This is a genomic window from Micromonospora sp. WMMD1155 (genome assembly GCF_029581275.1).
Taxonomy (GTDB): domain Bacteria; phylum Actinomycetota; class Actinomycetes; order Mycobacteriales; family Micromonosporaceae; genus Micromonospora.
Genome location: NZ_CP120742.1, coordinates 3075344 through 3189434, shown reverse-complemented (window position 1 = coordinate 3189434; position 114091 = coordinate 3075344). Strand labels below are relative to the sequence as shown.

General features: G+C 71.8%; 102 protein-coding genes, 1 tRNA gene and 1 pseudogene (2 of these 104 cut by a window edge). 40 read left to right on the top strand and 64 right to left on the bottom strand.

What is annotated here, in order from left to right; translation table 11 throughout:
* From O7617_RS14505 to O7617_RS14480, 6 genes are all read left to right on the top strand, one after another.
* Positions 1-193 carry the final stretch of an RRQRL motif-containing zinc-binding protein gene (locus O7617_RS14505; RefSeq protein ID WP_282264135.1) on the top strand. The gene continues 212 nt to the left of window position 1, outside the view, so the window shows 193 of its 405 coding nt (coding positions 213-405); its start codon lies beyond the left edge, outside the window; its stop codon occupies positions 191-193.
* Positions 194-263: 70 nt separating this feature from the next.
* A complete protein-coding gene (locus O7617_RS14500; RefSeq protein WP_282264134.1) occupies positions 264-983 on the top strand; it encodes a hypothetical protein in 720 nt (239 codons plus the stop codon).
* Positions 980-1249 (top strand): hypothetical protein, encoded by a 270-nt coding sequence (locus O7617_RS14495; protein WP_282264133.1) that lies wholly within the window; start codon positions 980-982, stop codon positions 1247-1249. The genes O7617_RS14500 and O7617_RS14495 overlap by 4 nt, the downstream gene beginning before the upstream one ends.
* Entirely contained in the window at positions 1249-3048 is a 1800-nt protein-coding gene (locus O7617_RS14490; RefSeq protein ID WP_282264132.1) for a replication initiator, read from the top strand. The genes O7617_RS14495 and O7617_RS14490 overlap by 1 nt, the downstream gene beginning before the upstream one ends.
* Before the next feature lie 31 nt (positions 3049-3079).
* A complete protein-coding gene (locus tag O7617_RS14485; protein ID WP_282264131.1) occupies positions 3080-3277 on the top strand; it encodes a helix-turn-helix domain-containing protein in 198 nt (65 codons plus the stop codon).
* On the top strand, positions 3277-4518 hold the full coding sequence (locus tag O7617_RS14480; RefSeq protein ID WP_282264129.1) for a site-specific integrase: 1242 nt from the start codon (positions 3277-3279) through the stop codon (positions 4516-4518). Before O7617_RS14485 ends, O7617_RS14480 begins: the two co-directional genes overlap by 1 nt.
* 73 nt (positions 4519-4591) lie before the next feature.
* Here O7617_RS14480 and O7617_RS14475 read toward each other — a convergent pair.
* Positions 4592-4668, bottom strand: a tRNA-Thr gene (locus O7617_RS14475).
* A 351-nt stretch (positions 4669-5019) separates the two neighbouring features.
* Here O7617_RS14475 and ugpC point away from each other — a divergent pair.
* Positions 5020-6111 (top strand): sn-glycerol-3-phosphate ABC transporter ATP-binding protein UgpC, encoded by a 1092-nt coding sequence (ugpC, locus tag O7617_RS14470; RefSeq protein WP_282264127.1) that lies wholly within the window; start codon positions 5020-5022, stop codon positions 6109-6111.
* Positions 6112-6289: 178 nt separating this feature from the next.
* Here ugpC and rlmB read toward each other — a convergent pair whose 3' ends face one another.
* Positions 6290-7420: a 23S rRNA (guanosine(2251)-2'-O)-methyltransferase RlmB gene (gene rlmB / locus O7617_RS14465; protein ID WP_282264125.1), complete on the bottom strand. Its 1131-nt coding sequence runs from the start codon at positions 7418-7420 to the stop codon at positions 6290-6292.
* Entirely contained in the window at positions 7420-8835 is a 1416-nt protein-coding gene (cysS, locus tag O7617_RS14460) for a cysteine--tRNA ligase (protein WP_282264124.1), read from the bottom strand. The genes rlmB and cysS overlap by 1 nt, the downstream gene beginning before the upstream one ends.
* 522 nt (positions 8836-9357) lie before the next feature.
* On the opposite strand from cysS, the gene O7617_RS14455 reads away from it, so the two are divergent.
* Together O7617_RS14455 and O7617_RS14450 are read left to right on the top strand one after the other, a co-directional pair.
* Entirely contained in the window at positions 9358-9966 is a 609-nt protein-coding gene (locus O7617_RS14455) for a helix-turn-helix domain-containing protein (RefSeq protein ID WP_282264739.1), read from the top strand.
* A 936-nt stretch (positions 9967-10902) separates the two neighbouring features.
* Entirely contained in the window at positions 10903-11460 is a 558-nt protein-coding gene (locus O7617_RS14450) for a DUF559 domain-containing protein (RefSeq protein WP_282264123.1), read from the top strand.
* Between the two features lie 200 nt (positions 11461-11660).
* Here the strand turns inward: O7617_RS14450 and O7617_RS14445 are convergent, their stop codons facing one another.
* The 3 genes from O7617_RS14445 to O7617_RS14435 form a co-directional block, all read right to left on the bottom strand.
* Positions 11661-13352, bottom strand: a complete 1692-nt coding sequence (locus O7617_RS14445; RefSeq protein WP_282264122.1) for a S8 family serine peptidase — start codon at positions 13350-13352, stop codon at positions 11661-11663.
* Between the two features lie 97 nt (positions 13353-13449).
* Positions 13450-14148, bottom strand: a complete 699-nt coding sequence (locus O7617_RS14440; RefSeq protein WP_282264738.1) for an HAD family hydrolase — start codon at positions 14146-14148, stop codon at positions 13450-13452.
* A gap of 83 nt (positions 14149-14231) precedes the next feature.
* Positions 14232-15197 (bottom strand): DMT family transporter, encoded by a 966-nt coding sequence (locus tag O7617_RS14435; protein WP_282264121.1) that lies wholly within the window; start codon positions 15195-15197, stop codon positions 14232-14234.
* 85 nt (positions 15198-15282) lie between these two features.
* On the opposite strand from O7617_RS14435, the gene O7617_RS14430 reads away from it, so the two are divergent.
* Positions 15283-15828 (top strand): CGNR zinc finger domain-containing protein, encoded by a 546-nt coding sequence (locus O7617_RS14430; protein WP_282264119.1) that lies wholly within the window; start codon positions 15283-15285, stop codon positions 15826-15828.
* On the opposite strand, the gene O7617_RS14425 is transcribed toward O7617_RS14430, so the two are convergent.
* The 3 genes from O7617_RS14425 to O7617_RS14415 form a co-directional block, all read right to left on the bottom strand.
* Positions 15795-16352, bottom strand: a complete 558-nt coding sequence (locus O7617_RS14425) for a GNAT family N-acetyltransferase (RefSeq protein WP_282264118.1) — start codon at positions 16350-16352, stop codon at positions 15795-15797. The two genes, O7617_RS14430 and O7617_RS14425, sit on opposite strands and share 34 nt — an antisense overlap.
* Positions 16353-16541: 189 nt before the next feature.
* A complete protein-coding gene (locus O7617_RS14420; RefSeq protein ID WP_282264116.1) occupies positions 16542-16724 on the bottom strand; it encodes a DUF397 domain-containing protein in 183 nt (60 codons plus the stop codon).
* Positions 16715-17527: a helix-turn-helix transcriptional regulator gene (locus O7617_RS14415; protein ID WP_282264114.1), complete on the bottom strand. Its 813-nt coding sequence runs from the start codon at positions 17525-17527 to the stop codon at positions 16715-16717. The genes O7617_RS14420 and O7617_RS14415 overlap by 10 nt, the downstream gene beginning before the upstream one ends.
* Positions 17528-18140: 613 nt before the next feature.
* Between O7617_RS14415 and O7617_RS14410 the strand changes: the two genes are divergently transcribed.
* Positions 18141-18494, top strand: coding sequence for a hypothetical protein (locus O7617_RS14410; RefSeq protein ID WP_282264113.1), 354 nt, complete (start codon positions 18141-18143; stop codon positions 18492-18494).
* Here O7617_RS14410 and O7617_RS14405 read toward each other — a convergent pair.
* From O7617_RS14405 to O7617_RS14385, 5 genes are all read right to left on the bottom strand, one after another.
* Positions 18439-19848 carry a class II fumarate hydratase gene (locus O7617_RS14405; protein ID WP_282264111.1) on the bottom strand — a complete coding sequence of 470 codons (1410 nt, stop codon included), beginning with the start codon at positions 19846-19848 and terminating at the stop codon, positions 18439-18441. The two genes, O7617_RS14410 and O7617_RS14405, sit on opposite strands and share 56 nt — an antisense overlap.
* 35 nt (positions 19849-19883) lie before the next feature.
* A complete protein-coding gene (locus tag O7617_RS14400; protein WP_282264109.1) occupies positions 19884-22865 on the bottom strand; it encodes an AfsR/SARP family transcriptional regulator in 2982 nt (993 codons plus the stop codon).
* A gap of 258 nt (positions 22866-23123) precedes the next feature.
* The gene (locus O7617_RS14395) at positions 23124-24791 is read right to left on the bottom strand and encodes a fumarate hydratase (RefSeq protein ID WP_282264108.1); all 1668 of its coding nucleotides are present in this window, start codon (positions 24789-24791) and stop codon (positions 23124-23126) included.
* Between the two features lie 191 nt (positions 24792-24982).
* Entirely contained in the window at positions 24983-26392 is a 1410-nt protein-coding gene (locus tag O7617_RS14390) for a PQQ-binding-like beta-propeller repeat protein (RefSeq protein WP_282264737.1), read from the bottom strand.
* Positions 26393-26497: 105 nt separating this feature from the next.
* Positions 26498-27001, bottom strand: a complete 504-nt coding sequence (locus O7617_RS14385) for an Lrp/AsnC family transcriptional regulator (protein ID WP_282264107.1) — start codon at positions 26999-27001, stop codon at positions 26498-26500.
* Between the two features lie 139 nt (positions 27002-27140).
* Between O7617_RS14385 and hppD the strand changes: the two genes are divergently transcribed.
* The 4 genes from hppD to hisC are packed head-to-tail and all read left to right on the top strand — an operon-like array spanning position 27141 to position 31324.
* Entirely contained in the window at positions 27141-28346 is a 1206-nt protein-coding gene (gene hppD / locus O7617_RS14380; protein WP_282264106.1) for a 4-hydroxyphenylpyruvate dioxygenase, read from the top strand.
* A gap of 11 nt (positions 28347-28357) precedes the next feature.
* Complete coding sequence (locus O7617_RS14375) at positions 28358-29068, top strand: RDD family protein (protein WP_282264105.1); 711 nt, start codon at positions 28358-28360, stop codon at positions 29066-29068.
* A 46-nt stretch (positions 29069-29114) separates the two neighbouring features.
* Positions 29115-30224 carry an RDD family protein gene (locus O7617_RS14370; protein WP_282264103.1) on the top strand — a complete coding sequence of 370 codons (1110 nt, stop codon included), beginning with the start codon at positions 29115-29117 and terminating at the stop codon, positions 30222-30224.
* Positions 30221-31324 (top strand): histidinol-phosphate transaminase, encoded by a 1104-nt coding sequence (gene hisC, locus O7617_RS14365; RefSeq protein WP_282264102.1) that lies wholly within the window; start codon positions 30221-30223, stop codon positions 31322-31324. The genes O7617_RS14370 and hisC overlap by 4 nt, the downstream gene beginning before the upstream one ends.
* 69 nt (positions 31325-31393) lie before the next feature.
* Here the strand turns inward: hisC and O7617_RS14360 are convergent, their stop codons facing one another.
* The 9 genes from O7617_RS14360 to O7617_RS14320 form a co-directional block, all read right to left on the bottom strand.
* The gene (locus O7617_RS14360; RefSeq protein WP_282264100.1) at positions 31394-32383 is read right to left on the bottom strand and encodes a hypothetical protein; all 990 of its coding nucleotides are present in this window, start codon (positions 32381-32383) and stop codon (positions 31394-31396) included.
* Between the two features lie 22 nt (positions 32384-32405).
* Positions 32406-32960 (bottom strand): hypothetical protein, encoded by a 555-nt coding sequence (locus O7617_RS14355; RefSeq protein WP_282264099.1) that lies wholly within the window; start codon positions 32958-32960, stop codon positions 32406-32408.
* A gap of 112 nt (positions 32961-33072) precedes the next feature.
* Complete coding sequence (locus O7617_RS14350) at positions 33073-35568, bottom strand: Ig-like domain-containing protein (protein ID WP_282264098.1); 2496 nt, start codon at positions 35566-35568, stop codon at positions 33073-33075.
* Between the two features lie 76 nt (positions 35569-35644).
* Positions 35645-36028, bottom strand: a complete 384-nt coding sequence (locus O7617_RS14345) for an LPXTG cell wall anchor domain-containing protein (RefSeq protein WP_282264096.1) — start codon at positions 36026-36028, stop codon at positions 35645-35647.
* 88 nt (positions 36029-36116) lie between these two features.
* The gene (locus O7617_RS14340; RefSeq protein WP_282264093.1) at positions 36117-37379 is read right to left on the bottom strand and encodes a PQQ-binding-like beta-propeller repeat protein; all 1263 of its coding nucleotides are present in this window, start codon (positions 37377-37379) and stop codon (positions 36117-36119) included.
* 257 nt (positions 37380-37636) lie between these two features.
* Positions 37637-38119, bottom strand: a complete 483-nt coding sequence (locus O7617_RS14335; protein WP_282264092.1) for an SRPBCC family protein — start codon at positions 38117-38119, stop codon at positions 37637-37639.
* Between the two features lie 144 nt (positions 38120-38263).
* The gene (locus O7617_RS14330; RefSeq protein WP_088987326.1) at positions 38264-38473 is read right to left on the bottom strand and encodes a DUF397 domain-containing protein; all 210 of its coding nucleotides are present in this window, start codon (positions 38471-38473) and stop codon (positions 38264-38266) included.
* Between the two features lie 174 nt (positions 38474-38647).
* Positions 38648-39844, bottom strand: coding sequence for a fumarylacetoacetase (gene fahA, locus O7617_RS14325; RefSeq protein ID WP_282264090.1), 1197 nt, complete (start codon positions 39842-39844; stop codon positions 38648-38650).
* Complete coding sequence (locus O7617_RS14320; RefSeq protein ID WP_282264088.1) at positions 39841-40710, bottom strand: hypothetical protein; 870 nt, start codon at positions 40708-40710, stop codon at positions 39841-39843. The genes fahA and O7617_RS14320 overlap by 4 nt, the downstream gene beginning before the upstream one ends.
* Before the next feature lie 94 nt (positions 40711-40804).
* On the opposite strand from O7617_RS14320, the gene O7617_RS14315 reads away from it, so the two are divergent.
* Positions 40805-41971 carry a cupin domain-containing protein gene (locus O7617_RS14315; protein WP_282264087.1) on the top strand — a complete coding sequence of 389 codons (1167 nt, stop codon included), beginning with the start codon at positions 40805-40807 and terminating at the stop codon, positions 41969-41971.
* A 13-nt stretch (positions 41972-41984) separates the two neighbouring features.
* Here the strand turns inward: O7617_RS14315 and O7617_RS14310 are convergent, their stop codons facing one another.
* Genes O7617_RS14310 through O7617_RS14295 form a run of 4 tightly spaced genes read right to left on the bottom strand, consistent with a single transcriptional unit; the run spans position 41985 to position 44759 of the window.
* Positions 41985-43013: a tetratricopeptide repeat protein gene (locus O7617_RS14310; protein WP_282264086.1), complete on the bottom strand. Its 1029-nt coding sequence runs from the start codon at positions 43011-43013 to the stop codon at positions 41985-41987.
* Positions 43014-43023: 10 nt separating this feature from the next.
* On the bottom strand, positions 43024-43509 hold the full coding sequence (gene ispF / locus O7617_RS14305) for a 2-C-methyl-D-erythritol 2,4-cyclodiphosphate synthase (protein ID WP_278147824.1): 486 nt from the start codon (positions 43507-43509) through the stop codon (positions 43024-43026).
* A 13-nt stretch (positions 43510-43522) separates the two neighbouring features.
* A complete protein-coding gene (gene ispD / locus O7617_RS14300; protein WP_282264085.1) occupies positions 43523-44218 on the bottom strand; it encodes a 2-C-methyl-D-erythritol 4-phosphate cytidylyltransferase in 696 nt (231 codons plus the stop codon).
* A 55-nt stretch (positions 44219-44273) separates the two neighbouring features.
* Positions 44274-44759: a CarD family transcriptional regulator gene (locus tag O7617_RS14295; protein WP_007073334.1), complete on the bottom strand. Its 486-nt coding sequence runs from the start codon at positions 44757-44759 to the stop codon at positions 44274-44276.
* Positions 44760-45087: 328 nt separating this feature from the next.
* Here O7617_RS14295 and O7617_RS14290 point away from each other — a divergent pair, with 328 nt between their 5' ends.
* Positions 45088-45777, top strand: a complete 690-nt coding sequence (locus tag O7617_RS14290; protein WP_282264084.1) for a hypothetical protein — start codon at positions 45088-45090, stop codon at positions 45775-45777.
* Between the two features lie 183 nt (positions 45778-45960).
* Here the strand turns inward: O7617_RS14290 and O7617_RS14285 are convergent, their stop codons facing one another.
* The 4 genes from O7617_RS14285 to O7617_RS14270 all read right to left on the bottom strand — a co-directional run bounded on the left by O7617_RS14285 (position 45961) and on the right by O7617_RS14270 (position 49701).
* Entirely contained in the window at positions 45961-46557 is a 597-nt protein-coding gene (locus O7617_RS14285; RefSeq protein ID WP_282264083.1) for a hypothetical protein, read from the bottom strand.
* Positions 46558-46581: 24 nt separating this feature from the next.
* Positions 46582-47631: a type III polyketide synthase gene (locus tag O7617_RS14280; RefSeq protein ID WP_282264081.1), complete on the bottom strand. Its 1050-nt coding sequence runs from the start codon at positions 47629-47631 to the stop codon at positions 46582-46584.
* 97 nt (positions 47632-47728) lie between these two features.
* Positions 47729-48895 carry an acyl-CoA dehydrogenase family protein gene (locus O7617_RS14275; protein ID WP_282264079.1) on the bottom strand — a complete coding sequence of 389 codons (1167 nt, stop codon included), beginning with the start codon at positions 48893-48895 and terminating at the stop codon, positions 47729-47731.
* Positions 48896-48936: 41 nt separating this feature from the next.
* Complete coding sequence (locus tag O7617_RS14270; RefSeq protein WP_282264077.1) at positions 48937-49701, bottom strand: methyltransferase domain-containing protein; 765 nt, start codon at positions 49699-49701, stop codon at positions 48937-48939.
* Here O7617_RS14270 and O7617_RS14265 point away from each other — a divergent pair.
* From O7617_RS14265 to disA, 4 genes are all read left to right on the top strand, one after another.
* Entirely contained in the window at positions 49700-50587 is an 888-nt protein-coding gene (locus O7617_RS14265; RefSeq protein WP_282264076.1) for a UbiA family prenyltransferase, read from the top strand. The genes O7617_RS14270 and O7617_RS14265 overlap by 2 nt on opposite strands.
* Positions 50588-50726: 139 nt before the next feature.
* Positions 50727-51503: a hypothetical protein gene (locus tag O7617_RS14260; protein WP_282264075.1), complete on the top strand. Its 777-nt coding sequence runs from the start codon at positions 50727-50729 to the stop codon at positions 51501-51503.
* An 85-nt stretch (positions 51504-51588) separates the two neighbouring features.
* Complete coding sequence (gene radA, locus O7617_RS14255) at positions 51589-53046, top strand: DNA repair protein RadA (RefSeq protein WP_282264073.1); 1458 nt, start codon at positions 51589-51591, stop codon at positions 53044-53046.
* 132 nt (positions 53047-53178) lie between these two features.
* Positions 53179-54363: a DNA integrity scanning diadenylate cyclase DisA gene (gene disA / locus O7617_RS14250; RefSeq protein ID WP_282264072.1), complete on the top strand. Its 1185-nt coding sequence runs from the start codon at positions 53179-53181 to the stop codon at positions 54361-54363.
* A 26-nt stretch (positions 54364-54389) separates the two neighbouring features.
* On the opposite strand, the gene O7617_RS14245 is transcribed toward disA, so the two are convergent.
* The 3 genes from O7617_RS14245 to O7617_RS14235 form a co-directional block, all read right to left on the bottom strand.
* Positions 54390-55109 carry a hypothetical protein gene (locus O7617_RS14245; RefSeq protein ID WP_282264070.1) on the bottom strand — a complete coding sequence of 240 codons (720 nt, stop codon included), beginning with the start codon at positions 55107-55109 and terminating at the stop codon, positions 54390-54392.
* Between the two features lie 117 nt (positions 55110-55226).
* Positions 55227-55799, bottom strand: a complete 573-nt coding sequence (locus O7617_RS14240) for a peptide deformylase (RefSeq protein WP_282264068.1) — start codon at positions 55797-55799, stop codon at positions 55227-55229.
* Entirely contained in the window at positions 55796-56308 is a 513-nt protein-coding gene (locus O7617_RS14235; protein WP_282264066.1) for an ACT domain-containing protein, read from the bottom strand. The genes O7617_RS14240 and O7617_RS14235 overlap by 4 nt, the downstream gene beginning before the upstream one ends.
* 96 nt (positions 56309-56404) lie before the next feature.
* Between O7617_RS14235 and O7617_RS14230 the strand changes: the two genes are divergently transcribed.
* A complete protein-coding gene (locus tag O7617_RS14230; protein WP_282264064.1) occupies positions 56405-57316 on the top strand; it encodes an A/G-specific adenine glycosylase in 912 nt (303 codons plus the stop codon).
* Positions 57317-57727: 411 nt separating this feature from the next.
* Here the strand turns inward: O7617_RS14230 and O7617_RS14225 are convergent, their stop codons facing one another.
* The 3 genes from O7617_RS14225 to lysS form a co-directional block, all read right to left on the bottom strand.
* Positions 57728-60271 (bottom strand): ATP-dependent Clp protease ATP-binding subunit, encoded by a 2544-nt coding sequence (locus tag O7617_RS14225; RefSeq protein ID WP_282264063.1) that lies wholly within the window; start codon positions 60269-60271, stop codon positions 57728-57730.
* A gap of 617 nt (positions 60272-60888) precedes the next feature.
* Positions 60889-61233, bottom strand: a complete 345-nt coding sequence (locus O7617_RS14220) for an Lsr2 family protein (protein WP_348774178.1) — start codon at positions 61231-61233, stop codon at positions 60889-60891.
* Positions 61234-61345: 112 nt separating this feature from the next.
* Positions 61346-62854 carry a lysine--tRNA ligase gene (lysS, locus tag O7617_RS14215; RefSeq protein ID WP_282264060.1) on the bottom strand — a complete coding sequence of 503 codons (1509 nt, stop codon included), beginning with the start codon at positions 62852-62854 and terminating at the stop codon, positions 61346-61348.
* A 90-nt stretch (positions 62855-62944) separates the two neighbouring features.
* Here lysS and O7617_RS14210 point away from each other — a divergent pair, with 90 nt between their 5' ends.
* On the top strand, positions 62945-63685 hold the full coding sequence (locus O7617_RS14210; protein WP_282264059.1) for a class I SAM-dependent methyltransferase: 741 nt from the start codon (positions 62945-62947) through the stop codon (positions 63683-63685).
* Between the two features lie 74 nt (positions 63686-63759).
* On the opposite strand, the gene O7617_RS14205 is transcribed toward O7617_RS14210, so the two are convergent.
* The 7 genes from O7617_RS14205 to O7617_RS14175 form a co-directional block, all read right to left on the bottom strand.
* Complete coding sequence (locus O7617_RS14205; protein ID WP_282264056.1) at positions 63760-64518, bottom strand: type III pantothenate kinase; 759 nt, start codon at positions 64516-64518, stop codon at positions 63760-63762.
* A gap of 17 nt (positions 64519-64535) precedes the next feature.
* The gene (gene nadC, locus O7617_RS14200) at positions 64536-65432 is read right to left on the bottom strand and encodes a carboxylating nicotinate-nucleotide diphosphorylase (protein ID WP_282264054.1); all 897 of its coding nucleotides are present in this window, start codon (positions 65430-65432) and stop codon (positions 64536-64538) included.
* On the bottom strand, positions 65429-67123 hold the full coding sequence (locus tag O7617_RS14195; RefSeq protein ID WP_282264052.1) for an L-aspartate oxidase: 1695 nt from the start codon (positions 67121-67123) through the stop codon (positions 65429-65431). Before O7617_RS14195 ends, nadC begins: the two co-directional genes overlap by 4 nt.
* Before the next feature lie 108 nt (positions 67124-67231).
* A complete protein-coding gene (locus O7617_RS14190) occupies positions 67232-68128 on the bottom strand; it encodes a septum formation family protein (RefSeq protein ID WP_282264051.1) in 897 nt (298 codons plus the stop codon).
* 95 nt (positions 68129-68223) lie between these two features.
* A complete protein-coding gene (panD, locus tag O7617_RS14185; protein ID WP_282264050.1) occupies positions 68224-68652 on the bottom strand; it encodes an aspartate 1-decarboxylase in 429 nt (142 codons plus the stop codon).
* A 43-nt stretch (positions 68653-68695) separates the two neighbouring features.
* Positions 68696-69544: a pantoate--beta-alanine ligase gene (panC, locus tag O7617_RS14180; RefSeq protein WP_282264049.1), complete on the bottom strand. Its 849-nt coding sequence runs from the start codon at positions 69542-69544 to the stop codon at positions 68696-68698.
* 173 nt (positions 69545-69717) lie between these two features.
* Complete coding sequence (locus tag O7617_RS14175) at positions 69718-70692, bottom strand: Rossmann-like and DUF2520 domain-containing protein (protein WP_282264048.1); 975 nt, start codon at positions 70690-70692, stop codon at positions 69718-69720.
* Between the two features lie 214 nt (positions 70693-70906).
* Here O7617_RS14175 and O7617_RS14170 point away from each other — a divergent pair, with 214 nt between their 5' ends.
* Both O7617_RS14170 and O7617_RS14165 read left to right on the top strand, forming a co-directional pair.
* The gene (locus O7617_RS14170; RefSeq protein ID WP_282264047.1) at positions 70907-72094 is read left to right on the top strand and encodes an SAM-dependent methyltransferase; all 1188 of its coding nucleotides are present in this window, start codon (positions 70907-70909) and stop codon (positions 72092-72094) included.
* Complete coding sequence (locus O7617_RS14165; RefSeq protein ID WP_282264046.1) at positions 72091-73278, top strand: NADH-quinone oxidoreductase subunit D; 1188 nt, start codon at positions 72091-72093, stop codon at positions 73276-73278. Before O7617_RS14170 ends, O7617_RS14165 begins: the two co-directional genes overlap by 4 nt.
* An 18-nt stretch (positions 73279-73296) precedes the next feature.
* Here the strand turns inward: O7617_RS14165 and O7617_RS14160 are convergent, their stop codons facing one another.
* From O7617_RS14160 to O7617_RS14145, 4 genes are all read right to left on the bottom strand, one after another.
* On the bottom strand, positions 73297-74907 hold the full coding sequence (locus O7617_RS14160; protein ID WP_282264045.1) for a hypothetical protein: 1611 nt from the start codon (positions 74905-74907) through the stop codon (positions 73297-73299).
* Between the two features lie 107 nt (positions 74908-75014).
* The gene (locus tag O7617_RS14155) at positions 75015-76019 is read right to left on the bottom strand and encodes a glycine betaine ABC transporter substrate-binding protein (RefSeq protein WP_282264044.1); all 1005 of its coding nucleotides are present in this window, start codon (positions 76017-76019) and stop codon (positions 75015-75017) included.
* A gap of 208 nt (positions 76020-76227) precedes the next feature.
* On the bottom strand, positions 76228-76968 hold the full coding sequence (locus O7617_RS14150; RefSeq protein WP_282264042.1) for an ABC transporter permease: 741 nt from the start codon (positions 76966-76968) through the stop codon (positions 76228-76230).
* Positions 76965-77651 carry an ABC transporter permease gene (locus O7617_RS14145; protein ID WP_282264040.1) on the bottom strand — a complete coding sequence of 229 codons (687 nt, stop codon included), beginning with the start codon at positions 77649-77651 and terminating at the stop codon, positions 76965-76967. The genes O7617_RS14150 and O7617_RS14145 overlap by 4 nt, the downstream gene beginning before the upstream one ends.
* Before the next feature lie 2 nt (positions 77652-77653).
* Here O7617_RS14145 and O7617_RS14140 point away from each other — a divergent pair, with 2 nt between their 5' ends.
* On the top strand, positions 77654-78658 hold the full coding sequence (locus O7617_RS14140; RefSeq protein WP_282264038.1) for an ABC transporter ATP-binding protein: 1005 nt from the start codon (positions 77654-77656) through the stop codon (positions 78656-78658).
* 54 nt (positions 78659-78712) lie between these two features.
* Here the strand turns inward: O7617_RS14140 and O7617_RS14135 are convergent, their stop codons facing one another.
* The 7 genes and pseudogenes from O7617_RS14135 to folP all read right to left on the bottom strand — a co-directional run.
* Entirely contained in the window at positions 78713-79144 is a 432-nt protein-coding gene (locus O7617_RS14135) for a hypothetical protein (protein WP_282264035.1), read from the bottom strand.
* A gap of 125 nt (positions 79145-79269) precedes the next feature.
* Positions 79270-79578 (bottom strand): hypothetical protein, encoded by a 309-nt coding sequence (locus O7617_RS14130; protein ID WP_088987292.1) that lies wholly within the window; start codon positions 79576-79578, stop codon positions 79270-79272.
* A 58-nt stretch (positions 79579-79636) separates the two neighbouring features.
* The gene (locus tag O7617_RS14125; RefSeq protein WP_282264032.1) at positions 79637-80851 is read right to left on the bottom strand and encodes an ABC transporter permease; all 1215 of its coding nucleotides are present in this window, start codon (positions 80849-80851) and stop codon (positions 79637-79639) included.
* 118 nt (positions 80852-80969) lie between these two features.
* Positions 80970-81509: a DUF3180 domain-containing protein gene (locus O7617_RS14120; protein WP_282264031.1), complete on the bottom strand. Its 540-nt coding sequence runs from the start codon at positions 81507-81509 to the stop codon at positions 80970-80972.
* Positions 81510-81528: 19 nt separating this feature from the next.
* Entirely contained in the window at positions 81529-82056 is a 528-nt protein-coding gene (gene folK, locus O7617_RS14115) for a 2-amino-4-hydroxy-6-hydroxymethyldihydropteridine diphosphokinase (protein ID WP_282264029.1), read from the bottom strand.
* The gene (folB, locus tag O7617_RS14110; protein ID WP_282264028.1) at positions 82053-82421 is read right to left on the bottom strand and encodes a dihydroneopterin aldolase; all 369 of its coding nucleotides are present in this window, start codon (positions 82419-82421) and stop codon (positions 82053-82055) included. Before folB ends, folK begins: the two co-directional genes overlap by 4 nt.
* Before the next feature lie 287 nt (positions 82422-82708).
* A pseudogene (gene folP, locus O7617_RS14105) lies at positions 82709-83548 on the bottom strand (dihydropteroate synthase); the annotation flags it as partial.
* Between the two features lie 356 nt (positions 83549-83904).
* Here folP and O7617_RS14100 point away from each other — a divergent pair.
* The 7 genes from O7617_RS14100 to O7617_RS14070 all read left to right on the top strand — a co-directional run bounded on the left by O7617_RS14100 (position 83905) and on the right by O7617_RS14070 (position 92446).
* The gene (locus tag O7617_RS14100) at positions 83905-84219 is read left to right on the top strand and encodes a hypothetical protein (protein ID WP_053654780.1); all 315 of its coding nucleotides are present in this window, start codon (positions 83905-83907) and stop codon (positions 84217-84219) included.
* A gap of 12 nt (positions 84220-84231) precedes the next feature.
* The gene (locus O7617_RS14095; protein ID WP_053654782.1) at positions 84232-84594 is read left to right on the top strand and encodes a hypothetical protein; all 363 of its coding nucleotides are present in this window, start codon (positions 84232-84234) and stop codon (positions 84592-84594) included.
* 70 nt (positions 84595-84664) lie between these two features.
* Positions 84665-88099, top strand: coding sequence for an ATP-binding protein (locus O7617_RS14090; protein WP_282264027.1), 3435 nt, complete (start codon positions 84665-84667; stop codon positions 88097-88099).
* 1 nt (position 88100) lies between these two features.
* A complete protein-coding gene (locus tag O7617_RS14085; protein ID WP_282264026.1) occupies positions 88101-90110 on the top strand; it encodes a DMT family transporter in 2010 nt (669 codons plus the stop codon).
* The gene (locus O7617_RS14080; protein WP_282264025.1) at positions 90107-90664 is read left to right on the top strand and encodes a hypothetical protein; all 558 of its coding nucleotides are present in this window, start codon (positions 90107-90109) and stop codon (positions 90662-90664) included. Before O7617_RS14085 ends, O7617_RS14080 begins: the two co-directional genes overlap by 4 nt.
* Positions 90665-90720: 56 nt before the next feature.
* Positions 90721-91833, top strand: a complete 1113-nt coding sequence (locus O7617_RS14075; protein WP_282264736.1) for a M23 family metallopeptidase — start codon at positions 90721-90723, stop codon at positions 91831-91833.
* Between the two features lie 13 nt (positions 91834-91846).
* Complete coding sequence (locus tag O7617_RS14070) at positions 91847-92446, top strand: hypothetical protein (protein WP_282264024.1); 600 nt, start codon at positions 91847-91849, stop codon at positions 92444-92446.
* Positions 92447-92448: 2 nt separating this feature from the next.
* On the opposite strand, the gene O7617_RS14065 is transcribed toward O7617_RS14070, so the two are convergent.
* A complete protein-coding gene (locus O7617_RS14065) occupies positions 92449-92883 on the bottom strand; it encodes a hypothetical protein (protein ID WP_282264023.1) in 435 nt (144 codons plus the stop codon).
* Positions 92884-93197: 314 nt separating this feature from the next.
* Between O7617_RS14065 and O7617_RS14060 the strand changes: the two genes are divergently transcribed.
* Together O7617_RS14060 and O7617_RS14055 are read left to right on the top strand one after the other, a co-directional pair.
* A complete protein-coding gene (locus O7617_RS14060) occupies positions 93198-95759 on the top strand; it encodes an FtsK/SpoIIIE domain-containing protein (RefSeq protein ID WP_282264022.1) in 2562 nt (853 codons plus the stop codon).
* Positions 95760-95805: 46 nt separating this feature from the next.
* Positions 95806-96507 carry a hypothetical protein gene (locus O7617_RS14055; RefSeq protein ID WP_282264735.1) on the top strand — a complete coding sequence of 234 codons (702 nt, stop codon included), beginning with the start codon at positions 95806-95808 and terminating at the stop codon, positions 96505-96507.
* Positions 96508-96599: 92 nt separating this feature from the next.
* Here the strand turns inward: O7617_RS14055 and folE are convergent, their stop codons facing one another.
* The 4 genes from folE to O7617_RS14035 all read right to left on the bottom strand — a co-directional run bounded on the left by folE (position 96600) and on the right by O7617_RS14035 (position 100670).
* The gene (gene folE / locus O7617_RS14050) at positions 96600-97265 is read right to left on the bottom strand and encodes a GTP cyclohydrolase I FolE (RefSeq protein WP_282264734.1); all 666 of its coding nucleotides are present in this window, start codon (positions 97263-97265) and stop codon (positions 96600-96602) included.
* Between the two features lie 35 nt (positions 97266-97300).
* On the bottom strand, positions 97301-99319 hold the full coding sequence (gene ftsH, locus O7617_RS14045) for an ATP-dependent zinc metalloprotease FtsH (RefSeq protein ID WP_282264020.1): 2019 nt from the start codon (positions 99317-99319) through the stop codon (positions 97301-97303).
* 525 nt (positions 99320-99844) lie between these two features.
* Positions 99845-100420 carry a hypoxanthine phosphoribosyltransferase gene (gene hpt, locus O7617_RS14040; protein ID WP_030328005.1) on the bottom strand — a complete coding sequence of 192 codons (576 nt, stop codon included), beginning with the start codon at positions 100418-100420 and terminating at the stop codon, positions 99845-99847.
* Between the two features lie 100 nt (positions 100421-100520).
* Positions 100521-100670: a hypothetical protein gene (locus tag O7617_RS14035; RefSeq protein WP_282264947.1), complete on the bottom strand. Its 150-nt coding sequence runs from the start codon at positions 100668-100670 to the stop codon at positions 100521-100523.
* A 138-nt stretch (positions 100671-100808) separates the two neighbouring features.
* Here O7617_RS14035 and O7617_RS14030 point away from each other — a divergent pair, with 138 nt between their 5' ends.
* Positions 100809-101774 (top strand): helix-turn-helix domain-containing protein, encoded by a 966-nt coding sequence (locus O7617_RS14030; RefSeq protein ID WP_282264018.1) that lies wholly within the window; start codon positions 100809-100811, stop codon positions 101772-101774.
* Between the two features lie 125 nt (positions 101775-101899).
* On the opposite strand, the gene tilS is transcribed toward O7617_RS14030, so the two are convergent.
* From tilS to dacB, 3 genes are all read right to left on the bottom strand, one after another.
* Complete coding sequence (gene tilS / locus O7617_RS14025) at positions 101900-102892, bottom strand: tRNA lysidine(34) synthetase TilS (RefSeq protein WP_282264016.1); 993 nt, start codon at positions 102890-102892, stop codon at positions 101900-101902.
* A gap of 10 nt (positions 102893-102902) precedes the next feature.
* Complete coding sequence (locus tag O7617_RS14020; RefSeq protein ID WP_088991339.1) at positions 102903-103973, bottom strand: zinc-dependent metalloprotease; 1071 nt, start codon at positions 103971-103973, stop codon at positions 102903-102905.
* An 87-nt stretch (positions 103974-104060) separates the two neighbouring features.
* On the bottom strand, positions 104061-105536 hold the full coding sequence (gene dacB, locus O7617_RS14015; protein WP_348774195.1) for a D-alanyl-D-alanine carboxypeptidase/D-alanyl-D-alanine-endopeptidase: 1476 nt from the start codon (positions 105534-105536) through the stop codon (positions 104061-104063).
* Between the two features lie 610 nt (positions 105537-106146).
* Here dacB and O7617_RS14010 point away from each other — a divergent pair.
* Positions 106147-106653, top strand: a complete 507-nt coding sequence (locus O7617_RS14010) for an inorganic diphosphatase (RefSeq protein WP_282264012.1) — start codon at positions 106147-106149, stop codon at positions 106651-106653.
* Between the two features lie 31 nt (positions 106654-106684).
* Here O7617_RS14010 and eccD read toward each other — a convergent pair whose 3' ends face one another.
* Positions 106685-108088, bottom strand: coding sequence for a type VII secretion integral membrane protein EccD (gene eccD, locus O7617_RS14005; protein ID WP_282264010.1), 1404 nt, complete (start codon positions 108086-108088; stop codon positions 106685-106687).
* Positions 108089-108189: 101 nt separating this feature from the next.
* On the opposite strand from eccD, the gene eccCa reads away from it, so the two are divergent.
* From eccCa to O7617_RS13990, 3 genes are all read left to right on the top strand, one after another.
* The gene (gene eccCa, locus O7617_RS14000; RefSeq protein ID WP_282264008.1) at positions 108190-112173 is read left to right on the top strand and encodes a type VII secretion protein EccCa; all 3984 of its coding nucleotides are present in this window, start codon (positions 108190-108192) and stop codon (positions 112171-112173) included.
* Between the two features lie 74 nt (positions 112174-112247).
* A complete protein-coding gene (gene mycP / locus O7617_RS13995) occupies positions 112248-113588 on the top strand; it encodes a type VII secretion-associated serine protease mycosin (RefSeq protein ID WP_282264006.1) in 1341 nt (446 codons plus the stop codon).
* Between the two features lie 52 nt (positions 113589-113640).
* Positions 113641-114091, top strand: partial view of a phosphatase PAP2 family protein gene (locus O7617_RS13990; protein WP_282264005.1) — the 5' portion only. Its footprint extends 341 nt past the window's final position; the window shows 451 of its 792 coding nt (coding positions 1-451); the start codon lies at positions 113641-113643; its stop codon lies beyond the right edge, outside the window.

The window sequence follows — 114091 nt, the reverse complement described above, 5'->3', positions numbered from 1 at the left end:
CAAAAACAGGCGGGTCGCCTATCTCTACCGCACTGACCTCGCCGCACCCAAGCGGACCGCTACCCCTGCGCAGCGGGAGGCCATCGCCAAAGCCCTGCTCGCTCGCCGCACCTGCCGGCACTGCGAGCAGGTGAAGCCCTACTACATCCCCCGCCGCTACGGCTGCTGCCTCGACTGCCACGGAGGCCACTAATGGCTGTCCTGATCACCTTCGCCGTCATCTTGCTCATCGGCATCGCCATGGCCTATATGGGCGGCGTCCGATGAACCGCGAACCTGCCGGCACTCGCCTTGAGGGCCTGGTCCTGGTCCTCATCCTCATTGCCGTCGGTGGCTCCGCCGGGGCCGCCTCGTTCACTCACGTTCACGACTGGACCATGGCTAACAGCCCGGACAACACCCCGGGATGGTTCGGCTGGGCCAACGCCGTCATCTCCGAACTCGTCCCCATCGCCGCCCTACTCACCATCCGCCGACGCCGCCGGACCGGCGCACCCATCGGGTACCCGATGGTCCTGCTCGTTGCCGCCGCCGGCCTCTCCCTCGCCGCCCAACTCGCCGTTGCCAAACCCGGGCCGTCCGGGTGGCTCCTCTCGGCGGTTCCCGCGCTGGCGTTTATGGCCCTGGTCAAACTCGTCCTCGCCCCCGCACCCACCCCGCAACCCATGGCACCGGCTCCTGAGCCGATGGGGCCGATCCGCGTTCAGGTGGCCGAGCAGGTCACCACCGAGCTGGCACCACCGGCCGCCATCACCCCGGCCCCCGAGCCGACCCCGGCCGTTGAGCCGGAGCCCGTCACCTTGCCGGCCTCGGAGCCGGTCGACGTCCCCGCCCACCTGCTGCCTACCGCCCGTTTCGCGGCCGTGCAACACGAACAAGCCACCGGGCAACCCATCACCCCTGACGAGCTGGCCGACCGCCTCGACGTCAGCACGGTCATCGCCGGGAAGCTCCTCGCCACCATCCCCCGGGGTGCGCGATGACCATCGTCTTGGTCGACATCGAGCAGGTCACCCACACCTGCCCCGCCTACCCCGACGCCCACCCGTTCGACATTCGCCGGACCCTGGTCGACGTCATCCCTGGTGGTCCCTGTCGGGCACCGGTCACCATCCGCTGCGGTGACACCACCGCCCTGATTCCGTGCCGTCGGCACGAACCGGTCAAGCGCCAGTGCAGCGCCTGCCGAGTCATCGTCACCGAACACACCATCACCACCCGCCAACCCACCACTGGGGTTGGCGGCTGATGGCCTCGACGCTGGACCTCACACCCCGCGCTTCGGCCCGGGGTGTGGGCTCGAACGCCGACACCATCCCCACCTACGACTACACCGCCACTGGTTCCGCCTTCACCCGCGCCACCCGCCCGGACTACTTCGGGTGGCTGGAACATGTCCGCGCCGCCGCTGGGTGCACCCGACCCATCCGCCTCGCCGGCAGCCTCCTCACAGTCGAGCAGGGCACCGGTCGGGTGTTGGAGCAGCGGCACACCGACACCATGCCGGATGCGGCGATCTACACCGCCTGCGGCAACCGACGCGCCACCGTCTGCCCCGCCTGCGCTGGCGTCTACCAACGCGACGCCTTCCAACTCCTGCGCGCCGGCCTCATCGGCGGCAAAGGCGTCCCCGAGACGGTTGCCTCCCATCCGGCCGTGTTCGCCACCTTTACCGCGCCCTCGTTCGGGACCGTGCACACCCGGGCGGTCAAGCGGCACACCTGTGGCAACCGCAAACGCTGTGACTGCCGGGCCGAGCCCTGCCACGCCCGCCGCGACACCGGCCTCTGCGTACACGGCCGACCCGCCGTCTGCTGGGCTAGGCACGAGGTTGGGGACCAGGTGCTTGGGCAGCCGTTGTGCCTGGACTGCTACGACCACACCCATCAAGTCGTGTGGAACCTGTTCTCCGGAGAGCTGTGGCACCGCACCAAGCAAGCCGCGGAACGATGGCTCGCCAAACTCGCCCGCCGCCGGGGCATCCCCCGTGTCCACGTCGTCAGCGCCTCCGGGAACATCCGTACCGTCCCACCGGTCCGGCTGTCGCACGGGAAAGTGGCCGAGTTCCAGGCACGCGGAGCAGTGCACTTCCACGCCCTGGTCCGCCTCGACGGCGTCCACCCCGACGACCCCACCGCCGTCATCCCATCACCAGCCGCCTTCACCGTCGCCGACCTCGACGACGCGATCCGCGCCGCCGTCGAACAGGTCGCCTTCACCACCCCGACTCATCCCGACCGGCCCGAAGGCTGGTCGATCGCTTGGGGTGACCCGGGCAAGGGCCTCGACATCCGACCCATCAGCCTGACCGGAGACGGTGAGGTCACTGACAGCATGGTCGCGGGCTACCTTGCCAAGTACGCCACTAAGAGCACCGAGGTAACCGGGCACCGCTCCGTCAGGCTCGACGCCGACAGCATCGGCGACTACGCCGACCCCGACGGCGACCACACCGCCCGCCTCATCAACGCCTGCTGGCACACCGGCCGCCCCACCACCACCCCGCTTCCACTCTTGGAACGGCCCCGGGACCACCGGCCCACACCCGGCTATGTGAAGCCCTGGGAGTGCCCCGACTGCGGCACCCACACCCGCTACGCCGCCTGCCCCGTCTGCGTCGCCGCGCGTCAAGCCGCCCTTGACACCCAACCGGCCAGCAGACCACAGGCCACCAACCCTTACGCCCGGCTGCGCCGCTGGGCGCACATGCTCGGCTTCGGCGGCCACTTCCTCACCAAAGCCCGCCGATACTCCGTCACCTTCCAACTCCTGCGCGACACCCGCGTCACCTACCGACGCCACGAGCACGAGCACCAGGCCGACGAGCAACCCGGCACCCTCCGCGCCGTCGACCATCTCGACGAAGACGACACAACGCTCATCGTCGGCACCCTCACCTTCGCCGGCGTCGGCTGGCACACCACCGGAGACGCACTCCTCGCCAACACCGCCGCCGCCATGGCACGCGAACGACGAACTACCGGCCGCGAAGAACTCGCCCACGAACTCGGCACCACCCCGGCCGGCACCGCACCGGTTGCCGCTTGACCCGACCACGCCACACGAGGAAGGCCAACCGATGGACGCCCCCACTCCGATTACTCCTCGCGTGCTGCGTGTGGAGGAAGCCGCCCAAGCGCTCGGCATCGGTCGTTCGCTCGTCTACGACCTGATCCGCTCCGGTCGCCTCCGCTCCTTCAAGGTCGGAAGCCGCCGGCTCATCCCGTCCGTCGCCATCGACGAAGTCATCGCCACGCTCACGGAAGAAGCTGCCTGATGTCCAGAGAGACCAAGCCACGCCAGTCCGCCGCCCGTCGCAATCCCAACGGTGAAGGCTCGATCTACCAGCGGTCTAGCGACGGCCGTTGGGTCGGGCAGGCTTATGTGCTCACCACCGACGGCACCCGTAAGCGCAAGTTCGTCTACGGCGCGACCTGGGAAGAAGCACACAGCAAGCTCGTCGACTTGAAGTCCCGCTCGCAGCGCGGCATCCCCGTTCCCGACCGTGCTTGGAAGTTGGCGGACTACCTGCCCTATTGGCTGTCCGCGTACGTGAGCGATCTCAAGCGCACCACCGCTCGGGGGTATGAAAGCGCGGTGCGGCTGCACATCGTTCCGGCCCTCGGCACCAAGCGCCTTGATGGGTTGCAGGTCCAGCACGTCAAGGCGTTCATGGACGAGTTCCGCCGCAAGTGCCTCTGTTGCACTAACGGCCTCGACAAGATCCGACCGGTTGAACGCCGCTGCTGCTCAGTTGGCCGCTGCTGCCAGCACTACCCCAGCGCCCGCCAGATCCAATTCGTGCACGCCGTGCTCCGCAACGCGCTTCAACACGCCATGCGGGAAGAGTTGGTGTCGCGCAACGTCGCCAAGCTGGTTCGCATCCCGTCGCCTCGCTACAAGGTCGGCAAAGGGCTCTCCGTGGACCAGGTACGAAAAATCTTGGATACCGCTACGGGTCACCGACTCCATGCGCTCTACGTCGTGGCGGCGACCATGGGCCTTCGTCGAGGTGAGCTGGTCGGCCTCCGTTGGTCGGATCTCGACTTGAATGAGGGCACGCTACGCGTGCAGCAGACCGTGCAGCGGGTCGCCGGGCAGCTCCACGTCCAGGACGCCAAGACCGAAGACTCGGAGGCGGTGTTGCCGCTCCCCGAGGTCACCTGGCTCACTCTCCTCGAACACCAGGAACGGCAACAGACCGAGCGATCCACCCTCGCCGAGGTGTGGGAGGACCACGATCTCGTGTTTCCCTCGGAACGGGGCACTCCGATGGAGCCCACCAACCTCAGCCGTTCGTTCGCCCGGCTTCGGGAAACCGCCGGCCTGCCTGGTGTTCGCCTACATGATCTGCGACACACCGTCGTATCGCTGCTGATGGGGTTGGGCGTCCCGCCGCACGTCGTACAGGCCATCGCTCGGCACGCCGACGTGAAGATCACGCTCAAGGTCTACGCTCACGCCAACCTCGACGCGATGCGTCAGGCGCTCGGCAAGCTCGACGGGAAGCTCTCGTGAGGGCCGTTGCTGTCAGCGTTGCTGTCAACCGGTCGACTTGTGGCAGTGCCGATCGGGAAAAGCCTTGTAGATATGGAGCCCCCGGCCGGGATCGAACCGGCGACATCTCGCTTACAAGGCGAGTGCTCTGGCCAGCTGAGCTACAGGGGCGCGTGTGTCGAGGTCAGCATAGCGAGTGACTTCCGGATATCCCGCTCGCGAGGCCTCCCGAGCACGGGAAACGTCAACAACCCGACGCCGGAACGTCTTCACGCCGCCCGGCGACGCGTCGATTGATGTCCGACCGTGCCGGAGTGACCGGAATGCGTAGCCGGGCCGCCGTCGTTCGATGCTCCCTCACCTTGGCAGCACGGGGAAACACGTTTACGGTTCATGACACGGACGACGACCCGGCGCCCTCGCGACCGAGCCGCCGTCCGTTGACCGGCGCGGATACGTGCCGGTCGCTCCTTCACTCGGATCGTCCGGCACGTTCCTGCCGGTGAAAGGAAGCGCTTCACCATGGCTACGGTCACCTATTCCAAGGCTTCCCGGGTCTACCCGGGCCAAGAGCGTCCCGCCGTCAACGAGCTGGACCTCGAAATCGGCGACGGCGAGTTCCTCGTCCTGGTCGGCCCCTCCGGTTGCGGTAAGTCCACCAGCCTGCGGATGCTCGCCGGCCTGGAGGACGTGGACGCCGGCTCGATCTACATCGACCAGCGCGACGTCACCCACCTGCCCCCGAAGGCCCGCGACATCGCGATGGTCTTCCAGAACTACGCGCTCTACCCGCACATGACCGTGTACGAGAACATGGCGTTCGCCCTCAAGCTGCGCAAGACCTCCAAGTCGGAGATCGACCGGCGGGTCAAGGAGGCGGCCGGGCTGCTCCAGTTGGAGGAGTACCTCAGCCGTAAGCCGAAGGCGCTCTCCGGTGGTCAGCGTCAGCGTGTCGCGATGGGCCGGGCGATCGTCCGCGAGCCGCAGGTCTTCCTTATGGACGAGCCGCTGTCGAACCTCGACGCCAAGCTGCGCGTGCAGACCCGTACCCAGATCGCGTCCCTGCAGGCCAAGCTGGGTGTCACCACGGTCTACGTCACGCACGACCAGGTCGAGGCCATGACCATGGGTCACCGGGTCGCGGTGCTGCTCGACGGTGTGCTGCAGCAGGTGGACACCCCGCGGGCGCTCTACGACACCCCGGCCAACGTGTTCGTCGCCGGCTTCATGGGCTCGCCCGCCATGAACATCAAGACCGTTCCGCTGAACGAGAAGGGCGCCGAGTTCGCGGAGATGTACATTCCGCTGACCCGGGAGCAGGTCGAGGCGGCCCGCGCCGAGGGTGGCGACGGCAAGGTCACCGTGGGCTTCCGCCCGGAGGACTGCGAGCTGGTCAGCCCCACCGAGGGCGGCATGCCGGTCGTGGTCGAGCTGGTCGAGGACCTCGGCTCGGACGCCAACGTCTACGGTCACGCCGCGCTCGGCGGCAACTCGGAGCGCTTCGTCGTCCGCACCGACCGGCGCAACATGCCGAACATGGGAGACACCGTGTTCGTCAAGCCGACCGCCGGTCGCAGCCACGTCTTCCACGCCTCCACCGGCCACCGGATCTGACGTAACGCCGCACCGACAGGGGGCGGTCCGCTTCGGCGGGCCGCCCCCTTCGTCGTACCGGCGAGGGGTTGTCAGACCCTGGAGCCATTCCTGGGGTGGCCCGAGCCGGGGGCGGCACTGTTCGTCGCGTGGACCCACCAGATCCAGCCCCTCCCGCACGGGAGGGGCTGGACCTGGTCTACAGCTCGACGGAACGCCGCCGGGCGACCTCGGCCAGGGCGACCGCCGCCGCCACGCTGGCGTTGAGCGACTCGACCTCGGAGATCATCGGGATGCCGACGGTCAGGTCGCAGGTCTCGCCGACCAGGCGGGAAAGACCACGGCCCTCGGAACCGACCACCACCACCAGCGGCCCGACCGCGGCCTCCAGGTCGTACAGGTCGGTGTCGCCGTCGGCGTCCAGGCCGACGACCATGAAGCCGGCGTCCCGGCACGCCTTCAACGACCGGGTCAGGTTGGTCACCTGCGCCACGGGCACCCGCGCGGCCGCGCCGGCACTGGTCCGCCAGGCGGTCGCGGTGATCCCGGCAGCACGCCGCTCGGGTACGAAGACACCCTGCGCGCCGAACGCGGCGGCCGACCGGATCACGGCACCCAGGTTGCGCGGGTCGGTGACACCGTCGAGCGCGACCAGCAGCGGGGCCTGCTGCTCCAGGGAAGCGGCGACCATGTCCTCGAACGGCTGGTACGCGAAGGGCGGCACCTGCAACCCGACGCCCTGGTGCAGCACCCCGCCGGTCATCCGGTCCAGCTCGGCCCGGCTGATCTCCAGGTTGGCGATGCCCCGGTCGGCGGCGGTCCGGATGATCTCCTTGGTCCGCTCGTCCATGTCGATGCCCTGGGCCGTGTAGAGCGCCGTCGCCGGCACCTGGGCGCGCAGCGCCTCCAGCACCGGGTTACGCCCGACCAACAGCTCCGGGCTGTCCTTCGACGGGTTGGACTTGCGCCCCGGGGTGACCCGGGGGCCGGAGCGCGCGGTGGGCTTGCCACCCCGACCGCCGGTCGCACCCCGACCGACCGGTACGCCCCGACCGCCGCCCTTGCCCCAGGTGGTGTCCTTGCTGCCCGGCTGACCGATCTTCGGGGCGCGCCCCTCCTCGGCCGCCGCCCGGCGCTCCTTCTCCTGCTTCCAGGCGGTGCGCTGGGGCAGCTTCTCGGTGCCCGAGTAGCCCTTGTGCCAGGGGCGCTCGTCGGCGGGCAGGGTGCGGCCCCGCCCGGCCAGCGAGTCCTTGTTCTTGCCGCCGGAGCCCTTGGGGGCGCCTGCCTTCGACGTCAGTCGCCGGCCACGGCGCTGCGAGTTGCCGGCCATCAGTCCTGCTCTCCAATAGTCCAACGGGGGCCCTGGGGGGTGTCCTCGACCGCCACGCCGGCCAGCTTGAGCTGGTCACGTACCGCGTCGGCGGCGGCCCAGTCCTTGCGGCCCCGGGCCTGTGCGCGCTGCTCCAGAGCCAGCGCGATCAGGGAGTCCACCACGGCACGGAGATCATTCGATCGGCCGCCACCGGTCCAGGCCGGGTCCAGGGGGTCGATACCGAGGATATCCAGCATCGCTCGCACCGCGGCCAGGGTGGTGCGGACAGTCACATCGTCGCCGGCGGTCAACGCGGTGTTGCCGTCCCGCAGGTGCTGTTGCAGAACGGCCAGCGCGGCGGACGTGTTGAGGTCGTCGTCCATCGCCGCCACGAACCCGGCCGGTAGCTCGCCGAGCTGCCCGGCGCCGACCCGCTCCGCCGCCCGCTGCACGAAACCCTCGATCCGGCGGTACGCGGTGGCCGACTCGCGCAGCGACTCCTCCGAGTAGTCGATCACCGAGCGGTAGTGCGCGGCGGCGTAGTAGTAGCGCAGCTCCACCGGCCGCACGCCCAGCGAGTCGACGTACGCCAGGCCCAACGCGTTGCCCGCGGACTTGCCCATCTTGGCCCCGCCGATGCTGAGCAGGCCGTGGTGCACCCAGTAGCGGGCGAACGGCAGCCCGGCGGCGTTGGACTGGGCGATCTCGTTCTCGTGGTGGGGGAACGTCAGGTCCAGCCCACCGCCGTGGATGTCGAACTCCGGGCCGAGATACCGCCAGCACATCGCCGAGCACTCGATGTGCCAGCCCGGACGACCCAACCCCCACGGCGACGGCCAGTACGCGTCCGCCGGCTCGTCCGGTTTGGCCCCCTTCCAGAGCGCGAAGTCACGCGGGTCCCGTTTGCCCCGGTCAGGCGCGTCCCCGGCCGACTGCATCGCGTCCGGTGACTGACCCGACAGCGACCCGTACGCCGGCCAGGAAGCCACGTCGAAGTAGACGTCACCGGACCCGTCGGTGGCCGGGTACGCGTGCCCGTCGGCGATCAACTTCGTGATCAGCTCGTGCATCTCCGGGATGTGCCCGGTGGCGCGCGGCTCGTAGGTGGGCGGCAGCACGTTCAACGACCGGTACGACTCGGCGAGGAGCAACTCGTTCGCGTACGCGATCGACCAGAACGGTCGCCCCTGGTCCCCGGCCTTGACGAGGATCTTGTCGTCGATGTCGGTCAGGTTGCGGATGAAGGTGACCTGGTAGCCGGCGGCCGACAGCCAGCGACGCAGCACGTCATAGTTGACGCCCGAGCGAAGGTGACCGATGTGCGGCGGGGCCTGAAGAGTGAGACCACACAGGTAGACCCCCACCTTGCCGGCTTCCCGCGGGACGAAGTCCCGCACCGATCGGGTGGCGGTGTCATACAGGCGTAGCGTCACCGTACAAGGGTAGCTGTCCGTGCCTGTCCGAGTCCGCCGGTGCCGGGTCGTACGCTGCCAGGCGTGGATGCGACCGCACGCTCCGGTGACACTCCCGCCGACCCCGGCGCCCCCGCCGCCGGGCTCCTGAGCCCGGCCGACGGGGTAACGGCGCAGGCCGACGGCGTCGGGGCGCGGCGGGATGCCGACGCCGACGTTGCTGCGGGGCGGCCCGGCGGTCTCGCGGGGCGAAGCGACGGCGGCACGGGGCGGGCCGACGCCGACGTTGCTGCGGGGCGGCCCGGCGGTCTCGCGGGGCGGCCCGACGGCGGCACGGGGCGGGCCGACGCCGACGTTGCTGCGGCGCGGCCCGGCGGTCTCGCGGGGCGAACCGACGGCGGCACGGGGCGGGCCGACGCCGACGTTGCTGCGGCGCGGCCCGGCGGTCTCGCGGGGCGAACCGACGGTCTCGCGGGGCGAACCGACGGTCTCGCGGGGCGAACCGACGGCGTCGCGGGGCGGGCCGGGGAGGCGTCGCAGACCCTGGACCGGGGGTTGCGGTTGCTGCACCTGGTCGCGGACGCCTCGGCTGGTCTGACCGTCACCGAGGCCGCGCACCGACTCGACATCGGGCGGGCAGCCGTCTACCGACTGGTCAGCCCGCTGGTCGGGCACGGCATGCTGCGTCGGGACGCCGACGGCCGACTGCGCCTCGGCGCCGGCCTGTTGCACCTGGCCCGACGCGCCCAGCCGTTGCTCGCCGAGGGCGCGCTGCCCGCGCTGCGACGCCTCGCCGAGCAGGCCGGTGCGACCGCGCACCTGACGGTGGTCGAGGCCGGCGAGGGTGTCGCGCTGGCCGTGGTCGAGCCGAGCTGGACGTCGTTCCACGTCGCGTACCGGGCCGGAGCACGGCATCCGCTGGATCGAGGGGCGGCGGGCCGGGCCATCCTGGCCGGTCGAGCCGGACTGGCCGACCCGGTGAGCAGCAGCGGAGAGCTGCAGTCCGGGGCGTACGGGGTGGCCGCGCCGGTGCTCGGCGTACCCGGCCTGGAGGCCAGCGTCGGGGTGGTCGCCCTCGCCCCGCTGGACGTCGACGAGATCGGCCCTCAGGTGCTGGCCGCCGCCAGGTCCGTCGCCGCCACCCTGACCTGACCCCGAAGCCAGTCACCCCCGACCGCCGCCTTCGAGCTGACCCGAGGCCAGTCACCGTCGCACCCACCTGCGGCTTGATCAACTCGGGTTCACGGATGTCGCGGTATCGCGCTGCCGTTGATGGCCCGACTTCCGGAAACGCGAGTGGATCAACCTCCGAGCCCGCCCGGTGACGGACCCCGATCGGCCACAACGCGGGACGCGTCATACCACGACCAGCGGGCGGAATCCCGGTCGTCCACAGGGTTGGGCGGCCGTCCCGGGGCGGTTATCCACAGGGGTTTCGGCGCCCGGTCGGCAGTCGGCAGGCTACTCCGCATGCCACCTCGTCCGCACCGCCCCGATGCCCTGAACTGGCAGGTCTTCCGTGGCTCCGACGCCGTCCGAGAGGGCCTGCTCACCGAACACCAGCTGCGCAGCGCCGCCTGGGTGCGGCTGCGCCACGACATCTACGCCGACGCACGGCTCGACCGGGACCACGCCCTGGCCTGTCGCGCCGCGCTGCTCCGGCTTCCGCCCGGGGTGACCGTCGGAGGCCCGTCAGCCGCGTACCTGCTCGGTGTCGAACACGCCGCGGCCTTCACCGACGACGTACACGTTCTCGTGCCGCGATCGCCTCGAATCGGGCCACAGCGCGGCCTCCGCGTGCACGTCAACGCCATCACCTCACTGCCCGACAGCGGGGCGCCAGAGCGAGTCGGGCAATCACCGTCCCTCCGCCGTCCACCCGGCCCTAGGCATACGACAGGCCCCGGGCGTCCACCGGCCGCAGGCCGGCCACCGGGCGGCATGACGACCAGACCAGGAGGCATGCCATCCACCAGACCTGACGGCACGACCGCCAGACCAGGAGACACGGCGACCAGGCCCAATGCCTTGACGGGCGGACCAGAGGCCAGGACATTCAGACCGGGCGACAGCCGGATGACGGCCTTGATGCCCCGTCTCAGCAGTCACCCGGGTGGCCTGATCCCCCGTTCCGACCCCGAGCGGGCAGCCTGGGAAACGGCCGTCTGGCTTGACCCGCTCCGCGCCATCGCCATCGTCGACTCGCTGCTCGGCCAGGGGTTGACCGATCGAGACACGCTGGCAGTCATGGCCGACCGCAATGCCGACCGGCCGGGTGGGCGGCGGGCGCGGTGGCTCTTCGACCTGGCTGACGGCGGAGCCCAGTCTCCGCCTGAGTCCCACCTGCGCGTGCGTCTCGTACTGGGCGGGCTGCCGCGCCCGGTCGTCCAGCATCCGATACGCCTGCCCAACGGCGTGGTCCTGCACCCCGACCTGGCGTGGCCGGAATATCGGGTAGCGGTCGAGTACGACGGGCGTTGGCACTCCGACGCAGAGCAGCTGCACCGCGACCGCCGCAGACTGAACCTGCTGGTCGGCGCGGGTTGGCTGGTATTGCACGTGACGAGTCGACGGCTGCACGGCGAGTTTCCGGCAGTGCTCCGCGAGGTGCGTACCGCGCTGGCCAGCCGAGGCTGGCGACGGTGACTACCCCAACCTGCTCGGCCTTGGTCGACTCGGATTCCTGCAAAGCGCGGTGTCAACGCACATGGGATAGCACGGTTTTCAGGAACCCGAGTGAATCAAGACGGGTCGGGCCGATCAAGCTTCACGGATCGCGCCGGCAACCGCTCGGAACGGCAACGGGCCCGGTCGACGGTGGTCGACCGGGCCACGTTGAATGGTGCTTACGGGCGGGCGTTCGGCTTGAGCGGGGTCTTCACCGCCGCGTAGGCGTCGACGATCCCGTAGCCGTAGAAGCCGTTGAAGTTGACCCCACCGGCGCAGTACGCGTCGTAGGTCTCGTCGCGGCCCTCGTTGCGGTACTGCTGCAACCGCGGCTCCGGGCAGGCGTGCTCGGCGGCCGTGCGGTAAAGGTGCTGCTCGACCAGGTCCGGCGACATGCCGAAGCCGGAGCGGCCCTGCGTCTTGCCGTACCGGCTGACGATCAGCGCGGCGACACCGGCGGCGTGCGGGGACGCCATCGAGGTGCCCTGGAGGTAGGTGTAGTAGCCGCACTCACCATTGGCCTTGCACTGCTTGAAGACCGACTCCTCGAAACCGGCGACGATGTTGCCGTCGGCATCGACGGAGCCCTCCTCCTGAAGCACGTGCTTCGGGTACGAGGAGAGGATCATGTTGGCGTCGGTGCGGAACGTGTCGGTGCCGAAGCCGTCCCGGAACCAGCCGCCGGGAGCGGCGACCGAGATCTGCTCGGTGCCGTAGTTGGAGAAGTCCGACTTCTTGCCGGACGGGCCGACCGACGACACACCGATCACGTGCGGGCCTTCGGTGGGCAGGTCCCAGCAGCTCTCGTTGTCGATGGGCCGCGGGTACGGGTCGGCGCCGTAGTCCGGGCTGGTGGTGTCGGTGCGCGGCGCGCCCAGGTCTTCGTTGTTGTTGCCGAGCGCACCGACCAGGGTGACGCCCTTGTTGTGGGCGAAGACCAGCGCCCGCTTCATCGCCTTGATGATGGCGCGCTGCTCGGCCTGGTCCTCCGGCGAGTCGGCGGGGTTGGCCGTGCAGTTGTAGAGCCACGGGTCGACGTAGAACGACATGTTGACCACGTCGATGCCGGACCGGCCGGCGTGCAGGAGGGCGTTGACGACCGGCTCAAGGAAGAAGTAGCCGGAGTCCTGGCCACCCTTGAGTTCGACGAGCGAGACGTTCGGGGCGACACCGGAGAGGCCGAACCCGTTGGCGGCGGCGCCGATGGTGCCGGCCACGTGGGTGCCGTGCCCACCGTCGTCGGTGCCCACCGGGTCGAGGCAGCTCGGCACCTCGCAGGGGCCGTCCACATCGGTCAGGTCGGGTGCGAAGTTGCGCGACAGCGCCCAGTTGAAGTTCGGCGCGATGTCCGGGTTGCTGGCGTCGACGCCGGTGTCGAGCACGCCGACGGTCACCCGACGGTCGCCCGGCTCGATCTTGCGGGCCTGGTCGGCCCGGAGCATCGCCAGACCCCAGAGCTTGTCGTCGAGCGGGTCGAGCTTGGTGCCCTTGCGGGCGGCGGCACCAGCGGCAGCGGCCCCGGCGGCTGCCGTCAGGTGCTCCTGCTCGACGCGGTCCAGCTTGGGCTTGCGGCCGATGGCCTTCTGCTCGGCGGCGCCGATCAGCGTCGGCGCGGCGGTCGCCTTGGCCGCGAAGTCGGCCCGGTCGCTGGTGACCTGGAACATGCCGACCTCGTCGGACCGCGACACCACAGTGCCGCCGGCCGCGCGGATCGCGGCTACCGCCGTCTCGGCGGCGACACCGTCCTCGGCGACGACGGTGAAGGTGCGGGACGAGCTCGGTGCGGCGCTGGCCGGCACACCCAGCCCCGCAGCCGTCAGTGCCAACACTGCCGCGGTCGCGACAGCACCGGCGGTGAAGCGCTTGCTCACCACATCGGAACTTCTCGTTGAGGGACGTGGCTGCCATCACACAACACCCGGCAGCTTTGCGCCAGCTGAACGCCCGTTATGGCGGCGAATCTCTGCTTCATCTGGCTGGATCGCCGGGGAGCGTGAGCTCTGCCAGCACCGCTGGCAAAGCTGCCACGGTGGACACCTCCGCGTCGGGTACGACCCCGCGGGGGCGAGGTAGGCCGGCCCGGTTCAACCACACCGAGCGCAGGCCGGCCCGCCGGGGCGCCACGACGTCGTGCTCCCACGAGTCACCGACGTACACGATCTGCCCGGCCGGCACCCCCGCCGCCTTGACGACCGCGGCGAAGAACTCCTGGGCAGGCTTCTTGGGCAGGCCGTTCTCGTGCGCGTACACCTCGAAGGCGAACTCGCCGGAAAGCCCGCACCGTTCGGCGCGGCTGTTGCCGTTGGTGGCGAAGCCCAGCGTGTAGCTGTCGCGGAGCACGGCGAGCGTCGGCGGCACGTCCGGGAACGGCCTGGTGAGGGCGAACCGGCGGGCGAAGAAGAGGTCAGCGAACTCGTCCAGGTGGTCGCCCAGCCCGGCGCGGGCCAGCGACCGGGCCAGTGCGGCGCGGCGGATCTCCAGCACCGGGGCGGCCGCCAGCTCACCGAAGACAGCACCCCAGTCCGATTCCAGCTCGGCGAGCGTCACCTCGGTCGCGGCCGGGGTGCGTCGGCGCATCTCGTCGAGGACGGCGACCAGGCCGCCGGTCACGGCCGGCCGCAGGTCGAGCAGGGTTTCGTCGGCGTCGAACACCACGGCGGTCAGCACGACACCCACTGTGTCACCGAGGAAGAGCGCCAGCACCCCCACCAACGTTGCAGCAGGCACCAGGCCGCCAAGGGCCCAAACACCTACCGACCGTCGAGCGCGAGTGCGGGCTCGGGTGAGACCGGCGTGGGCTCCGCTGGCGATCCGCGCAGTTCGTCGAGGCGTACCAGCGCGACCCCGGCGACGATCAACGCGCCGCCGAAGAGCTGCCAGCCGGTGGGCAGCTCGTTCAGGAAGAGCCAGGCGATCAGCACCGCGAAGAGCACCTCGGTCAGCCCGACGAACGACGACAGCCGGGGGCCGAGGATACGGGTGCCGGCGATCCCGGCGAGGTACGCGATGACGGCGGCCACCAGCGACAGCCCGGCGATGGGCAACAGCCAACTGGTGGCCTGTCTGGCGAAGGTGACCTCACCGAAGGTGGCGTGCAGTGGCAGCAGCCCGGTGAGGCCGACGAGGAGCAGCACGGCGGCGCCGACTGCCATTCCGCCGCTGGCCATGGCGACCGAGGGCAGCCGTGGGTCGACGCGGCCGGCGAGGACGAAATAGCCGGCCAGGCCGAATGCGGCACCCAGACCCCAGAGCACGCCCACCGGGTGGAAGTCCGCGGTGCCGGCGAGGTCGAGGACGAACGCCAGCCCGACCAGGGCGGCCACCGATCCGGCCACGGTGAGCCGGCGGGGTCGTTGCCCGTGTCGCACCCACATCCAGCCCACGACGAGGATGATGCCCAGGTATTCGAGCAGCAGCGCGACACCGACGGGCAGGTAGCGCACGGCGTTGAAGAAACAGACCTGGGCCAGGGCCACCCCGAGGAGCCCGAACATCCCGATCGCCGTAGCGTTGCTGCGTAACACGGCCCACCTGCCCCGCAGGGACAACAGGGCAGGGATCGCCAGCACGAGGGCGGCCACGCCGACCCGGGCGATCACCGCCGATTCGGCCGACCAGCCGGCCTCGATGAGTGATCGCGCGAAGGTGCCGGAGGTGGCGAAGGTGACGGCGGAGAGCAGCGCCAACGCGGCGCCGGCAGCGGGTCGTGAGTGCATGTCGCGCTCCTCGGGACGGCACCGTGTCATGAGCAAACTATCCTTGTACTGATGACGCTAGGCGTCCGCCCTGACAGGAGTCAAGATGCTATTTGCTCATGACACCGAATGTTCGCTGATCGCCACCGCCGCGCTGGTCAACACAGCGGGTCGGGACGGCGAGTTGTTGCCCGACGTCGCCGCGCTGGACGCGTTCTTCGTCCGCCACTCCTACAGCGGACGGCACGAGCACACCGACGCCGAGTTGAACGCCGTGAAGGACCTGCGACCCCAACTGCGCCGTATCTGGCACGCCGAGCCGCCCGAGATCGTCGCGCTGATCAACGGCCTGCTACTGGAGCACAAGGCGTTGCCGCAGCTCATCGAGCACGACGACGAGCCGTACCACCTGCACGCCGTGCCCCGCGACGCACCGCTCGCGACCCGGATCGCGGTGGAGGCGGCGATGGCCATGGCGGACCTGGTCCGTGCGCGTGAGCTGAGCCGGTTGCGCATCTGCGAGTACCCGGACTGCGACAACGTCGTCGTCGACCTGTCCCGCAACCGGTCGCGGCGGTTCTGCGAGGCCGGCTGCGGCAACCGGGCCGCCGTGACCGCCTACCGCGCCCGCCGAGCCGCCGGCCGCTCCTGAACCACCTCGTACTCCACCTCGCCGTGCTCGGTGCCCGGGATCGGGTCGTCCCACTGCAGGTGGAACGTGCGCACGTGACGCAGCCCGGCCTTCGCCATCACCCGCCGGGAACGTTCGTTGACCGCCATCGTCTCGGCCCAGACCCGACGCACCCCGACGGTGTCGAAGGCGTACCGGACCAGCGCCCGCGACCCCTCGGTGGCCAACCCCCGCCCCCACGCCGAGCGGCGCAACCGGTAGCCCAACTCGGCCTCGGCCCCGTCCGCCGACGGGTCGAGCGCGAACCACCCCAGGAAGTCGCCGGACTCCCGATCGAGCGCCGCCCAACGCCCCAGCCCGGGATGCCGCTCGTACTGGGCCAGCAACCTCGGCAACTGCTCGTCCCGGACCGCCGCCGGTGACGTCGCCACCCCGCCGGTGAGGAACCGCATCACCTCGGGGTCGCCGTCCAGCTCGACCAGCGCGTCCACGTCGCCCATCGTCAACCGCCGGAACCGCAGCCGCTCCGTTCCTGCAGGTACCACCAGGTCACCACCACGCACGACCGGATCATTCCGCCGCGCCCTCCCACCGTCGAGCCGTTTACCGCCGCGCGCCCGCAAGATCCGCGCAACATCGGCGAAACTGCTGCCTCCGGCGCCGCCGAAGCAGCAACATCGGCGAAGTTGCGCGCGGCGGCAACCCCGATCGCCGCCGCGGGCGAGCCAGTCGCGTCAGCGCGGAGGCGCGACCACGAAGAGCCGCCAGGAGTACGCGTCGACAACGAGCACGGGTCCGTCCGGGTCCTTGCTGTCTCGCACCCCGACCACGCCCCCGAGGTTCGTAGCCACCTCGACACACTGGTCGTTCGAACCACTCCGGCTGCTCTTGCGCCACCGGGCCTCGATCAACTCCACGTCTCCGCCACCTCCCTCAGCAACTCGATCGACTCCTGCGGAGGCAACGCCTGCCCGAGAGTCGCTTCCCAGGTCCACTGTAGACGCAACAGATCCGCAGGCTGGTCGAGTTCCTGGCCGCCGATCTGGCCACCAAGGTAGGCGAGGTCGCTGTGATCGGCCACCGTAGCGAGGATGAAGGGTCCGTTCAGGCCCGGGTACTCCTCGGCAGAGCGCGGCACGACGTGCAGTTGAACTCGTGGGTGCTCGGTCGCCAAGCGTGCCAGGTGCAGAGCCTGCTCACACATCACCTTCCGACCCCCGACGCACCGCCGCAACACCGACTCATCGAGCACAGCGACCAGGTGCGGCGGGCGGTCCCCGTGGAGAACCCGCTGACTCTCCATCCGGTCAGTCAACCGGCGCTCCACCTCTTCGGCGTCGAGCAGCCGGTCCGACTCGAAGACCGCGCGAGCGTATGCCTCGGTTTGCAACAGCCCGGGAACGTGCAGCGGGTCGAACCACCGGAGGGCACGCGCCTCCGCGAGGATCGCTCGCCAGCCGCGTAGCCAGACCTGAGCTTTGTCCAGGCTTACCAGTTCAGTCGACATGCGGCCGAAGAGGCCGCCGGTGTCCAGGGCTCGGTCGACCAGTTCCAGGTACTTCACGGTGGGCGGCTGCTGGCCCAACTCGACGGCGCTGACCTTCGACGCCGAGTAGTTGACCGCCTTCGCCAACTCGTCCTGACTCCAACCCCGCCGGACCCGCGCCCGACGCAGCTCCGCGATCAGGAACGCCGCCGCCGTCATCTGCCCATCGGCCATGCCAGCCGCCCTCCACCCCGCCGACGATTGATTCCAGCCGGTCGCCAACGGTGTCACCACCGAACACAGGGCGGCTGTGACGACGCAACCAAACCCTTCCGACCGTAGTCGTCCGATCACCAGACTGTGAAGTGCGGCACCGCTCCCCGTCCCCCGGGATCCCGGCGGTCCGCACGGGACCGCCCGCTCCCCCGTGCCGGGCGGTCCCACCCCAGACGACCCATCCAAAGCCGACCCTGCCCAGACCCCCCCCCCACTCAGAACCCGCCCCGCCCAGAACCCCCCACTCAGAACCCGCCCCGCCCAGAACCCGCCCCGCCCGGACGCGAGATTGATGCCGCAAACGATTCAGCTCCAAAGCGTCCGCACAGGACATCCCCGACCACCCAAGCGACCGAGCGGCCGAGCGGCCGACCGGCCGACCGGCAGAGCGGCAGAGCGGCCGAGCGACCGAGCGACCGAGCGACCGAGCGGCCGACCGACCGAGCGGCCGAGCGGCCGACCGACCGAGCGGCCGACCGGCCGAACAAGATCGCGCTGGCGCAGCCCAACCCAACGCAGCCCAGCCCGGGGTGATGCCACAAACGAGTCAGCTCGAAAGGACGGCAACACCATGTCCTGGACCGCCCTGGACGACCGAGCGACGACGCCACGCCGACCCCACCTGCCGCTGCGCCCGCTCTGGCTCTGCCGGGTCTGCGCCGCGCCCTGGCCGTGCCCGGTGGCCCGGCTCACCCTCTGTCAGGAGTACGCCGACGACCGGATCGCGTTGAGCGTCTACCTGTGCGCGGTCCTGCACGATGCGGCTGCCGACCTGTACCGGCTCAACCCGCACGACGGCCCGGACCCCGCGGCGCTCTTCACCCGCTTCCTGGGCTGGACGAAACCATGCGGCGACCGCCTCGAGCAGGTCAGGGGTGGGTCATCCGAAGCAGGTCCAGCGTCTCGTCCAACTGGGTCTCGGTGAGCTTGCCCGAGTCGACGTGCCCCCGGGAGAGCACCACCTCGCGGATCGAGGTCTGCTTGGCCAGCGCCTCCTTGGCGATCGAGGCCGCCTCGTCGTACCCCAGGTAGCGGTTGAGCGGGGTGACGATCGACGGTGAGCCCTCGGCGTACGCCAGACAGACCTCGGCGTCCGCGACCAGGCCGACCACCAGCCGATCGGCGAACAGTCGGCTCACCGCGGACAGCAAGCGGATCGACTCCAGCAGGTTGCGGCCCATCACCGGGAGCATCACGTTCAGCTCGAAGTCGCCCTGCGAGCCGGCGAAGCCGACTGTCGCGTCGTTGCCGACCACCTGGGCGCAGACCTGCCGCATCGCCTCCGCGACGACCGGGTTGACCTTGCCGGGCATGATCGACGAGCCGGGCTGGAGGTCGGGGATACGCAGCTCGCGGAGACCGGCCCGGGGGCCGGAACCCATCCACCGGATGTCGTTCGCGATCTTGTAGAGGCCGACGGCCAGGGTCCGCAGTTGGCCTGAGGTCTCCACCAGCGCGTCGCGCGCGCCCTGCGCCTCGAAGTGGTTGCGTGCCTCGGACAACGGCAACCCGGTCGACTCACGCAGCTTCTCGATCACCGCGGCGGCGAAGCCGAGCGGGGTGTTGATTCCGGTGCCGACGGCGGTGCCGCCCAGCGGCAGCTCGGCCAGTCGGGGCAGCGAGCCCTCCAGGCGTTCGACGCCGTAGCGGACCTGGGCGGCGTACCCGCCGAACTCCTGGCCCAGGGTGACCGGCGTGGCGTCCATCAGGTGCGTGCGACCGGCCTTGACCACCGTCTCGAACTCCGCCGCCTTTGCGTCCAACGTGGCGGCGAGGTGGTTCAGCGACGGCAGCAGGTCCTCCACGATGAACTGGGTGGCGGCCAGGTGGATCGAGGACGGGAAGACGTCGTTGCTGGACTGCGAGGCGTTGACGTGGTCGTTCGGGTGCACCGGCGAGCCCAACTCCCGGCTGGCCAGGGTGGCGATCACCTCGTTGGTGTTCATGTTCGACGACGTTCCCGAGCCGGTCTGGAAGACGTCGACCGGGAACTGGTCGTCGTAACCACCGTCGGCGACGTGCGCGGCGGCGGCGGTGATCGCGGCGGCCACGTTCGCGTCGATCACGCCGAGCTCGCCGTTGACCTCGGCCGCCGCACCCTTGATCTGCGCGAGGGCCTTGATCTGGGCCGGCTCGATGCCTCGGCCGGAGATCGGGAAGTTCTGCACCGCACGCTGGGTCTGCGCCCGCCACAGCGCCTCGGCGGGCACCTCCACCTCGCCCATCGAGTCACGTTCGATGCGGTAACCGGTCGCCTCTGGAGTCGTCACGCATACCATCCTGCCGCGCCGATGGCCGACTCGCAGATGATCCGTCAGCCCAACTCGGCCAGCAGCCGTTCCGCCTCGTGTCGATCCGGCACGTCGATCTGGCGGTACAGGGACAGCGCCCGGGTCAGGTGGGCGCGAGCTGCCGCCGGGTCGGTCGTCCGCAGGCAGCGGGCGATGCCCTCCAGTGCCCGGCCCTGCTCGTAGCGTGCACCAAGGCCGGAAGCGTCGACCAGCACCCGACGATGCAGGTCGAGGGCGCTCGTCACGTCTCCCTGCTCCAGGATCGCCCGGGCCAGGAGGTTACGGGAGGCGCACTGGCCGACCCGATCGCCGGCATCGACCATCGCCACCAACGCCTCCCGGTGCAGTGCGGCGGCATGATCCGGCCGTCCGGCGTTGCGCTCCAGCACAGCGATCTCGTTGATCACCTCCCCCTCGCCGAAGCGATTACCATCGCGTCGTTTGAGGTACAGCGCGGTCCGCAGCAGACGGCGAGCAGGACCGAGATCCCCCATCCGGTGCCGCACCATCGCGAGGTGCCCCATCGCATTGTTGATCTGCCGGAAGTCCTTCGTCTGCCGGGCCAACTGCAGGTGCAACCGAGTCAGGCGCAGCGCGTCGTCGTACCGGCCTGCACCGATCAACGCGTAGGACAGGTTGTTCAACAGGTTGGTCAGCGCGTGAGCGTCGGCTGGAACCCGGACCAGACCGAGTGCCTCGTCGAACTTCGCCTCGGCCTGCCGGAGGTCACCGTTCGCCGCGTAGGAGATACCCAGGTTCCACAGCGTGGTGAGTACGTCGCTGCGCAGCCCGAGCTGACGGCGCAACCTGAGCGCCACCTCCATCGTCCTGATCGCCTCCGGGAAACGGGCCAGCCGGAAGTACGCCGAGGAGAGGTAGTTGAGCATGGTGGCGACCGCCGCCTCGTCGCCCAGCCGTCGGGCGACCCGAAGCCCGATCGTGTGGGTCTCGATCAGCTCGTCCAGGTGCCCGCCGTCGAAGTTGAGCCGCCAGCAGGCCCGCGCCAACTGCCAGCACTCGACCGGGAAGTCCTCCTCCTCGGCCACGCGGACCAGGGCGGTGAGGCCGGGGTGGTTCTCCTCGAACCACGCGCGCTCCCTGGCCACCGGCACGCCCAGCAGGTCGGGTCGGCCGGGCGTACGCACCGGAAGGTTGGGGCGGCTGCCGGCCGCCTCGATCGACCGGGCGATCGCCAGCGCGACGGACAGGTGATGATCCAGCAGCCGATCCACCGCGGCTCGACGCTCGGCCTGCCGCTCCGGGGGTACGAGCAGCAGCCGGGCGTAGTCGCGGAGGAGGTCGTGTAACCGGAACCTGCCCGGCGGCGCCTCTTCCACCAGGTGCGCGTCGACCAACTCGTCCAGCACGTCCTGCGCGTCGGCCAGCGGCAGGTCGGCGAGGGCGGCGGCCACCTGGACGTCCAGGTGGCCACCCGGATGGAGGCCGAGCAGCGCGAACATCCGCTGCGCCGACGGTGAGACCTGCGCGTACGACAGGGCGAACGCCTGCCCCACCGAACGTTCGCCGGCGGTCAGCTCGGCCAGCGGGCCCGCCCCGGTGACCAGCCGCTCGACCAGGTCGGCGACCCGCCAGCGCGGCCGGTGCGCCAACCGAGCACCGGCCAACCGGATGGCGAGGGGAAGGTGGCCGCAGCGACGCGCCACCTCGGCCGCGGCCTCCGGTTCCGCGGCGACCCTCTCCACACCGGCCACCCGACCGAGCAACTCGATCGCCTCGTCGGGGTCGAGGACCGGCAACGACGTCGGCCGGCCCTCGTCGAGCCCGACCAACCGGTGACGGCTGGTGACCAGGACCAGGCAGTGCGAGCCGTTGGGCAGCAGGGGCTCCACCTGGTCAGCGGTCGCCGCGTTGTCCAGCACCACCAGGGCACGCAGGCCGGCCAGCTCCGTCCGCCAGAACGCCAACCGGTCGTCCGGGTTCTCCGGCAACCGCTCCGGCGGCACGCCGAGCTGACGCAGCAGGGTCGCCGCGGCGGTGGCCGGCGTCAACGGTCGGCGTTCGCTGTGCCCGTGCAGGTCGATGAAGAGCTGCGCGTCGGGATAGCGGTCGACGAGTGCGGTGGCGACGTGCACGGCGAGCGCGGTCTTGCCGCTGCCGGGCATCCCGTCGACCAGTTGGATGCGACTGCCGTCCTCCTCGATCTGTTTGACCAGACGGGCCACCGTCTCCTGCCGGCCGACGAAGTCACCGATCGCCCGGGGCAGCGCACGGATCGGGCCGACGGGTCGGGCCTCCCGGCCGGCCAGAGCCAGGTCGCCGGCGAGCACCCGCTGGTGCATCTCCTGCAACGCGGCGCCCGGTTCGATGCCCAGCTCGTCGGCGTAGAGACGACGGCCCTCCCGGTAGACCGCGAGTGCGTCGGCCTGCCGCCCGACCGAGGAGAGCGCCAGCATCAGTTGACCGCGTAGACGCTCCCGAAGCGGATGCCGGTCGACGCTCTCGGCCAGCTCCCCGATCAGCTCGGTGGCCCGCCCGAGGCGCAGCTCGACGTCGACGCACTCCTCCAGGGCGTTGAGGCGCTGCTCGTCAAGTGCCTGCGCGCGACGACGGACGCTGCTGCTCGGGATGCCGCCGAGCGCCGGACCTCGCCACAGTGCCAGGGCGGCGCGGAACTCCGTACCCGCTTCGGCCAGGCGACCGGCCGCGACGGCGGCACGGGCGGCCTCCACACCTCGGGCGAACACCTGAGCGTCCAGGTCAGCCGGTGCGGTGCGGATGCCGTAGCCGGCCGGGTCGGTGACGATGAGCTCAGGCGCCAGCCCGAGTTCGGTGAACCGGCGGCGCAGCCGCGACACACAGGTCTGCAACTGGGCTCTGGCGGTGGCCGGAGGGCGCTCCTCCCACACCGCGTCGACCAGTTCGTCGACCGGTACCAGCCGGCCGAAGCGCAACAGCAGCATGGCGAGCACGATCCGGTCGCGCCCCGCGGTGACGGTGGACTCGCCACCGCCGACGCGCAGGGGTCCCAGGATCCCGAACCGCATGTGCTCTCCCGCATCAGTGATGCAACTTCCAGCAGAGTAGTCCGGCGGTGACTGATCGCTTCGAGCAGGCGAGAGTGATCTGAGAGTGGATCGACAGTGGCGCTCAGCAGACTCGCTGTGTGTTGCTGGTGACGGCATCCGACGGGGGCGGTGCGCCCGTTCCCACCCCAGCGGGGCGGGCGTACCGATGTCGGTAGAGCACGGACGGCAGAGGGGCGCCGGGCGAGTTCGTCCGGCGCCCCTTCGCGTACGTGTCGGTCAGCGGCGGCCGATGGTGAGCACCGGTTTGGTGACCTCGGCGAAGAAGTCGTTGCCCTTGTCGTCGACCACGATGAAGGCCGGGAAGTCCTCCACCTCGATCTTCCAGACCGCCTCCATGCCCAGCTCCGGGTATTCGAGGACCTCGACGTGCTTGATGCAGTCCTGGGCGAGGCGGGCGGCGGGGCCGCCGATCGAGCCGAGGTAGAAGCCGCCGTGCTGCTGGCAGGAACGGGTCACCTGACCGGAGCGGTTGCCCTTGGCCAGCATCACCTGGGAGCCCCCGGCGGCTTGGAACTTCTCCACGTAGGCGTCCATCCGACCGGCGGTGGTCGGGCCGAAGGAGCCGGACGCGTACCCCTCGGGGGTCTTCGCCGGGCCGGCGTAGTAGACCGCGTGGTCGCGCAGGTACTGCGGCATCGGCTCACCGGCGTCCAACCGCTCGGCGATCTTGGCGTGGGCGATGTCCCGGGCGACCACGAGCGGGCCGGACAGCGACAGCCGGGTCTTCACCGGGTACTTGGACAGCTCGGCGCGGATCTCGCCCATCGGCCGGTTCAGGTCCACCCGGACGACCATCTCGGCGTCGAGCGAGTCGTCGGTGACCTCGGGCAGGAACCGCGCCGGGTCGGTTTCGAGGCGCTCCAGCCACACGCCCGACGGGGTGATCTTGGCGACCGCCTGCCGGTCCGCCGAACAGGAGACGGCGATCGCGACCGGGCAGGACGCGCCGTGCCGGGGCAACCGGACCACCCGTACGTCGTGGCAGAAGTACCTGCCGCCGAACTGCGCGCCGATGCCGAAGTTGCGGGTCAGCTCCAGCACCTCCGCCTCCAGCTCCAGGTCCCGGAAGCCGTGCGCGCTCATCGAGCCGGAGGTGGGCAGCGCGTCGAGGTACTTGGCGCTGGCGTACTTCGCGGTCTTCAACGCGTACTCGGCTGAGGTGCCGCCGATGACGATGGCCAGGTGGTACGGCGGGCAGGCAGCGGTGCCGATGAGCCGCAGCTTCTCCTCCAGGAACTGCATCATCCGTGTCGGGTTGAGCAGCGCCTTGGTCTCCTGGTAGAGGTACGACTTGTTGGCCGAGCCACCACCCTTGGCCATGAACAGGAACTTGTACGCGTCCGGGTGCCCGTCCGGGTCCTCGGCGTACAGCTCCACCTGCGCCGGCAGGTTGCTGCCGGTGTTCCGCTCGTCCCACATGGTGAGCGGGGCGAGTTGGGAGTAACGCAGGTTGAGCTTGGTGTACGCCTGGTAGACGCCCCGGGAGATCGCTTCCGCGTCGCCCCCGTCGGTCAGCACGTGCCGGCCGCGCTTGCCCATCACGATCGCGGTGCCGGTGTCCTGGCACATCGGCAACACGCCACCGGCGGCGATGTTGGCGTTGCGCAGCAGGTCCAACGCGACGAACCGGTCGTTCGGCGAGGCCGCCGGGTCGTCGATGATCGCCTGGAGCTGGGCCAGGTGCGCGGGGCGCAGGAAGTGCGCGATGTCGTGCATCGCCTCGGCGGTCAGCGCGGTGAGCGCGGCCGGCTCCACGGTGAGGAACCGGCGGCCTCCCGGGCCGTGTACGACGTCCACACCCTCGTCGGTGACCAGGCGATAGTCCGTCTGGTCCGGGCCGGTCGGCAGCAGAGGGGCGTACGAGAATGCGGCGGCACTGCTCATGAGCGGCAAGCCTAGGGCAGACCGGTCGATCACTCCCACCCGCCGGGCGCGTCCTGGGACGCCGCTCTCATCCGCCGCGCGTCGAACGCCCGACCGTCGTGCCGACGAGCAGGTGAACCCCGCCCAGCCGTCGTGCCGACGAGCAGGTGAACTCCGCCCAGCCGTCGTGCCGACGAGCAGGTGAACCGTGCTCAGCCGTCCTTGCCACCTTCCGGCCCCGGGCACAGCTCACCCTTCGGCCCGCAGTCGCCGTTGTTCGGCCCGCCGGGACCGGTGCCACCCGGGGCGGGATTCCCACCGTTGCCGGGAGGTCGGGTGGGCGAGCCCCCGGCCGCGCCGAAGCGGACGTACCCGATCTCCCGCCCCTCACCGACGATCATGCCCTGTGACCCGACGGCGAGGGCGTTCGCCGAGGTGCGCAGGGCGGCCAGCTCCCGGCCGCTGCGCGGGTCCACGGCGACCAGGCGGGACGGCTTCTCGTCGGCGACCACCGCCGCGTACGGGGTGAGCGCGGCACCGGCCTTGCCACTGGCCGGGCGGGTCCAGAGCACCTTGTCGGTGCCCAGCTCACGGGCGACCACCGAGCGCTTGTCGGCGGCCCGGAACACCGCCACCCGGTCGTCCACCGCGATCAACTTGGTGCCCGCTTCGCCGACCCAGAGCAGCCTCCCGTCGTACCCGTCGATGACCGCCTCGCGGCCGTCCGGGCCCACCCCGATCAGTACGTTCCGGGCGCCCTGCGGGTCCTCCCGCTGCACGCAGCCGGCGGAGTCGGCGGTACGCAGGTTGACCCCGGCCCGCTGCCAGGCCTCCTGCCCGGTCGCCGGGTCCCGGGCGGAGATGGCGAAGTAACAGGCGCCGTCCTGGGAGCGGGCCGCGATCCGCAGCATCCGGCCGCCCACCACCGACAGCCGCTCGTCCCGGGCGGGCTCGACGTTCTGCAACACCCGGCCGGTGGCGGTGTCGACCACGTGCACCCGCCCGTCCACCGGGAAGCCGAGCAGCGGTGGCGCGGTCTCCGCCCCGGCCACCCCGTCGTCGATCCGGGTCGCGGTGAGTCGACGGGTGCCGCGCAGGCCCGGGTTGTCGGCCAGTAGGCCGCTGTGCACACCGGGCAGGAAGGCCGTCCAGAGTGGTGCGGTCCCGCGCGGATCCCAGGCACTGAGGGTGCAGTCGGTGGCATCGGTGCAGCGGGCGTCGAGGAGCAGATTCCGGTACGTCCAGACGGCCACCGCGTCGTCGTCGCGTCGCCGGGTCGCGCCGGTGGTCGGGTCGAGCAGCTCGTACCCCTTGACCAGGAGCTTGCCCACGGCGACGACCGCGTCCCGGTCGCCGCCGGCCACCGCCGACCAGTCCGCCTTGCGCTCCCAGAGCTGCGCGCCGGTGGCCAGGCTGCGGGCCTCGACCCGGGTGCGCTGCTCGACCACGACGGCGTCGCCGGCGATCGTCACACTGCGCGGAGTCCCACCCACCCGCTGCTGCCACACCACGTCGGGCTCGGAGATGGGTTCGCTGCGGTCCACCCATTCCCATAGACCGGGGAAGGGGTTCCACACGCCGGTCGCGGCGAGGGCGACGACCACGGCGACGCCGAGCAGCAGCCCACCGCGCACGCTCCCCTTCGCCACCCGCACACCGTAGCCACGATCGCGGATCTTCCGTACGCCCGCGCCGCCGTGTCGCCACGCTTTCTGGGCTCGGAGGTGTTACAGCGCCTTTCCCTCGGCCCGGACGGCGCTGCGTACCAGCGGCAGCGTGCGGTACGGGATCTGCTCCGCCAACGCGATGATCGTCGACGCCCGGGTGATGCCGGCGGACGACACGATCTGGTCGATGACCCGTTGCAGGTCGGTGTTGGAGCGGGCCACGATCCGGCAGAGCAGGTCGCTGGAGCCGGTGATGGTGTGCGCCTCCAGCACCTCGGGGATGGCCGCCAGGTGGGCGGTGACCGGGTCGTGGCCGTGCCGCTGGCTGATCTCCAGGGTGACGAAGCTGGTCACCCCGAACCCGATCGCGGCCGGTGCGATCTCCGGGCCGAAACCCTCGATGACCCGCCGCTCCACCAGTTTGTCCAGCCGGGCCTGCACGGTGCCCCGGGCCACCCCGAGCCGCCGGGAGCACTCCAACACCCCGATCCGCGGCTCCTCGGCGAGCAGTTCGATCAAGCGCACGTCGAGCGCGTCGAGCTGTACATTCTGCTCACCATTCATGGGTCCAGACCATACCGAATGCGCAACCTGACCAGCACTTCCGTCGACAGTTGCCCACTCGGCGCCGGGCCAGCGATCCTCGCCACAAGAACCGACAACGGCGGCCCACGAGGCCGGCCGGTACGCGAGGGAGCCCACCATGACCCAGGCGATCGACCGACCCCAGTCGACCGAGGACGTCGACGTCGACCGGCTCGTCGGCGCTGTCGACCACGACATCAGCCACGACCCGTTCCCGGTCCGGGGTCTCGACCACGTGCACTTCCTGGTCGGCAACGCCAAGCAGGCCGCCCACTACTACTCCACCGCCTTCGGCATGACCTGCGTGGCGTACCGCGGCCCCGAGCAGGGCTACCGGGACCACGCCCAGTACGTGCTGACCAGCGGCTCGGCCCGCTTCGTGCTGACCGGCGCGGTGCGCCCGGACGCCGACGGCACCGAGCACGTGGCGAAGCACAGCGACGGGGTCAGCGACATCGCGCTGGAGGTCCCGGACGTGGACGCCGCGTACGCGCACGCCATCGCCCAGGGCGCCGCCAGCGTCGTCGAGCCCCACGAGGTGACCGACGAGCACGGCACCGTCCGGATGGCCGCCATCGCCGCGTACGGCGACACCCGGCACACCCTGGTCGACCGGTCCCGCTACACCGGCCCGTTCCTGCCCGGCTTCGTGGCCCGCGGTCCGATCGTGGACCGGCAGCCGATGATCGCCGCCGGCATCCAGCCGAAGCGCTTCTTCCAGGCCGTCGACCACGTGGTCGGCAACGTGGAGCTGGGCCGGATGGACGAGTGGGTCGAGTTCTACAAGCGGGTGATGGGCTTCTCCAACATGGCGGAGTTCGTCGGCGACGACATCGCCACCGACTACTCGGCACTGATGAGCAAGGTCGTGGCGAACGGCACCCGCAAGGTGAAGTTCCCGCTCAACGAGCCGGCCGTCGCCCGCAAGAAGTCCCAGATCGACGAGTACCTGGAGTTCTACCAGGGCCCGGGCGCCCAGCACATCGCCGTCGCCACCAACGACATCCTGGCCAGCGTCGACGCGATGCGCGCCGCGGGGGTGGAGTTCCTGGACACCCCGGACTCGTACTACGACGACCCGGAGCTGCGCGAGCGCATCGGCAAGGTGCGGGTGCCGATCGAGGAGCTGAAGGCCCGCAAGATCCTGGTCGACCGGGACGAGGACGGCTACCTGCTGCAGATCTTCACCAAGCCGGTGCAGGACCGCCCGACCGTCTTCTTCGAGCTGATCGAACGGCACGGTTCGCTGGGCTTCGGCAAGGGCAACTTCAAGGCGCTGTTCCAGGCGATCGAGCGTGAGCAGGAAGCCCGCGGCAACCTGTAACACTTGCGAGCGTGACGCAGCCTCCGTCGTACCCGACGCCGCCGGCCGGTGGGCCTCAGCCCGCCGCCGGCGGCGTCGTGCCGCCGCCCGGACCACACCCCCAGGGGTACGCCGCGCCGCCGCAGTACGCCCCACCCGGGTACGCCCCACCGCAGTGGTACGCCGGACCACCCGGCCCGCCACCACCTCCGCCGCTGAGCCCGAGCGGACAGCCACTGGCCGGCTTCGGTGACCGGTTACTGGCCTGGCTGATCGACACGGCGTTGGCGACCGCCGTCCTGCTGGTGCTGTTCATGCCGGTCTTCATCGTCCTGTGGTGGCGGATGTTCACCGAGCTGCACCAGACCAACCCGGACGGCACCCTGGTGGAGCCCGACCCGCGTACCTTCTTCCTGGAGTTCCTCCTGCCGATCCTGCTGCTCCAGCTCGCGCTGTTCGTGCTGATGCTCGGGCTCTACTGGCTCTATCACGTGGAATACCTCAAGCGTGGCGGTCAGACCCTCGGCAAGAAGGTCATGAAGCTGCGCGTGGTGCCGCTCGACCCGACCCAGACCCTGGACCGGCGGATGGCCGGCCGACGGTGGTTGGTGCAGCACCTGGCGGGCTCGCTGGTCCCGGGATGCAGCTACGCCGACGGGCTGTGGCAGCTCTGGGACAAGCCGTGGCAGCAGTGCCTCCACGACAAGTTCGCCGGAACCGTCGTCGTTAAGGTGTCCACGTGAGCGAGCGCAGCGAGCGAACCAGCAGGCAGCGAAGCGGAGCGACGGCGTGAGTGTGCAACCCGGCTGGTACGTCGACCCCGCCGACACCGAGACCCGGCGCTATTGGGACGGCGAGGGTTGGCTCGGCGCGCCCATCCCCGTCGACGCCACTCCGCCGGACGGTCCACCGCCGGTCGAGCCGCCGCCCCCGCCGGTCAGCCCGGCCGCGTCCCCGACCTCCGGCCCGCCCACCCCCGGCCCCGAAGCCGTCGGGCCGGGCTGGCCGCCACACCAGGCCCCACCGCCCGGGTACGGCCCACAGTCGGGGTACCACCCGCCACCGGGACAGGGCCCGGGCTGGGGACCGCCACCGGGGCAGGGCCCGGGATACAACCCGCCACCGGGGCAGGGCCCAGGCTGGGGACCGCCGCCCGGACAGGGCCCGGGATACGGCCCGCCACCGGGGCAGGGCCCGGGCTGGGGACCGCAGTCCGGTCCACCCGGTTGGGGTCCGCAGGGCGTGCCGCCCGGCTGGATGCCGCCCGCCGGTCACCCCGGTTGGCCCGGACGACCGCCCGAGCCGAGGCCGCACGGTCACCGGCTGGCCGGTTACGGTCGCCGACTCACCGCCCGGCTGATCGACTTCGGCCTGATCATCGCACTGAACGTGCTGGCCAACGGCTGGTTCGTCTGGCGCTGGGCGCAGGAGTGGGCGCCGTACTGGCAGGAGTTCTTCCGGCGCGTCGCAAGCCGCGACAGGTCCGCCGAGGGCATGCCGGTCCCCGGCGAGCAGGCGGGATCGCTGCTCGTGGTGATCCTGCTGATCGCTACCGCGCTGTGGCTGGCGTACGAGGTGCCCGCCATGGCGGCCGGTGGGCAGACCTTCGGCAAGCGGGTGATGCGGATCCGAGCGGTGCCGATGACCGCCGATGAGCCGCTGGGCTTCGGCCGGGCACTGAGCCGGTGGAGCACGCTGGGCCTGCCGACGCTGCTCTGGTACTGCGCCGGGATCGGCCTGGTGCTGCAACTGATCGATGCCCTCTCCCCCCTCTTCGACCATCCGCTGCGCCAGGCGCTGCACGACAAGCGCGCGCAGACGGTGGTCGTCGAAGTTCCCTACCGCCCCGGTCCCGCCCCCTCGGACGACCGCAACCAGCCCCCGGGAGAAACCCCATGACCGACTCCGGACGTCACCAGCCGGCTCTGCGGCTGACCCGCGCCGACCTGGACGCGTTGCCCAACTACGTGCCCGGCCGTAGCCCCGCCGACCTGGCCCGGGAGTTGGGCCTGCCGGAGGCCATCAAGCTGGCCAGCAACGAGGTGCCCTACGGGCCGCTGCCCGGCGTGGTGGAGGCGGTCACCGAGGCGATCACCGCCTCGCACCGCTACCCGGACATGGGCGTGGTCGCGCTGCGCGACGCGTTGGCCGAGCGGTACGGCGTGGACGCCGACCGGATCGCCACCGGCTGCGGGTCGGTGGCGCTCGCCGAGCACCTGGTCCGGGCGACCTGCCTCCCCGGGGACGAGGTGCTCTACTCGTGGCGCTCCTTCGAGGCGTACCCGATCATCGCGGCGACCAGCGGCGCGACGAGCGTGCGGGTGCCCAACGACGCCGGGCACGGGCACGACCTGGCGGCGATGGCCGCGGCCGTGACCGACCGGACCCGGGTGATCCTGGTCTGCAACCCGAACAACCCCACCGGCACTGCCGTACGGCGGGCGGAGCTGGACGCGTTCCTCAACGCGGTGCCGGACGACGTGCTGGTGGTGATCGACGAGGCGTACCGGGAGTTCGTCACCGACGCGGAGGTGCCGGACGGGCTCGACTACCTGGACCGGCCCAACGTCGCGGTGCTGCGCACGCTGTCCAAGGCGTGGGGGCTCGCGGGGCTGCGGATCGGTTGGCTGGTCGCCCAGCCGGCGGTGGCTGCCGCCATCCGCAAGGTGGCCACCCCGTTCTCCACCAGCACCGCCGCCCAGGCCGGGGCACTCGCCGCGTTGACCCAGGCCGCCGAGATGGAGCGCCGGTGCGCCCTGGTCATCGCCGAGCGGGACCGGGTCACCGAGGCGCTGCGCAAGTTCCAGCCCGACGTGCCGACGAGCCAGGCCAACTTCGTCTGGTTGCCGCTGGCCGACCGGTCGGTGGATTTCGGTAAGGCGTGCGAGGCGCGCGGCGTGATCGTGCGGCCGTTCGCCGGTGACGGCGTCCGGGTCACCATCGGCACTCCGGCGGAGAACGACGCGTTCCTGGCTGCTGCGGAGGCGGCGCTGGCCTGACTGTCCGGCCCGGTCCGCCGCGTCGGGCGGACCGGGTGGGACGGCAGGTGGGCCGTTCAGCCCTGCGGCTCAGCTCAGCCGGGCGGCTCGCAGCGGCGTCTGCCGGCGGCGGCGCACCACGAGCAGCAGGCCGGCGAGGAGTACCAGGCCGACGGCGAGTGAACCGCCCACGAGCATCGACAGGTCGTCCAGTCCGAAGGTGCTGGCCGGCTCGCCCGGGTCGGGGAAGGTGATCGTGGCGCTCGCGGTCTCCTTGACCAGCCCACTGGTCAGGGTGAGGTCCGCACGCCACGGCCCGTTGGGCAGTTTCGGGGGCAGTGCGACGGTGACCGACCCGGATTGCGCCGGGCCCAGGGTGGTCCCGTCGACCACCTCGAACGGGCCTGCCCGGACGCCCGCCGGTCCCTCGGCCAACGAGAGCACGCCGGTCAGGTCCAGCGCCCGGCCACCGGTGTTACGCACGGCGACGGCAAGGGTGGCCTGCCCGTCGGCGGCCCTACCGGCGGTGAAGTCGCCGATGGTGAAGCTGGACGGCGGCTCCCCGCCCGCCCCGACGTCGAGGTAGACCCGGATGCCCACCCGGTGCACCTGGGTGACGTTGCCGCCCTCCTTGGGCTCCGAGGTGACCGCCGCCCAGATCACCGCGTACCGCTCGCCGGCCGACGCCTTCTCCGGCACCCGGATCGTCGCGGTCAACTCCGACTCGTCACCCGGTCCGAGGGTGACGGTGGAGCGGTCCAGCGACGTCCAGGAGGACAGCTCGTTGGCGCTACGGCCCTCACCGAATCGGAACTGTCCGCCGTCGATTGTGGCCGATGCCGGGTACAGCTCCAGGCGGTACCGGTTGTCGGAGCGGTTGGTCACCTTGATCTGGCGGCTGATCGCGCTGCCGGGGGCGAGGTGGTCGATGATGTAGGTGTGGGCGCGTGGGTCGGCCCGCCGGTCGATCGGTGCTTCGAGCAGCTGGATGCCGAGCCTGTCCCGTTCCGGATCGGGCGCGGCCGCCCCGGCGGGTGCCGGGGCAGCCGGGGCGGCGAGCAGCGCGGCCAGCGCCGCCACCGCCAGACGAAGCCCGAACCGGTCAGGCCACCGAATGTGTCACCGTCCCGGTGTAGAGGCCGACAATGGCCGACGCGGGAATGTTGACGTTCAGTGTCGGCGACCAGGCGACGCTGTTGATGCCGGTGCCGCCGGTGTGGGTGAAGGCGACGATCGGGTTGACGGTGTCCAGCGGCTCGGCGTTGGCCGAGGTCGGCTGGCCGGGCGTGAAGGTGCCGTTGCCCTCCTGCTCCGCGCCTGGGCCGGACCAGTAGTCGACCTGGCTGGCCAGGATCCGCTCGTCGGGGCTGCCGCCGCCGGTCTCGAAGTGGGTCGAGGTGACCGTGGCCGTCCACGAAGCGTCCGGAGCGCCGCGCTGGTCGGTCACCCGGACGGTGCCGATCGAGCCGCTGAGGACGGTGCCGGGCAGGCCACTGCCGAGGCTGGCCGTCTCGGGGGCGGTGATGTCGAGGCCGGCGCCGACCACGTTGAACGTGACGACGGTGCTGTCGGTGGGCGCGGCGACCGCGGGGGTGGTCAGCGCGAGGCCCGCCCCGACGGCTGCGGCGGCGCAGGCCACCATACGAAGAGAGCGCATAGACTTCCTCACTTCCAGTTGGGTATCGCCGGGTCGGCGGCGGCCACGTCAGCCACATGCCCATTTTATGGGCTTCTGTCCGTATTGCTATTGGTTGGGTCTTTTGTACCCATTAGGCGACCGAGTGCACGATCGTCGCCTGGTACGCGCCGCTGACCAGCGACGGATCCAATGCCACGGTGAGGCTCGGACTCCACATCACCTCGTTCGGGCCGGTGCCCCCGGTCCACCGTGCGGCGATCTGCGAGGTGTCCAGAGCCGCGCCGGGCTGCGGCAGGAAGGTCCCGGTGCCGATGGTCTGCACCGCGGGGCCTGAGGAGTACGTCACCGAGGCGCCCGGCACCACCACCCCACCGCCGCCGCCCGTGAAGCTGGTGATCGAGACCGTCGCCGTCCAACCACCGGACTGCGCGCCGCGATCATCGGTGACCACGACCGGACCGAGCACCCCGTTGACCGTCGGGGCACCCACCCGAACCGTGGGCAGCGCCGCGGTCTCCGGTGCGCTGATCGAGAGGCCGGAACCCGCCGCCGGGCTGACCGCCACCGTGACCCGCCCCGTCGCCCGGCCGTCACCCGGGTCGCGGACCGTGTACTCGAAGGTGTCCTCGCCGGTGAAGCCCGCCCCCGCGGTGTACGTGCATCGCACGGAGTCGCACACGAAGCTGCCGTGGCCCGTGGCTCCGGTCGCCGGCACCACGGAGAGCGGGTCGCCGTCCACATCGGTGTCGTTGGCCAGCACCTCCACCGCGACCGGCGCCGTGCCCGCCGTGGCCGCACGATCGGCCACCGCCACCGGCGGGTCGTTGACGGCGGTGACGGTGATGGTGCCGGCCGCCGAGGCGGACCGCCCGGACGGGTCGGAGACGGTGTAGCTGAAGCCCACCGATCCGGTGACGTTCGGCGCCGGAGTGTAGGTGCAGGCGCCGGAGGACGCACAGGTCAACGTCCCCTGCGCGGACGGCGTCGGCGTGACGGTGAAGGCGACCTCGTCCCCGTCCGGTTCCACCACGTAGTCGCGCAGGGTGAAGGTGAGTGCGGTGTCCTCGGCCGTGCCGACCTGGACCGCCTGCGCCTGAGGGCTGTCGTTGATGTCGGTCCGGGTGGGATCCCCGACCCCGGCCGCCGCCGGGTCGTCGGTGAGCTCCGTGTAGATGGTGTTCGACGTCGGTGACCCGTAGCTGATGCTCGCCTGGTTGGCCACTGTCACACCCGGTGCCGGCGAGTCCACGACCCGGACGCGGAAACGCACCGTGTTCACCGCGCCCGTGACCAACGTGCCGCCCGCCGCGGCCGTCGCCCCGGTGCCGAGGTTCGCCAGCACCCGGTTGCTGGCCGCTACATAGCCGGCCTGGTCGTCTCCGGCCGCGTCGGTACGGCTGACGCCGTTGACAATCAACGACCCCGGCACATACGTGGTGGCCGCCGGGATGGCGTCGGCGAGTTGCACAGTGGTGGCGTTCTCGTTGCCGCTCGAGGTGACCGAGACCGTGTACTCGAGTTGGTCGCCGGGCTCGACGCGACTCCCGCCGCCCACCCGGCTGACCGCCTTCGTGGCGATGACGTCCGGTTCCAGGATGTCGATCGCGGTGAAGAGCGCCATCGGCTCGTACGACTCACCACCGGTGCTGAACGCCACGGTGGCGGAGGTCTGGGCGTTGCCGATCGAGCCGGCCGGCGCTGCGACGTAGTCGATGTCGAAGCCGAGCTGGTTGACGTAGTTCGGGTTCTTCGCGGTCACCCGGGAGCCGAGCCGCGTGATCGAGCTGTTGAAGAAGTTGGTGGCCGGGTTCAGGGCGTCGTTCAACGCGACACCGTTGAACGAGATCCCGTCCCCGGTCAGTCCGGCGTCCCCCTCCGAGGCGATCGCCCCGATGCGCGCCGTCACAGCGCCCGAGCTGGGGGTCCGGAAGCCGGAGACGGTGGTGGTCACCCGGGCGTCGGCCGCGGCGGCGCTGATCTCGGCGTACCCGTCGAAGACCGCCAGGTTGCGAAGCGGCTGGGCGGGGTCGCGGATCGCGGCGACCAGGGCCCACCCGCCGCGCGCGTTGGCGCCCAACGTGGTGGTCAGGCCGCCGACCGTGTAGGTGCCGCTGCCGGTGACCAATGCGGTCACCTCGGCGAACGCCGAGTACGCGACCCCACCGTTGGTGGCCACCTTGCCGGTGCTGACCTGCCCCTGGAGGGTGGTGTACGACCGACCGGGAGGAGCGAGCCGGATGCTCGCGCGTCCGGTGTCACCGCTCGCGGCGCTGCCCATCCACCAGAGACCGGCCCAGAGCACTGTCGCTCCGGTGGGCACGGTCAGTGCGGCACTGCTGGAGTTGGTCGTCGCGGCGACGCTGTCCACGTCCACGTAGCGGGCGGTGAAGTCGTTGTTGTTGGCAGTGGTGCCGGTCTGCGCGGTGGCACAGGGGCCGGCCGGCGTCGAGCAGGTCACCAGGGTGTTGCCGGCGAAGACGACGTCCCCGCGCTCACTCTCCTGGAAGCGCGGGGTGAACGTCCGGACCAGCGCCGCCGACGCGGGCTGTGCGGGCAGGGCCACCAGACCGCCGAGTAGCACGAGCAGGGCGGCGACCGTGGCCACCGTTCGTCGGGGAAACCGCATTGAGGCCCAGCCCTTCAGTCTGCTGTCCGCCGTCTAGCAGTCTGAAGGACGTATCGTGCTTTTTGTCCGTTTTGCTCTAACCGGCCGATCGGCGTCGCCGCAGCAGCACGCCGCCGATTACGAGCGCCGCTCCCAGCAGGAGCAGGACGAGGAGCGACGGCCCCGCCCCGGTGACCGGCAGTTCACCACCGTGGTGCGGCGAGCGGGTCGGCGGCTGCGGCCGGGCTGTCTCGGTGGGGTGCGCCGACGGGGTGGGCGGCTGCGTGGGAGGGGCCGTGGTCGGCGCCGGGCGCACCTCGAAGACGACTCCGGTGCCGGCGGTCGGCGCAGCCGCCCTGCTCGACGACTGGCCGACGGCACTCGGGGCACCCGGCACGAGGAGGGCAGCCGCGAGGACGACGAACGCGACCAGGATCAGCTTGCCGGCGACCGGGATCGCGGAAAGTCGTCGGTACGGCATGCCTGTTACCCCCGAATCACACACAGTGATGTTGAGGGGACCATACCGCCGAACATGAACCAGAACCGTGATTGCCGGCGCCCCCGCCTCAGCTCACCGCCAGGATCACCGGTTCGGACGACAGGAAGTACCGCTGGTCGTCGGCATCCGACGCGACCGGCCGCCGGAGTCGTTCCATCGCCACGTACCCATCTGTGGCGGCCACCGCCCCCGGCACCCAGCCGGTGCCGTCCGAGCCGACGTTCAGCTGGAAGCGGGACAGTTGCGCACCGGTCTCCGGGTTCAGTGTCACCAGGTCGTTCTCCTCGGTCAGCAGGTGCACCCGACCGGGCTGAACGGCGAGCACCCGGGCCGCCGGGCCGAGACCGTCGAACCGCCACAGCTCCGTGCCCGTCCGCGCCGAGCGGCCCACCGCAACCCCGTCGAGCACGACGACGGCCTGCTCGCCGGCGAGCACGGCACCGGCCTGGTCCAAGGTGGGGGCAGCGACCGGCGTGCCGCCGGCCAGCAACCAGCCCCGGCCGCCCGCGTCGCCAGGACCGGCGGTCCGCAGGGCCAGGCAGCCCGACTGGCCGGTACGGCAGCCGAGCGGCGTCACCACCAAGTCGTCGGAGGAGCCGCCCGGCGGTCGCCACCGCTCGCGCACCGCTCCGGTAGCCGCGTCCCGGAACTCGATGCTGGCCGGCCCGGCGCACCTGTCCAGAGCGATCACCTGACCGGAGGCGCTGGTCCCGACGTCGCTACGACAACTGCCCGGCAGGTCGACCCGCCACAGTTCCCGACCGTCGCTCAGCTCGACACCGCGCGCCTGGGCGTCCCCGCTGACCACCAGCACCGTCCGGCCGCCCGGAAGATCGGCGAGTCGGAGGCCGCGCGGCTCCCAGACGGTGGCCGCCCAGGTACGGCGCACCACAGCGGAACTCGGGGCGGGCTTCGGACCGTCGGCTCGCCAGAGCACCCCGCCGGTCCGGGCGTCTAGTGCGACCAGTCGGCCGTCGGACCACCGGCTGACCACCGTACTGCCGCTGGCCACGATGCCGGTCAACTCCGCCGGCCAACGCCGGTAGGACCAGTACGGGCTGGTCCGGTACCGCCCGTCGACCGGCCGGTCGGCGTAGACCTGACGGTGTGCGGCGTACACCCGCAGCCGCTCGTCCACGATCAACGGGGCGACCGGAAGCCGGCCGATCACTCCGGCGGGCGGTCGGGCGGGGGCCGGGTAGTCGCCTCTCGCCGGCGTGCTCACCTCTGCCGGCGCGAGCACCCGGTGCACGATGACCGCGACGGCAGCGGTCGCGAGCAGCGCCGCGACCACCACCACGAGCCGTCGCCGACCCCTCGGGAACCCCATGCCGCACCTCCGCCCGGCACCCTACCCAGCGGAACCGGCCGCACCGTGCTCAGGTCACGGCGACGACGGTAGCGCTCGGTGCGGCTCGGGCCGGTCGACGGCCAGTGCGGCTCGGGCCGGTCGACGGCCAGTGCGGCTCGGACCAGTCGACGGCCAGTGCGGCTCGGACCAGTCGACGGCCAGTGCGGCTCGGGCCGGTCGACGGCCAGTGCGGCTCGGACCAGTCGGCGTTCGGTGCGCTGCGCACCGGTCGGCGGTCAGGCGGCTTCGAGTGAGGTGCCGACGCTCGCCGCCGCGGCCAGGTCGGCGAGATCGCGCCGCAGCGCCACCTCGACCGCCCGCGCGGCGAGGCCACCGAGCAACAGCGCCACCACCCGGCCGTACGGATCGGTCGGCACCGCCTCCTGAGCGACGGTGATCGCCGTGCAGCCCCGGCGGCGACGGCGGACCGGACGCAGGGTCCAGGTGATCCGGTAGTCGACGCCGGCACCGGAGGAGACCAGCACCAGCCGCTGCGGAGCGAGTGCCTCCACCACCAGGAACTCCTCGCTGAGGGCACCGCCGTCGGGTTGGGCGCGCTCCTCGCGCCAGGCGGTGCCCGGGCCGAACGGCCCCGGGGTGAGCACCTCGATCGGGCCGGTCGCGCTCAGCCGGGCCGCACGGCCGGGCAGGTCGGTCAGCAGACGCCAGACATCGACAGCGTGCGCCTCGATGATTCTGGTAACCGCCACCGTCGACATGCCACCCTCCCGTGTCCCCGACGGTACGCGGAGTGAGGGCCGGACGGGGCCCCCGGGACGGAATTCCCACCACCCGGAGGCCACTTCGTCCGATTGGACGACTGCTCGGCACCGGGCGTCGTCGACCGGTGCCGAGGCTTTCGGTCAGCGCTCGAAGCGACCAGCCCGAATCGCGCCGATGAAGGCTGTCCACCCCGGCGGGCTGACCGCGAGTGTGGGGCCGGCCTGGTCCTTGGAGTCGCGGACCGCTACCAGACCGTGGACGTCGACCAGGTTGTCCGCCACCTCCACGCAGAGCCCCTGGTCGTTGGAACGGCTACTGGTACGCCAGATCGCGCCCGCAAGATCGTGCATCGTCGTTACCTCCGTGTGCGATGAATGCCCCACCGCAGCCGGCCGGGCAGTTCCCGGCCCGGATTGCGCGGCGAGGCAACAGGATCCGGACGATCAACGGATCAACCACTGCCGGTTATCGCACGGGCTGTGCGATAACCGGTCCCGTGCACGAGACGGATGGAATGCGCCCGCTCAGACGGCCGGACGAACCGTGCCGGTGACCTCGCCGAGGGCGATGGTCGTGCCGTCCGGGCCGGGGGCGGTGGCGGTGATGGTCACCGTGTCGCCGTCGGCCAGGAAGGTGCGGGTCTCGTCGCCCACCTTGACCGGCTCCGCCCCGCCCCAGGTCAACTCCAGGAACGAGCCGACCTGCGACCGGTCCGGGCCGGAGACGGTGCCGGAGGCGTACAGGTCGCCGGTGCGCAGTGACGCGCCGTTGACGGTGAGGTGCGCCAACTGCTGCGCCGGCGTCCAGTACATGGTGGCGAACGGCGGCTCACTGACCGGCTCGCCGTTCCACTCGACCACCAGTCGCAGGTCCAGGCCCAGGTGCGGCACGTCACGGAGGTAGTCGACGACCGGCGGGTCCTGGTCGGGAGCGGGGACGAAGGCGCCGCCGAGCGCGTCCAGCGGCGTCACCCAGGCCGAGACCGAGGTGGCGAACGACTTGCCGAGGAACGGCCCGAGCGGCTGGTACTCCCAGGCCTGGATGTCCCGGGCCGACCAGTCGTTGACCAGCACCACACCGAACACGTGGTCGGCGAAGTCGTCGACGGCGACCCGCTGACCCAACGGACTGGGTACGCCCACCACGAAGCCCACCTCGGCCTCGATGTCGAGGCGTACCGAGGGGCCCGTCACCGGGCCGTCCGGGGAGGGGCGCTGCCCGGTGGGTCGGATCACCGGCGTGCCGGAGACGACAACCGTGCCGGCCCGCCCGTGGTAGCCGATCGGCAGGTGCTTCCAGTTCGGCAGCAGCGGCGGCTGACCGGGGCGGAAGATCTGGCCGACGTTGGAGGCGTGGTGCTCGGACGAGTAGAAGTCGACGTAGTCGGCCACTTCGATCGGAAGCAGCAGCTCCACGTCCGCGAGAGGCACCAGCAGCGGTTCCACCGCGGCCCGGTGCGCCGGGTCGGTCAGCAGCTCGATGATCCGCTGCCGGGTCGCCATCCACTGGGGACGGCCGAGCGCCATGAAGTCGTTGAGGGTGGGCCGGCACAGCGCACCGGCGGCCAGCACCAGGTCCGCGGCCTCCGCCGCGGCCAGGTCGAACACCCACGACCCGATCCGTACGCCGATCCGGGGCTGCCCCCCGTCGGTCCGGAACACCCCGTACGGCAGGTTCGTCACCCCGTACGGCGAACCCTCGGCGCCGGTCACCCAGGTCATGCGTCGTAGCCCCCGTTCACCAGCCCAAGCCGGATCAGATCGGTCAGTGGTTCCAGGATGCTGCACGAGCCGAACCCGACCCAGAGTGGGCGCGGCGAGTCGAGCCGCCCGCTCGCGCGCTCCAGCAGTGGGCGCGGGTCGACGACGGTCAGCAGCTCGGCGACCGTCTCCATCCGGTCGCCGTCGGCGGCGGCCAGGGCGGCGGCCAGCACGTTGGCGTAGCCGTGGTGGGTGAAGCCGGTCTCCGGGTCGAGATGCCGAATCGCCTGGTGCAGTCCGGCGGTGAGCTTGAACGGCAGGCCCCGGTCTCGACAGGCGCAGATCACGGCGGCCAGCTCGGCCGGTGTGGGGAAGAGTTCGGCGGCCAGGCCACCGGTACGGAACTTGGCGGCGATCGGCACCCCGTCGGCGCGGGCGGCGGCCAGCGCGTCCAGCGCGCCCATCAGCCCGAAGGTCAACGGCAGCTCGGCGTAGACGGCCTCAACACCCGGCATCGCCTCGGCGAGCCGCAGCAGCTCGGTGATGCCGGGCAGCGGGTCCTCGCCGCGCTTGGCGACCGCCACCTCGACCTGTCGGGCCGTGACGCCGTCGGGTGCCAGGAACGACAGCGCGAACGGCAGTCGGGCGATCCCGGTGTCACCGATCAACCCGATCACCAAACCCTCGCCCGGGTCGACGAGGCCGGTCAACTCGCCCGTCGCGACGGTCGAGGCGGGAAGGAGCAGCGGGCCGACCAGGTCCGCGTACCAGGCGGTGCGGTGTCGACGGTGAGCGGCGAGCGCGTCGGGGAGCGTGGCGCTGCCCGGCGGGAAGACGGCGGCGTCGTCCACCAGGCCGTCGAGGAGTGCGGGCACCTGCGTTGACACGGAACAAGAATGTACGGGACGCTACGAGGAACGGACAACAGTGTCCGATTATCGGACACTGTTGATCGGTGAACGGAACGAATCGGGAGGCGAGATGCCGTACTACCGCAGCGTCGGCGACGTGCCGCGCAAGCGCCACACCCAGTTCCGTCAGCCCGACGGGACGCTCTACGCCGAGGAGCTGATGGGCCAGGAGGGCTTCTCCTCCGACTCGTCGCTGCTCTACCACCGGCACGCGCCCACCGCGATCCTGGCCGCCGACGAGTTCGCCCCGCCCACGTTCACCCGGACGCCGAACCTGCCGCTCAAGCCCCGTCACCTGCGCACCCACAAGCTGGACACCGGCGGCTCCGATCCCGTCCTCGGCCGGCAGTACCTGCTCGCCAACGACGACGTCCGCATCGGGTACGTCCTCGCCGACCGGCCCTCACCGCTGTTCCGCGACGCCACCGGCGATCACTGCCTCTACGTCGAGTCGGGCACCCTGCGGGTCGAGTCCCCCTTCGGGGTGCTGGACGCGGTCGCCGGCGACTACGTCATCATCCCCACCTCGACCATCCACCGGCTGGTGCCCACCGGCGACCAGCCCGTCCGCCTGCTCACCGTCGAGGCGTCCGGGCACATCGGCCCGCCCAAGCGCTACCTCTCCGTACGCGGCCAGTTCCTGGAGCACTCGCCCTACTGCGAGCGCGACGTCCGCGGCCCGGACACCCCCCTGCTCGTCGACGGCGAGGAGGTGGAGGTGCTGGTCCGCCACCGACGGGGTTGGACCCGCTACGTCTACGCCCAGCACCCGTTCGACGTGGTGGGCTGGGACGGGCACCTCTACCCGTGGGCGTTCTCCATCCACGACTTCGAGCCGATCACCGGCCGCATCCACCAGCCCCCGCCGGTGCACCAGACCTTCCAGGGCCCCAACTTCGTCATCTGCTCGTTCGTGCCCCGCAAGGTCGACTACCACCCGGACTCGATCCCGGTGCCGTACAACCACCACAACGTCGACTCCGACGAGATGCTCTTCTACACCGGCGGCAACTACGAGGCGCGGCGCGGCTCCGGCATCGAGCAGGGCTCGATCTCCCTGCACCCGTCCGGTTTCACCCACGGCCCCCAGCCGGGTGCGGCCGAGCGTTCCATCGGTGCCGACTACTTCGACGAGCTGGCCGTCATGGTCGACACCTTCCGTCCCCTCGACCTCTGCGATGCCGCAGGCGCCTGCGAGGACGAGGGGTACGCCTGGACGTGGGCGCGTTCGGTCTAGTCGGCCTTGGGGGTTAGCGGATGGCGGTTCTGGTGAAGACGGCCAGCTCGGCCACCGCCGTGACCGCGATGGCCAGCACCAGCGGCCACGGGGAGCCGACCACCGCGTACACCAGCAGCAACAGCGGTGCGGCGGCCACGGCGTAGACCGCCAGGGCCATCGCCCGGTCCGAGTGCAGCATGGCCGGTAGGACGGTCCGGGTGAGCCCCGGCAGCCGGGCCGCGAGCTGCCAGACGACGATCCCACCGGTGAGCGCGGCGAGCACCGCCAGGACCCGGGAGAACCCGCCGTTCGCCGCAGCCGCGACCGCGACCAGCACCGCCGCCACCAGCGACCAACCCGCGCCGTAGAGCACCAGGCGGTGCAGTCCGTACGCGAGGGTCCGCGGCGAGTCGATCCGGCTCGGGCTGATCGTGACCGCCTCGGCGACGTGCTCCAACGCCTCCGACCAGCGACGCTGCTCCAGTCGCATCACGCCGACGTCGTGCCCGGCCTCGGCGACGCGGGGATCGAGCCGCAGCGCCTCCCGGTAGGCCCGCTCCGCCAGGTCGAACAGGTCCAGCCGGGCGGCGACCAGGCTGAGCACCAGATGCGCCTGCGGCTCGTCCGGGGCCAACTCGACCCCACGCCAGGCCGCGTTGAGCGCCGGCTGCCCGTTGCGAGCGTCGGCCAGGATCGCCGCGGCGCTGCGCTGGGCGTACGCGTCGGCCGGGCCCAGGGCGAGGATCCGGTCGGCGGTGGCCGCCGACTCGGAGTAACGCTCCAGGTCGGCCAGCGCCATCGCCCGGACGACGAGTGGTGGCAGTGCCTCCGGTGCGGCCGCCACGGCCCTGTCGGCGGCGGTGAGCGCCTCGGCCGGGCGGCGGGCGGCCAGCTGCACCCGGGCCAGCATGGTGAGGGCATCCACGTCGTCCGGCTGGAGCGCCAGCCCGTAGGTCAGTTCACCGGCCGCCTCGTCGTGGCGGCCGAGTTCGGCGAGGAGTTGGGCGCGCTGGACGTAGCCGTCGGCGGCGGACCGGTCGGGGGCGGGGTCGGTGGACATCGCGGCGAGCTTAGGCGGCCGGCGCGTCGTACACCAGAGCCACCGCGATGCCCGCCAGCCCTTCCTCGCGCCCGGGAAAGCCGAGCCCGTCGGTGGTCGCGCCGGACAGGGTGACCGGGGCGCCGACGGCGGAGGAGAGCACCTCCTGCGCCTCCGCACGGCGACGACCGATCTTGGGGCGGTTGCCGACGACCTGCACGGACACGTTGCCGATCTCCAGGCCGGCGGCCCGCACCCGGCGGGCCGTCTCGGTCAGCAGTGCCACACCGGACGCGCCCGCCCACTCCGGCTCACCCACCCCGAAGACCGCACCGAGATCGCCGAGACCGGCGGCGGAGAGCAGCGCGTTGCAGGCCGCGTGCGCGACGACGTCGGCGTCCGAGTGCCCGGCGAGACCGTCCTGGTCAGGCCAGAGCAGCCCGGCCACCCAACAGGGTCGACCCGGCTCGAACGCGTGCACGTCGGTGCCGATGGCCACCCGGGGAACGATCATGATCAGAGCGTACGCGTCAACCGCCGGAGGCGAGCAGATGCTCCGCCAGAGCCAGGTCGAAGGGTCGGGTGATCTTCAGCGCGTACTCCGAGCCCGGCACGCAGCTCACCGCGACACCCTGCTTCTCGACCAGCCCGGCGTCGTCGGTGAGGGGGTCACCGGCTGCGGCGTGCGCGGCACTGAGCACGGCACGGCGGAAACCCTGCGGCGTCTGCACCGCGCGCAGGGCGGACCGGTCGACGGTGCCGAGCACCACCTCGTCGGCACCGACCTCCTTGATCGTGTCCACCACCGGCAGAACCGGGATCACCGCGTCACACCCGTCACGGACCGCCGCCGCGACCGATTCGACCAGCTCGGGTGGGGTGAGCGCACGAGCGGCGTCGTGCACCAGGATGATCGTCGGGCCGTCAGGCACCGCGGCCAGCGCGGCGGCGACCGACGCCTGCCGCTCCGCGCCGCCCGGGACGACGATCACCGGCGCGACCGGGGTCAGCAACTCGCGGACGGCCGTCACCTCGGCGACCGGGGCGGCCACCACGATCGTGTGCACCGAGGGAGCGGCGACCAGCCGACGCACCGCGTGCACCAGCAGCGGCTCGCCGGCGAGCAGGCGCAGCGCCTTGGGTCGGCCCGGCCCCAGGCGCACACCGGCACCCGCCGCAGGCACGAGGACCGCGACGTCACCGCGCGGATTGAGCTGCGCGGTCACGTCGCGGTCCTCGGTGGTTTCTTCACTACGAAGTGGTACGACGATGCTGTGCGGACTAGGCCTCGGTGAGGACCTTGTCGAGCAGCGTCTCCGCCTCGTCCTTGGTGCTCTTCTCAGCCAGCGCGACCTCGCCGACGAGAATGTCACGGGCCTTGGCGAGCATCCGCTTCTCGCCCGCGGACAGGCCCCGCTCCCGCTCCCGGCGCCACAGGTCACGAACGACCTCGGCGACCTTCAGCGGGTTTCCGGAGGCCAGCTTCTCCAGGTTTGCCTTGTAACGCCGCGACCAGTTGGTCGGCTCCTCGGTGTGCGGAGCCCGCAGAACGTCGAAGACCTTACCGAGGCCTTCTTCGCCGACCACCTCTCGAACGCCCACGATCTCGGCGTTCTCGGCCGGCACCCGGACCGTCAGGTCACCCTGCGCGACCCTCAGGACGAGGTATTGCTTAGGCTCGCCCTTGATGACCCGAGTCTCGATTGCCTCGATGAGTGCGGCCCCGTGGTGGGGGTAGACAACGGTCTCGCCGACACTGAAAACCATAGGTTCGAAACCCCTTTCGCTGTGTCTAGGGTAACACGGTCAGGCACCGATGTCTCACCGATGTCCTGACCGTTGGCGCAGCTCAGGGGCCCTGTGAGAGGTCTTTCTTCAGCTTGACAGGCGGTCAAACCAATGGTCCGAACACGCTCCGTAACGTGCGGATGACTGCCCGGCACGGGTGAACAGAACGTCGAGATCAAGGGCTATGCGCTCCTCCCATGGTAGCCCGGTTGACCGGACTGCGCCCAGGTGTAGCGGGAGCGGCCCCCGGTGCGCGACCCTGGACACCGAGCCGTACGCCGCTCTCGAGACCCTTTCAGGAGGTCCGATGGGCAAGCCGGATGCCGAGGGCCACGGGCCGGCCGACGGGCTGCCCGGCCTGCCACCCGAGTGGGGCCGGGTCGTGGTCCCCGACGACGCCTCCGCCCTCGCCGCCGAGGCCGCCCAGGTCCGCCGGGAACTCGGCAGGACCACCGGCCCACCCGGCGGCGACCGGGCGCTGCGCCTGCCGCTCCTGGTCCTGGCGGTGGCGGTCCTCACCACGCTTGCCGGCCTGCTCGTGGTCACCTGGCCGCGAGCCGGTCGCACCGACCGTCCGACCCCGGCGCCCCACTCGCCGCCCGCGACCCTGACCGGGCGGGCGCTGCCCGCACTCGACCTGGTCGACACGGGTCAGGCACCCGTGCCGCTACGCGGCCTGCTCCCCGCCATGATCATCCTGCTGGACGGCTGCCAGTGCCCCGATCGCGTCGGCGACGCCCTGGCCGCCGCACCCGCCGGGGTCTCCGTGGTGACCGTCACCGGCGGGAGGACGGTCCCCAGCCCACCGCCCGACCAGCGGCAGGTCCGAGCGCTGGCCGACCCCGCCGGAGGGCTGCGCTCGTTCCTCGGTCAACCGGCCCGTCCCGGCGTCGTGACAGCCCTGCTGGTCGACCGCAGCGGCACGGTGACCAGGGTGCTGCCCGACCTGGGGCCGGCCGAGACGTACCGGCAGGACCTGACCGCCCTCACGGCCTGACCTGCCCGAGTCAGATCGACTCGTATCGGCGAGGTGGCGGTTTCCCGGCACGTGGTTGCAACCATGCCGGCGCCGCTAATTTGATCTTGCGCCCTGGCGGTCGCTGGAACCGCTGGCCGGTCAGGCCGGCGGGGCCAGTGCGGGATCCGTGGGTACGCGACGGTCGAGACGCGGGGCTCAGGCTCACGGCCCCGCGAAGAGTTGCGCCTCAGCGTCGATCGGCCTGTCGCCCACGGCCGACAGGGTCACCCGGATCGGCCCGCCAGTGGGCGCCACCTGAGCGAGCGTGGTCGCGCCGTCGCAATCGATGCGTGACGGCCCCTCGATCACGGCCCCGGTGCTCGTCACCACCATCGTGCCCGGTCGGGTGCACCGATATTGGAGCAGGTAGGGCCTTCCGTCATTGGTCGACTGCCTGGTCACGTCCCGACCAGGGGTGATCTCCCCCTGGTGCCGCCAGATCGTCTCTTCGAAGACGGGCAGATCACCCGGAGCGTCGCCGGTGGGACCCGTCGGGCGGCGTTCGAGCTCGACGACCTCGCCCGTCTCTGCGTCCACCCGAAAGGTCACCGACGCATCGGGACCCGACGACGCCAGGAGACGTTCCAACGCGGTGCTGACGGTCGGCTCGACGCTCGGCGGGGCCGCTGGTGGACGCGCCGAACTGGCCGCCGGGGTGGGAGCGGCGGCCCGCCACCACCAGCCGGCGACCGCCAGGACGGCCACCGCAGCGCCGAACAACACCGCCGATCGCAACCGATCGTCCGCCGTTGGATCCATGCGGTGAGCGTACCGACCGGACGATCAGTCCTGTCGATCGAGCAGAGCGGCGTACAGGGTGAGGCCGGGGCCGAACGCCAGCATGACCACGCGCCGAGCGACAGGCGTCGTACGGCTCAGCCGGTCCAGGATCAGCAGCACCGTCGGAGACGAGCAGTTGCCGTGCTCGTCCAGCGTCGCCCGGGACGCCGCCAGCCCTTCCGGGGGCAACGCCAGCTCGCGCTCGACCACGTTGAGAATCCGCGGCCCGCCCGGGTGCACCGCCCAACCGTCCACCTCGGAGATGGAGACGCCGTGCCGCGCCAGCAGGTCGTCGACCAACTTGCGGACATGCCTCGACAACACCTGCGGCACCTTGGGCGACAACCCCATCCGGAAACCCGCGTCGGTGACATCCCAGGTCATGTGATCAGCCGTCGAGGTATCGGTGACGGACGTCACCTCACGCAGCGCGTACCCCGGGCCGCTCGGAACGACCACGGCGGCGACCGCGGCGTCCGAGAAGAGCGCGTGGGAGACGATCTGCTGGGTGTCCACCCTGGCGCTCGACGGTTGGATGTGCAGACTGGTCAGCTCCGCGCAGAGCAGCAGCGCCGGCCGCCCTCGCGCGGTGACGAAGTCACTCGCCGCGCCCAGCCCCGGCAGCGCCGCGTAGCAGCCCATGTGGCCGACGAACATCCGCTGGGTGTCGGCGGCCATGCCGAGGTCCCGGGCGAGCAGGATGTCCAGACCGGGGGTGGCGTACCCCGTGCAGGAACAGACGATGAACAGCCCGATGTCGCCGGCACCCAGCCCGGCCGCGGTCAACGCACGACCCACCGCCTCCTTGCCGAGCGGAAGAGCCTCCACCTGGTAGCGACGCATCCGGCGCTCGGTCGGCCAGTCCGACACGTCCTCCAACAAGGGGTTGACCGCGGCCTGCCGCCGGGTCACCCCCGAGTTCGCGAAGATGCGCTGGGCCAACGACCGGGTGGTGCCGGAGAAATGCCGGGAGAAGAAGCCCTCCCACAACTCGTCTTGGCGAGCGGACGGCGGCTGCGCAGCCCCGAGCCCCGCGATCACTGGTACGGACACGATCCCCACCTCTCGTCAGATGCCGTCCTCCCCCTGGTCGTCCCACCGGCCATCGCGGCCGGCCTTTCCTCCTCCGCACGGGTCGCAGCCGGCCGGCTCACCAACGTGGTGCCGATCCGTCGCGATCCGGGTCGCCGCCCAGCGCGGCGATGCCCAACCAGTCGGCGCACACGTCCGACGTGGCCGGGTGCAGTGAGCCACAACGGGCATCCCGGTAGAGCCGCTCCAACGGATGACCACGGCGGGTCGCCGAGGTGCCCGCCGCCTCCAACACCGACGCCGCCACCTCGGCGGCAGTGGTGCCCGCCAGCAGCTTCGCGCGCCACACCCAGCGGTTGGTCTCCTCGTCGCCCGGTGCCTCGTCCACCCGGCGGGCGGCCTCGGCGACCACCAACTGCGCGGCGGCCGTCGCCGCGTCCGCCCGGCCCAGGCGGGCCCGCACCGCCGGCAGACCGCCCAGGTTGCGGGCGTTCAGATGCTCGGCCGCCGCGTCGATCGCCGCCCGGGCCACTCCCACGTAGACGGCCGCGTAACTGGCCACCAACCAGTGCGGCATCAGTTGGGCGACCACCAACGCCAGCCCCTCCACACCGCCGAGCAGCCGGTCGGTCGGCACCGTGACGTCCAGGTGCAGGTCGTGCGACGAGGTCGCCCGCATGCCCAGTGAATCCCAGGTCGGCTCCACGGTCAGCCCGTCACCGGCCGGCACCAGGAACTGCGACACCACCGACTGGTCAGCCGCACTGCGGGCCGCCACCAGGTAACCGTCGGCATGCCCGGCGCCCGAACAGAAGGTCTTGCTGCCCTTGAGGTGCCAACCTCCGTCGGTCGCCTCGTAGACCGTGCTGAGCTGGGACAGCCGAGCCCCCGCGCCGCGCTCGCTCATCGCGACCGCGTACCAGGCACCCTCCGCCGCGGCGGTCAGCAGGCGGTCCCGGGCGGCCAGCGCCTCGTCCGGCACACCGAGCGCCTCGGCCAACTCCTCGGTGACCGCGCCCAGGGCACCGGTCACCGAGGCGTGCATGTTGAACACCAGGGCGGTCGCACCGTTGCCCCGGGCAAGCTCGGTGGCCACCGCGGCGTACTCGGCGAAGCTCGCCCCCAGACCTCCCAGGGCCTGGGGAACCATCAACCCGAACAGGCCGGCCTCCCGCAGATCACGGAAGTCCTCGGCGGGGAAGGAACCGTCCCGGTCGTGCTCCGCCGCTCGCGCGGCGAACCGCGGCGCCAACCGGCGGGCTGCCTCAAGCGCCTGAACCGTCATATCGTCTCCTCCTCGGCGTCCCATACCCCGCCACGGCCCGACTATCCTTTGCGGACCCCCCGGCCCTGGTAGAGAACGGCGGTGGACCGGGTCGGCACGATCCGGGGCGCACGGCCGGCAGGTCCCGCGCCGGACACGCGGGCGCGGCGCACCAACCAGGCGAGCAGGCCACCGACCTGCGGACGGACGCCCCACACCCGCAGGTCGACGCCGTGCCGGGCACACTCGGCCACCAGAGCCTGAGCGTCCACGAACAACCGAGGGTCGTGGATGCCACGCGGCACCGTCGGCAGCCGCTCGGCGATCCGCACCGCGACGAGCCGGGCCACCGCCGTGTCGTTCAGGGTGTCCAACACCAGCAGGCCACCCGGGCGGAGCAGCCGGCACGCCTCGGCCACCACCCGGGGCCAGGCCGGCACGTGCTCCAGCAGCTCACCCGCCGAGACCACGTCGGCGCAACCGCTGGGCAACGGGACCGCGGTGGCGTCGCCCTGGACCACGCCTACCCCGTGCTCGGCTGCCTGGACCAGCGCCGATCGGGTCAGGTCGACTCCGATGTGGTGGTAGCCCTTACCGGCCAGGTGCGGCGCGAGCAGACCGGCGCCGCAGCCCAGATCGACGAGCACCGCGCCCGGGCGGTCGGCCGGTGGCACCAGCGCCGCGCGGGCCTCGGCCAGCCAGTGCAGCATCGCGAACGCGCCGTCGGGCCGCCACCACTCACCGGCCAGGTCGTCGTACTGGCGCGGATCGTTACGCGGCAGCACCCTGGGGCCGGTGGACGCCGCAGCCGCAGCCACGTCTCGCATGGAACCGAGCGTGGCACGACTGCTCGGTAACGACCAGACTTCCCTTATGTCGTCCAGGGTGTTAGGGCTGGTCAGAGCGAGCCATCCGGAACCGGCCGCAGCGGTCACCGCCGTTTCCGGTCTGCTGGCGTGGGGGGTGGGTCACCGGCCCGCCGGAATCGTCTCCGTCGTCCTCGCCGTGCTGGCCAGCCAGCTCGCCGTCGGCTGGACCAACGACGCCCTGGACGCCGAGCGAGACGCCACTGTGGGGCGTACCGACAAACCGGTGGCCTCCGGCGCGGTCGGTCGGCGCACCACGGCCTGGGCCGCGGCGGTGGCCGCGGTGGCCTGCCCGTTGCTCGCCCTGACCACGAACCCGACGGCGGCGTTCTGGCTCACCGTCGCCCTGGTCTCCGCGCTGCTCTACGACTGGCCGCTGAAGGCCACCGTGTTCTCGGTGCTGCCGTACGCCGTCTCCTTCGGCGCGCTGCCCGCCTTCGTGGTGCTGGCGCTGCCCGGTCAGCCGACCCCGCCCGCCTGGCTGGTGGTCGCGGCGGCGTGCCTCGGTGCCGGCGCGCACTTCGCCAACGTGCTGCCCGACCTGGCCGACGACGCGCGGACCGGGGTGCGCGGCCTACCCCACCGGTTGGGCGCCACCGGCAGCCGGGCCGCGGCGGCCGGTCTGCTCCTCGCCGCGACCGCGGTGCTGGTCCTCGGACCACCCGGGCCGCCGTCGGCGGTCGGCCTGGCGGCGGTCGGCACGGCCGCGGTGGTGCCACCGCTGAGCTGGTACGCCGGCCGCTCGGCGGTCCGGGCCGGCCGGCGGCCGGTGTCGGCCTTCCGGGCGGTGCTGCTGGTGGCCCTGATCGACGTGGTGCTGCTGGTGGCGAGCGGTCGGGTGGTGTGAGGCGCACCCGGGCAGGTGGCAATGCCGGGTCCGCGTGCGGGCCTCGATCAGCTCCAACTACCCTGGAGCGCGGTCTGCGCGGGTATGGCCACCGTGCCCGGCGTGCGGCCGGGTGGGGATTGTGACGAGGAGGACCGACGTGACGCGCTCGATCAGGGGATCCCGGCGGGCGGCCCTGTTGCTGTCCGGGATTGCGGCGGCCAGCCTGCTGGCGTCCGGATGCGGCACCGGTCAGATCGCCGAGACCGCGTTGAAGGAGCCGTCGGTCCAGGGCGTCAACCTCACCACCGACAACGGTTCCTTCTCGGTACGCGGCCTGCTGGTCGACTACCCGGGCGCCGAGGGCTACCGGGCCGGCCAGGACGCGACGCTCGGTGCCGTGATCTACAACGACTCGAAGGAGACGGTGACTGTCACCGTCACCACCGAGAGCGCCCGCGAGGTCGTGATCAGCGGTGGCTCGGCGAGCCCGTCGCCGTCGGCAGAGTCCACCTCGACGAGCCCGTCCCCGTCCGGATCGGTCAGCCCGTCGACCCCGACGTCCCGCTCGGCCAGCCCGTCGGTGACGCCCTCCGAGACCGGTTCGTCCTCGGCCACCCCGTCCGCCCCGGAGTCGGCGCGGGCGTCGGGTTCGGCCAGCCCGGCCGCGCCGGGCCAGCCGGCCCGGATCGAGTTGGCGCCGCTGAGCTACATCCAGTTCAACTCCGAGGCCACCTCGCAGCTCCGACTGATCGGCCTGACCGAGGCGCTGCGCTCCGGGCAGAACGTCGTCGTGACCTTCGACTTCGGCAACGGCAACACCGTCACCGGCCAGGCGCCGATCGCGGTGCCGCTCACCCCGGCCGCGCCTCCCTCGCCGATCATCGAGCGCGAGGGCGGTTACGAGGGCGACGAGGGTGGCACGACCCACGAGTGACCCGACCGTCACATCGACGAACACCCCGGCGTGGTGACCACCACGCCGGGGTGTTTTCGTCGTACGCGAGGGCTAGCGTCCTGACGTGACCACCTCCCGATCAACCCCTGCCCGTGGCGGCGCGGCCGGTGCCGCCCGTGGTCGGTCCAGCGCCCGCGAGCCGCGTCCGGCCTACGAGTGCGACGCCTGCGGGCACCAGCCGCCCAAGTGGGTGGGGCGCTGCCCGGAGTGCGGCGAGTGGGGTTCGGTGGTCGAGAGCACCATCACCGGCCCGACCGTCTCCGGCCGGGTGGTCAGCTCCCGGATGCCGTCCGAGCCGGCCCGCCCGATCGCCACCATCAGCGCCGCTCCGGCCCGCGCCCGCCCCACCGGCGTCAGCGAGCTGGACCGGGTGCTCGGCGGCGGCCTGGTCCCCGGCGCGGTGGTGCTGCTCGCCGGGGAGCCCGGCGTGGGCAAGTCGACCCTGCTGCTCGACGTCGCCCAGCAGTGGGCGGTGGGCGCCGGCAGCCCCTCCCTGGTGGTCAGCGGGGAAGAGTCGGTCAGCCAGGTGCGCCTACGCGCCGAGCGGATGGGCACTCTGCACGACCAGCTCTACCTCGCCGCCGAGAGCGACCTGGCCTCGGTGCTCGGTCACCTCGACGCGGTCAAGCCGGGCCTGCTCGTGCTCGACTCGGTGCAGACCATCTCGACCACCGGCACCGAGGGGGTGCCCGGCGGGGTGACCCAGGTTCGTGCGGTCACCGCCGCGCTGGTCTCGGTCGCCAAGGAGCGCGGCATCGCCACCGTGCTGGTCGGGCACGTCACCAAGGACGGCCAGGTGGCCGGGCCTCGGGTGCTCGAGCACCTGGTCGACGTGGTGCTGCACTTCGAGGGCGACAAGCATTCCTCACTGCGCCTGGTGCGCGGCGTGAAGAACCGGTTCGGCGCGGCCGACGAGGTCGGCTGCTTCGAGATGCACGAGGGCGGCATCAGCAGTCTGGCCGACCCGTCCGGGCTCTTCCTGACGCGCTACGCGGAGCCGGTCCCGGGCACCTGCGTGACAGTGGCCATGGAGGGGCGACGGGCCCTGGTCACCGAGGTGCAGGCCCTGATCGGCGCGACGGTGGCCGGGTCACCCCGACGCACCGTCTCCGGACTCGACTCGGCGCGGCTGGCGATGGTGCTCGCGGTGCTGCAACGGCGCACCGAACGGCTGACGCTGCACGACCGGGAGGTCTTCGCCGCCACGGTCGGCGGCATCCGGGTGGTGGAGCCGGCCGCCGACCTGGCGGTCGCGTTGGCGGTCGCCTCCGGCGGGCTCAACCTGGCCATCGCGCCGCATCTGGTGGCGATCGGCGAGGTGGGGTTGACGGGTGAGGTGCGTCGGGTCGGGGCGGTGCCGCGTCGGCTGGCCGAGGCGGCCCGGCTGGGGTTCAAGGTGGCCCTGGTGCCGCCCGGTTGCGGCCCGGCCAGCACCGGCGCCGGGCCCGAGCAGATGCGGGTGACCGAGGTCACCGATGTGCGTTCGGCGTTGCAACATGCGGCTCGCGCGTCCGCGGAGTGACCCACCGTGCCGACGAGGGTGGCGATACCGGACAGCACGTCGCAAGAGGGAAACCGGTTCGAAGGGCCGCATCGTGACACATCACAGTAACCACGACAGCACCCACCGCACGGCAGTCCGTAGACTGTGCCCGTGCCGATCGACCGCGATACCACCAAGCCAGCCGGCGCGCCGCCCCAGGCCCGCACCGGCGCCGTGGGCTCGCCTGCCCGCCCGATCAGCGTGAGCGTGGCCGCAGGCTCCGCCGGGGGCGCCGGGGACCCGTTGCGGGCCAACCTCGCCCTGATGGCCCCGGGCACCGCGTTGCGCGACGGTCTGGAGCGCATCCTGCGGGGTCGCACCGGTGCCCTGATCGTGCTCGGCTACGACAAGGTCGTCGAGGGTCTGTGCACCGGCGGTTTCCCGCTGGACGTGGAGTTCTCCGCGACCCGGGTGCGCGAGCTGTGCAAGATGGACGGCGCCGTCGTGCTCTCCAGCGACGGCACCCGGATCGTCCGGGCGGCGGTGCACCTGATGCCCGACCCGTCCATCCCGACCGAGGAGTCCGGCACCCGGCACCGCACCGCCGAGCGGGTGGCCCGGCAGACCGGCTACCCGGTCATCTCGGTCAGCCAGTCCATGCGGATCATCAGCCTCTACGTCAGCGGCCAGCGGCACGTGCTGGACGACTCGGCGGCCATCCTCTCCCGGGCCAACCAGGCGCTCGCCACCCTGGAGCGCTACAAGCTCCGGCTGGACGAGGTCTCCGGCACGCTCTCCGCACTGGAGATCGAGGATCTGGTGACCGTCCGGGACGCGGTCGCCGTGGTCCAGCGCCTGGAGATGGTTCGCCGGATCGCCGACGAGATCGCCGGTTACGTGGTGGAGCTGGGCACCGACGGCCGTCTGCTCGCCCTCCAACTCGACGAGCTGATGGCCGGCGTGGACGCCGACCGGACGCTCGTCATCCGGGACTACCTCCCGGTCGGCCGCAAGTCGCGCACCCTGGACGAGGCGCTGGTCGAGCTGGATCTGCTCGGCGCGACCGAGTTGATCGACCTGGTGTCGGTGGCCAAGGCGATCGGCTACCCGGCCGCGTCCGACGCGCTGGACGCCGCGGTCAGCCCACGCGGCTTCCGGCTGCTGGCCAAGGTGCCCCGCCTACCGGTGGCGGTCGTCGACCGCCTGGTGGTGCACTTCGGCAGCCTCCAACGGCTGCTGGGCGCGACAGTCGAGGATCTGCAGGCTGTCGAGGGGGTCGGCGACGCCCGGGCCCGGGGCGTCCGCGAAGGGCTGTCCCGGCTCGCCGAGGCATCCATCCTCGAACGCTACGTCTGAGCCGGCGACCTCACGCCTGACCCGGCTCAGCCGGTGACGGTGAGCTTCGTGGGCGAGCTGAGCTTCGTGCCGACCCGGGCGAACACCTGGTACGACCCGGCGGGCGGGAACGGCCCGGCCGCCAGCCCGCTGCCGTCGCACCGGCTGGTGTCCCGCCCGTTCCAGGCCACCTGGTAGGAGCGCTCGAAATTCGGTGTGAAGGACTGCACGTCCGAGCCCTGGACCTTGCCGCAGGTGTCGGACGACCAGATCTTCTCCGCACCGGACTTGATGAAGATCTCCTGTGCCTCGGCACCGACATTCCGGCTGCACGTCCGGTCCGAGGTGTTCTTGACCTTGAGTTGCAGGTCGACCACGGCCCCCCGCTGGACGGAGGTCGGGCTCGCCACCGAGACGACGCTGATCTCGTCGTTGGTGCAGGTGCCGTCATCTTCCGCGCCGGCCGCCGCGCCCAGCGGAGGGTCGTTGCTGGTCATCGCCGGGCTCGGAGTCGTCGCACCCGAGTCGGCGGATGCGGACGGCGAGGGCGCCCCGGTCTGCGGTGTCAGCACCGGCCCGCCGGGATCGGACGTCGCAGCGGACGTCCCCGACGGCGAGCCTCCCGCCTTCGGATCCTGACCGCCGGAACGACCCGACTGGGTGCAGGAATAAAGCAGGACAATCAGGAAGAGAAGCCCCGCTCCGAGTACGACGACACGACGCCGCCAGTACACAGCGGGTGGCAGGGGGCCGACCGTCAGACGCATGATGCCCTCACCGTAGTCGCGCTTCGCCCGTCAACACGGTGCGACGCGCCGGAGCCGTTCCCGGGCACGCGTGCCATCCTCCACTGAGGACGGACATGCGGACCGCCCGACGGCCGATCAGAGATAGACCTTCCGCTGGTAGACGGCGTGCGCACCGGCCACCCGATCCAGGAAGAGCAGGCCGGTGCAGTGATCGATCTCGTGCTGCAACGCCCGCGCCTCGAACCCGTCGGTGACCAGGCGGACCGGCTCGCCCGTGCCCGGCAGGTCACCCTCCACCACGAGTCGACTGGCCCGCTTCACGTCACCGGTCAGGTCGGGCACCGACATGCACCCCTCCCGGCCCGGCTTCCACCGCGTCGCCTCGACCACACGGGCGTTGCACAACACGAACGTGCCGTGCACCGTCACCGCCTTCGGGTGCCCCGTCACGTCGACGGCGAACACGTGCGCGCCCACCCCGACCTGTGGCGCGGCCAGCCCCACGCAGCCCGGCGACACCCGCATCGTCGCCACCAGGTCGGCCGCGAGCTGGACCGTCTCCTTCGCGGTCGGATCGACCGCCTCGGACGCCCGGCTCAACACCGGGTGCGGGGCCGACACCACCGGCCGCACCTCACCCGACACGCCCAGCGACTCCGGTGTCCACCCGCCCAGACCGGCAACCGGCCCGCTCTCCTCGGCCGTCACAACAGATCCGGGTCCGCCGGTCGAAGCGTGACCTCCACGCCCAACTCACCAGCAGTCCGGTGCAACCGGTCGACCAGTGTGTCGGCCACACCGGCCGGCAACTCCACCTCGGCCAGCACCACGTAGAGCGAACCCGCCAACCGCGTACTCAGGTCGGTGACGTTCCCCCCGGCGTCGACGAGCACCCGGGTCATCGCCGCGACGATGCCCATCCGGTCCGATCCGTGCACCGCCATCACGTACGGCTCACCCGCCGGAGGCACGTCACCGTCCGGCGTCACCGCGCGTACCGTCGCCAGCAGTTGCCCCTCGGCGGCCAACGGGGCCAACGCCACCTCGACCTCGGCGGCGGCCGGCCCGGTGCAGATCAGGGTCATCGCGAAATGCCCCCGCAGCCGCGTCATCGTGCTGTCGGTCAGGTTCGCACCGAGTCCGGCCAGCACCTCGGCGACGTCGGCCACGATGCCCGGCCGGTCCCGACCGATGACGGTGATCGCGAGCTCGTTCATCCGCGCATTCTCCCCGATCCGGCGAGACCTGCCGTGACACCCCGCCCGAGCCGCCCATCCAGCGGGATCGCCGAGCGTGACATCATCGACGACGCCATGACTCAACCCGATTTCGCCGCACTGGTCAGCCGATGGTTCCAGCAGCACGCCCGTAAGCTGCCGTGGCGTGAACCCGGGGTCACTCCGTGGGCCATCCTGGTCAGCGAGGTCATGCTCCAGCAGACGCCCGTCGTCCGCGTCGTACCGGCCTGGCAGGCGTGGTTGGAGCGCTGGCCGGACCCGGCGGCGCTGGCGGCCGACACCCCCGCCGAGGCGATCCGGATGTGGGGACGCCTCGGCTACCCCCGCCGGGCGGTCCGGCTGCGGGAATGCGCAGTCGCCATCGTGGACCGCCACGGCGGCCAGGTGCCGGACCGGTTGGAGCAGCTGCTGGCACTGCCCGGCGTCGGCACCTACACCGCCCGTGCGGTGGCCGCCTTCGCGTACGGGCAGCGGCACCCGGTGGTCGACACCAACGTGCGCCGGGTGGTCTGCCGAGCGGTGGCCGGCGAGCCGGACGCCGGACCGGTCACCCGGCCCGCCGACCTGGTCGCCACCGAAGAACTCCTCCCCGCGCAACCAACCGCGGCGGCCCTCGCCAGCGCCGCGTTCATGGAGCTGGGCGCGGTGATCTGCACGGCCCGGTCACCGCGCTGCACGGCCTGCCCGGTCGAGTCGATCTGCGCGTGGCGGGCCTCCGGCCAGGAAGCACCGGCCGGGCCGACCCGCCGACCCCAGCGGTACGCGGGCACCGACCGACAGGTACGCGGCCTGCTGCTCGGGGTGCTCCGGGAGTCCACCGAGCCGGTCCCGCACCAACGGTTGGACCAGGTGTGGACCGACGACGTTCAACGCGCCCGCGCCCTGGCCGGCCTGGTCCAGGACGGACTCGTCGAAGCAGCCGGCGCCGACAGCTTCCGCCTGGTCGGTGACGGCCCGTCCCACCCCACCGCTGACCTGACCACCTGAACGACCCACACCGCCCGGCGGTAGCCCGCCCGGTGATGGCCCGTTCGGCGTTAGCCGGCCCGGTGATGGCCCGTTCGGCGTTGGACCGCGCCCCGCGTGAAGCCACCACATCCCACACCCCCGCGCCGACCCGCCCTGCCCGCCGCGCGCCCTACCCTCGACGCCCTGAGCGTCACTCCGCCCACAACATCAGGGAAAGTGCTGCCTCCGGACGCCGCGAGCCAGCAGTTTCCCTGATGTTGCGCGGATCTTGTGATCCTCGGAGGCGGCGCGGTCGGCCCCCACGCGGCGGGCGCGACGCGCGGCAGCATCGGGGACGCGGCAGGATCGGACGCGACGGTGCGTACCGCGGAAAAGGCGGGGCCCCGGTGGCTCATGCCACCGGGGCCCCGCCCCTTGTTGCTGGTCGTGCTACTCGTCGGTGGCCGCTGCCGCGGTGCCGGCGGCGGTGCCGCCGAGGTCGGCCGGAACGGCGTCCGGAACCTCGACCGGCTTCTCCGCGCCCCGGAAGACGAGCTTGGACTTGTCGATATCGTTCGGGTCGCCCTCGCAGTCCACCACGACGATCTGACCCGGGGTCAGCTCGTTGAACAGGATCCGCTCGGAGAGGTTGTCCTCGATGTCGCGCTGGATCGTGCGACGAAGCGGACGGGCACCGAGCACCGGGTCGAAGCCCTTCGCCGCCAGGTACTTCTTGGCGTTGTCGGTCAGCTCCAGACCCATGTCCTTGTTGCGCAGCTGCGTCTCGATCCGCTGGATCATGATGTCCACGATCGAGAGGATCTCGGTCTGACGCAGCTGGTGGAAGACGATGGTGTCGTCGATCCGGTTGAGGAACTCAGGCCGGAAGTGCTGCTTGAGCTCGTCGTTGACCTTCTGCTTCATCCGGTCGTAGTTGGACTCGGAGTCCTCCGACGCCTGGAAGCCGAGCGACACCGCCTTGGCGACGTCACGGGTGCCCAGGTTGGTGGTCAGGATGATGACCGTGTTCTTGAAGTCCACGATCCGACCCTGACCGTCGGTGAGCCGACCGTCTTCGAGGATCTGCAGGAGCGTGTTGAACACGTCCGGGTGGGCCTTCTCGATCTCGTCGAAGAGGACCACCGAGAACGGCCGACGCCGCACCTTCTCGGTCAGCTGCCCGCCCTCGTCGTAGCCGACGTAGCCGGGGGGGGCACCCACGAGCCGGGAGACCGTGTAACGGTCGTGGAACTCGGACATGTCCAGCTGGATGAGGGCGTCCTCGCTGCCGAAGAGGAACTCGGCGAGCGCCTTGGACAGCTCGGTCTTACCGACACCGGAAGGACCGGCGAAGATGAACGAGCCCGACGGGCGCTTCGGGTCCTTCAGGCCGGCCCGGGTACGCCGGATCGCCTTCGAGACCGCCTTGACCGCGTCCTCCTGGCCGATGACGCGCTTGTGCAGCTCGTCCTCCATGCGCAGCAGGCGCGAGGTCTCCTCCTCGGTCAGCTTGTAGACCGGGATGCCGGTCCAGTTGCCGAGCACCTCGGCGATCTGCTCGTCGTCGACCTCGCTGACGACGTCCAGGTCACCGGCCTTCCACTCCTTCTCCCGCTGAGCCTTCTGGCCGAGGAGCTGCTTCTCCTTGTCACGCAGCTGAGCGGCGCGCTCGAAGTCCTGAGCGTCGATCGCGGACTCCTTGTCGCGACGCACCTGGGCGATGCGCTCGTCGAAGTCACGCAGGTCTGGCGGCGCGGTCATCCGACGGATGCGCATCCGGGCACCGGCCTCGTCGATCAGGTCGATCGCCTTGTCCGGCAGGAAGCGGTCGGAGATGTACCGGTCGGCCAGAGTCGCCGCCGCGACGAGAGCCGCGTCGGTGATGCTCACGCGGTGGTGCGCCTCGTAGCGGTCGCGCAGGCCCTTGAGGATCTCGATGGTGTGCGCCAGCGACGGCTCACCCACCTGGATCGGCTGGAAGCGGCGCTCGAGAGCGGCGTCCTTCTCCAGGTGCTTGCGGTATTCATCCAGGGTGGTGGCACCGATGGTCTGCAGCTCACCACGGGCCAGCATCGGCTTGAGGATGCTCGCGGCGTCGATCGCGCCCTCGGCGGCACCCGCACCCACCAGGGTGTGGATCTCGTCGATGAACAGGATGATGTCGCCGCGGGTGCGGATCTCCTTGAGCACCTTCTTGAGGCGCTCCTCGAAGTCACCGCGGTAGCGGGAGCCGGCGACCAGCGCACCCAGGTCGAGCGTGTAGAGCTGCTTGTCCTTCAGAGTCTCGGGCACCTCGCCCTTGATGATCTTCTGGGACAGCCCCTCGACCACGGCGGTCTTACCGACGCCGGGCTCACCGATCAGGACCGGGTTGTTCTTGGTACGGCGGGAGAGCACCTGCATGACCCGCTCGATTTCCTTCTCGCGCCCGATGACCGGGTCGAGCTTGCCCTCGCGGGCGGCCTGGGTCAGGTTGCGGCCGAACTGGTCCAGCACCAGGCTGGTCGACGGCGCGGCCTCACCCGGCGCGGCACCCGCGGCGGCGGGCTCCTTGCCCTGGTAGCCGGAGAGCAGCTGGATCACCTGCTGGCGGACCCGGTTGAGGTCGGCGCCGAGCTTGACCAGCACCTGGGCGGCAACGCCCTCGCCCTCACGGATCAGCCCGAGCAGGATGTGCTCGGTGCCGATGTAGTTGTGGCCGAGCTGCAGCGCCTCGCGCAGCGACAGCTCAAGCACCTTCTTGGCCCGCGGCGTGAACGGGATGTGCCCGCTCGGCGCCTGCTGGCCCTGGCCGATGATCTCCTCGACCTGCTGGCGGACGCCCTCCAGGGAGATGCCGAGGCTCTCCAGGGCCTTTGCCGCGACGCCTTCACCTTCGTGGATCAGGCCCAGCAGGATGTGTTCCGTACCGATGTAGTTGTGGTTGAGCATCCGGGCCTCTTCTTGGGCCAGGACGACAACCCGTCGCGCTCGGTCGGTGAACCGCTCGAACATGCCCTCGTGCTCCTCACGTGCCGTGCGCCTTGATGGTCAAGATCTTGGCGGGGCCGGTGCACGAACGTCCGGGACGGGCGTCCGTGCCTCCTTACTCTATCGTCGCCGACCGACTCAGCTGAGGTCGTGTGTCTCTGCTCTGGGTCGGTTCCACGTCGTTTTGGACAACCGTCCGCGCTCAGGAGGTGTTCCGGTAGCCCCGTCGCTACGCGCAGAGCGAAATCCGACGGGCGCTACAGGTGCCCGATCCGGGCCCCGAAGGCGCTTCCGGGGGCTCGGAGAGGGCGGATCGGGAGTCGCGGCGAGCGCCGCGCCCGGCCTCGGAGAGGTTGTCCACAGGCTGTGGATGGCTGCTCCACTGGTTGTGGACAACGCCGCCGGGCCTCGAATGCTTCCCGCCCGCTCACCGCCTTCCGGCCGTCGCTCGCCGGCGCCAGGAAGAAGCGGCTCCGGACCCGCCAGCGCGAGGAGGAGCGGCCACCCCGCTCCCGGACACGCCCGCGCCGGGGAGGAGCGGCCACCCTGCTCCCGGATACGGCGACGCCGGCCCGGAGAGGTGCTCCGGCCCGGCGTCGGTGTCGCCTGCGGTGGCTGCGCGCCACCGGTTGCTGATCTGGTCAGCGCTTGGCGTGGTACTCGTCGACGATCTCCTGGGGGATACGACCCCGGTCCGAGATGTCCTTGCCGGACTTCTTGGCCCACTCCCGGATCGCCTTGTTCTGCTCCCGGTCGGCGGTCGCGCCACCCCGACCGCGGGCCGCACGCCCACCGATCACGACGCCACCACGACCGACCTTGGTGCCGGCGGCAACGTACGAGGCAAAAGCGTCGCGCAATTTCGCGGCGTTGGCCTTCGACAGGTCGATCTCGTACTGAACGCCGTCGAGGGCGAACTTGACGGTCTCGTCAGCGTCCCCGCCGTCCAGGTCATCGACCAGCTTGTGAATGATCTGCTTGGCCACGTCCCACATTCCTTTCGAGCAGGGTGCTCCTGCTTAACGAGAGCACAATAACCCGTAAGCCGCTTCCCGCGTCAATAGGATGCCGTTACGGCTCGGCGCGAGCCGGGTGGGACTACTCGGGGCGGACCAACGGGAAGAGGATCGTTTCCCGAATTCCAAGCCCGGTCAGGGCCATCAACAGGCGGTCGATTCCCATTCCCATACCGCCGGCCGGCGGCATTCCGTACTCCATCGCCCGAAGAAAGTCCTCGTCGAGACGCATCGCCTCGTCGTCGCCACGGGCCGCGAGCTGCGCCTGGGCCAGCAGCCGCTCGCGCTGCACGACCGGGTCGACCAGCTCGGAATACCCGGTGCCCAGCTCGAAGCCGAGCACGTAGAGGTCCCACTTCTCGGCCAGACCCGGCTCGCTGCGATGCCCTCGGGTGAGCGGGCTGGTCTCCTCCGGGTAGTCCCGCACGAAGGTGGGCGCCTCGAGGCTGGGAACGACGAGTTCCTCGAACAGTTCCTCGGCCAGCTTGCCCGGCCCCCACTTCGGGTCGACGGCCAATCCCACCTTGTCCGCGTACTCCACCAGGCGGGAACGCTCGGTGCGGACCGTGACCTCCTCACCCAGCGCTTCGGAAAGCACACCGAACAGCGTCACGGATCGCCACTCGCCGCCCAGGTCGAACTCTCGCCCGTCGGCGTGGGTCACCACCATCGAACCGCTCACCGCGATCGCCGCCTGTTGCACGAGATTACGGGTCAGCTCGCCGATCGTGTCGTAGTCCCCGTACGCCTGGTACGTCTCCAGCATCGCGAACTCCGGCGAGTGCGAAGAGTCGACACCCTCATTACGGAAGTTGCGGTTGATCTCGAAGACGCGGTCTACGCCACCAACCACGGCGCGCTTGAGAAACAGTTCCGGCGCGATTCGCAGATACAGATCGGTGTTCAACGCATTGCTGTGGGTCACGAACGGTCGGGCCGCCGCACCACCATGCAGCAGTTGCAACATCGGCGTTTCCACCTCGATGAAGCCCTGCCCGTGCAGTGAATCGCGCAGACTGCGTACGGTGGCCGCCCGGGTACGGACCATCTCCCGCGCCTGCGGCCGGACGATCAGGTCGACGTACCGCTGCCGGACGCGGGCCTCCTCGGAGAGCGGCTTGTGTGCCACCGGCAGCGGACGCAGCGCCTTCGCGGTCATCTCCCACTGCTGGGCCAGCACCGACAGCTCACCGCGGCGGCTGGTGATCACCTCACCGGTGACACCGACGTGGTCACCGAGGTCGACCAGGCGCTTCCACGCCTCCAACCGCTCCGGCCCGACCCGGTCCAGGGAGAGCATCGCCTGCAACTCGGTGCCGTCGCCGTCGCGGAGGGTCGCGAAGCACAGCTTGCCGGTGTTACGCACGAAGATCACCCGGCCGGTGACTGCGACCTGGTCACCGGTCGCGGTGTCGGTGGGCAGATCCGCGTAGCGCTCCCGGACCTGCGCCAGGGTGGTCGTCCGGGAGAAACCGACCGGGTACGGCTCGACGCCCTCGGCGAGCATCCGGTCCCGCTTCTCACGGCGGACCTTCATCTGCTCGGGAAGGTCGTCGGCGGGGTCCACTGGCACGGCGTTCTGCTCGCTCACGGCACGCTTCCTCAACGAAGGATTGTCGGCGGGGTCAGGCCCGAGCGTACTCAAGCCCTCTGGAGGTCGTTACCGGATAACCTGCCCGGCATGGCGGATCACACTCAGGCCCTCTCGTTCGGCGCGGCGGCAGCCGAGTACGACCGGTTTCGGCCCCGCTACCCGGAGCCGGCCGTGCGGTGGGCACTGAACGGGTTGCCGGCCTCCGCGCACGTGGTGGACCTGGGCGCGGGCACCGGCATCCTCACCCGCGGCGTGCTGGCCCTGGGCCACGAGGTGACCCCGGTGGAGCCGGACCCCGGCATGCGGGCCCAGCTGGCCGCCGCCACCCCGGGTCGCACGGCGCTGGCGGGCGGCGCGGAGTCGGTGCCCCTGCCCGACCAAGCCGCCGACGCGGTGGTGGTGGGGCAGGCGTACCACTGGTTCGACCGGGAGCCGGCGCACGCCGAGATCGCGCGGGTGTTGCGGCCCGGTGGGACGTTCGCCCCGATCTGGAACATCCGGGACGATCGGGTGAGCTGGGTCGCCGAGCTGGGACGGATCGCGCACCCGGGCGACAACGCCGACGACGTGGTCGGGAAATACGCCGACTTCGGCCTCGCGTTCGAGCCGATCGAGGCGGGCGAGTTCAGCCACCACACCACGCTCACGCCGGACGACATCGTCGCCATGCTGCACACCCGCTCGTACTGGCTCACCGCCCCGGCCGAACGGCGGGCGAGAATCGACCAGGAGATCCGGCACCTCCTGGCCACCCACCCCGACCTGACCGGCCGGGAGACCGTCGAACTGCCGTACCGCACGATCGTCCTGCGGGCCCGGCGGCGCTGACCCGGCCCGGCGGCGCTGACCCGGCCCGGCGGCGCTGACACCCCGCGCGGTCACCGACTCCGGCGGCGGCCGGGTCACAGGTTGCGTTCGTAGACCATGCGTAGGCCGATGAGCGTGATCATCGGCTCGTGGTGGGTGATGCTGCGGCACTCGTTGATCACCAAGGAGGCGAGGCCGCCGGTGGCGATCACCGCCCGCACCTCGCCCAACTCCTCGGTCATCCGCTCGACGATCCGGTCCACCTGGCCCGCGAAGCCGAAGTACAGGCCGGCCTGGAGGCATTCCACGGTGTTCTTGCCGATCACCGATCGGGGCTTGGTGGCCTCGACCTTCCGCAGCTGCGCGGCGCGGGCGGCCAACGCGTCGAACGAGATCTCGATGCCCGGGGCGAACGCGCCGCCGAGGAACTCACCCCGCTCGCTGATCACGTCGAAGTTGGTGGTGGTGCCGAAATCGACGACGATCGACGGCCCCCCGTAGAGGGTGTAGGCGGCCAGGGTGTTCACCACCCGGTCCGAGCCCACCTCCTTCGGATTGTCGATCGCCAACTGCACCCCGGTGCGCACCCCGGGCTCGACCACGACGCTCGGCAGGTCGGCGTAGTAGCGGCTCAGCATCGTGCGCAGCGACCGCAGCGCCGCCGGCACCGTGGAGCAGGCGGCCACCCCGGTGATCTCGACGTTGTCCCCGGCGAGCAGGCCCCGGAACATCAGGCCCAGTTCGTCAGCCGTCGAGCGGGCATCGGTCTTGACCCGCCAGGAGTGCACGAGCTTGTCGCCGTCGAAGGTCGCCAGCACGGTGTTGGTGTTTCCGATGTCGATGCAGAGCAGCACCCACGCAGCCTAGACAACTACTCCGTACGCAGGTCCAGCGCGATGTCCAGGATCGGCGACGAGTGGGTCAGGGCTCCCACCGAGAGGAAGTCGACACCGGTCGCCGCGTACCGGCCCGCCACCTCCAGGGTCAGGCCGCCGGTCGCCTCCAACTCCGCCCGGTCGCCCACCGCGGCCACCGCCTCGGCCAACACCTCGGGCGTCATGTTGTCGCAGAGGAGGAAATCCGCCCCGGCCTCCACGGCCTCCACCGCCTCGTCGACAGTGGTCACCTCGACCTGCACCGGCACCTCCGGGAACGCCTCCCGGACCCGCCGGTACGCCGCCGTGATACTCCCGGCCGCCAGCTTGTGGTTGTCCTTGATCATGGCGACGTCGTAGAGGCCCATGCGCTTGTTGGTGCCACCACCGGCCCGCACCGCGTACTTCTCCAGCGCCCGCAGGCCCGGCGTCGTCTTACGGGTGTCCAGCACCATCGCCTTCGTGCCGGCCAGAGCGTCCGCCCAGGCGCGGGTGTGGGTGGCCACCCCGGACATCCGGCAGAGCAGGTTGAGCGCCGTCCGCTCGGCGGTCAGCAGCAACCGGGTCGGGCCGGTCACCGTCGCCAGCACGTCACCGCGGGCCACCCGCTCGCCGTCGCGGACCAGGACCGACACCTCGACGGTACGACCGAAGCCCGTCACCTCGCCTACCAGCTCGAACACGGCTGCGGCCACGGCCACCCCGGCCAGCACGCCGTCCGCGCGGGCCACCAGGTCGGCGGTGTCGGTCTGCTCCGCCGGGATGGTGGCCACGCTGGTGACGTCCAGGAAATCCGGACCCAGATCCTCGACCAGTGCGTTCTCGATCACCCGCCGCACCTGCACCGGGTCCAGTCCGGCCGCACGCAACGCCGTGTCAGTCGACTCCGTCATGACCGTTCCTCCCATTGCTGCGTCACCCGGCCCTGCGCCCCGACCGACCCGACCAGGTGGCCCAGCCACCGCTCGTCGGCCGTCGGGAAGTCCTCCCGCCAGTGGCAACCCCGGGTCTCACCGCGGGTGTACGCGGCAGCCACGAGCGTCGACGCCACGGTGAGCAGGTTCGTCGCCTCCCAGTCGGCGGTCCGCGGTCGGCCCCGGGCAGCGCCCAGCTCGGTGAGTGTTCCGGCCGTCTCGGCCAGCGTCGTCGCGGACCGGAGCACCCCGGCGCCCCGGGTCATCGACCGTTGCAGGGTCGGCGTCACCTCGGCGGGCAGCACCCAACCCACACCGCCTCGCCAGGCACCGGTGTCGGCCGGCTGAACCTGCTCGGGCAGGCCGGCCGCGATGTCCTCGGCGATCCGCCGGGAGAAGACCAGGCCCTCCAGCAGCGAGTTGCTGGCCAGCCGATTCGCGCCGTGCACGCCGGTGCAGGCCACCTCGCCGCACGCGTACAGGCCGGGGATGGAGGTCCGGCCGCGCAGGTCGGTGCGGACACCCCCGGAGGCGTAGTGCGCGGCGGGCGCCACCGGGATCAGGTCGGTCGCCGGGTCCACGCCGATCGCCAGGCAGGACGCCACGATGGTGGGGAACCGCCCGGCCAGGAAGTCCCCGCCCAGGTGCCGCGCGTCGAGGAACACGTGGTCCGCGCCGGACGCCAGCAACACCCGGTGGATGCCCTTGGCCACCACGTCCCGGGGTGCCAGCTCGGCCAACTCGTGCTGGCCGACCATGAACCGCTTGCCGTCTGAGTCCACCAGGTACGCGCCCTCGCCACGCAGCGCCTCGGAGACCAACGGCTGCTGGGCGTACCCGGCGCCGGGCACCCCCGCGGCGGACGGAGTGATCAGGGCGGTCGGGTGGAACTGGACGAACTCCACGTCGGTCACCGCAGCGCCGGCGCGCATCGCGAGTGCCACCCCGTCCCCGGTGGAGACCGCCGGGTTGGTGGTGGCCGAGAAGACCTGCCCCATTCCCCCGGTGGCGAGCACCACCGCCCGGGCCAGCAACGCGCCGACGCCGTCCTCGCTGCCCTCGCCGAGCACGTGCAGGGTGATCCCGCAGGCCGGGCCGAGCCCGTCCGGGCCGTCTCCGGGCGCGCGCAGCAGGTCCAGCACCAGGGCGTGCTCGAACAGCCGGATCCACGGGTCGCGCTGCACCGCGGCGTGCAGGGCCCGCTGCACCTCCGCACCGGTCGCGTCCCCACCCGCGTGCACGATGCGGTCCGCCCGGTGCCCGCCCTCGCGGGTCAGCATGAGGGAGCCGTCCGGGTGGCGGTCGAACTCGGCACCGATGCGGATCAGTTCGCGGAGCCGGGTCGGGCCCTCCTCGACCAGCACCCGGACCGCCGCCGGATCGCAGAGCCCGACACCGGCGATCTCGGTGTCCCGGGCATGCGCCGCCGGGGTGTCCGCCGGGTCGAGCACTGCGGCGATGCCGCCCTGCGCCCACCTCGTCGAGCCGTCATCGATGTTGACCTTGGTGACCACCGTGACGTGCAGGCCCGCCTCGCGCAGGTGCAGCGCCGCCGTCAGCCCGGCCACCCCGGAACCGACCACGATCACGTCGGTGGTCTCCACCCAGCCGGGCGCCGGCGCGGCCAGCAACGCGGGCAGGGCCGGCAGGTCGACGGTCGGAACGTCCATCCTCCCAGTCAACCCGAACGATCCTCGCCCGGGGCGGCGGGGGCGGGACGAGTGTTTTCGGCTACCCCGTCCGCCACCGTCCGCGTCGCGCCGGCCGGGGGCTCGCTGTCACTTCGTCCGGACCGGAAGGCCGGCTGGGCCCGCGCCCTTCAGCGAGGCGGTCACCGTACGGTCGCTGAGCCACAGGTAGCAGCGCACACCCCGGTCACCGACCCTCCAACGCCCCGCACCCGGTGGACGGACCACCACCCCACTGCGAAAGCGCAGGTCGGCGTCGTCGGGCACGCCCACGTACCGGCTGAGGGCGGTGCGACAACCGTTGTAGAGCGGAGCCCAGTCGGTGTCCCGCGTCGGGTACGCCGTGTCCGGCGCGCGCCACACCCCGACGAACTCGGCGTCGTGCTGTCGACCGCACTCCACCGGCACCAGCGTCTGCACACTCCGGCCGGCTCCCATCCGGGTCTGCTGACAACCGAGGCGCAGGCCGGATGGCCTCTTCAACGCGTCCCGCAGGCTGCCGGACCGGACGACCACGGTGGCCCCCGCCTCGGTCGTGCTCAACTCGGACAGATCACACCGGAACCAGCGGGAACCCACACTCCAGCCCGGCCCGGAGGGCAACGCCACGGACAGCCGCAACCGACCCGCCCGCCAGTCGTCGCCCACGTAGCCGGTCGCCCGGGTGTCACACTCGGCGAACGCGCCCCGCAACTCCGGTGAGCCGCCCGCCGGGGCACTCGCCCGCTCGACGGGGAACGCCCCCACGTGCACTGTCTCCACCCGGTGCGGACCGGCGCAGTCCACCGGCTCGTAACCGGCCAGGGTGACGACCTCGGTGAAGTCGGCGGCGTGACACACACCGGCGGACGGGGTGAACGCCGACGGTGGCGGCAGCGCCTTCCAGTCGTCGGTCAGGTCACCGTCCAGGCCACCGGAACCGGCGCAGCCGACCAGCAACAACGCTGCCCCGGCAGCGGCGAGCACTGTCGTGATGGCACGGCGCATCGCGGCCTCCCCCAGCCACCGACCGGCTTACGCCAGTACCCCAGGGTAACCGCAAATGACCTTCCGGTGACAGACCGGAATCGCCTCGCAGAGGTTCAGACAGCGGACACGGCCAGCGGGCTCGGCACCGGGTCACCGACCATGCCGGGTGCCACCGCAGCCGCGTCAGCACCCAACTCGATCACCCGGTTGTCGGCGTCCACGTGCACCACCCGAGGCCGGTACGCCCGAGCCGCGGCGTCGTCCATCTGCCCGTACGAGATGAGGATGACCAGGTCACCGGGGTGCACCAGGTGCGCGGCGGCACCGTTGATGCCGATCACGCCGCTGCCTCGCTCGCCCGGGATCACGTACGTCTCCAGTCGGGCGCCGTTGGTGATGTCCACGATCGCCACCTGCTCGCCGGGGAGCAGGTCGGCAGCGTCGAGCAGATCCTCGTCAACTGTCACAGAGCCGACATAGTGCAGGTCGGCCTGCGTCACCGTGGCCCGGTGGATCTTCGACTTGAGCATGGTCCGCAACATCGGGGTGGCCTTTCACAAGGTTGGTGGAGGTCGGTGCGGCCGGTCAGGGACGCGGGGCGAGGTGGATGGCCGCGTTGTCGATCAACCGGGTGGCGCCCACCCAGGCGGCGATCACCAGCCGGGCCGGCCCGGACACCGGCCCCGGCTCCAACTCGGGGTCGGTCAGCACCAGGTAGTCCAGGCGGGCGCCGGGCGTACCGGCACCGAACGCGGCGTGCGCGGCGGTCAGCACCGCCCCCGCGTCACGGCCCTCGTCGGCCGCCCGCGCACCGGCCCGCAGCGCGGCGGACAGGCTCAGCGCGGCGGCCCGCTCCGGCTCACTCAGGTAGCGGTTACGGCTGGAGAGCGCCAACCCGTCCGGCTCCCGGACGGTCGGCACACCGACCACCTCGACCGGCACGTCCAGGTCCCGGGTCATCCGCCGGACCAGGGTCAACTGCTGGTAGTCCTTCTCGCCGAAGAACGCCAGGTCAGGCTGGGTGAGCTGGAGCAGCTTCAACACCACGGTGAGGACGCCGTGGAAGAAGCCGGGACGACTCGCGCCCTCCAACTCCGCGCCCAGTCGACCCGGATCGAGGCTGACGCGGGGCTGGCCGTCCGGATACATGTCGGCCACCGACGGCGCGAAGACCAGGTCGGCACCGGCCCTCCGGCACACCTCCAGGTCCGCGTCGAGAGTGCGCGGGTACCTGTCGAAGTCCTCGTTCGGCCCGAACTGCAACGGGTTCACGAAGATCGTCACCAGCACGTGGTCGGCTTGTTCCCGGGCCGCGCGCAGCAACGTCTCGTGCCCGGAGTGCAGCGCGCCCATGGTCATCACGACCCCGACCGTGCCCTTCAGGGCGGCCCGGGCCTCGGCCAACTCGGCACGCGTGTGCACGACCTCCGTCATAGCGGCACCTCGGTTCGCGACTGCGGGGCTCGCAACACCGGCTCACTCCTCGCGCTCACAGCGGCACCTCGGTTCGCGACTGCGGGGCTCGCAACACCGGCTCACTCCTCGCGCTCACAGCGGCACCTCGGTTCGCGACTGCGGGGCTCGCAACACCGGCTCACTCCTCGCGCTCACAGCGGCACCTCCCGACTGCTGTCGGCCAGCACGCCGAGCAGCGACTGCGCGTCCACCGGACGCAGCCGTCCGGCGGCGATCGCCCGGTCGGCGGTACGCCGGGCCAACGCCAGGTACGCGGGGACGGACTCCGGGGCGGTGGCCGCCAGCCGCGCCAGGTGCCGCTCGACGGTGCCCGCGTCGCCCCGGGAGACCGGCCCGGTCAGGGCGTCGTCGCCGAGCCGCAAGGCGTTCTCCAGGGCGGCCCGCAGCAGCGGGGCGAGCACCTTCTCCGGCCGGTCCACCCCGGCGTCACGCAGCCGGTCGGTCGCCTCGTTCACGAGGGTCACCAGGTGGTTCGCACCGTGCGCCAGAGCGGCGTGGTACAGCGGACGGTCCGACTCGGCCACCCACTCGGGCACCCCGCCCAGGTCGGCGACCAGCCGGGCGGCCAGGGGACGCAGCGGGGCCGGGGCGGTCACCCCGTACGAGATACCGGCCAGCCGGGCCAGGTCGTCAGGCGTACCGGTGAAGGTCATCGCGGGGTGCAGGGCGAGCGGACGGGCACCCACCTCGGTGGCCGGTGCCAGGACGGCCAGGCCGTGCGCACCGGAGGTGTGCGCGACCACCTGGCCGGGGCGCAGCGCACCCCGCTCGGCGAGGTCGGCCACCACGGCGGCCAAGGCGTCGTCCGGCACCGCGATCAGCAGCAGGTCGACGGCGGCGTGTGCCACGGCGGCGACCGGGCGTCGCGGCACCTCGGGCAGCAGCAGAGCCAGTCGGGCACGGCTCGCTCCGGAGCCGCCGGCGACGGCGACCACCCGGTGCCCGGCGGCGGCGAGTGCGGCACCCAGCACGGCTCCGACCCGACCGGCGCCGATGACACCGACGGTGAGCAGGCGGGGGGCGACTGACGCGCCGGGAACGGCGCGATCCCGCGATGCGGCGGGCCCGTGCGGGGCGGCCGGACGCGGGCGCAACGGTGCGCTCATGACGATGATCCAGTCCTCGAGAAGGGGTACCGGTCGATGGCAAGTATGCGCCCGGCCCGCCGAACCAGGACAAGCATGTGTGAAAACCTTCACCACTGGCCGAAGCCCCAGACCCCCTGCTCGATCAACTGATGAAAAGTAGGCGTCACAGTCGTTTCTCACCTACTTTTCATCACCTGATCACCGTGCACGGCGTGGACTCGGAGTTGACACGATGTCGATCACCTGGCGGGACGCGATGAGCCGAGCCCTCTACGGGCCGGGCGGCTTCTTCGTCAGCGGCAGCGGACCGGCCGACCACTTCCGCACCAGCGTGCACGCCTCCCCGGCCTTCGCCACCGCGCTGCTGCGCGTGCTCACGCAGGTCGACGCGACCCTCGGTCACCCGCCACGGCTGGACGTGGTCGACGTGGGCGCGGGCCGCGGTGAACTGCTGCTGGCTCTCGCCCCGCTCGCGGTGGGGGTTTCCGGGGAGCCCGCCCACTCCGGGCGGTCAGGCTTGATCCCTTCGTGGTCGGGCTCCCCGGAAACCCTGACTCCCACGGCCGCCGCCCGTCGGTCATCCGACGAGCCGTCGTTGGTCGCCGCCCGCCCGACCCTCGCCGAACGAGTGCATTTGACTGCCGTCGAGTACGCACCTCGCCCGGAGAACCTGCCTGAGGAGATCAACTGGGTGTCCGAGATCCCCCGGGGCATCACCGGACTGTTGATCGCCACCGAGTGGCTGGACAACGTCCCCCTCGACGTGGCGGTCCACACCGAGGACGGCTGGCGGTACGTGCTGGTCGACCCCGCCAGTGGCACCGAGTCGATCGGTGGACCGGTCAGCCCGGACGACCTCGACTGGCTCAACAGATGGGAGCCCATCCCGACGAATGCACCCGCAGCGGCCCGAGGTCTGACCTCGCCCGACGTGACACGCGAAACACCACACCGCTGCCGGAGAGCGGAGATAGGCCGGACCAGAGACGAAGCCTGGGCCCACGCGATACGACAAGTCAGCCGAGGCATGGCCGTCGCCGTCGACTACGGGCACCTGCGGGACAACAGGCCGGTCGACGGGACGTTGACCGGGTACCGGGGTGGGCGGCAGGTGCCTCCGGTTCCGGACGGTTCGGCTGATGTGACAGCGCACGTGGCCATGGACTCGGTCGCCTCCGCCGGTGCGGAGGTCGCCGGGTGCGCGTACTCACTGGTCTCGCAGCGGGAGGCGCTGCGGGCGCTCGGGGCCGACGGCGGCCGACCGCCGCTGAGTCTGGCCGGTTCCGACCCGGCCGGTTACCTGCGGGCGTTGGCCGCCGCGTCGGCGGTGGCCGAGCTGACCGACCCGGCCGGGCTCGGCGGGCACCTGTGGCTGCGCCAACCGGTCGGCATCCCGCTCGGCCCGGCCGTGGCACGATGACGGGCATGACCACCGACGCCGGGGACCTCCGTGAACTGACCGTCGGCACCGGGGCCGGCCTGGTCGCCGGCACCGATGATCAGCAGCTCGGCACCGACATGGTGCTCAACATCGGCCCGCAGCACCCCTCGACGCACGGTGTGCTGCGGCTGAAGCTGGTGCTCGACGGCGAGCGGGTGGTCGCCTGCGAACCGATCGTCGGCTACATGCACCGGGGCGCGGAGAAGCTGTTCGAGGTGCGCGACTACCGGCAGATCATCGTGTTGGCCAACCGGCACGACTGGCTGTCGGCGTTCTCCAACGAGCTGGGTGTGGTGCTCGCTGTGGAACGCCTGATGGGCATGGAGGTGCCGGAGCGGGCCACCTGGCTGCGGATGGCCCTCGCGGAGCTGAACCGCGTGCTCAACCACCTGATGTTCCTCGGTTCGTACCCGTTGGAGATCGGGGCGATCACGCCGATCTTCTACGCCTTCCGGGAACGGGAGACCATCCAGGCGGTCATGGAGGAGGTCTCCGGCGGCCGGATCCACTACATGTTCAACCGGGTGGGTGGCCTCAAGGAGGAGGTGCCCTACGGGTGGACCGGCCGGGCCCGCGCGGCGATCGGCGAGGTCCGTCGGCGGCTACCCGACCTGGACCACCTGATCCGGCGTAACGAGATCTTCCTGGCCCGGACCGTGGGCGTGGGCGTGCTCACCGCCGCGGACGCCGCCGCGTTCGGGGCGTCCGGGCCGGTGGCCCGCGCCTCCGGGCTCGACCTGGACCTGCGCCGCGACGACCCCTACCTGGCGTACGACGAGCTGGACGTGCCGGTGGTCACCCGCACGGCCGGGGACTGCCATGCCCGCTTCGAGGTGCTGCTCGACCAGGTGTACGCGTCGCTGGACCTCGCCGAGCAGTGCCTGGACCGGGTGGACCAGCTGACCGGGCCGATCAACACCCGACTGCCGAAGGTGCTCAAGGCGCCGGAGGGGCACACCTACGCCTGGACGGAGAACCCGCTCGGCATCAACGGCTACTACCTGGTGTCGCGGGGTGAGAAGACGCCGTGGCGGCTGAAGTTGCGCACCGCCTCGTACGCGAACGTGCAGGCGTTGGCCACACTGCTCCCCGGCTGCCTGGTCCCGGATCTGATCGCGATTCTCGGGTCGATGTTCTTCGTCGTCGGCGACATCGACAAATGACCCGAACCGCCTGACCGGTCAGCGCCAGCGGTCACCGGGCTGGGCGCCGCCGGCACGCGGTACGTCGTCCTGCGGCGGATAGCCGTAACGCTCGTCCACCCGGCGGCGGCCGGGCCGCTCCGGGGCGGGTTCCGCCTGGTGGCCGCGCTGGCGCGGTGGACGCCACTCGTCCGGCACCGGGACACCGCCCGCCGGCAGCGACCGCCGGTCCTCCGGCTCGCCCCGCCGGCCACCGTCGCGGTCGTGCCGGCGCGCCGGCTCGTCCCGGTGGTACGCGTCGGGCTCCCCGTGACGGCGGGGCTCGTCGTAACCGCGCGGCTCGTCGTAACCGCGCGGCTCGTCGTAACGGCGGGGCTCATCGTGGCGGACGGTGGCCCAGCGGTCGGCCATCCGGTACTCGGTGCCGGTGGCATCGGCGTGCACCTCGGCCCTGCGTTCGCCGACCCGCAGCTCACGGCCGTTCTCGTCGTCGCGGACGGCGGCCCACCGGTCACCGGCCCGCAACTGCGACCAGTACTCCCCGGTGTCGTCGGCCCGCAACGGTGGCCCGGGCTCCGGGGCGGCGGCGGCCGCCCGGTCACGCTGCTCCGACCAACCGCGATCATCCGGGCTGTCCCAGGAGCGCGCCGCTGGCCTTTCCGGCGTGCGGTGCGACCGGGCCGGGCCCGGCTCGTCCGCTCGGGCGTACGCGTCGCGCGGATCGGTCCACTCCGGCTCGTCCGGGCGGCCCGTCCAGCCCGGCTCACCCTCCTCGAAGTCCGGCGCGTGCCGCTCGGGACCCCGGCTCCACTCCTGCGCCGGCGGGTTCCACTGGCCGGCGTACCCACCGCCGTAGCGCCCGGCGGATTCCGGGTGCCCGCCGTCCACCACCGTGTGCCGGGTGGTGACGTGCACGGTCTCGGTGTGCCGGACGACACCGGGCGGCCGGGGTCCCGGTTCCGGACGGTCGTGCTCCCGAGGCCGGGCCGAGCCGTAGGCGGTGCCCGCCGACCGTTCCCCGCCGTACACCCCGGCGGCCGGCGGTTCGGCGGCCTCCCGGGGGTACACCGACTCGTCGTCGACCGACCGTTCGGAGCGACCCCGTCGGGGTACGTCGTCCGGGCCGGAGACCCGGGCACGGCCCGCCGACGCGTCACCCGGCGCCTGAACCCGGCTACGGGCCACCGGCACCTCGTCCATCGGCGGCTCACCGACCGGCACCCGAGCCCGCCCGGCACCCACCGCCTCGCCGGCGGGGACGGCACCGGCGAGGGCGGCCCCGCTGGCGTCGAGACGGCGGCGGACCGCGGCGATCCCCTCCTGCGCCCGTTGCGCCTGGTCGAGCGCCTGGTTGCCGCGCTGCGCGGCGGCCACGATCTCGGCGCGCAACTCCCGGCGGAGTTCCTCGATCTCGTCCATCAGCTCGTCGGCCCGTGCCGAGGCGCCGTCCGAGTCGGGGCGCAGCGCGATGGAGAGGCCGATCAGCACAACCGCGACGATGGCGAGCACCGCGGCGAAACGCAGCGGGCCGTTGCCGTCGGCGACCAGCAGGATCAGTGCCGCCACCGGCGCGAGGGCGACGCCCGCCCAGAAGAGCAACGTCAGCAGCGGTGGTTGACGCCGGGCGTCAGAGGTGACCGGGGCTGGCATGGCTGTGCAGCCTACCGAGGAGATTCGCCGGAGGGAACGGGGTCCCGGACGCGCGGACGCCCCCGCCCGATCCGGGCGGGGGCGTCCTCAGCATCTCAGGAGAGGGCTCAACTGGTGGCGAAAGCGCCGTCCGACGAGAAGATCAGGCCGACGCTGATCGAGCCGTCACGCAGCCCGCTTTTGGTCAGCGGCCCGCCCTGGTCCAGCGAGGAGAACTTGCCCACCGACAGCCCGTACGTCTTCTCCAGGCCCGGCTTGCAGAACGGGCGCTGCTCGCACTCCGGCGGGCCGCCCAGCACGGTAGCGCTGCCGGAGCACTTCGCGGCCAGCTCGGACAGGGTCCGCACGCCGTACTTGTCGGCGAATGCCTGGGTCACCGCGAAGGCGTTCTGGTCCTGCGCGGCAGCCGGGGCACCGAAGGTGATGCCCACCTTGTCGCCCTCGGCCTTGAGCGCGGTCACCGTCGTGTTGATGTCCGGCGAGGAGATCGGCGGAGGAGTGCCACCCTTCGCCTTGGTGTTGAGGAACTCGGCCATGGTCGCCGCGTACTCCGGGACGACCTGGATCTCGCCCTTCTCCAGCGCCGGCTCGTACAGCTCCCGGTTGCCGATCTGCTGCACCTTGACCTGGTAGCCGGCGGCGGTGAGCGCGATCCGGTACAGCTCGCCCAGCGTCTGGCTCTCGGCGAAGTTGCCGGCGCCCACGGTGATCTGACCACCCGGGCCCTTGGCGATGCCCGCGGTGAGGTTGTTGGCGGCGGCGAACTCCTCGGCCGCCACCTTGGGGGTCTTCCGGTCGTCGTTGACGGCCTTGTTGAGCTGGATCAGCTTCGGGGTGTCCAGCGCGGCGGAGACCTTGTCGAGTGCCGCGATCAGCTGCGGGTTGGCGGCCTTGCTGTTGACCGCCGGGATGACGTTGTCGGAGTTCTGGAGCTTCTTGTCGTCCTGCAGGGCGATGAGCTGCTGACCGGCGACCGGGGCGCAACCGGCGCCGGAGGCGCTGGTCTGGGGTGCGTCGGTGCCGGACGAGCCGGCGTCACCGCAGCCGGTGAGGAGTGCCGCCCCGGCGACGGCACTGACCGCGCCGATGGCCAGACGTGTGCGTGCGCGCATGTGCCCGCCTTCCGTGTCCCGGCGCGACCCGTTCCGGGCCGGCCGCGTGTCCGACGGGCGTCCTGACTGTCGGCCGCCCGCGAATATCCACCCAACATGGTCCGGAAGCGACCGACAACTTTAGGTGGACTTCGTCACCGCATCGTCACCGATCGGCCCACCGCCGGCCGCCGGCTCGACGCGGGGCTCACCCGTACGAGTCAGCGGGTCAGGCGCGCCCGGTGGCGTCGGCGGGCCGGGGCCGGGCCGCGCCCCGCCGCGCGCGTCGCAGTGGGCGGGGGGTGACCAGCCGTTCGACGCCACCGAGGACGACCTCGGCCAGCAGCGCCAGCCCGGCCACCAGCACACCGCCGGCGACGATCTGCCCGCCGCCGGCCGCGATACCGATGCCGAAGCCGGTCCGGATGATCTGGCCGAGGCCACCACCGTTGACGAACGACGCCAGCGCCGCGGTCGCGATCACCTGGACCGCGGCCGTCCGGAACCCGGCCGCCAGGTAGGGCACCGCGAGCGGCAGCTCGACGCGCCGCAGCAGCTGACCGCCGGACAGGCCCATCCCCCGGGCCGCGTCACGGGCCTCCGGGTCCACCTGCCGCACCCCGGTGTACGCGTTGGCGAGCAGCGGCGGTACGGCGAAGACGGCCAGCGCCACCACGACCGGCGTCTTTCCGAAACCGCTGGCGAACACCACCGGCAGGATGGTCAGCAACGCCAGGGTGGGGATCGCCAGGGTGGCGTTGGACACCAGCACCACCAGGCCACCGCCCCGACCGACGTGCCCCAGCCAGAGCCCGAGCGGCCAGGCCACCAGGCAGCCGAGCGCCACCGCCAGCGCGGAGATCGTCAGGTGCTCGCCGAGCCGGTCCAGCATCCCGCCGGGGTTGGTCCAGTTCAGCGGGTCGTTGATCCAGACGATGGCCTGGCTGATCGGGTTCGCCGCGACGGTCACCGTGCCCTCCGGTTGGACCAGGGGGTCACCAGCCGGGCGACCAGGACGAGGAGCAGGTCCAGCACGACCGCGAGCGCCACGCAGAGCAACGCGGCGGTCATGATCTCGGCCTTGTAGAGGTTGTTCTGGAAGCCCGCGAAGATCAACTGACCGAGGCCGCCGTGCCCGACCAGCACCCCGACCGTGACCAACGCCACCGTCGAGACGGTCGCCAGCCGGACGCCGGTCACGATGCCCGGGAGGGCCAGCGGCAGGTCGATCCGGAACAAGCGCCCCCACCGGCCGTAACCCATGCCCTCGGCGGCCTCGCCGACCTCCGGAGGCACCTGGTTGAGCCCGGCCACCACGTTGCGCACGATCAGCAGCAGCGCGTACAGGACGAGCCCGACGAGCACCGTGGTCGCGCCGGTGCCCAGGTAGGGGGCGATGAACGCGAAGAGCGCCAACGACGGGATGGTGTACACCACCCCGCTGACCGCGAGGATCGGACCGGCGAGCGGACGGAACCAGTACGCCAGGACGGACAGCGGCAGGGCGATCAGCACCGCGATCAACACCGCGCGCCCGGTGAGGGAGGCGTGTTCGCGCACCGCGGCGAGGATCGTGTCAGAGTTGTCCCGCACGTACTGCCAGGAGAACCAGGGGTTACCCGGGTCGGCCCGGTAGCTCAGGCGGAAGGACATACGTGGACGTTACCCCGGAGGCTGCCGACGTGGCCGAATCCCCTCGTGCGGCGTCGATCTCCCTGCAGGGCATTCAGAAGCGCTATCCGAACGGCACCGAGGCCGTCCAGGATCTCAGCCTGGACGTCCGGGCCGGGGAGCTGGTGGTGCTGATCGGGCCGTCCGGCTGCGGCAAGTCGACGGTGCTGCGCATGATCAACCGTCTGATCGAGCCGACCGCCGGCCGGATCATGCTCGGCGACGAGGACGTCACCGACGTCGACCCGGTGCGGCTCCGCCGCCGGATCGGCTACGTGATCCAGAACGTCGGCCTCTTTCCACACCAGACGGTCCGGGCCAACGTGGCCACCGTGCCGAATCTGCTCCGCTGGCCCAAGGGCCGGACCAGGGCGCGGGTCGACGAACTGCTCGACCTGGTCGGGTTGGACCCGGCCCAGTTCGGCGGTCGCTACCCGAACGAGCTGTCCGGCGGCCAGCGGCAGCGGGTCGGCGTGGCGCGGGCGCTCGCCGCCGACCCGGTGGTGCTGCTGATGGACGAGCCGTTCTCGGCCGTCGACCCGATCGTGCGGGCCCGCCTCCAGGAGGAGTTCCTCCGCCTCCAGGCCGAGGTCCGCAAGACGATCGTGCTGGTCACCCACGACCTCGACGAGGCCGTACGGCTCGGCGACCGCATCGCGGTGCTCTCCTCGGGCGGGCACCTGGAGCAGTACGACACACCGGCCGCGTTGCTCGGCACTCCCGCCACCCCGTTCGTCCGCGAGTTCGTCGGCGCCGACCGGGGCATCCGCCGATTGGCGGTCACCCCACTCGACCGGGAGGCACTGGAGCCGGTGCCCGGCGACGCCGCCGCGGACCTGCCCACCGTCGCACTGGACGGCTCCGCGTACGACGCTTTGGCGGTGCTGCTCACCTCGGGTCAGGACCAGCTCGTGGTGACCGACGCCGGCCGACCGGTGGGGACGCTCACCCGACAGCGACTGCTCGACCTCGGCCGTCCGACGAACTGACCCGGGGTCGACCGATCCCGCCCGGGGCCGATCCGGATTCCGGCCGGCCCCGGGTCAGGCGCGTCCGCCGAGGCTGGCGGTGCCGATGATCCACCCGGTGAGGAAGCCGTAACCGGCACCGGTGCTCGCGTCCTGGAGAGCGTTCAACAGCGACGGGGTGGGGCCGAGCAGCGCCGCGAGCACGGCGGCGAGCCCGCCGGCCAACACGTACGCGGCCCAGCCGGAGAAGAACTGGCTGACCGAGCCGGGCACCCGGGCCACCTGGGCGGCGGGCAGCAGGTAGAGCAGGCCCACCGCGAGGACGACCAGCAGCACGGCTCGCAGGTCGGCGGCGAACAACCCGCCGGCCTGCCCGTCCGCGTCGAGTCGCCAGGCCGGCCAGGCGAGCAGGCGCACGTAGTACGCGGCGGCGGACTCCGGGTCGGTCTGCGTGGCGGCCCAGCCGGTGAACGCCGGGCTGCCGGCGATGCCGACCAGCAGCAACACGGCGAGCGCGCCGGTCCCGGCCGCCGTGCCGTAACGGCCGACCGGGCCGGAACGGTGCAGGAGCGACGCGATACGCCCAGGCCCCGAACCGGCCGCTCGGGCGGACCTGGACTGCCCCGAGCGGCTCAGTGCTTCATCAGGTAGTCGATGAAGGCCGCCCGCAGCAACGGAGCGGACTCCTCGTAGCCGTGACCCGTCAACTCCCGCCACAACGCGTTGGCCTCGTCGATCGTCGGGCCGATCGAGTTCGGTGCGCCGTCCAGGACCGTGGCCTCGTCCGCGTTCGGCAGGTGTCGTATCACCGACCAGTAGAACCCGACGTCGCGACGCTCCCGGGCCAGGGCGAACGCCCGCTCCCGCAGCTCCTCGGTGGGCAACGCGTCAAGCTCCTCGAAGGAGGTTCCGCCGGGGGTGGCGGCAGGTGTGTCGGTCATGTCGCCGAGCCTAACCGTCGAGATCAGCCCCGGCTCGGCGGACGCGACGCGACACCGGTCACCGCTCGTCGGTGTCCCAGCGGCGCGGGCCGTCCTCCCACCGCGGATCCCGCCACGGATCGACCGGTTGGGGCGCGGCGGGAGTCGGCAACGTCGGAGGCCAGTTGTCGACCGGCTGGGGCTGCGGCATGGTCCACCCCGTGCTGATCGTGCCGTCGCCGACCGGCTCGGGCTTGTCGACGCTGCCCGGCCGGGGCCGCCCGAACGTTTCGACCAGCCGGGTCACCAGCAGTCCGATGCCGAGCACGGCCCCACCGACCGCCCAGTTGCTCAGGGTCCAACCGCGCTCCGGCGCGTACGTCTGGAAGAGGGTCACCACACCCACCGCCAGCAGCGTGCCGAACACACCGCCCCGACGGCCGTACGCGCTGGTGCCCGCGAGCAGGGTCACCCCCACCGCCAGCACCGTCCAGTCGAGGCCCGAGGTGGGCGCGACGAGTTCGGGGCCGTTGGCGGCGAGCAGGACACCGGCCAGGGCCGCCAGCACGCTGGAACCGACCAACGCGACGGCGGTGACCACCGCGGCCAGCACACCCCGACGTCGGGCCGGGTCGGCGACCGGCCGGTACCTGCCGACCAGCCGCCGGATGGCCCGGACGGCACCGAACAACCCACCGAGGACGGCCACCGCGGCGAAGCCGGCGAACAGGTAACCGGCGCTGCGCCCCGGGTCGTAGTCGCCCTGCACCAGCACCGGCGCGGAACGCCGTTCGATGTACACCACCACGCCCGCCGCGCCGGCCAGGCTGGCCGCCCAGCCCGGCACGTGCAGTACCACCACGACCAGCGCCAACGCGAGCCCGCCCAGCGCGGCGACCGCCACGGCCGGCCCGACCGACGCCGGCAGACCCCGATCACCCTGCTCGGCGTAGTGCAGGGCGGCGGCGACCGCGATCGGCCCCACGGCCAGGTTCGGCGCCGCGGTGCGCAGGCTCAGCCCGGCGGCCAGCGCGAGCAACCCCAACCCGACCGCGGCCACCAGCAACGTCCGCAGGTTGCCGCCGCGTAGGGCGGACGGGTCGTCCTGCCAGAGCAGCCAGCCCAGGGCAGCCAGCCCGGCCAGCAGCAGGAACTCCCACCCCAGATGTACGCCGATCCGGTCCCGGCCGGGTTCACCGTGGGTGGGGTCGTCGAAGACGTTCTCCAGAACGGCGGCGGGCACCCCGGACGAGGCTTCCGCCGACCGTTCCCGGCCCACTTCTTCGTACCCCATGACGCCGCCTCCCCAGTGGCCGGCCGCCTCCGGTCCGGCGCGCGGACGAACCGTGGGTGGCCCTTGCACCCGATCGCAGGCACCGTACCCGCGCCCGCAGCCGGGCGTAACCCCCTGCTCAGCGCTGGCCGGGGCGGCTGTCCCGTGGGTCCTGCTCGCGGTCGTCGTCCGGACGCTCCGGCACCCGGCAGGAGCGCTCCAGCCACAACGCGGCACCGACCAGAGCCAGCGAGGCGAGCAGCCCTCCACCCGCCGCCGGACGATCGTCAAGGGCGGCGCGGGTGGTCTCCACGAAGAGCCAACCGGTGAGCCCCGCGTAGAAGCCGGCGAAGATCGCCGCAGCCAGAGCCGACGCTTTGGCCAGCACCACGAAACGGGCGACCAGCAGCGGGTTGACCGGGTCCCGGCCGGGCTTGCGCTCGATGCGGCCCCGGGTGTTGATCGCCGCGTACGCCTCGAGCACGGCCAGCCCGGCCAGCGTCACCACCGGCAGCCAGGGCAGTCGCGGAATGCCGCTGTAGTAGAGCGTGCTGATCAGCAGCCAGGCCACCGCCGCGGCGGCCAGGGCGGCCACGACGAGAGTCGAGATCCGGGTGGGGCCCATCCGGGACCGATCCGGGCCGGACCCGCCCGGTGGTGGGGACTTCGCCTGCGTCATGCCGGCCGGCTCCGCTCGGTCATGCCGTCGACTCTAACGCCAACTCCGGCCGGGGACGCAGTTCCAGCGCCTCGTCCGCCACCGGACCGGTGGTCAGCAGGTCGGTCAGCCAGCCGTGACCGGGCAGCCGACCGTACGGCTGGATGTCGATCCACGGTCGCAACACGAACGCGCGCAGGTGCGCCCGCGGATGCGGCAGGGTCAGCTCCGGGTCGTCGCTGAGCACCGGCTCGTCGTCGTCGCCCCACACCGCGATCACGTCCACGTCGAGGGTGCGCGGCCCGAACCGCCGCTGCGGGTCACGCACCCGCCCGGCCGCGCGCTCCGCGTCGCGGGCCCGCTCCAGCCAGTCGCGCGGGGTCGCGGTCCCGTCCTGGACCAGCACTACCGCGTTGAGGTACGCGGGCTGGTCGGCGTCGCCCCACGGTGGAGTCTCGTACACCCCGGACAACACGAGTACGGCGTCTCCGAGCGTGGCGACAGCGGTGCGCAGGTGCTCCAGACGGTCGCCCAGGTTGCTGCCGAGCGACAACACGGCCCGGGTCATCGGGCCCGCGTCCGGGTCATGGTGACGGCCACGTCGGTGAAGGTGTGCGGCACCGGGGCCTCCGGCTTGTGCACGGTGACCGTGGCGGCGGCGACCCGCTCGTCGGCCAGGCAGACGGCGAGGAGCCGGTCCGCGAGAGTCTCGATCAGGTTGACCGGCTCACCGGTCACCACCGCGACCAGACGTTCGGCCAACTCGCCGTAGTGGACGGTGTCGGTGACGTCGTCGCTGGCGGCGGCCGGCGCCAGGTCCATCTCCAGGACGGCGTCGACGACGAAGTCCTGCCCCTGCGCCCGCTCGAAGTCGTACACCCCGTGCCGGCCGCGGGCCCGCAGGCCGGTCAGCTCGATCCGGTCCGTCCTCATCGCCGCGCTCCCTGCGCTCGGTCCTGGTGCGCGTGGCCATCCTGCGCGCGGCCCTCGTGCGCGTGGCCCTCGTGCGCGCGGCCCTCGTGCGCCTGGCCGTCCTGCGCGTGGTCCTGGTGCGCGCGGCCCTCGTGCGCCTGGCCGTCCTGCGCGTGGTCCTGGTGCGCGCGGCCCTCGTGCGCCTGGCCGTCCTGCGCGTGGCCCTCGTGCGCCTGGCCGTCCTGCGCCTGGCCGTCCTGCGCGTGGTCCTGGTGCGCGCGGCCCTCGTGCGCGTGGGCGTGGCGCGCGCTGGTCAGGCACGGGCTGCCGGTCGCGGCCCAGACGGCGAGCGCGTCGGCGGTGGCCCGCACGTCGTGCACGCGGACGCCCCAGGCACCGGCGGCGACCGCCAGCACGCTGGTGGCCACTGTCGCCGCCTCCCGCTGGGCGGTCGGCCGTGGTGTCCCGTCCGGGGCGGCGAGCAGTCGGCCGAGGTACGACTTGCGGCTGGCGCCGAAGAGCAGCGGGTAACCGAGGTCCAGCAGCTCCGGCAGTCGGGTGCTGAGCTCCCAGTTGTGCGCCGCCGTCTTGGCGAAGCCGAGGCCGGGGTCGACGATGAGGCGTTCGGCGGCCACCCCGGCGGCCAGCGCCGCGTCGACGCGTTGGGTCAACTCGGCCCGCACGTCGGCCACCACGTCGGTGTAGGTGGCCAGTTCACGCATCTCACGGGAGTGACCCCGCCAGTGCATCAACACCCAGGGGCAGTCCGCGTCGCGGACCACACGGGCCATGTCCGGGTCGGCGAGCCCGCCGGACACGTCGTTGACGACCGCCGCACCGGCCGCCAGGGCGGCCTCCGCCACCCGCGCCCGGCTGGTGTCGATGCTGACCAGCACGCCGGCGGCGGTCAGCTCACGGATGACCGGCAACACCCGCTCGACCTCGGTCGTGGCGTCGATCCGCTCGGCGCCCGGGCGAGTCGACTCGCCGCCGATGTCCACCAGGTGCGCGCCGGCGTCGCGCAGACGGACGCCGTGTCCGACGGCGGCGTCGAGGTCGGCGTACCGTCCGCCGTCGGAGAAGGAGTCCGGCGTGACGTTGAGGACGCCCATCACCACCGGGCCCGGAGCCCGCACCAGATCAGTCACGACTAGACGGTACCGGTCGCCACGGCGGCGCCCACCGCCCCGGGTCAGCCTCGCACCACCACCCCTGACGTGCAAATTAGAACAGGTGTACGATAGGTCATTCGGGCAGCGTCGGGCAGTCCCTTCGCAGCTTGTCGCAATCCGGGGCGGGCCGTACGCTTTGGAATCGGCCAGCATCGAGATGGCGAAGCTTGGAGGGAGGGCCGAAGCGGGGGAAAACCGCCCAAACCTCGCCACGCTCTGTGGTGAGTAACGAACACAGGGTCAAGAACGCTGCGCCCTGTGGAGCACTTTTCCCGCCAGGTTCGCCAATTGCACCGCCGCGGCACCGCCGGCCGCGCTATGGGGAGGTTCCAGTGATCGCCTTCGAGCTCATGGAGACGGCGTCGTCCGGCGTCGCCCACGCGCTCTCCACCCTGGCGTCGGCTCCGCTCGCCGAGCCGGCACCGAAGGGGATCGACACCAACGGTGTCGTCACCTTCTTCGCCAGCAAGATCGCGCCGATCCTGCTCGCCGTCCTCGGCGTCATCTTCATCGGTCGTGCCAGCCGGGGCGAGATCTCCAAGGTGCTGACCAGCTCCGCGATCGCCATCGTCGGCCTCGCCTTCATCGCCGGCGCGGCAACGCTCTTCTTCGTCGGCGATTACCTGATCGACCTGATCTTCGAATAGGCGCGTTCCCACATGCGGCTGCGCACCGACGACGACATCTACCGGGCCCGCCTGGTCTACCTCGGGCCGCCCGGCTACACCCTTCCGGTCCACCTGCCCTACGCCCAGTACGGGCTCTTCATGCTGCTGGTCCCCCTCTACATGTTCATCCACTGGCTGTTCACGTTGACGGTCGAGCTCTTCCCGGCCTGGGAGATCGCGCTCGCCATCGTGACCACGTCGTTCATCTTCCGGCACGTCGACCCCGATCGGCCGGCGCGGGTGGTCATCCGCACCGCGTTGACCGACTGGCGACGCACCCGGGAGCCGGCGGTCGAACAGCGCGATCCGCGTCTGGTCGGCAGTCGGATCAGGATCCGGGAGGAGCTGGCATGACCGGGCGTACGCCGATCGGTGCGTCGCAGGACGCGGGTAACAGTCTGTCGACAGTCGCTAAGGCGGTCGCATGAGTCGCTCGTCCACGCCGGGTTCTCCGGCCGGCCGCCCGGCCGTGCCGGCAGGTCACCGTGCGCACTCATTCGACTACACCGAAGACGAGGACGAGGTGGCGCTCGACCCCGCACTGGTGACTTCGCCCGGCCACGGCGCGGTCGGCGTGTTCCAGGCACCCCGCCCGGTCTCTCGTCGGCCGGCACCCGCCGAGCCGAGCGCGGTCTCGGCCGGGGACAACGCCGACATCGACTCGCCCTTCCTCGACCTCTTCGGCGGAGCCCGGCCCGGCCCACGAGCCGTTTCGGCAGGCCCGACCACCCGGGAGCAACCGGCGATCCCGCAGCAGCAGCCGCCCACGGCCGGTCCGACACCAGCTCCACCCGTTCCCGACCTGGAGCCACCGTGGACCCCCGAGGACCAGCCCGGCAATGGGGGCCGACGCGTCGAGCCACGACACGTCGGCGGCCACCCGGGCAACGAGTCGCGGGTGCCGCATCAGGCCGGCGACCGGTTGCCGATCCTCCGGCCGACCGCAGAGCCCGAGCCGGTCACCGAGGGCACGTCCGTCTCGAGGGCCCAGGGCCCGGCGACCCGCCCACCCGACACCACGTCACCCGCCCGGCCGACCGCGGCGTCCGGTCGACCCACGGCACCCGTGGAACGAGCCCCGGCCCACACTCAGCCCGTGGAGCGGTCGACCGCTCCTGTCGAGCGTCCGGCCAACGCCGCTCCGACCGACCGGCCGGCCCTGGAACGGCCCCAACGCCGCGCCGCCGGCTCGGATCGAGCCAAGGGTGTCGGCAAGGAGGTCGCCCCGCCCCGAGGGCGCGCCGCCGGTCGCCAGGACCGACCGACGAAGCCGACCCGGATCCGCGCACCGAAGATCAAGTTCGGTGATCGGGACCCGTCGGTCGAGCTGGCCATCACCGAGATCGCCGGTCACCTCACCTTCACCCCCAACACGGTCACCGCCTGGTATTGGCTGCCCGAGGTCCGTTGGGCATTCCGGCCGGACGCCGAACGCGAAGCACTCCTGTCGGCGATCTCCGAGCAGTACGCGGGCCTGGCCGGCTTCCGGCTGCACCTGCGCCGCACCACCCGGCCGTTCCCCGCCGACGAGTGGGCGCGCACCATCGACGCCCACACCGCCGCGCCGCTCGCCGACGTTCCCGGCACCACCGGCTGGGCAGATCACCTGGTCGCCGCCCAACGACACCTGATGGCGGTCAACCACGCCGAGGGCCAGACCTACCTGGGTGTCACCTTCGCCCGCCGCTCCCTCGGCGACTCCCTCACCGAACGGATGCTGCGCACCTTCGGTCGGGGCACCGCCGAGGGCGAACGCCGCAAGCTGGGCCGCACCGTCGAACAGTTCGACGAGGTGCTCGGCGCGTTCGGCATGCGGGGTCGACGGGTCACCGCACAGGAGTTGGAGTGGCTCCTCTACCGGTCGGTGGCGCTGTGCATGGCACCCCCCGGCACGCTCTCGCCGGTGACCGACGGCCGCTGGGAACGCGGTGACCTGCTCGCCCTGACCGAGCAGGTGGAGCGCTACCGCACCCCGTACGGCTCGACGGTCAAGCTGGTCAACCGGATGACCGGCGAGGAGCGGCACGTGGCAGTGCTCGCGGTCGGCCGGATGGAGCCGCTGGAGATCCCGGAACGGCACGAGCCCTGGCTGCACTTCCACGAGCGGCTGCCCTGGCCGATGGAGATCTCCACCCGCGTCGACATCCTCGGCTCCGGCGACTCCTTCCGTAACCTCGAACACCGGCTACGGATGATCCGCTCCCAACAGCTCGACTACGCCGAGCACGGCATCGACGCACCCCCGGAGCTGGAACGACTCGCCAAGCGGGCGCTGGTGATCGGCGACGAGATGACCACCGGCCTGCCGGTCGACTCGGCCCGTGCGCACGGCTGGCACCGGATCGCGGTCGGCGGCCGGACCAGGGAGGAATGCCTGGAGCGGGCCCGCCGGCTCATCCAGCTCTACTCCCGGGAGCTGCGCATCTCGCTGCAACACCCGAAGAACCAGGACTGGTTGGCCCGCGAGTTCATCCCCGGGGAGCCGATCGCCAACACCGGCTACGTCCGGCGCATGCCGGTGCCGTTGCTCGCAGCCGCGCTCCCCCAGGCCGCGTCGAACGTGGGCGACCGTCGGGGCGACCTGATCGGCCGGACCGCCGGCACCTGCCGCCGCCCGGTCTTCCTCGACCTGCACTTCCCCATGGAGGTCCGGGAACGCTCCGGGCTCGCGGTCTTCGTCGCCGAACCGGGTGGTGGCAAGTCGACCCTGCTCGGGGCACTGGGCTACCTGGCCGCCCGCCGGGGTGTCCAGGTGACCCTGCTCGACCCGTCCGGGCCGCTGGCCCGCCTCTGCGCGATGCCCGAGCTGCGGCCGTACTCCCGGGTGTTGAACCTGACCGGCTCGGAGCACGGCACCCTGGCGCCCTACTCGCTCATCCCGACGCCCCTGCGCACCGAATTCGGCACCGGGGCCGCCGGTGACCGCGAGTTCGAGATCGCGGTCTCCAACGCGCGGGCCGAGCGGCGGATGCTGGTCCAGGACATCTGCATGATGCTGGTCCCGCCGCAGGTGGCCAGGGAGGCGTCCACCGCCACCCTGTTCCGGCACGCCGTCCGTCAGGTTCCCGCCGAGGAGACGTCCACCCTGGACGACGTCGTGAGCTGCCTCGGGCGCCTCGACGACGACGCCGGCAAGGAACTGGCCAATCTCCTCCTCGACACCGCCGAGATGCCCCTGGCCATGCTCTTCTTCGGCCGTCCCCCGGAGGGGCTGCTCGGCGCCGACGCCGCACTCACGGTGATCACCATGGCCGGGCTGCGGCTGCCCGACCTCAAGATCGAACGCGAGTACTGGTCGGCCGAGGAGGCGCTGGCCCTGCCGATGCTGCACACCGCGCACCGGCTCGCCGTCCGGCGCTGCTACGGCGGCTCGATGTCGTCGCGCAAACTGGTCGGCCTGGACGAGGCGCACTTCATGGAGGGCTGGCGGTCCGGGCGTTCGTTCCTGGTCCGACTCGCCCGCGACTCCCGCAAGTGGAACCTCGCCGCGCTCGTCGCCTCGCAGAACCCCCGCGACATCCTCGGCCTCGACGTGCAGAACCTCGTCTCCACCGTCTTCGTCGGCCGCATCGCCGAGGACACCGAGATCGCCTCCGAAGCGCTGCGGCTGCTGCGGGTGCCGGTCAACGACGGGTACGAGGCCACTCTCGCCTCCCTCTCCGCCGCCGACACCAACTCGGCCTCCCGCCTCGGCTTCCGCGAGTTCGTGATGCGCGACGTCGACGGCAGGGTGCAGAAGGTCCGCGTCGACGTCTCGTACGTCGAAGGGCTGCTGGATCACCTCGATACGACGCCCGCCGCGATCGCCGCTGCGGCCGGAGTCCTGCCGAGCATCCCCCTTCCGGATCTGGAGGCGTGACATGGCTAGGGCCTGGGTCAAGGTCCTCGGTCGAGCCGAGGCGAAGGGCCGGGCCCCAAGCCCCGGGGCCCGGGCAAGGATCACGTCGTTCCTGCTCGCCCTCGGCGTCCTGGCCGGAGCGACCCTCACCTGGCCGCTGATCGGGGCGGAGGCCGCAGCGGCGGCCCCACCCGTCGCCCAGGCCCGCGCCGACCTCTGCACGACAGCCGAATGGCAGGCCGACTTCCGGGCCTGCGTGCAGAAGCTCCAGACGGTCAGCGAGGACGAGGTCAAGTGCCGTAACGCTCCGACGCCGGGCACACCGGACTCGGGCCTCGCCGGCTGGTTCGCCGCAGCGCCGCCAACGGAAGCAGCGAACGGAGTGGCTGGCCGGTACAGCCTCTACGGCTACGGTGGCTACAGCTACAACACCTATGACATCGAGGGTGGCTGCGCGTCCAGCGTGCTGCATCCGGACTACAAGTTCACCACCACGATCGCCAATGGCGAATTCATGGCCGCTACGGCAATCATCGGTGCGTCCAACGCACTTCGTGAGCGTGCCTGGGACCCCGGCTCGATGTGGGGCTGGGCGGACCCGCTGGTCGAGCAGGCCACCAAGGCCGTGTACGAGAAGGTGTTCAGCGTCTTCGGCATCATCACCCTCTGCGTGGTGGGGCTCTATCTGCTCTGGCGATCCCGCCAGTCAGACATGAGCAACGCGATGACCACCGCGGGGTGGGCACTGCTGGTGATGGTCGCGGTCACCGCCCTCGCTGCCTGGCCGGTCAAGTCGGCCAATGTCGCCGACGGTGCACTTGTCACAAGTCTCGGAGTCGTCCACGACGCGGTCGGTCCGCAGGCGAAGGAGCCGGACCCAGGGCGGTGCATCGACCCCGACCCGAACCGCTGTAAGGACCTCCGCACGCCCGCCGTCCGAGCCAGCGACACCGCTACCGAGACCATGCTCTACCGGAACTGGCTCCGCGGAGTACTGGGCTCGGCGGACAGCGAAACCGCCCGTAAGTACGGCCCGGCCTTGTACGACGCACGGTCTCTGACATGGGGCGAGGCCCAATCCATGCGCGCCAACCCGGCTACCCGGGAGGCGACGATCAAGGCCAAGCAGCAGCAGTGGGCACGGGTGGCCCAGCAGATCCAGACCGAGGACCCGGAGGCGTACGAATACCTCCAGGGCGTGCGCGACATGGACCGCGTCGGTGCTGGGTTCATCGCGGTGCTGGCCGCGTTGCTCTTCGCGATGTTCGACCTGACCGCGTCGGTGCTCGTCCTGCTGGGCTTCCTCATCTTCCGGTGGGCGGTGATCGCGGCACCCATCCTGGGCACCATCGGCCTGCTCCGGCCGGCCAGCGCCGGCCTACGGCGGTTGGCGAACGCCGTAGTTGCGGCGGTGTTCAACATCGCCATCTTCGGCACCGGGGCCGCGATCTACCTGTTCGCCGTCGACCTGATCATGAGCACGCCAACCCTGGCAGGTTGGCTCCAGGTGGTGCTGGTCTGGCTCTGCGGGGTGGTCGGCTGGCTATTGCTGCGGCCGTACCGACGGATCACCCAACTCGGCGGCAAGGACAGCAGCGAGGCGGTGAGTTCGGCCGGCTCCTGGCACCGCCGGTTCTTCCGGGACATGCGGACCGCCGCCCGACTGGACGTGGCGGAGCCGGGCGGCACAGCCGAGCCGGTGGGCGGGCGTCGACGGTCACCCGACGTGGAACAGACCCGACTGCGCCCGGAGGCCCGCCGGGAGGATCCGGTCTCGACGCCGTCGGCTGTCGGCGCGGGCCAGCGCGACAGCGGGCGCCCCGACGGCCGGGAACGCCCCGATGAGACGCCGGCGGCCGAGACCAGAGGCCGGGGCCGTCCCGTCGCCCCCCAGCCACGTCGCCGTCAGCCGGCGACGTGGACCGAGCCGGACGTGCCGGCCGAGAACCCGTCGTTCGTCGTCTACCGGCCCGGGTCGACGGAGCGCACGCCGGACCGTTCCGGACCTCGGGTGCGCTCAGAGGCACGGTGACGGGGATGCGACGGGCGCTTGAGTTTCTCTTCACCCGGGCGCTGCGGTCCCGGCTGGGCGTGGCGCTCGTCATCGCGGTACTCGTCTTCGGTGTGCTCGGCGCGGCTCGCTTGATGTCTGGTCCCCTCGATCCGACCGACGGCTTGAGCAGCCGCCCGAACCAACCGATCACCACAGTGGACCCGACGACCGGCGACGACGGGGTGCTCTCCGACGAGGCTCCGCCGTCACCGGTGACATCGCCGGGTGCCCGGACGCCCGAACAGACCGCGGACCGATTCACCAAGGCGTGGCTGGGCCGCCCCGGGATGACCACGGAGGAATGGCAGACCGGCCTCCGGCCGCTTTCCACGCCTGCCCTGACCGAGAAGCTGGCCGGTGCCGAACCCGAGACTGTGCCCGCCGAGCAGGTCACCGGGCCGCCGACCATGCGGGAGCGCACCGAGACGTTCGTCGAGTTGCTACTTCCGCTGGACAACGGCCGGCTGAGGCTGGAACTCGTCACCTCCGACGAGGGGTGGATGGTCGACGTGGTGGATTGGGAGCGGCCGTGAGCGCCGACAGGGGTGCCGCCCTCCGCCGACCGGTGCGGGTCGGCGTGATCGCCACGATGCTCACCGGTGTGCTGCTTCTGCTCTGCTGCACCGGCGGGACCGCGGCGTTCTTCCTGAGTGGGCTCGGCGGCGACGCGGAGGACGGGGACAACCTGGCCGGCTGGGGTTGCGGACCGGTCCGTCCGGTGGACATCGTGGGCGAGCTGCCGCGGTTCACCGAGTACGGCGACGCGCAGGTCCGCAACGCTGCGATCATCATCAAGGTCGGCCAGGACCTGGGTGTGCCGTCGCGGGGTTGGGTCATCGCCCTGGCGACCGCCATGCAGGAGTCAAATCTGCGCAACCTGGCCAACAGAGCCGAGCCCGAATCCCTCAGCCTGCCGAACGAGGGCGTCGGGGCTGACCACGACTCGCTGGGGCTGTTCCAGCAGCGGCCCGGTTGGGGGTCGGTCGCCGAACGGATGACGCCCTCGTACGCAGCTCGGAAGTTCTACGAGAAGCTCGTCAAGGTCCGCAGTTGGCAGCGCCGACCGCTGACTGTGGTGGCACAGCAGGTCCAGGTCAGCGCCTATCCGGACGCCTACGCCAAGCACGAGGAGTTGGCCAGCAAGCTTGTGAACGCGCTGGCCGGAGGCGCGGCCCGCACCGTCGAGATCAACGGCAAGGCGGTGTGTGACGCGGCCGAGCGCGGCGAGATCGCCGCCTCCGGCTGGACCGCTCCGATCCCCGGCGACGTCGGCTCCGGCTTCCGCACCGCCAGCCGACCCAGCCACCACGGGGTGGACATCGGCGCGGCGAAGGGCACCGAGATCCGCGCTGCGGCATCCGGTCGGGTGCTGGTCGCCCAGTGCGATCCGGACAACCGGAATCGGCGGGACTGTGACGTGGACGGGTACCCGGACAAGGGCGGCTGCGGTTGGTTCGTCGACCTGCTGCACGCCGGTGGTTACATCACCCGCTACTGCCACATGGTGGTCCAGCCACGCGTCAAGGTGCATCAGATCGTTTCGGCGGGCGACGTGATCGGGCAGGTCGGCAGCAGCGGCAATTCCTCCGGCCCGCATCTGCACTTCGAGGTGCACGAGCGCAACAACCGGAAGAGCTCCGGAGCCATCGACCCGGTTCCGTTCATGCGCGAGCGGGGTGCCCCGCTGCGCGCCGCCGAGTAAGGTCACCACTGGCATGACCGGACCATTGCCGGACCCGTTCGCCGACCAGCCGGACTGGGCACCCCGGCCGCCCCGGCCACTGGCCGTCGTGCCCGCCACCGACCGGGTGGAACTACGCGGGCGACGGGTGCTGGTCGGGCTGCCGGGGCTGGGTTGGCGGGGCGACCTGCGCGCGGACGACCGGGTGGTGCAGAACGCCCGGACCTACGTGCCGGTGATCCCCGAGCACGAGTGGTACCGGGCCGAGGCCGAGCAGGTGGAGGTGTTCGCCCCGCTGGTGCCGGTGGAGCGGGTCTGGGTGGAGACGGTCGGCAGCCGCCCGGTCGCGGAGGAAGATCGGGAGACCGGCATCCGGTTGGTCTCCCTGGACGGACCCGCGCACCGCAACCCCACACCCGTCTTCGAGGCGGACGCGGTCACCGGTCGAAGGGTCGTGCACGTCGAGGACGGCGTTGAGCATCGCGACCTGCGGGCGGTCACCGAGACCTACTCGGGTGCCGAGGGGGACATCTGCGTGCGGATCACGCCGGAGGTGGAGTGGTACCGCTGGGCCTGGCGCGGCCAGGCACCCACCACCCTGGAGGTACCGGTCCATCTGTTGTGGATCGAGTAACGTCAGCTCACTCTATTGCCTGCGCAAACGCGCCACCCCTCCTTGTCCTTCACATCGAACCGCCATGCGTCCGCCAGGCTTTGGTGAACACCATCGATCGATGCGCTTCGGCGGATTACGGCGGTTACAACCGCGTCAGATACGGCGGTCTTGGAAACCACAACATTCTCGATATTAATCGAGAAGGCCACGCCCAATTCCTGTTCACGCCCGGCTACTTGAGCAGCGAATTCATTGACCGCGGGAACCCCACCATTGCAGGAAAACAGCTTTGCCCGATTCAAATCGCGGGAGACGAGCGTCGCCTGGAGGTAGTTGACTACTGCCACATCGGGCGTGCTGCGGTCGGGGGCTGCCGCGCGGTTGTACAGCACGTAGCCCGTGATGGCCCCGCCCAGACAGAGCAACGCGAGAACACCGCCGACGACCGTGAGCACGGTCCGCATTCGGCGGCGCGGCGGCTGCGGCGCCGGTGGTGCCGCAGCCGGCGGCAGCTGCTCGGACGGTGCCCGTTGGGCCGGTACGCGGGAGACCTGGGAACCGGCGGGGGGCTGCACTGATTCCACCTCCTGAAGTTATCGGCTGGACGCCCCGGAGCCAATGCCTCGGATCCAGCGGATCGTGACGGACCCCTCCCCACCGGTGAGATCCACGACATCCCTGGCGCACCGCCGAGGCACCTCCCGGAGGAGGGGAGCCGGCTGGGATACCGTCTCTGCTCGGGAGGGGTTGCCAACCTCGGGCAGAGGGGGTGGACGCGGTGGCCGGTCCGAAGGCACGTACGAACCGCGCCGCAGCTCTGCACCGTCGGGCGGCGGCAGTCGCTACCGCTGCCGCGGGGATCCTGGACGAGACGCGACCGGCCCCGGCCGATCAGCGCCGCCAGTACGAGGTGGCCGATCGTCTGCGGGAGGTTGCCGCACGGCTGGCTCCGGGCTGGTCGGGTGCGGCATTGAATTCGCTGACGGTGGACACCGCGGCGGGTGACGGTCCGCCGCCGTTCGTACGGGTCGGCACGGCGGCGCCGCTGGATGATGCCCGTTTCCCCGCGTTGGTGCCGTTGGTGGGCACCGGTCATCTGAGCGTGGACGCGGATGCGCGGGAGCCGCGGGTGGCGGGGTTGCTTCGGGCCGTACTCCTGCGGTTGTTGGGTGCGACACCGGCGGGTGCCTTGTTGGTTCGCGCGGTGGACGCCACCGGTGTCGTGCTGACGTCGTTCGGTCCGCTCGCCGATGCCGGTCTGTTGCCGCCGCCTGCGGTGGACGTGACCGGCCTGCGCGCGGTGTTGACCGAGGCGGAGCAGTGGGTGACGCCGGGTGCGAGTGGCCGGCGTCGCCACGACCGTACGTTGCTGTTGGTGGTCGCGGCGATGCCGGAGTCGACTGGTCCGAGTGATCTGGCGCGGCTTGAGGCGCTGGCCGAGCAGGGGCCGGCGGCGGGGTTGCACCTGGTGGTGGCCGGCTGGCCGCCGGCCGGTCCGTACGCGGTCCGGGCACCGTTGCCGCGCACCACGGCTGTGGCGTTGCGCAACGCGTACGCGCTGCTCGGTGATCCGCCGGGGGCGTCCTTCGCCGGGCCGGGCGCGGATCCGCCGGGCGGGTTGAACTCACCGGTCTTCGTGGAGTCGGATCCGCCGGCCGAGTTGGTGGGCGCGGTCTGTCGACGGCTGGCCGAGCAGGTGGAGGCGGGTTCGCGGTTGGCGTTGGCGGCTCTGCTGCCAGCGACGGGCGAGCACCTGTGGGAGTCGGAGTCCGTGGACGGGATGACGACCACGGTCGGTGATGCCGGGGGTCGGTCGGTGCCCCTGGGTTTCACCGAGCTGACGCCGCACTGGTTGGTGAGTGGTCGTTCCGCGGGGGGTCGTGCCGCCTTCCTGACCACCGCGCTGCTGGGCCTGGCCGCTTGGTACGGCCCGGACGAGCTGTCGCTCTACCTGGCGGATCTGGGCGAGGGTGAGTCCTTCGTGGAGTTCCTGCAGACCGAGCGGGACCGGTCGTGGATTCCGCAGGTGCGCGCTGCGGCGATGGCCGCCGACCGGGAGTACGTGCGGGATCTGCTCGACGAGTTGACGGCCGAGGTGCGGCGGCGGGCGGAGGCGGCGACGCGGGCTGGTGGGCAACGGTTCGCGGAGCTGCGTCAGCATCAGTCGCTGCCGCGGATCGTGTGCGTGTTGGAGAATGTGCCGCTGCTCTTCGCCGAACGGGATCGACTGGCCGCCGAGGTGGCGGCCCAGTTGGACGGGTTGGCCCGGGCCGGTCGGGCGTTCGGCGTGCACCTGGTGTTGGCCGGGGCGGGCGAGCTGGGGCTGAGTGCCCGCGCGGATGCCGGCCACCGGGATTCGGTGCTCGGGCAGTTTCCGGTGCGGGTGGCGTTGCCGGGCGGCAGCCCGGTGCTGGAGCCGACGAACGACTCGGCGGCCGGTCTGCCGGTGGGCAGCGCGGTGGTCAACACCGCCGGTGGGCTCGGCGGGCCTCGGGGTGCGATCCGGGGTCACGAACGGTTGATCCGCTATCCGGACCCGCAGGACCACCCGGAGGTGGTGGAGGAGCTTCGGCACGAGTTGTGGGCGGCCCGCCCGGCCGGGTCGGCGCCTCCGGTGGTCTTCGCCGGTTACGCCCGGCCCCTGCTGAGCAACGACCCGCGCCACCGGGCGGCGTTGGCGGGGCAGGCGCACGGCCCGGCCGCCCTGCTGGGCCGCGCGGTGGATGTGGCCCGTTCGACTGTCGCCGTGCCGTTGGGGCCGGCGGCCGGGCGCAACCTGGCGGTGTTGGGGTCGGGTGCCGCGGCGGGTGGGCTGCTGGCGACGGCGGCCCGGAGCACCGCCGACCATCACCCTCCGGGGAGCGCTCGTTTCCTGGTGGCGGCACCGGATCCGAGTTCGCGGGCGCTGGCGGAGGCGTTGACCGCCGAGTTGGCCACCCGGCATTCGGCCGAGATGGTGGACCTGTCGACGCTGCTGGCGGACCCGGCCGACGAGTTGCCGACGTACCTGGTGGTCTTCGGTCTGGACCGGCCGGGTCCCCGGGAGTTGCCGGTGGACCGGCTCCGGGCGTTGCTGCGGGACGGCCCGCCGGCGGGGAGGCACCTGCTGGGCTGGTGGCGTGCGGTGCCGCCGTTCGCCGCGTTGTTCGAGCCGGCGGGTGAGGTCGACAAGCTGGCCGCCGTGGTCGTGCTGGACGTGCCGGTCCCGCAGCTCACCGCCGTCTTCGGGCGGCCGGTGGAGTGGCGGGTCCGCCCCGACCGGGCGGTGCTGTGGGACGGCCCCGACGAGCGGGGTCGGGTCCTGGTGCCGTTCGCGGACGAGACCGGCTGACGCGATGGCGCGAGCGGGAGGTGTCGAGGTGGGTCCGAACGCGACGGTGACCGGGCCGGGACGGCAGCGCGCCGCGTCGGCGAGCGGAGACGTCACGCCGACGGCGGTCGAGCCGAGCACGGTCTGGGCGGAGTACCTGGCCGCGGCGCGTCAGCTCGACGGGGTACGCCGCAGCGCGGCTGCCGCAGCCGGTGAGCAGGCCCGGTCGGCGGAGGCCGCCCGGGAGGAGTTGACCGTGGTGCGAACCGGGCTGGCGAGTCAGCAGGAGCGGCTGCGGGAGTTGGGCGTACCGGCGATCTCGCTGGTGCCGTCGCCGCCGGAGCTGACCGAGGCGGCCCGGTCGATGGCGGGCGGCCCGGCCGCGGTGTTGGCGGCGTTGCGCGCCGCGCGGGGCCGGGCCGAGGCGGCGGACACGGCGCTGGGCACGCGCCGTCGGTTCCGGCCGGGGTCGTGGTCGGTCCGGGCGCGCAACCTCCTGGTGTACGGGCCGTTGGCGCTGCTGGTGCCGCTGATCCAGGTCGCGGTGTACGCGGCGACGGGCATCGGGCCGGCCACCGTGGCCGCGCTGATCTGTGGGCTGCCGATGCCGGCGGTCGCGTTCGTCGCCGGTTGGCTGGGCATCGGGCGGCTGTTCCGCGTCGGCCCGGCGGAGCGGCTGGACCGCACGGTCCGCTTCGGCGCGCTGGTGTGCCTGGTGCCGGCGGTGCTGGTCACGGCGGGTCTGCTGCTGGCCGTGCTCGCCGGCTGACCGGGCGAGGGCTTCGCCTGGCGCGGTTGGGGCAGGAACGGAACCGGCCGGCCGCCCCGGAGGGGATCGGCCGGCCGGTGTCGGTCGGGGTGTCAGCGGGGGATGATCAGCGCCATCGCCTCGGCCCGCGACTTCGAGTCCGTCTGCAGGATGCCGCGTACCGCTGAGGTGATGGTCTTGGCACCGGATTTCTGGATGCCGCGCATCGCCATGCACATGTGCTCGCATTCGAGCACGACGACGACCCCGCGTGGTGCGAGTCTGCTCATCAGCAGGTCGGCGACCTGCGAGGTGAGCCGCTCCTGCACCTGGGGTCGACGGGCGAAGACCTCGACCAGTCGGGCGAGCTTGGACAGGCCGGTGATCCGCCCGTCCGGGCCGGGGATGTAGCCGATGTGCGCGCTGCCCCGGAACGGCAGCAGGTGGTGCTCGCAGAGGCTCATCACGTCGATGTCCCGGACGATCACCAGCTCTTCGTGGTTGGCCTCGAAGGTGGTGCTGAGCACCTGCGCCGGGTCGACGCGCAGCCCGGCGAAGAGTTCGGCGTACGCGCGGGCGACCCGGGCCGGGGTCTGTTGGAGGCCGTCGCGGTCCGGGTCCTCGCCGACCGCGATCAGGATCTCGCGGACGGCCTTCTCGATCCGGCCCAGGTCGACGGCGTCCTCGACGGGGCGGCCGGTCAGCTTGCCGCTGATCAGTCGAGCGGCGACGTAGTCCAGCTCGTCGTCGCCGTCGGGTTCGGTCGCGGAGACGGCCAGCTCCCGGTGGGGGGAGCTGGCCGTCGGGTCGTTGCTCAGTGCGTGCCGTCCGAGTTGTTCGACGGCGCCCCACCGCCGACCGACGCCTGCGCGCCGTCAGCCTGGGCCTGCGCCTTGAGCTTGTCCTTCTCCGCCGGGGTGAGCACGGGCGGCTCGGTGGAGGGCTGGCGCTTGCCGAAGCCGTTGTACGGGGCCAGCGGCGGGCGCTTCACCACTCGGGCGCAGATCCGCGCCATGTCGGCCGTGGAGAGGGTCTCCTTCTCCATCAGCTCCAGCACGATGTTGTCCAGGACGTCCCGGTATTCCACCAGGATCTCCCAGGCCTCGTCGTGCGCCAGCTCGACGAGTGCCCGCATCTCGCCGTCGATCTCGGCGGCCACCGAGTCCGAGTAGTCCCGCTCGTGGCCCATGTTGCGGCCGAGGAACGGCTCGTCTCCGCTGGTGCCGTACTTGATCGCGCCGAGCTTGGAGCTCATGCCGTACTGGGTGATCATCGCGCGGGCCAACTGGGTGGCCTTCTCGATGTCGTTGCCGGCACCGGTGGTCGGCTCGTGGAAGACCAGTTCCTCGGCGGCCCGACCACCCAGCGCGTACGCCAGGGTGTCGATCATTTCGGCGCGCGTCTGGGTGTACTTGTCCTCGGTGGGGAGCACCAGGGTGTGGCCCAGCGAACGGCCACGCGACAGGATCGTCACCTTGTGCACCGGCGCGGCGTGCGGCAGCGCCCAGGCGACCAGCGCGTGCCCACCCTCGTGGTACGCGGTGATCTTCTTCTCCTGGTCGCTCATCACGCGGGTGCGCCGCTGCGGACCTGCGATCACCCGGTCGATCGACTCTTCCAGCGAGTCGTTGGTGATCGCGCGCTGGTCCTTGCGGGCGGTGAGCAGGGCCGACTCGTTGATCACGTTGGCCAGGTCGGCGCCGCTGAAGCCCGGGGTGCGCCGTGCCACCGAGTCGAGGTCGACGTCGGGGGTGAACGGCTTACCCTTGGCGTGCACCCGCAGGATGGCCTTGCGGCCCTCCATGTCGGGGGCGTCCACCGGGATCTGCCTGTCGAAACGGCCCGGGCGCAGCAGCGCCGGGTCGAGGATGTCCGGCCGGTTGGTGGCGGCGATCAGGATGACCCCGCCCTTGGTGTCGAAGCCGTCCATCTCGACGAGGAGCTGGTTGAGCGTCTGCTCGCGCTCGTCGTGACCGCCGCCCATGCCGGCGCCACGGTGCCGACCGACGGCGTCGATCTCGTCGACGAAGACGATCGCCGGGGCGTTCGCCTTGGCCTGCTCGAAGAGGTCGCGGACCCGGCTGGCGCCGACACCGACGAACATCTCCACGAAGTCGGAGCCGGAGATGGAGTAGAAGGGCACCCCGGCCTCGCCGGCGACCGCGCGGGCCAGCAGGGTCTTGCCGGTGCCGGGCGGGCCGAACAGCAGCACGCCCTTCGGGATCTTGGCGCCCAGAGCCTGGTACTTCGCGGGGTTCTGCAGGAAGTCCTTGATCTCGTGCAGTTCCTCGACGGCCTCCTCGGCACCCGCGACGTCCGCGAAGGTCGTCTTCGGGGTGTCCTTGGTGATCATCTTCGCCTTGGACTTGCCGAAGTTGAGCACCCGGGAGCCGCCGCCCTGCATCTGCGACATGAAGAACAGCAGCAGAAGGACGAGCAGCGCGATCGGCAGCAGGTTGACCAGCAGGCTCACCCAGATGCTGTCCGAGGAGACCTTGACGTCGGCCGGGCCGGTGACGCGGTTGGCCGCCTTGGCGTCCAGCACCTCGTTCCAGATCTGGTCGCCGGCCTGGTACGGGAACTGGGCCTCGATCCGGTCGGTCTCGGTCTTGCCGAACTTGGTCTTCTGAGCGAGGTCCAGTTGGACCGTCTGCTCCTTGTCCTGGAAGACGACCTTATTGATCTTGGCGGTGTGCAGCTGATCGAGCGCAACGGAAGTGTCCACGCGGTGGTAGCTGGGACCAGCGGTGAACAGTTGACTGAGCACAACGGCGCCGAGGATGACCAGGATGATCCAGACCACCGGTCGGCGGAAGAAACGCGTACGTTCCATACTGTTGTCGAGCGCCGGGGCGCCCGCATCCTCCTGATCGACGTCCTGACCGTCTGATGGTGTCGCCGCGTGAGCGGCGGCCGGAGCCGCCGTGCGGGCCGGCTCGACCCCGAGGCGCGAAAACTGCCGCGCCGCGGTCATTCGACGGTACACCGTGTACGCGAGGAGTGAGCTTGCGAGCCCCGCAGTCGTGCACCATCGAACCGCCCCGCGCACGCGAGGAGCGAGCTGGCGAGCCCCGCACCGGCGCACCTTCGGTATCGGCACGCACCGTGGGCAGGCCCACCAGCCCCGCAACCAACGTGCGGCGGGTCCGGATCGGAACCGGCGTGGCGGGGAGTCCGGCCCGGCCACCCGAACGCCCGGTCACGCGGTCGAGGGGGTCGGGCGCGGATTAACCTCCGGGCCACCGTGGTCCACGGTAACCGCAACACCTGAGAGCGCGCTGAACGTCGGCTTGATGGATGCCGATGCGAGTCGGCCTCACGCCGTCTCCGGGCCGGCTCGCCGGCCGGGAAGGGGGAGTCAGGAGCGCGCGTAGACCTCGGGCTTGAGCACGCCGACGTACGGCAGCTCCCGGTAGCGCTCGCCGAAGTCCAGCCCGTACCCGACCACGAACTCGGTGGGGATGTCGAAGCCGACGTACTTCACCGGGACCGGCACCTTGACCGCGTCCGGCTTGCGGAACAGAGCGACCACCTCGACGCTCGCCGCCGAGCGCGACTCCAGGTAGCGCAGCAGCCAGGAGAGGGTGAGCCCGGAGTCGACGATGTCCTCGACGACCACCACGTGCCGACCGGCGATGTCCCGGTCCAGGTCCTTGAGGATGCGGACCACCCCGGACGAGGTGGTGCCCTGGCCGTAGGAGGAGATGGCCATGAAGTCCAGTTCGGCCGGCGGGCCGTTGCGGCCCAACGCCCGCGCGAAGTCCGCCATGAACATCACCGCACCCTTGAGTACGCACACCAGCAGCAGCCCGTCGCCCACGTGGGCGTAGTCGGCGGAGACCTGCTTGGCCAGCTCCGCCGTCTTCTCGCGGATCTGCGCCTCGGAAATGATCACGTGGTCGATGTCGGCGTCGTACCAGGAGCCGTCAGCCATGACTCCTAGCCTGCCGTACGTCGGTTGGCCTTCGTCGGCGGGGCCGCACCTTTCGGCGCGGTCCCGCCGAGGATTTTCTGCGCAAATCTCGCTAATCACATCAGTTGGTGCGGGAACGCCATCGACGACCGCCATCGCTCGGCTTCCAGTCGGCCGAATCGTGGCTGTCCGCGGTGAGTCCGGCCGCCGAGGCGGCGGCGAGCAGGACGAGGAACAGGAGAAGGAACAGGAACTCCATGGCGGCGCTCACTTTCGCATGGTTGCTGTCGGTTTCGCCGCCGGTGCGCACCGGACTGAGACCAGTCTGCGCCTCCTCGAATCACCCGGACAGTGGCAGGAATGCCATTGACCATCGATTTACTGCCACCGGTCGGGTTACCCTCGTCACATGCTCCGATCCGTCGCCGTTCTCGCCCTGGACCAGGTCGCCCCGTTCGAGCTCGGCGTGCTCGCCGAGGTGTTCGGCACCGACCGCACCGCCGACGGCTTCCCCGGCTACCGCTTCCAGGTGTGCAGCCCGGACGGCGCTCCGGTGCGTACCTCGTCCGGGTTCCACCTCACCCCGCACGCCGACCTCGGCCCGGTCGACGAGGCCGACCTGGTCGCCGTCCCCGCGCACAGCCAGGGCACCACCACCGTCCCCGGCCCGGTGCTCGACGCGCTACGCCGCGCCGACGCGCGTGGCGCGTACCTGTTCAGCGTCTGCTCCGGAGCCTTCCTGCTCGGCGAGGCCGGGCTGCTCGACGACCGGGAGTGCACGACCCACTGGCGGCACGTGGACGAGTTGCAGGCCCGCCACCCGCGCGCCCGCGTACGGTGCAACTCGCTCTACGTCCAGGACGGTCGGCTGCTCACCAGCGCCGGCACGGCGGCCGGCATCGACGCCTGCCTGCACCTGATCCGCCAGGAGCACGGCTCGGCCACGGCGACCCGACTGGCCCGACGGATGGTGGTCCCGCCGCACCGTGACGGCGGGCAGTCCCAGTACGTCGAGGCGCCCATCCCGAAGGCACCCGAGGCACCCACCCTGGAACCGGTGTTGGAGTGGCTGATGGGTCACCTGGACCGGACGATCACCGTGGAGGAGCTGGCCGCGCGTGCCGGCATGGCACCGCGTACGTTCGCCCGCCGGTTCCGCGCCGAGACCGGCACCACCCCGCACGACTGGCTCACCAACCAGCGGGTGCTGCTGGCCCGACGGCTGCTGGAGGAGACCCCGTTGAGCGTGGAAGCGGTCGCCGACCAGGCCGGCTTCGGCGACGCGGCGGCACTGCGTCACCACTTCAGCCGCCGCGTCGGTGCCACCCCACACAGCTACCGGACCACCTTCCGGGACCGGGCCCACAGCGGCTGACCGGGCCGCTCAGCCAGGCGGGACGACTGACAACTAGCTCAGCCGGGCGGGACGACTGCCAACTAGCTCAGCCAGGCGGGACGACTGCCAACTAGCTCAGCCGGGCGGGACGACTGCCAACTAGCTCAGCCGGGCGGGACGACTGACAACCGGTCGGCTCGGCGGAGCACCCGGACGCCGCCGGGCAGGTCGGCCGGGCCCTGCCCGCGCCAGGCGGTGACCAGGGCGTCCAGGGCACTCACGTGCCGGTGCGACAAGGCACCCGGTAGGGCACCGAGCTCACGGGCCCAGGAGTGCAGCACCCGGCCGCGTACCGCGGGGGGCAGGGCGAGCAGCGTCGGCGCGGAGAGCCCTCCGTCGGGGTGTCGAGCCGCCGTCAGCGCCGCCGCCACCACCTCGTCGAGGGCGGCGTTGTCGGCCGCCACCAACCGGGCGGTACGCGCGAGGTTGTCCACCACGCCGGGCCCGAGCGCCCGCACCAACGCCGGGAGCAGGTCGGCCCGCACCCGGGAGCGGGCGTACGACGGGTCGGTGTTGTGCGGGTCCTGCCACGGGCTCAACCCGAGCACGGCGCACGCGGCCCGCGTCTGGTCCCGACCGATCTCCAGGAGTGGACGCAACAGCGGCACCCCCTCCAGCTCCCGCCGGGCCGGCATCCCGGCCAGCCCGCGCGGGCCGGCGCCCCGGGCGAGCGCCAGCAGCACCGTCTCGGCCTGGTCGTCACGCGTGTGCCCGGTGAGCACCGCGACCGCGTCGTGCTGCCGGGCGGCTTCGGTCAGCGCCTCGTACCGGGCCTCCCGGGCAGCCGCCTCCGGCCCACCAGGACGCCCCGCCACCTCCACCCGGGCGACCGACGCGGCGGTGAAACCGGCCCCACGGGCCCAGGCGGCCACCGCCTCGGCCCGCTGCGCGGACCCGACCTGCAGGCCGTGGTCGACGGTGACGAGCACCGTACTGCGACCCAGCCGGGGTGCCACGAACACGGTCGCCGCCGCGAGGGCGAGCGAGTCGGCACCGCCCGAACAGGCGACGAGGACCGGCCCGTCCGGGGGCAGGCCGGTCAGAGCACGGCGGACCGCCACCCGGATCGCGGCCACCGGCGGGGCGAGCGCGGCCACCGGCGGGTGGTCAGCCGGCGGCCGGGATGGTACCGGCCGGGCCGTGCACCCGGGCGACCCAGGCGTCCGGGTCGCCCAACTCCGACAGTCGCGGCAGGGTGAGCGGCGAGTTGAAGATCGAGTTGAACCCTTCCATGCCGACCCGTTCCACCACACCGTGCACGAACTTGCGCCCCTCGGCGTACTGGCGCATCTTGACGTCCACCCCGAGCAGCCGGCGGATCGCCTTCTCCAGCGGGTTGCCGGCCTCCCGGCGTCGGTTGAACGACGCCCGGATCCGCTCCACGCTGGGGATCACCTGCGGGCCGACGCCGTCCATGACGAACTCGGCGTGCCCCTCCAGCAGGGTCATCAACGCGGTGAGCCGGTCCAGCACGGCCCGCTGCGCCGGGGTCTGCACGATGTCCAGCACGCTGGTGCGGCTGTCCTGATCACGAACCGCCTCGGACAGGGTGGCCACCCCGCGCCGTAACCGCTCGACCAGGTGCTCGCTCCCGCTGGACGAGGCGTCGACGAACGCCTGCACCTCGCTCAGGAAGTAGGCCCGCATCCACGGAACGGCGGTGAACTGGGTCCGGTGGGTCACCTCGTGCAGGCAGACCCAGAGACGGAAGTCCCGAGGGTCGGCACCGAGCTTGCGCTCCACCTCGACGATGTTCGGCGCGACCAGGAGCAGTTGGCCCGGGTCAGCAGAGAAGACCTCGTACTGGCCGAGCACCCGGCCGGAGAGGTAGGCCAGCACCGTCCCGGCCTGCACCCCGGTCAACCTGGAGCCGATCGCCTCGGTCAACGCGCCCGGCTGCTTGTCACCGGAGAGCCGGCTCACCAGCGGGGTGATCACCTCACGGAGGCCGGCGATGTTGGTCGCGGCCCAGTCGCGGCGGTCGACCACCCGCACCGGCGGGTGCGACACCTGCGCCGTCAACCCGGTGTAGTCGGCCACGTGCCCGGCCGCCTCGTCGGTCAGCCGGCGCAGGTCGCCGACCACGTCGGTGGCCTCGGCGTACGACACCCGAGGGCCCGACTTGCTCAGCGCCCCCGCGGTGGCGGCGGCCAGATCCCAGTCCACGAACTGCGCCATGAACCCACCGTACCCGCGCCGCGACACCCCGGCCCGGCCTCGCGTCCTCGATCGACGCCGATGACGGCTTCGGCCGGACGACCCGGGTCAGCCGCAGCCACAGCCGGCCAGCGCGGCGGTGATCCGGTCCAACGCCGGTTGGGCGGTCTCCTTCCCGCCCGGCACCCGGTCGGTGAGCACGGCGAAGGTGAGCAACCGACCGTCGGCGGTGGTGACCAGACCCGCGATGGAGTGCACGGCGGTCAGCGTGCCGGTCTTGGCGCGGACGCTGCCCGCCCCGGCGGCGGTCCCGGGGGTGTTCCGGTAGCGCTCGTCCAGAGTCCCGGACCAGCCGCCCACCGGCAGACCGCCGAACACACCCGCCAACTCCGGATGGTCCGGGCTGGCCGCCAGCCGGACCAGGTCGGTCAGTAGCGAGGGGCTGATCCGGTTGCGGCGGGACAACCCGCTGCCGTCGGAGAGGGTGATCTCGTCGGCGGGCAGGCCCAGCTCGGCCACCTGCGCGTCCATCGCGGCGGCGCCACCGTCGAACGAGGCCGGCTGGTTGCGGGCCAACGCGACCTGGCGGGCCAACGCCTCGGCCACCAGGTTGTCACTCTCGCTGATCATGATGTCGACCAGCCGGATCATCGGCGGGGACTGCACCACCCCCAGCTCAGCACCGGGTGCCGGAGTGCCACCGGCTGCGGCCTGGGCCGGAGCCGGCGCCGTGCCGCGCTTCACGGCGTCGGTCGGCACCCCGAGCAACCGGGCGAACGCCTTGCCCGCGGCCAGGTCCGGTTCGGCGAACCGCTCGGCCGCCCCGTGGTCGACCCCCGGATCCCTGCGTGCGCCGTCGGTCATCAGAGCGGTCACCGCGCCACCGGACCCGCCGGTGGGGATGTCGTCGTCCCAGCCCGGGCCGTAGACCGGGCCGGAGTAGACCGAGCCGTCGACCGTCACGCTGGTCGGGGTGGCCCCGCCGAGCGCGGTACGCACCTGGGCAGCCAGGTCGTCCAGGCGCGCCGCCCCCGGGTAGTAGCCCTTCTTGTCGATCGCCAGGGTGGGATCGCCGCCCCCGATGATCACCACTTCGCCGGCCTTCGCACCGGCCACCGCGCGGGTGGGTATCCGGTAGCCGGGCCCACGGGCGGCCAGCGCCGTCACCCCGGTCGCCAGCTTGGTCACCGAGGCGGGGACCGTGCCGTCGTCCGCCCCCTTGGCGAACAGCGTCTGGCCGGAGATCACGTCGGCCACCGAGACGTTCACCCGGCTGCCGAGGGCGGCGACGCCGACCAGCGGGTCGAGCACGGCACGAACCCCGTCGGCGGTGGGCAACGGCGCATTCTGGTCCGGGCCGGCCAAAACGTCCGACGGATCGGGATCCGGGTTCACCCCGGCAGCCGTGGGGCCGGCTCCGGCGTCGTCGCCCAGCCAGCCGGCGACCGGGCCGGGTCGGGTGATGACGACTCCGACGCCGGCGAGCACGAGCAGCAACACGACGGCCAGCACCACGGGTAGGCGCCGACGACGCTTCGGCGGGACAGGTGCGGGTGCCGGCGCGGCGTCGGCGGGCGCGGGCAGCGCGGAGATCGGCGGACCCAGCGGCGGGGCTCCGCCCGGGCCGTTCCGGGGGTGGCCGGACGCCGGACTGACCGGCGCGGGGCTGCCCGGGACCGAGGCACTGCCGCGTGGCGAACCGCCGGAGGCGGGGCTGACCGGGACCGAGGCACTGCCCCGCGGCGAACCGCCCGTCGCCGGGCTGACCGGGACCGAGGCGTTCCCGCTCGCCGGTCGGTCACCGCCGAGCACCGGGAAGCGGCCGTTGTTCGGGCCGGGGGGTGGCGATCCGCCCGGCGGGCGCCAGGGTAGCGGCGGGGGCCGCTCGGGGGACGCCTCCGGCACCTGGTTCACCGGCTCGGGCGTCCGGGGTAGGTGGGCCTCGGGCACCGGGACACGGCCCGTCGCACCACCGGACCCGGATCGTCCGGTACCGTGCGCGGAGCCCCCGTCCGGGCGGTAGTGTGAATCTTCCCTCCCCACGACCCCCTCCTCCCCCAGCGAAAATCGGCTTGGGTGACACTACTTCGGTCCGAAGACTATGCGGCGGCCGGAGTCGGCGGGTGGGCATTCACCTGTCCGGAGGGCGCCAGTGGTTCCGTTAGCCAGCGTGGGCAGACGAGGGAGCGTGCAGATGGATTTCGACGTTACGGTTGAGATCCCCAAGGGTCACCGGAACAAGTACGAGGTGGACCACAAGACCGGCCGAATCCGGTTGGACCGCACCCTCTTCACCTCGACTCAGTACCCGGCCGACTACGGGTTCATCGAGGGCACGCTGGGCGAGGACGGCGACCCGCTGGACGCCCTGGTGCTGGTCCCCGAGCCGACCTTCCCGGGCTGCCTGATCCGCTGCCGCACCATCGGCATGTTCCGGATGACGGACGAGAAGGGCGGGGACGACAAGGTCCTCTGCGTGCCCTACGAGGACCCTCGCCAGGAGCACCTGCGCGACATCCACCACCTCGGCGAGTTCGACCGGCTGGAGATCCAGCACTTCTTCGAGGTTTACAAGGACCTGGAGCCCGGCAAGTCGGTGGAGGGCGCGACCTGGGTCGGCCGCACCGAGGCCGAGGCCGAGATCCAGGCCTCCTACCAGCGGGCCAGGGACGCCGAGGCGCGTGGCGAGACCATCCACTGACATGACCTGACGCACCGGGCCCGGGGGCCGCTCAGCCGAGCAACCCCCGGGCCCGGTCGTACAGGTCGAGCACCGCGCAGACGACCGGCACCACGGCGACCACCAGGGCCGCGTCGGTGAGGTCGGCGGCCCTTCCGACGTACGGCGAGACCGGCCGGCGCGCGTACCCGGTGCCGGCGGCGACGGTCACCAGGGCCAGCACCGCACCGCCCAGGACCAGCGCGAGCCGTCCCGGCTCGTCCACCCGGCCGACCAGTACGGCGCCGAGCAGCGCGTAGCCGGCCAGCCCGGCGAGGACCGTCGGGACGCGGTGCCGCAGCGCCACGAACACTCGCGAGCGCAGCAGCAGCACGGCTGAGGTGACGGCCACCAGAACCCGGCCGGCGGTTCCACCGACCACAGCGAGTACGAGGGCCGCGCCCACGGCCGACACGGCGTGCCCGATCAACATGCCGGTGAGCATCTCCTCGGTGCGGATCACCGCGGCGTGCACCCGGCTCCGGTCCGGCAGATCGCGGACCCGCACCGGATCGTCCCCGGTCGTCGAGGCGGGCAGGGTGATCGGCGGCAGGGGCAGCTTGCCCAGCCGGATGGCCAGCAGCGGGATCACGCCGACGGCGAAGACCAGCGCGCCGAGCAGCACCGCCGCCGTACCCGCCGAGGTCAGCAGCAGCCCACCGAGCGCGGCCCCGGCACCGGCCAGGCCGACCGTGACGCCGGCGACGAAGACCCGGAGCCGACTGGCCACTCCGAGCAGGCCGATCAACGCCGCCAGCAGCAGCGCCACCGAGCCGGCCAGCAGTTCGGGGGCGCCCACCCAGCGGGCCGGTCCGAACGGCACGACCGGGTCACCGGAGCCGACCGCGAGGGCGCCGGCCGTGAACGCGTACGGCAAGGCGTAGCCGCCGAGCGTCGCCCCGGTCGTCCCGTCACCGTTGGCGCGGGAGGCCACCGCGCCGGCCGCGGTGAGCACGAGAGCGACCGTGGCGGCGACCAGCCAGCCGGTCCGTTGCGTCGGGCCGGCGGTGAACAGCGCGAGCAGACCGACGGCGAGCGGGACGGCGGCACCGGCCAGGCCCGCGATCCGGGTGGCGGTGGGTGACCAGGCGCCGCCTCGGCGGCGAGCGCCGTCGGCGATCGCCTCGACCACGTCGTCGTACTCCAGCTCGGGCCAGTGCGCGCGGGCCGGCACCAGGTGCAGCACCTCGCCGTCGCGGACGCCCTGTGGCAGCAGCGCCTGGGCGGTCGCCAGCACCGCGCCGTCGGTACGGCGCAGGACCCAGCCGCCGTGCTGCTCGCCGTCGTCGGCCAACCCGACGCCGGCGTGCCGGAGCACGTCGGGCAGCAGTTCGGCCAGGGGCACCTGCTCCGGCAGGGCGACGTCCACCCGTCGTTGCGGCGCGCTGATGGTGACGCGGGCCAGCCCGGTAGTCATCGACTTGTCTCCATATCGAGGGGGATCGGAGGCTGCGCGGACGACAGGACTTTACCTACCATGAGTCCGGCTCGGGTTACCCAGCGCAGTCAGGAGGCCGAGTGTCCACTGTCGTCATCAAGCGTCCGCCGCGCCGACCGGCGCCGGAGATCCCGGCCGGTGAGCTGCCGGTCGAGGCCCCTCCGGAGATTCCGGTGGTGGTCGGTGGGCGGTGGCAGCAGATGCTCATGCTGCTGCCGATGCTCGGCGGCACGGTCGCGATGGCGATGATGTTCGGCCGGGGTGGCGGCGCCTACTCGTACGTGGTGGGCGGGATGTTCGGCCTGTCCTCGTTGGCGATGTTGGTGACCTCCTGGGGCAGCGCCTCCGGCACCCCGAAGAAGTCCGAGATGATGGCCGCCCGCCGGGAGTACCTGCGGCACCTGGCCACGTTGCGGCGGCGGGTGCGGCGGACCGCCGGCCAGCAGCGGGCCGGGCTCTTCTACCGGCACCCCGACCCGGGGCGACTCTGGTCGACGGTGGACAGCCACCGGGTCTGGGAGCGGCGACCCGGCGACCCGGACTTCGCCGTGGTACGCGTCGCCGTCGGGCCGCAGACCCTGGCCACCCCGCTCGTCGCACCGGTCACCCGGCCACTGGAGGAACTGGAGCCGATGACCGCCGGTGCGCTGCGCCGCTTCCTGGACGCGTACTCCGTGGTGCCGGACCTGCCGGTGGCCCTGTCGCTGCGCAGCTTCGCCCGGGTGCACGTCCGACCCGTCGGCCGCGCCGGGGGCGGCACCCCGACCACCACCGCCGGCCCGCCCACCGGCGACCCGGCGGCGCAGGCGTTGGTCCGGGCCGTGCTGACCCAGCTGGCGGTCTTCCACGCCCCCGACGAGCTGCTCGTCGCGGTCTGCGCCGGACCGGAACGCCGGGCCTGCTGGGAGTGGGTGAAGTGGCTGCCGCACGCCCACCACCCCAGCCGCACCGACGCGCTCGGCCCGCTGCGACTGGTGACCAGCTCCGCCGCCGAGTTGGAGGGGTTGCTGGCCGACGTGCTGGCCAGCCGCTCCCGGTTCAGCCCGACCGGCCCGGCCACCGACGGCCCGCACGTGGTGGTCGTCCTCGACGGCGGCGACCTGACCGGCGCCAGTGACCTGACCGGCGACGGCGGCATCGACGCGGTCACCGTGCTGGACCTGGACACTCCACCGCCTCGGCTGCTCGACCGGTACGCGCTGCTGCTGGAGGTGCACGGCCGACGCCTGCACTCGTGGTCGTCCGACGGGCATGCCGAGGTCGGGACCGCCGACCAGCTCGACCTCGCCGACGCCGAGGCGGTCGCCCGACGGTTGGCCCCCCTGCGGCTCGCCGGTGCGGCCCGGGGGCCCGACTCCCCACTCCAGGCCGACCTGGGCCTGCCCGAGTTGCTCGGCCTCGGCGACCCGGAGAGTTTCACCGCCGAACAGGGCTGGCTGCCCCGCTCGCCACGGGAGCGGCTGCGGGTGCCGATCGGGGTGGGCACCGACGGCGGTGCCATCGAGCTGGACCTCAAGGAATCCGCCCAGGACGGCATGGGACCGCACGGCCTCCTCATCGGAGCGACCGGTTCCGGCAAGTCCGAGCTGCTCCGCACGCTGGTGCTGGGGTTGGCCGCCACGCACAGCTCCGAGCAACTCAACTTCGTGCTCGTCGACTTCAAGGGCGGCGCCACGTTCGCCTCGTTCGACAGGTTGCCGCACACGGCAGCCGTGATCACCAACCTGGCCGACGCGTTGCCCCTGGTCGACCGGATGGTCGACGCCATCAACGGGGAGTTGGTCCGCCGCCAGGAGCTGCTCCGGCGCGCCGGCAACTTCGCCAGCGTGCGTGACTACGAACGGGCCCGGGCGGGCGGCACGCCGCTGGCCCCGCTGCCGTCCCTGCTGCTGATCTGCGACGAGTTCTCCGAACTGCTCTCCGCCAAGCCCGACTTCATCGACCTGTTCGTGCAGATCGGCAGGCTGGGCCGTTCGCTCGGTGTGCACCTGCTGCTCGCCAGTCAGCGACTCGAGGAGGGACGGCTTCGCGGGCTGGACACCCACCTGTCGTACCGGATCGGTCTGCGGACCTTCTCCGCGCTGGAGTCCCGCACCGTGCTGGGGGTACCGGACGCGCACGAGCTGCCCCGCTCGCCGGGGCACGGTTACCTGCGCGCCGGCACCGACCCGCTGGCCCGGTTCAAGGCCGCGTACGTCTCCGGTGCCGTCCGTCGGCGGACCGCGACGGCCGGCACCACCGTCGAGGGTGGTGCCCGGCTGCTCACCTTCACCACGCACGCCGTACCGGTGCCCGAGCCGGCGACCCCGGTCGTGCCCGTGGTGGCCGAGGAGGAGGGCCGGGAGACACTGCTCGACCTGCTGGTGGACCGGCTCGTCGGGCAGGGGCCGCCGGCACACCAGGTCTGGCTCCCGCCGCTCGGTGATCCGCCGACCCTGGACGAGCTGCTCGGCCCGGTGGAGGTGGACCCGGCACGCGGCCTGACCGTGGGCAACCCGGAGCTGCACGGCGCGCTCGGCGTGCCGCTGGCCGTGGTGGACAAACCGTTGGAGCAGCGCCGGGACCTGCTCTGGCTGGCCCTGGACGGCGCGGCCGGGCACGTGGCGGTGGTCGGCGCGCCGCAGAGCGGCAAGTCGTCGACGCTGCGCACGCTGATCTGCGCGCTGGCGCTCACCCACACACCGGCCGAGGTGCAGGTCTACTGCCTGGACTTCGGTGGCGGCGGGTTGGCCGCGCTGCGCGACCTTCCGCACGTGGGCGGGGTCGCCGGTCGGGCCGACCCGACGGCCGTACGGCGCACCGTCGGCGAGATGACCACACTGCTGGCCGACCGGGAACGCCGGTTCGCGGAGCTGGGCGTGGAGTCGATGGCCGCGTACCGGCAGCGCCGTGCCGCAGCGGGGGCGACCAACCAGCCGGGCGTCGATCCGTTCGGTGACGTGTTCCTGGTCGTCGACGGGTGGAGCACGGTCCGAGGCGAGTACGACGACCTGGAGCCGCTGGTCACCGACCTGGCCACCCGGGGCCTGTCGTACGGGGTGCACGTGGTCGCCACCGCGCTGCGCTGGCTGGATTTCCGTCCGGCGATCCGGGACCTGTTCGGCTCACGGCTGGAGTTGCGCCTCGGCGACCCGTCCGACTCGCTGGTGGCGAGGCGTGCCGCCGCGAACGTTCCGGAGCGCGCCGGCCGTGGGGTGACCGCGGAGAGCCTGCACTTCCTGACCGCGGTGCCACAGCTCGCCGCCACCGGGGACACGGCGGATCTGGTGAAGCGGGCCGCCGACGGGTGGGCCGGTCCTCCGGCGCCCCGGGTCCGGCTGCTGCCGCCCGTGCTCCCGTACGCCGACCTGGACCTCGCCGCGACGACCGGCCTGCGGCTGCCGATCGGGATCGCGGAGGCGGACCTGCGCCCGGTGCTGCTCGACTTCGCCACCGAGCCGCACTTCGTGGTCTTCGGTGACTCGGAGTGCGGCAAGTCGTCGTTCCTGCGGGCGCTGGCCACGTCGATCATCACGCGGTTCACTCCCGAGCAGGCCCGGGTCATCCTGGTCGACTACCGACGCAGTCTGCTCGGCGCGATCGAGACGCCGCACCTGATCGGGTACGGCACCGCCGCCGCGCACACCGCCGAGCTGATCGAGTCGGCCGCCGGTTACCTGGAGCGGCGGGCCCCCGGGCCGGAGGTCACCCCGCAACAACTGCGGGACCGCTCCTGGTGGTCCGGGCCGGAGCTGTTCGTGCTGGTGGACGACTACGACCTGGTGGCGGCCGGCCCGGTGAACCCCCTGCGGGCGTTGGAGGAGCACCTGCCGCACGCCCGCGACGTCGGGCTGCACCTGGTGTTGGCCCGCCGATCCGGTGGCGCGGGCCGCGCCCAGTACGAGCCGATCGTGCAGCGGCTGCGGGAACTGTCCACCGCCGGTCTGGTGATGGCGGGCAGCCCGGACGAGGGCGCACTGGTCGGGCCGGTGCGACCCGGACCGCTGCCGCCGGGGCGTGGTCGACTGGTCACCCGGCGGGAGGGCGTACGCCTCGTCCAGCTGGCACAACTTCCGCCATCATGACCTGACTCGCCAGTTCCTCCCGTGACAGGTGGGGAAACCGGTAATCTCCGATCGTCATGGTTCCGTCGGGATGAATGGCTGGGAATGTGACTGGGGTTCGGCACTGCGGTCCGTCAGCGGCGCGCCGGGCGTTCGTCCGGGCGCTGCTCGGTGTCGCCGCGGCGTTCGCTGTCGTGGCCCCGACCGTGGCGGCGGTGCCCGTCGCCGCTCCCACCGAGGGGGGCCAGCTCGCCGGCGGGCCGGTGGCGTTCGCTCCTGGCGATGCCGTCGCCCGCACCGACCATGTGCGCGACGAGCAGTGGCAGCTCGACGAGTTGCGGGCCGAGACGGCGTGGCGCACCTCGACGGGTCGGGGTGTGACAGTCGCCGTGGTGGACTCCGGAGTGGACGGCAACCATCCCGACCTGGTCGGCCAGGTGCTGCCCGGCAAGGATCTGGTCGGCCCCGGCGGCGGGGCGGGTCCGGATCCGGTGGGCCACGGCACGACGGTCGCCGGCCTGATCGCCGGGCGCAAGGACGACAAACGAGGTGTCGTCGGCCTGGCCCCGGACGCCCGGATCCTCCCGGTCCGGGTGCTCGACGAGCAGAACCGCTACGACGACGCGTTGATCGTCGCCCAGGGGGTCCGCTGGGCGGTCGACAACGGCGCCCGCGTGATCAACCTGTCCCTGGGCGGCAGCGGCGACAGCCCGGCCCTGGCCGCGGCCCTGGACTACGCGTTCGTCCGGGACGTGGTCGTGATCGCCTGCACCGGCAACCTGGCCACCTCCACCAGCACCAAGGTCTGGTACCCGGCCCGAGAGCCGGGCGTGGTCGCGGTCGCCGGCCTCGAACGCGGCAGCGACAACCTGTGGTCCGGTTCGATCACCGGGCGGGCGACGGTGCTCACCGCTCCCGCCAGCGGGCTGGTCGGCGCGAAGTCCCCCGACGGGTACTGGCGGGTGCAGGGCACGAGCTTCGCCGCACCACTGGTGACGGCCACCGCCGCGCTGGTGCGGTCCCGCTATCCGCAGATGCCCGCCGGTGAGGTGGTCAACCGGTTACTGGCCACCGCCCGGGACATCGGGCCGACCGGGCGGGACGACCGCTTCGGGTACGGCGTGGTCGACCCGGTGGCCGCGCTGACCGCCGAGGTGCCGCCGGTGACCGTCAACCCGCTGGACGACCACACGTCGCCTGGTGTGACCGGTTTCGGTCCGGCGCCCGGCTCGGCCGACGACGACCCGGTGGCCGGTGCCGGCAGCGATCCGCTCGGCCTCACCGCGCCCCACCAGCAGACCCGGTGGACGGCCCGGGCCGCCGGCGGCCAGGATCCGTCCGCGCCGGAGCGACTGTGGGTCGGTCTCGTGCTCCTCGTCGCCCTGCTCGGCAGCGCCGCCCTGATGATCCGCCGGTTCCGGCACCGCGCTCGCTGACCGCGAGCGACCGGGAGGTCTGACCGTCCGCCCGGTCGGGTAGAACCGACGGATGAGTACGCAGCCGCCGCCAACTATCGCCCCCGCCGACCAGTCGTCCTGGCGGCACCGCCGACTCGACCCGGACCATGCTCTGGGGCTGCGGCTGACCCTGGCCTCGGTGGCGGCGTTCCTGGTGCTGGTGCCCTTCGCGCTGCTCACGCTGCTGGTCCTCGGTGCGTGGGCGCCGCTGCACCGGCTGGACACGACGGTGACCGACGCCCTGCACGGCTACGCCCAGGACCACCCGGGCTGGGTCGTGCTGATGCGGATCTGGACCGAGGTGTTCGCGCCGATGCCGCTGCGCGCCGTCGCCCTGCTCCTGGTGGTCTGGCTGCTGCGCCGGAGGGCTCGCCGGCTGGCCCTCTGGGCGACCACCACCATGGTCGTCGGCGGCTTGGTCGGCCCGCTGCTCAAACTGCTCGTCGGTCGCGACCGGCCGGAGTTGCTGGATCCGGTGGCAC

Excerpts from the sequence above, each read along its gene's own strand:
- O7617_RS14500 (WP_282264134.1), top strand. The coding sequence starts at position 264 with ATGAACCGCGAACCTGCCGGCACTCGCCTTGAGGGCCTGGTCCTGGTC.
- O7617_RS14495 (WP_282264133.1), top strand. The coding sequence starts at position 980 with ATGACCATCGTCTTGGTCGACATCGAGCAGGTCACCCACACCTGCCCC.
- O7617_RS14490 (WP_282264132.1), top strand. The coding sequence starts at position 1,249 with ATGGCCTCGACGCTGGACCTCACACCCCGCGCTTCGGCCCGGGGTGTG.
- O7617_RS14485 (WP_282264131.1), top strand. The coding sequence starts at position 3,080 with ATGGACGCCCCCACTCCGATTACTCCTCGCGTGCTGCGTGTGGAGGAA.
- O7617_RS14480 (WP_282264129.1), top strand. The coding sequence starts at position 3,277 with ATGTCCAGAGAGACCAAGCCACGCCAGTCCGCCGCCCGTCGCAATCCC.
- ugpC (WP_282264127.1), top strand. The coding sequence starts at position 5,020 with ATGGCTACGGTCACCTATTCCAAGGCTTCCCGGGTCTACCCGGGCCAA.
- rlmB (WP_282264125.1), bottom strand. The coding sequence starts at position 7,420 with ATGGCCGGCAACTCGCAGCGCCGTGGCCGGCGACTGACGTCGAAGGCA.
- O7617_RS14450 (WP_282264123.1), top strand. The coding sequence starts at position 10,903 with ATGCCCCGTCTCAGCAGTCACCCGGGTGGCCTGATCCCCCGTTCCGAC.
- O7617_RS14435 (WP_282264121.1), bottom strand. The coding sequence starts at position 15,197 with ATGCACTCACGACCCGCTGCCGGCGCCGCGTTGGCGCTGCTCTCCGCC.
- O7617_RS14430 (WP_282264119.1), top strand. The coding sequence starts at position 15,283 with ATGCTATTTGCTCATGACACCGAATGTTCGCTGATCGCCACCGCCGCG.
- O7617_RS14415 (WP_282264114.1), bottom strand. The coding sequence starts at position 17,527 with ATGGCCGATGGGCAGATGACGGCGGCGGCGTTCCTGATCGCGGAGCTG.
- O7617_RS14410 (WP_282264113.1), top strand. The coding sequence starts at position 18,141 with ATGTCCTGGACCGCCCTGGACGACCGAGCGACGACGCCACGCCGACCC.
- O7617_RS14405 (WP_282264111.1), bottom strand. The coding sequence starts at position 19,848 with ATGGTATGCGTGACGACTCCAGAGGCGACCGGTTACCGCATCGAACGT.
- O7617_RS14400 (WP_282264109.1), bottom strand. The coding sequence starts at position 22,865 with ATGCGGTTCGGGATCCTGGGACCCCTGCGCGTCGGCGGTGGCGAGTCC.
- O7617_RS14395 (WP_282264108.1), bottom strand. The coding sequence starts at position 24,791 with ATGAGCAGTGCCGCCGCATTCTCGTACGCCCCTCTGCTGCCGACCGGC.
- O7617_RS14385 (WP_282264107.1), bottom strand. The coding sequence starts at position 27,001 with ATGAATGGTGAGCAGAATGTACAGCTCGACGCGCTCGACGTGCGCTTG.
- hppD (WP_282264106.1), top strand. The coding sequence starts at position 27,141 with ATGACCCAGGCGATCGACCGACCCCAGTCGACCGAGGACGTCGACGTC.
- hisC (WP_282264102.1), top strand. The coding sequence starts at position 30,221 with ATGACCGACTCCGGACGTCACCAGCCGGCTCTGCGGCTGACCCGCGCC.
- O7617_RS14355 (WP_282264099.1), bottom strand. The coding sequence starts at position 32,960 with ATGCGCTCTCTTCGTATGGTGGCCTGCGCCGCCGCAGCCGTCGGGGCG.
- O7617_RS14350 (WP_282264098.1), bottom strand. The coding sequence starts at position 35,568 with ATGCGGTTTCCCCGACGAACGGTGGCCACGGTCGCCGCCCTGCTCGTG.
- O7617_RS14345 (WP_282264096.1), bottom strand. The coding sequence starts at position 36,028 with ATGCCGTACCGACGACTTTCCGCGATCCCGGTCGCCGGCAAGCTGATC.
- O7617_RS14340 (WP_282264093.1), bottom strand. The coding sequence starts at position 37,379 with ATGGGGTTCCCGAGGGGTCGGCGACGGCTCGTGGTGGTGGTCGCGGCG.
- O7617_RS14335 (WP_282264092.1), bottom strand. The coding sequence starts at position 38,119 with ATGTCGACGGTGGCGGTTACCAGAATCATCGAGGCGCACGCTGTCGAT.
- O7617_RS14330 (WP_088987326.1), bottom strand. The coding sequence starts at position 38,473 with ATGCACGATCTTGCGGGCGCGATCTGGCGTACCAGTAGCCGTTCCAAC.
- fahA (WP_282264090.1), bottom strand. The coding sequence starts at position 39,844 with ATGACCTGGGTGACCGGCGCCGAGGGTTCGCCGTACGGGGTGACGAAC.
- O7617_RS14315 (WP_282264087.1), top strand. The coding sequence starts at position 40,805 with ATGCCGTACTACCGCAGCGTCGGCGACGTGCCGCGCAAGCGCCACACC.
- O7617_RS14310 (WP_282264086.1), bottom strand. The coding sequence starts at position 43,013 with ATGTCCACCGACCCCGCCCCCGACCGGTCCGCCGCCGACGGCTACGTC.
- O7617_RS14295 (WP_007073334.1), bottom strand. The coding sequence starts at position 44,759 with ATGGTTTTCAGTGTCGGCGAGACCGTTGTCTACCCCCACCACGGGGCC.
- O7617_RS14290 (WP_282264084.1), top strand. The coding sequence starts at position 45,088 with ATGGGCAAGCCGGATGCCGAGGGCCACGGGCCGGCCGACGGGCTGCCC.
- O7617_RS14285 (WP_282264083.1), bottom strand. The coding sequence starts at position 46,557 with ATGGATCCAACGGCGGACGATCGGTTGCGATCGGCGGTGTTGTTCGGC.
- O7617_RS14275 (WP_282264079.1), bottom strand. The coding sequence starts at position 48,895 with ATGACGGTTCAGGCGCTTGAGGCAGCCCGCCGGTTGGCGCCGCGGTTC.
- O7617_RS14265 (WP_282264076.1), top strand. The coding sequence starts at position 49,700 with ATGGAACCGAGCGTGGCACGACTGCTCGGTAACGACCAGACTTCCCTT.
- O7617_RS14270 (WP_282264077.1), bottom strand. The coding sequence starts at position 49,701 with ATGCGAGACGTGGCTGCGGCTGCGGCGTCCACCGGCCCCAGGGTGCTG.
- O7617_RS14245 (WP_282264070.1), bottom strand. The coding sequence starts at position 55,109 with ATGCGTCTGACGGTCGGCCCCCTGCCACCCGCTGTGTACTGGCGGCGT.
- O7617_RS14235 (WP_282264066.1), bottom strand. The coding sequence starts at position 56,308 with ATGAACGAGCTCGCGATCACCGTCATCGGTCGGGACCGGCCGGGCATC.
- O7617_RS14230 (WP_282264064.1), top strand. The coding sequence starts at position 56,405 with ATGACTCAACCCGATTTCGCCGCACTGGTCAGCCGATGGTTCCAGCAG.
- O7617_RS14225 (WP_282264063.1), bottom strand. The coding sequence starts at position 60,271 with ATGTTCGAGCGGTTCACCGACCGAGCGCGACGGGTTGTCGTCCTGGCC.
- O7617_RS14210 (WP_282264059.1), top strand. The coding sequence starts at position 62,945 with ATGGCGGATCACACTCAGGCCCTCTCGTTCGGCGCGGCGGCAGCCGAG.
- nadC (WP_282264054.1), bottom strand. The coding sequence starts at position 65,432 with ATGACGGAGTCGACTGACACGGCGTTGCGTGCGGCCGGACTGGACCCG.
- O7617_RS14195 (WP_282264052.1), bottom strand. The coding sequence starts at position 67,123 with ATGGACGTTCCGACCGTCGACCTGCCGGCCCTGCCCGCGTTGCTGGCC.
- O7617_RS14190 (WP_282264051.1), bottom strand. The coding sequence starts at position 68,128 with ATGCGCCGTGCCATCACGACAGTGCTCGCCGCTGCCGGGGCAGCGTTG.
- panD (WP_282264050.1), bottom strand. The coding sequence starts at position 68,652 with ATGTTGCGGACCATGCTCAAGTCGAAGATCCACCGGGCCACGGTGACG.
- panC (WP_282264049.1), bottom strand. The coding sequence starts at position 69,544 with ATGACGGAGGTCGTGCACACGCGTGCCGAGTTGGCCGAGGCCCGGGCC.
- O7617_RS14175 (WP_282264048.1), bottom strand. The coding sequence starts at position 70,692 with ATGAGCGCACCGTTGCGCCCGCGTCCGGCCGCCCCGCACGGGCCCGCC.
- O7617_RS14170 (WP_282264047.1), top strand. The coding sequence starts at position 70,907 with ATGTCGATCACCTGGCGGGACGCGATGAGCCGAGCCCTCTACGGGCCG.
- O7617_RS14165 (WP_282264046.1), top strand. The coding sequence starts at position 72,091 with ATGACGGGCATGACCACCGACGCCGGGGACCTCCGTGAACTGACCGTC.
- O7617_RS14160 (WP_282264045.1), bottom strand. The coding sequence starts at position 74,907 with ATGCCAGCCCCGGTCACCTCTGACGCCCGGCGTCAACCACCGCTGCTG.
- O7617_RS14155 (WP_282264044.1), bottom strand. The coding sequence starts at position 76,019 with ATGCGCGCACGCACACGTCTGGCCATCGGCGCGGTCAGTGCCGTCGCC.
- O7617_RS14145 (WP_282264040.1), bottom strand. The coding sequence starts at position 77,651 with ATGTCCTTCCGCCTGAGCTACCGGGCCGACCCGGGTAACCCCTGGTTC.
- O7617_RS14130 (WP_088987292.1), bottom strand. The coding sequence starts at position 79,578 with ATGACCGACACACCTGCCGCCACCCCCGGCGGAACCTCCTTCGAGGAG.
- O7617_RS14125 (WP_282264032.1), bottom strand. The coding sequence starts at position 80,851 with ATGGGGTACGAAGAAGTGGGCCGGGAACGGTCGGCGGAAGCCTCGTCC.
- O7617_RS14120 (WP_282264031.1), bottom strand. The coding sequence starts at position 81,509 with ATGACGCAGGCGAAGTCCCCACCACCGGGCGGGTCCGGCCCGGATCGG.
- folK (WP_282264029.1), bottom strand. The coding sequence starts at position 82,056 with ATGACCCGGGCCGTGTTGTCGCTCGGCAGCAACCTGGGCGACCGTCTG.
- folB (WP_282264028.1), bottom strand. The coding sequence starts at position 82,421 with ATGAGGACGGACCGGATCGAGCTGACCGGCCTGCGGGCCCGCGGCCGG.
- O7617_RS14095 (WP_053654782.1), top strand. The coding sequence starts at position 84,232 with ATGCGGCTGCGCACCGACGACGACATCTACCGGGCCCGCCTGGTCTAC.
- O7617_RS14090 (WP_282264027.1), top strand. The coding sequence starts at position 84,665 with ATGAGTCGCTCGTCCACGCCGGGTTCTCCGGCCGGCCGCCCGGCCGTG.
- O7617_RS14085 (WP_282264026.1), top strand. The coding sequence starts at position 88,101 with ATGGCTAGGGCCTGGGTCAAGGTCCTCGGTCGAGCCGAGGCGAAGGGC.
- O7617_RS14075 (WP_282264736.1), top strand. The coding sequence starts at position 90,721 with ATGCTCACCGGTGTGCTGCTTCTGCTCTGCTGCACCGGCGGGACCGCG.
- O7617_RS14070 (WP_282264024.1), top strand. The coding sequence starts at position 91,847 with ATGACCGGACCATTGCCGGACCCGTTCGCCGACCAGCCGGACTGGGCA.
- ftsH (WP_282264020.1), bottom strand. The coding sequence starts at position 99,319 with ATGGAACGTACGCGTTTCTTCCGCCGACCGGTGGTCTGGATCATCCTG.
- hpt (WP_030328005.1), bottom strand. The coding sequence starts at position 100,420 with ATGGCTGACGGCTCCTGGTACGACGCCGACATCGACCACGTGATCATT.
- O7617_RS14030 (WP_282264018.1), top strand. The coding sequence starts at position 100,809 with ATGCTCCGATCCGTCGCCGTTCTCGCCCTGGACCAGGTCGCCCCGTTC.
- O7617_RS14020 (WP_088991339.1), bottom strand. The coding sequence starts at position 103,973 with ATGGCGCAGTTCGTGGACTGGGATCTGGCCGCCGCCACCGCGGGGGCG.
- O7617_RS14010 (WP_282264012.1), top strand. The coding sequence starts at position 106,147 with ATGGATTTCGACGTTACGGTTGAGATCCCCAAGGGTCACCGGAACAAG.
- eccD (WP_282264010.1), bottom strand. The coding sequence starts at position 108,088 with ATGACTACCGGGCTGGCCCGCGTCACCATCAGCGCGCCGCAACGACGG.
- mycP (WP_282264006.1), top strand. The coding sequence starts at position 112,248 with ATGGCTGGGAATGTGACTGGGGTTCGGCACTGCGGTCCGTCAGCGGCG.